Source organism: Streptomyces sp. SYP-A7185 (assembly GCF_046103685.1).
In the GTDB taxonomy this organism is placed as follows: domain Bacteria; phylum Actinomycetota; class Actinomycetes; order Streptomycetales; family Streptomycetaceae; genus Streptomyces.
In genome coordinates this window covers 7,293,809-7,407,475 of record NZ_CP122310.1, presented here as the reverse complement: position 1 = coordinate 7,407,475, position 113,667 = coordinate 7,293,809, and the positions used below count along the sequence as shown (strand labels likewise).

104 protein-coding genes (2 of these 104 only partly in view) are annotated in these 113,667 nt (G+C 71.7%); 30 read left to right on the top strand and 74 right to left on the bottom strand.

What is annotated here, in order from left to right; all coding sequences use genetic code 11:
- The 16 genes from QBL25_RS32495 to QBL25_RS32420 form a co-directional block, all read right to left on the bottom strand.
- Positions 1 to 170, bottom strand: partial view of a glucose-1-phosphate thymidylyltransferase gene (locus QBL25_RS32495; protein WP_409060514.1) — the start only. Its footprint begins 889 nt before the window's first position; 170 of the gene's 1,059 nt are visible here — the first part of the coding sequence; it begins with the start codon at positions 168 to 170; the stop codon falls past the left edge of the window.
- Positions 171 to 271: 101 nt separating this feature from the next.
- The gene (locus QBL25_RS32490; protein WP_409060513.1) at positions 272 to 856 is read right to left on the bottom strand and encodes a dTDP-4-dehydrorhamnose 3,5-epimerase family protein; all 585 of its coding nucleotides are present in this window, start codon (positions 854 to 856) and stop codon (positions 272 to 274) included.
- 15 nt (positions 857 to 871) lie between these two features.
- On the bottom strand, positions 872 to 2,029 hold the full coding sequence (locus QBL25_RS32485) for a nucleotide disphospho-sugar-binding domain-containing protein (protein ID WP_409060512.1): 1,158 nt from the start codon (positions 2,027 to 2,029) through the stop codon (positions 872 to 874).
- Positions 2,030 to 2,308: 279 nt separating this feature from the next.
- The gene (locus QBL25_RS32480; protein WP_409060511.1) at positions 2,309 to 3,166 is read right to left on the bottom strand and encodes an SDR family oxidoreductase; all 858 of its coding nucleotides are present in this window, start codon (positions 3,164 to 3,166) and stop codon (positions 2,309 to 2,311) included.
- Positions 3,167 to 3,225: 59 nt separating this feature from the next.
- Positions 3,226 to 4,767: an acyl-CoA carboxylase subunit beta gene (locus QBL25_RS32475; RefSeq protein ID WP_409060510.1), complete on the bottom strand. Its 1,542-nt coding sequence runs from the start codon at positions 4,765 to 4,767 to the stop codon at positions 3,226 to 3,228.
- A gap of 11 nt (positions 4,768 to 4,778) precedes the next feature.
- Complete coding sequence (locus tag QBL25_RS32470) at positions 4,779 to 6,167, bottom strand: MFS transporter (RefSeq protein ID WP_409060509.1); 1,389 nt, start codon at positions 6,165 to 6,167, stop codon at positions 4,779 to 4,781.
- Position 6,168: 1 nt separating this feature from the next.
- Positions 6,169 to 8,472 (bottom strand): SDR family oxidoreductase, encoded by a 2,304-nt coding sequence (locus tag QBL25_RS32465; protein ID WP_409060508.1) that lies wholly within the window; start codon positions 8,470 to 8,472, stop codon positions 6,169 to 6,171.
- Between the two features lie 2 nt (positions 8,473 to 8,474).
- Positions 8,475 to 9,419, bottom strand: coding sequence for an aromatase/cyclase (locus QBL25_RS32460; RefSeq protein ID WP_409060507.1), 945 nt, complete (start codon positions 9,417 to 9,419; stop codon positions 8,475 to 8,477).
- Between the two features lie 44 nt (positions 9,420 to 9,463).
- Positions 9,464 to 10,249 carry a 3-oxoacyl-ACP reductase FabG gene (gene fabG / locus QBL25_RS32455; RefSeq protein ID WP_409060506.1) on the bottom strand — a complete coding sequence of 262 codons (786 nt, stop codon included), beginning with the start codon at positions 10,247 to 10,249 and terminating at the stop codon, positions 9,464 to 9,466.
- A 30-nt stretch (positions 10,250 to 10,279) separates the two neighbouring features.
- Positions 10,280 to 10,552 (bottom strand): acyl carrier protein, encoded by a 273-nt coding sequence (locus tag QBL25_RS32450; RefSeq protein ID WP_409060505.1) that lies wholly within the window; start codon positions 10,550 to 10,552, stop codon positions 10,280 to 10,282.
- A 130-nt stretch (positions 10,553 to 10,682) separates the two neighbouring features.
- Positions 10,683 to 11,897, bottom strand: coding sequence for a ketosynthase chain-length factor (locus QBL25_RS32445; RefSeq protein WP_409060504.1), 1,215 nt, complete (start codon positions 11,895 to 11,897; stop codon positions 10,683 to 10,685).
- On the bottom strand, positions 11,894 to 13,165 hold the full coding sequence (locus QBL25_RS32440) for a beta-ketoacyl-[acyl-carrier-protein] synthase family protein (RefSeq protein WP_409060503.1): 1,272 nt from the start codon (positions 13,163 to 13,165) through the stop codon (positions 11,894 to 11,896). Before QBL25_RS32440 ends, QBL25_RS32445 begins: the two co-directional genes overlap by 4 nt.
- Positions 13,162 to 13,491, bottom strand: coding sequence for a TcmI family type II polyketide cyclase (locus tag QBL25_RS32435; RefSeq protein ID WP_409060502.1), 330 nt, complete (start codon positions 13,489 to 13,491; stop codon positions 13,162 to 13,164). Before QBL25_RS32435 ends, QBL25_RS32440 begins: the two co-directional genes overlap by 4 nt.
- A gap of 88 nt (positions 13,492 to 13,579) precedes the next feature.
- A complete protein-coding gene (locus QBL25_RS32430) occupies positions 13,580 to 15,049 on the bottom strand; it encodes an FAD-dependent monooxygenase (protein ID WP_409060501.1) in 1,470 nt (489 codons plus the stop codon).
- 294 nt (positions 15,050 to 15,343) lie between these two features.
- Positions 15,344 to 16,222 (bottom strand): helix-turn-helix domain-containing protein, encoded by an 879-nt coding sequence (locus QBL25_RS32425; protein WP_409060500.1) that lies wholly within the window; start codon positions 16,220 to 16,222, stop codon positions 15,344 to 15,346.
- Positions 16,223 to 16,353: 131 nt separating this feature from the next.
- Positions 16,354 to 17,130 carry a response regulator transcription factor gene (locus QBL25_RS32420; RefSeq protein WP_409060499.1) on the bottom strand — a complete coding sequence of 259 codons (777 nt, stop codon included), beginning with the start codon at positions 17,128 to 17,130 and terminating at the stop codon, positions 16,354 to 16,356.
- A gap of 380 nt (positions 17,131 to 17,510) precedes the next feature.
- Here QBL25_RS32420 and QBL25_RS32415 point away from each other — a divergent pair, with 380 nt between their 5' ends.
- Positions 17,511 to 18,224 carry a ScbR family autoregulator-binding transcription factor gene (locus QBL25_RS32415; protein WP_409060498.1) on the top strand — a complete coding sequence of 238 codons (714 nt, stop codon included), beginning with the start codon at positions 17,511 to 17,513 and terminating at the stop codon, positions 18,222 to 18,224.
- 234 nt (positions 18,225 to 18,458) lie between these two features.
- On the opposite strand, the gene QBL25_RS32410 is transcribed toward QBL25_RS32415, so the two are convergent.
- The 3 genes from QBL25_RS32410 to QBL25_RS32400 all read right to left on the bottom strand — a co-directional run bounded on the left by QBL25_RS32410 (position 18,459) and on the right by QBL25_RS32400 (position 20,882).
- Positions 18,459 to 19,130 carry a ScbR family autoregulator-binding transcription factor gene (locus QBL25_RS32410; protein WP_409060497.1) on the bottom strand — a complete coding sequence of 224 codons (672 nt, stop codon included), beginning with the start codon at positions 19,128 to 19,130 and terminating at the stop codon, positions 18,459 to 18,461.
- A gap of 196 nt (positions 19,131 to 19,326) precedes the next feature.
- Entirely contained in the window at positions 19,327 to 20,097 is a 771-nt protein-coding gene (locus QBL25_RS32405) for an SDR family NAD(P)-dependent oxidoreductase (RefSeq protein ID WP_409062848.1), read from the bottom strand.
- Between the two features lie 92 nt (positions 20,098 to 20,189).
- Complete coding sequence (locus tag QBL25_RS32400; RefSeq protein ID WP_409060496.1) at positions 20,190 to 20,882, bottom strand: HAD family phosphatase; 693 nt, start codon at positions 20,880 to 20,882, stop codon at positions 20,190 to 20,192.
- A gap of 358 nt (positions 20,883 to 21,240) precedes the next feature.
- Here QBL25_RS32400 and QBL25_RS32395 point away from each other — a divergent pair, with 358 nt between their 5' ends.
- Positions 21,241 to 22,239 carry a ScbA/BarX family gamma-butyrolactone biosynthesis protein gene (locus tag QBL25_RS32395; protein ID WP_409060495.1) on the top strand — a complete coding sequence of 333 codons (999 nt, stop codon included), beginning with the start codon at positions 21,241 to 21,243 and terminating at the stop codon, positions 22,237 to 22,239.
- A 196-nt stretch (positions 22,240 to 22,435) separates the two neighbouring features.
- Positions 22,436 to 24,274, top strand: coding sequence for an SGNH/GDSL hydrolase family protein (locus tag QBL25_RS32390; RefSeq protein WP_409060494.1), 1,839 nt, complete (start codon positions 22,436 to 22,438; stop codon positions 24,272 to 24,274).
- Here QBL25_RS32390 and QBL25_RS32385 read toward each other — a convergent pair.
- The 4 genes from QBL25_RS32385 to QBL25_RS32370 all read right to left on the bottom strand — a co-directional run bounded on the left by QBL25_RS32385 (position 24,271) and on the right by QBL25_RS32370 (position 27,533).
- Positions 24,271 to 25,050, bottom strand: coding sequence for an exodeoxyribonuclease III (locus QBL25_RS32385; RefSeq protein ID WP_409060493.1), 780 nt, complete (start codon positions 25,048 to 25,050; stop codon positions 24,271 to 24,273). The two genes, QBL25_RS32390 and QBL25_RS32385, sit on opposite strands and share 4 nt — an antisense overlap.
- 45 nt (positions 25,051 to 25,095) lie before the next feature.
- Positions 25,096 to 25,728, bottom strand: coding sequence for an MBL fold metallo-hydrolase (locus tag QBL25_RS32380; RefSeq protein WP_409062847.1), 633 nt, complete (start codon positions 25,726 to 25,728; stop codon positions 25,096 to 25,098).
- A gap of 56 nt (positions 25,729 to 25,784) precedes the next feature.
- On the bottom strand, positions 25,785 to 27,083 hold the full coding sequence (gene pcaC, locus QBL25_RS32375; protein ID WP_409060492.1) for a 4-carboxymuconolactone decarboxylase: 1,299 nt from the start codon (positions 27,081 to 27,083) through the stop codon (positions 25,785 to 25,787).
- Positions 27,084 to 27,332: 249 nt separating this feature from the next.
- Positions 27,333 to 27,533: a DUF6243 family protein gene (locus QBL25_RS32370; protein WP_409060491.1), complete on the bottom strand. Its 201-nt coding sequence runs from the start codon at positions 27,531 to 27,533 to the stop codon at positions 27,333 to 27,335.
- A 298-nt stretch (positions 27,534 to 27,831) separates the two neighbouring features.
- Between QBL25_RS32370 and QBL25_RS32365 the strand changes: the two genes are divergently transcribed.
- A complete protein-coding gene (locus tag QBL25_RS32365) occupies positions 27,832 to 28,782 on the top strand; it encodes an ornithine cyclodeaminase family protein (protein ID WP_409060490.1) in 951 nt (316 codons plus the stop codon).
- 4 nt (positions 28,783 to 28,786) lie between these two features.
- Here the strand turns inward: QBL25_RS32365 and QBL25_RS32360 are convergent, their stop codons facing one another.
- From QBL25_RS32360 to QBL25_RS32325, 8 genes are all read right to left on the bottom strand, one after another.
- Positions 28,787 to 30,118, bottom strand: coding sequence for a sulfite oxidase (locus QBL25_RS32360; protein ID WP_409060489.1), 1,332 nt, complete (start codon positions 30,116 to 30,118; stop codon positions 28,787 to 28,789).
- A 53-nt stretch (positions 30,119 to 30,171) separates the two neighbouring features.
- Entirely contained in the window at positions 30,172 to 30,792 is a 621-nt protein-coding gene (locus tag QBL25_RS32355; RefSeq protein ID WP_409060488.1) for a sugar kinase, read from the bottom strand.
- A 3-nt stretch (positions 30,793 to 30,795) separates the two neighbouring features.
- Positions 30,796 to 31,953, bottom strand: coding sequence for an ROK family glucokinase (locus QBL25_RS32350; RefSeq protein WP_160508012.1), 1,158 nt, complete (start codon positions 31,951 to 31,953; stop codon positions 30,796 to 30,798).
- Positions 31,954 to 32,181: 228 nt separating this feature from the next.
- Entirely contained in the window at positions 32,182 to 33,003 is an 822-nt protein-coding gene (locus QBL25_RS32345; protein WP_409060487.1) for an ATP-binding cassette domain-containing protein, read from the bottom strand.
- Positions 33,000 to 34,061: an ABC transporter permease gene (locus QBL25_RS32340; protein WP_409060486.1), complete on the bottom strand. Its 1,062-nt coding sequence runs from the start codon at positions 34,059 to 34,061 to the stop codon at positions 33,000 to 33,002. The genes QBL25_RS32345 and QBL25_RS32340 overlap by 4 nt, the downstream gene beginning before the upstream one ends.
- Positions 34,058 to 35,071, bottom strand: a complete 1,014-nt coding sequence (locus QBL25_RS32335; RefSeq protein ID WP_409060485.1) for a sugar ABC transporter substrate-binding protein — start codon at positions 35,069 to 35,071, stop codon at positions 34,058 to 34,060. Before QBL25_RS32335 ends, QBL25_RS32340 begins: the two co-directional genes overlap by 4 nt.
- A gap of 95 nt (positions 35,072 to 35,166) precedes the next feature.
- Positions 35,167 to 36,159 (bottom strand): sugar ABC transporter substrate-binding protein, encoded by a 993-nt coding sequence (locus QBL25_RS32330; protein ID WP_409060484.1) that lies wholly within the window; start codon positions 36,157 to 36,159, stop codon positions 35,167 to 35,169.
- Between the two features lie 311 nt (positions 36,160 to 36,470).
- Positions 36,471 to 36,644 (bottom strand): CsbD family protein, encoded by a 174-nt coding sequence (locus tag QBL25_RS32325; protein ID WP_409060483.1) that lies wholly within the window; start codon positions 36,642 to 36,644, stop codon positions 36,471 to 36,473.
- A gap of 200 nt (positions 36,645 to 36,844) precedes the next feature.
- Here QBL25_RS32325 and QBL25_RS32320 point away from each other — a divergent pair, with 200 nt between their 5' ends.
- On the top strand, positions 36,845 to 37,402 hold the full coding sequence (locus QBL25_RS32320; RefSeq protein WP_409060482.1) for a Dps family protein: 558 nt from the start codon (positions 36,845 to 36,847) through the stop codon (positions 37,400 to 37,402).
- 79 nt (positions 37,403 to 37,481) lie between these two features.
- On the opposite strand, the gene QBL25_RS32315 is transcribed toward QBL25_RS32320, so the two are convergent.
- A complete protein-coding gene (locus QBL25_RS32315) occupies positions 37,482 to 38,231 on the bottom strand; it encodes a GntR family transcriptional regulator (protein ID WP_409062846.1) in 750 nt (249 codons plus the stop codon).
- Positions 38,232 to 38,358: 127 nt separating this feature from the next.
- Here QBL25_RS32315 and QBL25_RS32310 point away from each other — a divergent pair, with 127 nt between their 5' ends.
- On the top strand, positions 38,359 to 39,378 hold the full coding sequence (locus tag QBL25_RS32310; protein ID WP_409060481.1) for a Gfo/Idh/MocA family oxidoreductase: 1,020 nt from the start codon (positions 38,359 to 38,361) through the stop codon (positions 39,376 to 39,378).
- Positions 39,379 to 39,381: 3 nt separating this feature from the next.
- On the opposite strand, the gene QBL25_RS32305 is transcribed toward QBL25_RS32310, so the two are convergent.
- Entirely contained in the window at positions 39,382 to 40,053 is a 672-nt protein-coding gene (locus QBL25_RS32305) for a response regulator (protein ID WP_409060480.1), read from the bottom strand.
- A 233-nt stretch (positions 40,054 to 40,286) separates the two neighbouring features.
- Between QBL25_RS32305 and QBL25_RS32300 the strand changes: the two genes are divergently transcribed.
- Positions 40,287 to 41,060 carry a thioesterase II family protein gene (locus QBL25_RS32300; protein WP_409060479.1) on the top strand — a complete coding sequence of 258 codons (774 nt, stop codon included), beginning with the start codon at positions 40,287 to 40,289 and terminating at the stop codon, positions 41,058 to 41,060.
- Here QBL25_RS32300 and QBL25_RS32295 read toward each other — a convergent pair.
- A complete protein-coding gene (locus QBL25_RS32295; protein WP_409060478.1) occupies positions 41,031 to 42,371 on the bottom strand; it encodes a sensor histidine kinase in 1,341 nt (446 codons plus the stop codon). The two genes, QBL25_RS32300 and QBL25_RS32295, sit on opposite strands and share 30 nt — an antisense overlap.
- A 150-nt stretch (positions 42,372 to 42,521) precedes the next feature.
- Here QBL25_RS32295 and QBL25_RS32290 point away from each other — a divergent pair, with 150 nt between their 5' ends.
- On the top strand, positions 42,522 to 42,728 hold the full coding sequence (locus tag QBL25_RS32290) for a hypothetical protein (RefSeq protein ID WP_409060477.1): 207 nt from the start codon (positions 42,522 to 42,524) through the stop codon (positions 42,726 to 42,728).
- A 22-nt stretch (positions 42,729 to 42,750) separates the two neighbouring features.
- Here the strand turns inward: QBL25_RS32290 and QBL25_RS32285 are convergent, their stop codons facing one another.
- The 3 genes from QBL25_RS32285 to QBL25_RS32275 form a co-directional block, all read right to left on the bottom strand.
- The gene (locus QBL25_RS32285; protein WP_409060476.1) at positions 42,751 to 43,170 is read right to left on the bottom strand and encodes a ribonuclease domain-containing protein; all 420 of its coding nucleotides are present in this window, start codon (positions 43,168 to 43,170) and stop codon (positions 42,751 to 42,753) included.
- 91 nt (positions 43,171 to 43,261) lie between these two features.
- Complete coding sequence (locus QBL25_RS32280) at positions 43,262 to 43,654, bottom strand: hypothetical protein (protein ID WP_409060475.1); 393 nt, start codon at positions 43,652 to 43,654, stop codon at positions 43,262 to 43,264.
- A gap of 32 nt (positions 43,655 to 43,686) precedes the next feature.
- Positions 43,687 to 44,601, bottom strand: a complete 915-nt coding sequence (locus tag QBL25_RS32275) for a DMT family transporter (protein WP_409060474.1) — start codon at positions 44,599 to 44,601, stop codon at positions 43,687 to 43,689.
- Positions 44,602 to 44,879: 278 nt separating this feature from the next.
- On the opposite strand from QBL25_RS32275, the gene QBL25_RS32270 reads away from it, so the two are divergent.
- Positions 44,880 to 45,620: an SDR family NAD(P)-dependent oxidoreductase gene (locus QBL25_RS32270; RefSeq protein WP_409060473.1), complete on the top strand. Its 741-nt coding sequence runs from the start codon at positions 44,880 to 44,882 to the stop codon at positions 45,618 to 45,620.
- Between the two features lie 83 nt (positions 45,621 to 45,703).
- Here QBL25_RS32270 and alc read toward each other — a convergent pair whose 3' ends face one another.
- Together alc and allB are read right to left on the bottom strand one after the other, a co-directional pair.
- Positions 45,704 to 46,819: an allantoicase gene (gene alc, locus QBL25_RS32265; protein WP_409060472.1), complete on the bottom strand. Its 1,116-nt coding sequence runs from the start codon at positions 46,817 to 46,819 to the stop codon at positions 45,704 to 45,706.
- A 5-nt stretch (positions 46,820 to 46,824) separates the two neighbouring features.
- The gene (gene allB / locus QBL25_RS32260) at positions 46,825 to 48,159 is read right to left on the bottom strand and encodes an allantoinase AllB (RefSeq protein ID WP_409060471.1); all 1,335 of its coding nucleotides are present in this window, start codon (positions 48,157 to 48,159) and stop codon (positions 46,825 to 46,827) included.
- Positions 48,160 to 48,602: 443 nt separating this feature from the next.
- Between allB and QBL25_RS32255 the strand changes: the two genes are divergently transcribed.
- A complete protein-coding gene (locus QBL25_RS32255) occupies positions 48,603 to 49,418 on the top strand; it encodes an IclR family transcriptional regulator (protein WP_409060470.1) in 816 nt (271 codons plus the stop codon).
- Between the two features lie 106 nt (positions 49,419 to 49,524).
- Here the strand turns inward: QBL25_RS32255 and QBL25_RS32250 are convergent, their stop codons facing one another.
- Positions 49,525 to 50,187 (bottom strand): response regulator, encoded by a 663-nt coding sequence (locus QBL25_RS32250; protein ID WP_409060469.1) that lies wholly within the window; start codon positions 50,185 to 50,187, stop codon positions 49,525 to 49,527.
- Positions 50,184 to 51,425 carry a sensor histidine kinase gene (locus tag QBL25_RS32245; RefSeq protein WP_409060468.1) on the bottom strand — a complete coding sequence of 414 codons (1,242 nt, stop codon included), beginning with the start codon at positions 51,423 to 51,425 and terminating at the stop codon, positions 50,184 to 50,186. Before QBL25_RS32245 ends, QBL25_RS32250 begins: the two co-directional genes overlap by 4 nt.
- 135 nt (positions 51,426 to 51,560) lie before the next feature.
- Here QBL25_RS32245 and QBL25_RS32240 point away from each other — a divergent pair, with 135 nt between their 5' ends.
- Both QBL25_RS32240 and QBL25_RS32235 read left to right on the top strand, forming a co-directional pair.
- Positions 51,561 to 52,646: an ABC transporter permease gene (locus QBL25_RS32240; protein ID WP_409060467.1), complete on the top strand. Its 1,086-nt coding sequence runs from the start codon at positions 51,561 to 51,563 to the stop codon at positions 52,644 to 52,646.
- Positions 52,643 to 53,338 (top strand): ABC transporter ATP-binding protein, encoded by a 696-nt coding sequence (locus QBL25_RS32235; protein WP_409060466.1) that lies wholly within the window; start codon positions 52,643 to 52,645, stop codon positions 53,336 to 53,338. Before QBL25_RS32240 ends, QBL25_RS32235 begins: the two co-directional genes overlap by 4 nt.
- Before the next feature lie 109 nt (positions 53,339 to 53,447).
- Here the strand turns inward: QBL25_RS32235 and QBL25_RS32230 are convergent, their stop codons facing one another.
- Positions 53,448 to 53,762, bottom strand: a complete 315-nt coding sequence (locus QBL25_RS32230) for a DUF5955 family protein (protein WP_409060465.1) — start codon at positions 53,760 to 53,762, stop codon at positions 53,448 to 53,450.
- A 198-nt stretch (positions 53,763 to 53,960) separates the two neighbouring features.
- Here QBL25_RS32230 and QBL25_RS32225 point away from each other — a divergent pair, with 198 nt between their 5' ends.
- Together QBL25_RS32225 and aceB are read left to right on the top strand one after the other, a co-directional pair.
- Positions 53,961 to 54,578 carry an NTP transferase domain-containing protein gene (locus QBL25_RS32225; protein WP_409060464.1) on the top strand — a complete coding sequence of 206 codons (618 nt, stop codon included), beginning with the start codon at positions 53,961 to 53,963 and terminating at the stop codon, positions 54,576 to 54,578.
- A 225-nt stretch (positions 54,579 to 54,803) separates the two neighbouring features.
- The gene (gene aceB / locus QBL25_RS32220) at positions 54,804 to 56,423 is read left to right on the top strand and encodes a malate synthase A (RefSeq protein ID WP_409060463.1); all 1,620 of its coding nucleotides are present in this window, start codon (positions 54,804 to 54,806) and stop codon (positions 56,421 to 56,423) included.
- A gap of 129 nt (positions 56,424 to 56,552) precedes the next feature.
- On the opposite strand, the gene QBL25_RS32215 is transcribed toward aceB, so the two are convergent.
- From QBL25_RS32215 to QBL25_RS32145, 15 genes are all read right to left on the bottom strand, one after another.
- Complete coding sequence (locus QBL25_RS32215; RefSeq protein ID WP_409060462.1) at positions 56,553 to 57,458, bottom strand: HipA family kinase; 906 nt, start codon at positions 57,456 to 57,458, stop codon at positions 56,553 to 56,555.
- 9 nt (positions 57,459 to 57,467) lie between these two features.
- Complete coding sequence (locus tag QBL25_RS32210; RefSeq protein WP_409060461.1) at positions 57,468 to 59,009, bottom strand: cytochrome P450; 1,542 nt, start codon at positions 59,007 to 59,009, stop codon at positions 57,468 to 57,470.
- Entirely contained in the window at positions 59,006 to 59,929 is a 924-nt protein-coding gene (locus QBL25_RS32205; RefSeq protein ID WP_409060460.1) for an SDR family NAD(P)-dependent oxidoreductase, read from the bottom strand. The genes QBL25_RS32210 and QBL25_RS32205 overlap by 4 nt, the downstream gene beginning before the upstream one ends.
- Positions 59,930 to 60,045: 116 nt before the next feature.
- Entirely contained in the window at positions 60,046 to 60,465 is a 420-nt protein-coding gene (locus QBL25_RS32200; protein WP_409060459.1) for an ester cyclase, read from the bottom strand.
- Between the two features lie 106 nt (positions 60,466 to 60,571).
- The gene (locus QBL25_RS32195) at positions 60,572 to 62,977 is read right to left on the bottom strand and encodes a KR domain-containing protein (RefSeq protein WP_409060458.1); all 2,406 of its coding nucleotides are present in this window, start codon (positions 62,975 to 62,977) and stop codon (positions 60,572 to 60,574) included.
- 19 nt (positions 62,978 to 62,996) lie between these two features.
- A complete protein-coding gene (locus QBL25_RS32190; RefSeq protein ID WP_409060457.1) occupies positions 62,997 to 69,092 on the bottom strand; it encodes an SDR family oxidoreductase in 6,096 nt (2,031 codons plus the stop codon).
- A gap of 54 nt (positions 69,093 to 69,146) precedes the next feature.
- A complete protein-coding gene (locus QBL25_RS32185; RefSeq protein WP_409060456.1) occupies positions 69,147 to 70,658 on the bottom strand; it encodes an acyltransferase domain-containing protein in 1,512 nt (503 codons plus the stop codon).
- 94 nt (positions 70,659 to 70,752) lie between these two features.
- Positions 70,753 to 72,105: an NAD(P)/FAD-dependent oxidoreductase gene (locus tag QBL25_RS32180; protein ID WP_409060455.1), complete on the bottom strand. Its 1,353-nt coding sequence runs from the start codon at positions 72,103 to 72,105 to the stop codon at positions 70,753 to 70,755.
- Between the two features lie 72 nt (positions 72,106 to 72,177).
- Positions 72,178 to 73,638 (bottom strand): MFS transporter, encoded by a 1,461-nt coding sequence (locus tag QBL25_RS32175; RefSeq protein ID WP_409060454.1) that lies wholly within the window; start codon positions 73,636 to 73,638, stop codon positions 72,178 to 72,180.
- A gap of 47 nt (positions 73,639 to 73,685) precedes the next feature.
- Positions 73,686 to 75,080, bottom strand: coding sequence for a wax ester/triacylglycerol synthase domain-containing protein (locus tag QBL25_RS32170; protein WP_409060453.1), 1,395 nt, complete (start codon positions 75,078 to 75,080; stop codon positions 73,686 to 73,688).
- Positions 75,077 to 75,322 (bottom strand): acyl-CoA carboxylase subunit epsilon, encoded by a 246-nt coding sequence (locus QBL25_RS32165; RefSeq protein ID WP_409060452.1) that lies wholly within the window; start codon positions 75,320 to 75,322, stop codon positions 75,077 to 75,079. The genes QBL25_RS32170 and QBL25_RS32165 overlap by 4 nt, the downstream gene beginning before the upstream one ends.
- Complete coding sequence (locus tag QBL25_RS32160; protein ID WP_409060451.1) at positions 75,319 to 76,884, bottom strand: acyl-CoA carboxylase subunit beta; 1,566 nt, start codon at positions 76,882 to 76,884, stop codon at positions 75,319 to 75,321. Before QBL25_RS32160 ends, QBL25_RS32165 begins: the two co-directional genes overlap by 4 nt.
- 151 nt (positions 76,885 to 77,035) lie before the next feature.
- Entirely contained in the window at positions 77,036 to 77,467 is a 432-nt protein-coding gene (locus QBL25_RS32155; RefSeq protein ID WP_409060450.1) for a response regulator transcription factor, read from the bottom strand.
- A 216-nt stretch (positions 77,468 to 77,683) separates the two neighbouring features.
- Positions 77,684 to 78,505, bottom strand: a complete 822-nt coding sequence (locus QBL25_RS32150) for an IclR family transcriptional regulator (protein WP_409060449.1) — start codon at positions 78,503 to 78,505, stop codon at positions 77,684 to 77,686.
- A gap of 259 nt (positions 78,506 to 78,764) precedes the next feature.
- Positions 78,765 to 79,418, bottom strand: coding sequence for a winged helix-turn-helix transcriptional regulator (locus tag QBL25_RS32145; RefSeq protein ID WP_409060448.1), 654 nt, complete (start codon positions 79,416 to 79,418; stop codon positions 78,765 to 78,767).
- Positions 79,419 to 79,502: 84 nt separating this feature from the next.
- On the opposite strand from QBL25_RS32145, the gene QBL25_RS32140 reads away from it, so the two are divergent.
- The 11 genes from QBL25_RS32140 (at position 79,503) to QBL25_RS32090 (ending at position 89,399) form a co-directional block, all read left to right on the top strand.
- Entirely contained in the window at positions 79,503 to 80,714 is a 1,212-nt protein-coding gene (locus tag QBL25_RS32140) for a pyridoxal phosphate-dependent aminotransferase (RefSeq protein ID WP_409060447.1), read from the top strand.
- Between the two features lie 47 nt (positions 80,715 to 80,761).
- Complete coding sequence (locus QBL25_RS32135; RefSeq protein ID WP_409060446.1) at positions 80,762 to 81,346, top strand: peptidase; 585 nt, start codon at positions 80,762 to 80,764, stop codon at positions 81,344 to 81,346.
- 35 nt (positions 81,347 to 81,381) lie between these two features.
- Positions 81,382 to 82,614: an FAD-dependent monooxygenase gene (locus QBL25_RS32130; RefSeq protein WP_409062845.1), complete on the top strand. Its 1,233-nt coding sequence runs from the start codon at positions 81,382 to 81,384 to the stop codon at positions 82,612 to 82,614.
- 83 nt (positions 82,615 to 82,697) lie between these two features.
- Positions 82,698 to 84,005 (top strand): VWA domain-containing protein, encoded by a 1,308-nt coding sequence (locus tag QBL25_RS32125; protein WP_409060445.1) that lies wholly within the window; start codon positions 82,698 to 82,700, stop codon positions 84,003 to 84,005.
- The gene (locus QBL25_RS32120; protein WP_409060444.1) at positions 84,005 to 84,796 is read left to right on the top strand and encodes a hypothetical protein; all 792 of its coding nucleotides are present in this window, start codon (positions 84,005 to 84,007) and stop codon (positions 84,794 to 84,796) included. Before QBL25_RS32125 ends, QBL25_RS32120 begins: the two co-directional genes overlap by 1 nt.
- A gap of 77 nt (positions 84,797 to 84,873) precedes the next feature.
- Positions 84,874 to 85,467 carry a histidine phosphatase family protein gene (locus QBL25_RS32115; RefSeq protein ID WP_409060443.1) on the top strand — a complete coding sequence of 198 codons (594 nt, stop codon included), beginning with the start codon at positions 84,874 to 84,876 and terminating at the stop codon, positions 85,465 to 85,467.
- Between the two features lie 53 nt (positions 85,468 to 85,520).
- The gene (locus QBL25_RS32110; protein WP_409060442.1) at positions 85,521 to 86,105 is read left to right on the top strand and encodes a TerD family protein; all 585 of its coding nucleotides are present in this window, start codon (positions 85,521 to 85,523) and stop codon (positions 86,103 to 86,105) included.
- Positions 86,106 to 86,307: 202 nt separating this feature from the next.
- Positions 86,308 to 86,952, top strand: coding sequence for a hypothetical protein (locus QBL25_RS32105; RefSeq protein ID WP_409060441.1), 645 nt, complete (start codon positions 86,308 to 86,310; stop codon positions 86,950 to 86,952).
- 49 nt (positions 86,953 to 87,001) lie between these two features.
- Positions 87,002 to 87,424 (top strand): acyl-CoA thioesterase, encoded by a 423-nt coding sequence (locus QBL25_RS32100; RefSeq protein ID WP_409060440.1) that lies wholly within the window; start codon positions 87,002 to 87,004, stop codon positions 87,422 to 87,424.
- Between the two features lie 98 nt (positions 87,425 to 87,522).
- The gene (locus tag QBL25_RS32095) at positions 87,523 to 88,335 is read left to right on the top strand and encodes an SAM-dependent methyltransferase (RefSeq protein ID WP_409060439.1); all 813 of its coding nucleotides are present in this window, start codon (positions 87,523 to 87,525) and stop codon (positions 88,333 to 88,335) included.
- 131 nt (positions 88,336 to 88,466) lie between these two features.
- Positions 88,467 to 89,399, top strand: a complete 933-nt coding sequence (locus tag QBL25_RS32090) for a hypothetical protein (RefSeq protein ID WP_409060438.1) — start codon at positions 88,467 to 88,469, stop codon at positions 89,397 to 89,399.
- A 50-nt stretch (positions 89,400 to 89,449) separates the two neighbouring features.
- Here QBL25_RS32090 and proP read toward each other — a convergent pair whose 3' ends face one another.
- On the bottom strand, positions 89,450 to 90,958 hold the full coding sequence (gene proP / locus QBL25_RS32085; RefSeq protein ID WP_409060437.1) for a glycine betaine/L-proline transporter ProP: 1,509 nt from the start codon (positions 90,956 to 90,958) through the stop codon (positions 89,450 to 89,452).
- Between the two features lie 204 nt (positions 90,959 to 91,162).
- On the bottom strand, positions 91,163 to 93,043 hold the full coding sequence (locus tag QBL25_RS32080; RefSeq protein WP_409060436.1) for an alpha-L-fucosidase: 1,881 nt from the start codon (positions 93,041 to 93,043) through the stop codon (positions 91,163 to 91,165).
- Between the two features lie 363 nt (positions 93,044 to 93,406).
- Here QBL25_RS32080 and QBL25_RS32075 point away from each other — a divergent pair, with 363 nt between their 5' ends.
- A complete protein-coding gene (locus QBL25_RS32075; RefSeq protein ID WP_409060435.1) occupies positions 93,407 to 94,108 on the top strand; it encodes a response regulator in 702 nt (233 codons plus the stop codon).
- 67 nt (positions 94,109 to 94,175) lie between these two features.
- Here QBL25_RS32075 and QBL25_RS32070 read toward each other — a convergent pair whose 3' ends face one another.
- The 9 genes from QBL25_RS32070 to QBL25_RS32030 all read right to left on the bottom strand — a co-directional run bounded on the left by QBL25_RS32070 (position 94,176) and on the right by QBL25_RS32030 (position 101,470).
- Positions 94,176 to 94,988 (bottom strand): cyclase family protein, encoded by an 813-nt coding sequence (locus QBL25_RS32070; protein ID WP_409060434.1) that lies wholly within the window; start codon positions 94,986 to 94,988, stop codon positions 94,176 to 94,178.
- Between the two features lie 154 nt (positions 94,989 to 95,142).
- Positions 95,143 to 96,201, bottom strand: coding sequence for a PfkB family carbohydrate kinase (locus tag QBL25_RS32065; RefSeq protein ID WP_409060433.1), 1,059 nt, complete (start codon positions 96,199 to 96,201; stop codon positions 95,143 to 95,145).
- Positions 96,202 to 96,208: 7 nt separating this feature from the next.
- Positions 96,209 to 96,652, bottom strand: coding sequence for an SRPBCC family protein (locus QBL25_RS32060; RefSeq protein WP_409060432.1), 444 nt, complete (start codon positions 96,650 to 96,652; stop codon positions 96,209 to 96,211).
- 4 nt (positions 96,653 to 96,656) lie between these two features.
- Positions 96,657 to 96,917, bottom strand: coding sequence for an acyl carrier protein (locus QBL25_RS32055; protein ID WP_409060431.1), 261 nt, complete (start codon positions 96,915 to 96,917; stop codon positions 96,657 to 96,659).
- A 117-nt stretch (positions 96,918 to 97,034) separates the two neighbouring features.
- On the bottom strand, positions 97,035 to 97,463 hold the full coding sequence (gene acpS / locus QBL25_RS32050) for a holo-ACP synthase (RefSeq protein WP_409060430.1): 429 nt from the start codon (positions 97,461 to 97,463) through the stop codon (positions 97,035 to 97,037).
- Positions 97,442 to 98,683: a beta-ketoacyl-[acyl-carrier-protein] synthase family protein gene (locus QBL25_RS32045; RefSeq protein WP_409060429.1), complete on the bottom strand. Its 1,242-nt coding sequence runs from the start codon at positions 98,681 to 98,683 to the stop codon at positions 97,442 to 97,444. The genes acpS and QBL25_RS32045 overlap by 22 nt, the downstream gene beginning before the upstream one ends.
- On the bottom strand, positions 98,680 to 99,972 hold the full coding sequence (locus QBL25_RS32040; protein WP_409060428.1) for a beta-ketoacyl-[acyl-carrier-protein] synthase family protein: 1,293 nt from the start codon (positions 99,970 to 99,972) through the stop codon (positions 98,680 to 98,682). Before QBL25_RS32040 ends, QBL25_RS32045 begins: the two co-directional genes overlap by 4 nt.
- Positions 99,972 to 101,039, bottom strand: a complete 1,068-nt coding sequence (locus QBL25_RS32035; RefSeq protein ID WP_409060427.1) for a methyltransferase domain-containing protein — start codon at positions 101,037 to 101,039, stop codon at positions 99,972 to 99,974. Before QBL25_RS32035 ends, QBL25_RS32040 begins: the two co-directional genes overlap by 1 nt.
- Positions 101,036 to 101,470, bottom strand: coding sequence for a cupin domain-containing protein (locus tag QBL25_RS32030; protein WP_409060426.1), 435 nt, complete (start codon positions 101,468 to 101,470; stop codon positions 101,036 to 101,038). Before QBL25_RS32030 ends, QBL25_RS32035 begins: the two co-directional genes overlap by 4 nt.
- Positions 101,471 to 101,775: 305 nt before the next feature.
- Between QBL25_RS32030 and QBL25_RS32025 the strand changes: the two genes are divergently transcribed.
- A complete protein-coding gene (locus QBL25_RS32025) occupies positions 101,776 to 102,216 on the top strand; it encodes a hypothetical protein (RefSeq protein ID WP_409060425.1) in 441 nt (146 codons plus the stop codon).
- Here QBL25_RS32025 and QBL25_RS32020 read toward each other — a convergent pair.
- Entirely contained in the window at positions 102,185 to 102,538 is a 354-nt protein-coding gene (locus tag QBL25_RS32020; protein WP_409060424.1) for a winged helix-turn-helix transcriptional regulator, read from the bottom strand. The genes QBL25_RS32025 and QBL25_RS32020 overlap by 32 nt on opposite strands.
- 258 nt (positions 102,539 to 102,796) lie before the next feature.
- Here QBL25_RS32020 and QBL25_RS32015 point away from each other — a divergent pair, with 258 nt between their 5' ends.
- The 3 genes from QBL25_RS32015 (at position 102,797) to QBL25_RS32005 (ending at position 106,763) form a co-directional block, all read left to right on the top strand.
- Complete coding sequence (locus QBL25_RS32015) at positions 102,797 to 104,995, top strand: alpha-N-acetylglucosaminidase (protein WP_409060423.1); 2,199 nt, start codon at positions 102,797 to 102,799, stop codon at positions 104,993 to 104,995.
- A gap of 149 nt (positions 104,996 to 105,144) precedes the next feature.
- On the top strand, positions 105,145 to 105,990 hold the full coding sequence (locus QBL25_RS32010) for a chitosanase (RefSeq protein ID WP_409060422.1): 846 nt from the start codon (positions 105,145 to 105,147) through the stop codon (positions 105,988 to 105,990).
- A gap of 128 nt (positions 105,991 to 106,118) precedes the next feature.
- Positions 106,119 to 106,763 (top strand): LysE family translocator, encoded by a 645-nt coding sequence (locus QBL25_RS32005; RefSeq protein ID WP_409060421.1) that lies wholly within the window; start codon positions 106,119 to 106,121, stop codon positions 106,761 to 106,763.
- On the opposite strand, the gene QBL25_RS32000 is transcribed toward QBL25_RS32005, so the two are convergent.
- The 5 genes from QBL25_RS32000 to QBL25_RS31980 form a co-directional block, all read right to left on the bottom strand.
- A complete protein-coding gene (locus QBL25_RS32000) occupies positions 106,723 to 107,940 on the bottom strand; it encodes an MFS transporter (protein WP_409060420.1) in 1,218 nt (405 codons plus the stop codon). The two genes, QBL25_RS32005 and QBL25_RS32000, sit on opposite strands and share 41 nt — an antisense overlap.
- Before the next feature lie 113 nt (positions 107,941 to 108,053).
- Positions 108,054 to 109,448: a nucleobase:cation symporter-2 family protein gene (locus QBL25_RS31995; RefSeq protein WP_409060419.1), complete on the bottom strand. Its 1,395-nt coding sequence runs from the start codon at positions 109,446 to 109,448 to the stop codon at positions 108,054 to 108,056.
- A gap of 137 nt (positions 109,449 to 109,585) precedes the next feature.
- The gene (locus QBL25_RS31990; protein ID WP_409062844.1) at positions 109,586 to 110,944 is read right to left on the bottom strand and encodes a nucleobase:cation symporter-2 family protein; all 1,359 of its coding nucleotides are present in this window, start codon (positions 110,942 to 110,944) and stop codon (positions 109,586 to 109,588) included.
- A gap of 350 nt (positions 110,945 to 111,294) precedes the next feature.
- Positions 111,295 to 112,683, bottom strand: a complete 1,389-nt coding sequence (locus tag QBL25_RS31985; RefSeq protein WP_409060418.1) for an 8-oxoguanine deaminase — start codon at positions 112,681 to 112,683, stop codon at positions 111,295 to 111,297.
- Between the two features lie 48 nt (positions 112,684 to 112,731).
- A protein-coding gene (locus QBL25_RS31980) for a nucleobase:cation symporter-2 family protein (protein WP_409060417.1) crosses the window boundary here: on the bottom strand, positions 112,732 to 113,667 show its 3' portion. Its footprint extends 477 nt past the window's final position; 936 of the gene's 1,413 nt are visible here — the last part of the coding sequence; its start codon lies beyond the right edge, outside the window; it ends in the stop codon at positions 112,732 to 112,734.

Here is a 113,667-nt window from a genome sequence, read left to right as displayed (position 1 = left end):
GCGCCGCCGCCGACGATGACGCCGATCTCGGTGACGCCGAGGTCCCGGATGTTCTCCAGGACGTGCTGGAGAACCGGCTTGTTCGCTATCGGGATGAGCTGTTTGGGCATCGAGTAACTGAACGGTCGCAGGCGGGTTCCCGACCCGCCCGACAACACCAGGGCCTTCATGAAGATGTCCTCCTCATTTGCGGCGCTCGCTTGTGGCGGCGCTCGCTGATGACTGATTCCGGCTGGAATTCCTGTTGAATTGCGCGGCCGTGCCCATGCGCCTATGCGTGGGACGTGCGGGGCTCGTACGGCATGAGCAGACCGGCGGCGGCCGCCTGTGCCGCCGTCGGCGCCTTGGCGTCCTTGTCGGAGATGAGCGGCGGCTCGGTGAAGCCCCAGGGCAGGGCCAGTTCCGGGTCGAGCGGGTCGATGTCGACCTGGGTGCCCGGCACATGGGCGGTCGACAGGACGTAGCAGATGCAGGCGTCGTCGGTGAGGGTGAGGAAGCCGTGGCCGACGCCTTCGGGCACGAAGACGGAGGTGCCCTCGTCGGCGTCCAGTTCGTTGCTCACGTGGCGCCCGTACGTGGGTGACCCGAGGCGCAGGTCGACCAGGATGTCCCGCAGGACGCCCCGGACGCTGGTGACGAACTTCGCCTGGCCCGGCGGGTTGGTGACGCTGTGGATCCCCCGCAGCGTGTTGCGGCGGGAGACCGAGTAGTTGATCTGCCGGGGGGTGAAGGGGCGGCCCGCGGCCTTCTCCAGCTCCTCGGTCCGCAGTGCTTCGTGGAACGAACCACGCTCGTCCCGCAGGTGGTCGGGGGCGACGAGGAAGGCCCCGGGAATCTCCAGCTCGGTGATGCGCACGTGTGCTCCAGGTCCTCAGAGGTTCTCCAGGTCACGGACGACCCCGGCCGGCGTGGGCATCAGCAGCATCTCGGCGCGCAGCCGCCGGGCCGCGCCGGTGTACCGGGGGTCGTCCAGGACGTCGGTCAGGGCGTCCCGCAGCCGCTTGGGCGCGTCCTGCGCCTCGGCCGTGTCCAGCGAGACGGCCGCCCCCAGCCGCGCGAGGCGGTCGCCGTGGCCGAAGTTGTCGGCGATCTGCGGCAGCACGAGCTGCGGAAGTCCGGCGAGCGTCGCCGTCATCGAGGTGCCGGAGCCGCCGTGGTGCACGACCGCCGCGCACTGTTCGAGAAGCAGGCCCAGCGGGACCGCGCCGACGCACCGGACGGTGGCCGGCACCTCGCCGACCAGGCCGCGCAGTTCCGCGGGCACCGTCGCGAGCACCTCGATGTCCGGTATCTCGCCAAGCGCCCGCAGCAGCCGTACGACGAAGCCGGTGCCGTTCAGCCGCAGCGTCCCGCCGAGCGACAGACCGACGCGCCGCGTGCCGCCGTCCTGCCCCTCGCCCCACGGGAACCCGTCGGGCAGCCGCCAGTTGGCGCTGTACGGCACGTGCCGGACCGGCACGCCCGATGCCGCGCCGGGCAGCTGGAGCGAGGGCGGGCACGGGTCGAGCAGGACGGCCGGGTCGGGCAGGGCGCCGACGCCCAGTTCCGCGCACAGCTCCCGCAGGTGCTCCCGGGCGAAGCCGAGGGCCTCCCCGGCCAGGCTGTCGACGCCCCACCGGTGGTGGACGACCGGCACGTCGAGCGCCCGCCCGATGATGAGGGTGCTGTACTCCAGCGGGTCTCCGACGATCAGGTCGGGGCGGTAGGACCGCGCGAAGTCCAGGTGCTGCCGGACCACCCGCTCGGCGTGACCCGACCACGCCCGGGCGTAGCCCTCGATGCGCAGCCGGTCGCGCGGGCGCACCTGGAGGGGGCGCTGCCACGGTGCGAGTCCCCGCAGCAGCACGGCCTCGCCGTCGAACGCCGCTCCGGTCTGGAAGCCGACGAATCCCGAGGCGCGGACGATCCCGTCGATGTCCGGCTGTCCCGCCACCACCACGTCGTGTCCTGCGCCGCGCAGGGCCCAGGCGAGGGGCGCGAGCGGGGTGAAATGGCTCGCGGAAGGAGTGCTGATGAATAGGACGCGCATTAACTCTTCTCCAGAGTGCGGGGCTTCTTTGCGAAGCCTCTGTGACCGCGCCGCCGACGTTTCGAATTCCGGTGGGCGAAGACAATGCGAGGGCAGCCGAATAGCAAGGGCGCCTGAAGAAAGACTCTTTGCTGCGCGGCAACCGCGTCAACACACTTCACCTGGAATTGACGCGGACCGGACCGGACGGTGAGGTTCTGTCATTCCTCGCATTCCGCACGGGAATCGGGGCCGCCGCGGGAGGGGCGGCAGGGGGCCGGCGGGAAGGGCGGCAGGGGGTCAGCTGAACGCGTCGGCCCGCTCCTGGACCCACTGGCGGAACGTGCGCGCGGGACGCCCGGTGACGTCCGCGACGACCGTGGAGCCGACCTCGGGCTCCTTCGTCAGCGTCGCGAAGTAGTCCAGGGCGCCGTCCGCGTACGAGGGCGGCCAGCCGGCGTCGACCATGGCCTGCCGGGCGGCGTCGTGCTCGACGTCCTGCCAGCCGAGGTCGCGCCCGATGACCTCGCCGATGACGCGGACCTGGCCTTCCTGGGAGAGCTCCTCGGGCCCGGACACCAGGTACTTCTGGCCCGCGTGGCCGTCCTGGGTCAGCGCGGCGGCGCCGACGGCCGCGAGGTCGCCCTCGTGGACGGAGGTGCGGGTCGCGGCGCCGTAGGGGAAGTGGACGACGCCGCCGTCGCGGATCTGGCCGGCGAAGCCGAGGGCGTTGGCGTGGAAGCCGGTGGTGCGCAGGAACGTCCAGTCCAGGCTCGTCTTCTCGACGAGCGACTCCAGATAGGCGTGGCAGTTGTTGTCGACCGGTTCGAGGCCGATGTGCACGCCGACCGAGGAGACGACCGCGATTCGGCTCGCCCGCGCCTCGATCTTGCGCAGCACGGCGGGCGCGGTGGTGACGTCCAGGGCGAAGAACGGCCACATCCAGAAGACGCCGTCCACGCCGTCGAGCGCGGCGTCCAGGCTGTCGGGGTCACCGAGGTCGCCGTGGTGGATCTCGGTGCCCGCCGGGAGGCGCCCGGCGTTCGGGTCGTCCTTGAGCACCAGGGCGCGGACGGTGGCGCCGGCTTTCTGGAGCTCGGCCACGGCGTGCGGGCCGACGTTGCCGGTGGCGCAGGTGACCAGGATGGTTCGGGGCATGGCGGGGTGTCCCTCTCGTACGTGGGGTGTGATGGGGGCGGAGGACGGGCGGACCGCTTCTACTGCGGCGGGTTGCCGTGCTTCCGCGAGGGCAGGTCGGCGTGCTTGGCCCGGAGCATCGCCAGGGAGCGGGTGAGCACCCGGCGGGTGTCGCGCGGGTCGATGACGTCGTCGACGAGGCCGCGCTCGGCGGCGTAGTACGGGTGCATGAGCTGCTCCCGGTACTCCTCGATCTTGGTCTGCCGCAGTGCGTCCGGGTCGTCGGCCGCGGCGATGTCCCGGCGGAAGATGACGTTCGCGGCGCCCTCGGCGCCCATCACGGCGATCTCGTTGCTGGGCCAGGCGAGCGCCAGGTCCGCGCCGATGGAGCGGGAGTCCATGACGATGTACGCGCCGCCGTAGGCCTTGCGCAGGACCAGGGAGATGCGCGGGACGGTGGCGTTGCAGTAGGCGTAGAGCAGTTTGGCGCCCCGCCGGATGATGCCGTTGTGCTCCTGGTCGACGCCGGGCAGGAAGCCCGGCACGTCCACGAGGGTGACCAGCGGGATGTTGAAGGCGTCGCAGAACTGGACGAAGCGCGCGCCCTTCTCCGAGGCCTCGATGTCCAGGACCCCGGCCATGGCCTTGGGGTTGTTGGCGACGACCCCGACGACCTGGCCGTCGAGCCGGGTCAGCGCGCAGACCAGGTTGGGCGCCCAGGCGGCGTGCACCTCGAAGTACTCGCCGTCGTCGACGATCTCCTCGATGACCTCCCGCACGTCGTAGGAGCGTCCCGGCTCGCTCGGCACGATGTCGAGCAGCGCGTCGGTGGCGCGGTCGGCCGGGTCGTCGCTGAGCTCCACGGGCGCCAGTTCACGGTTGTTGGCCGGGAGCAGGGAGAGCAGATAGCGGACGTCCTCCAGGCAGCTCTCCTCGTCGTCGTACGCGAGGTGCGCGACGCCCGAGGTCCCGGCGTGCACGTCGGCACCGCCCAGGCCGTTCTGGCTGATCTCCTCGCCGGTCACCGCGCGGACCACGTCCGGGCCCGTGATGAACATCTGCGAGGTCTCGCGGACCATGAACACGAAGTCGGTCAGGGCCGGCGAGTAGGCCGCTCCCCCGGCGCACGGGCCGAGCATGACGGAGATCTGCGGGATGACGCCGGAGGAGCGGGTGTTGCGCTGGAAGATGCCGCCGTACCCGGCGAGCGCGGTGACGCCCTCCTGGATGCGGGCGCCCGCGCCGTCGTTGAGCGAGACCAGGGGGGCGCCGGCCGACGCGGCCAGGTCCATCACCTTGTGGATCTTCTCGGCGTGCGCCTCGCCGAGCGCGCCGCCGAAGATGCGGAAGTCGTGGGCGTAGACGAAGACCGTGCGGCCCTGGACGCTGCCCCAGCCGGTGACGACACCGTCGGTGTGGGGCTTCTTCTTCTCCAGGCCGAAACCGGTGGCGCGATGGCGCCGCAGGGTCTCGATCTCGTTGAACGAGCCCTTGTCCAGGAGGAGTTCGATGCGCTCGCGGGCGGTGAGCTTGCCCTTGGCGTGCTGCGCCTCGGTGGCTTTCTCGCTCGGCCCCGCGAGGGCCTTCTCCTTGAGGTCGAGCAGTTCGTCGAGCTGGTGCAAGGCGTGCTCCTTCACGATCGGCGAAGAGGTCTGAGTGCGGCGAGCAGTCCCACCGCGCCGACCGCGGTCACCAGGGCCATCGCCGTGCGGCTGCCGTGGGACGTCAGGAGGGCGGCGGTCGGCGCGATCACCAGGACGGCGCCGGTCTGGACCGCGGTCTGATAGGTGGCGACGGCCGGGCCGCGCTCGGTGGGCGCGACGCCCGCGACCGCCTGGGTGTTGAGGGCCGCGAAGGCGAGCACGAAGCCCGCCCCCACCAGGAGCAGCGTGGGCAGCACTCCGGTGGTGTACGTCGCGTGGGCGGGGTCCCGCAGATACAGGACGTACCCGATGAGGGGCGCGGTGGCGCCGAGGACGATCAGCCGGGATGTGCCGAACCGCCGCACCATCCGCCCCGACGACAGGGCCGTCAGGGCCAAGGGCGCGCTCGCGGGCAGCAGCGCGAGGCCCGTACGGAGCGGCCCCCACCCCTGCGCGGTCTGCCACTGGTAGGTGAGGACGAGCAGCAGCCCCAGGAAGGAGCCGTTGAGCGACGCTGCGCCCAGGGCCGAGCGGACCAGCGGTCCGTCACGCAGCAGCGCGGCCGGCACCAGCGGATGCCGCGCCCGGCGTTCGGCGAGGCAGAACGCCGCGAGGAGCGCGAGGGCGGCCAGGGCAACCCCCAGGGTCCACGCGTCGGCCCGCCCCCGCTCGGTGACGGTGACGACCGCGAGGACGAGGGCGAGGAGCCCACCGGTGAGGGTGAGCGCCCCCGCCACGTCCAACTGGCGCCGCGTGACGCGGGGCCGGCCGCCCGAGCCGTCGTCCTCGGGGATGAGTCTTTGGCCGAAGACGAGCAGCACGAGCACCACCGGCGCCGGGAACACCATGGTCCAGCGCCAGCCCGCCTCGGTGAGCAGCCCCGACAGGACGAGTCCCGCCGTGAAGCCGCACCCTCCGAAGAGGGTGTACACCGACACCGCGCGGTCGCGGTCGGGGCCCGCCCGGAACGTGGCGCCGATGATGGCGAGCCCGGTCGGCGCGGTCAGCGCCGCGCAGAATCCCTTGACGAACCGCGTGGCGAGCAGCGTCGCCGGATCACCCGCGAGCCCCGCGACGAGCGAGGCGGCCGCGAAGCCGAACAGCGCCCACAGGTAGACGCGCCGCCGGCCGAGCAGGCTCACCACGCGCCCCGCGAACAGCATCAGCCCGCCGAAGCCGACGGCGAAGCCGGTCAGCGTCCACTGCGCGGCGACGGGCGTCAGCCGCAGGTCCGCGCCGACCGACGGCACGGCCACCACCATCACCGACACCTCAAGGGCGTCGATGAGCATGTTGCCCGCGAGGACGATCAGCAGCCCCCACATTCGCGGGCTCCAGGCCCCGGGGGCCGGGGGCGCGGCCGTGGATGCGTCCGTCATGTCAGCCAAGCAGGGTTCCGCCGGAGGCGTCCACGAAGGAGCCGGTGATCCAGCGGGCCTCGTCGGAGGCGAGGAAGGCCACGACGTCGGCGATGTCCTCGGGCTCGCCCACGCGGTTGAAGGCGGAGAGGGCCGACATCTGCTCGACGGCTTCGGGGATGTCGAACACCGGGGTGCCGTTGCGGGTGATGCCGGGCGCCACGCTGTTGATGGTGATGTTGCGCGGGCCGAGCAGCTTGGCGAAGTGCAGGGCCAGCTGCTCCACCGCGCCCTTCGTCATCGCGTAGGCGATCTCGGAGGGGTTGGCGCACCGGGTCAGACCGGAGGAGATGTTGACGATGCGGCCTCCGTTCGGGAGGTTCTTCAGCGCCCGCTGGATGATGAAGAACGGTGCTCGCGCGTTGACCGCGAAGAGCCGGTCGAAGGCCTCGGGCGTGGTCTCCTCGACCGCGACGCCGCCCATGACCCCGGCGTTGTTGACCAGGATGTCCAGCGTCGTGGAGCCGGTGCGCTCCTTGAGTCCCTCCTCCAGGCCGAGGAACAGCTCGTGCACGTCGCCCGGGACGCCGAGTTCGGCGCGGATCGCGAAGGCCCGGCCGCCCTCCTTCTCGATGGTGGCGACGGTCTCCTCGGCGGCTTCCTTGCTGCTGGTGTAGTGCACGGCGACCAGTGCGCCGTCGCGGGCCAGGCGCAGGGCCGTCGCGCGCCCCATGCCGCGGCTCGATCCGGTGACCAGGGCCGTCTTTCCTTCGAGTCTGCTCATGCTGTTCCTCCCGTGGTCGGCTGATGTTCCGGCGCTCGCGCCGGCTGTGGTCCCTGCTGAGGCGGCGGCCCGCGTCAGGCCGAACCAGCGCTCCAGGGCGGTGCGCAGCCCGTCCGTCCGCGGGCCCGTCCAGGCGACGTGCCCGTCGGGGCGTACGAGGACCAGGCCCGCCTCGTCCAGGTCCGTGCCGGACGCGCGGGCCGCCGTGACGGTGACCCGGTCGAGCCAGGGTCCGGTCGACTCCGCCAGCGCCGCGTGTTGTTCGGGGTCGTCCCGCAGGTCCAGGAGCAGGCCGTGGCCGGTGCGCAGCAGGGCGGTGGTCGAGACGGCTCCGTCCGGGGTCACGAGGTCGGTGTGCGGGAGGCGGGCCCCCAGGAGCGGGGACGGTCCCTCGCCGACGTCGTAGCGGACGTCCAGGCCCGACACCATGCCCGCCAGGTGCTCCCGGGCGGGACGGTGCCCGGCGACTTCGCCGACGACCGCCCGCACGGCCTCCACCTCGGGGCCGCCGAGCAGCAGCATGGCCTGGGCCTTGATGTTGGTCAGGACCCGCCGCCCGATCATGTGCCGCTCTTCGTGGTAGCTGTCGAGGAGGCCGTCCGAAGCCTTCCGTCCCACCTGGACGGCGAGTTTCCAGCCGAGGTTGACGGCGTCCTGGAGGCCGAGGTTGAGGGCCTGGCCGCCGATCGGCATCTGCTGGTGCGCCGCGTCGCCCGCGAAGAGCACGCGCCCGTCGCGGTACCGCTCGACCTGGCGGCTCGCGTCCCCGAAGGAGTTGATCCACAGCGGGGTCCCGCCGCTGATGTCCTCCCCGGTGACCCGGCGCCACACCGCGCACAGTTCGTCGAACTCCGGTTCGCCGGTGCGCGCGCCCGCCGGGCGGCCGAACTCGTGCACCATGACGCGCGTGACGCCGTCGTCCCTGCGCGCCGCGATGGCGAGCCCCTTCTCCAGGCGCTCGAACCGCCGGTTCGGTACGTCGATGCCGTCGACGTCCGCGCGGATCAACTCCCGCCCGGCGTCCGTGCCCGGGAAGGCGGTCCCGGTCAGGCGCCGCACGGCGCTGTTCTCGCCGTCGCAGCCGACGACGCACAGGGCGCGCAGCCGGACGGGGCCGCCGGGCCCCGCCGCCTCGACCTCGACGTGGTCGTCCTCGACGGTCAGCGCGCGCACCTCGTGCCCGCGCCGCAGGTCAGCGCCGAGGGACAGGGCCCACTCCTGGAGTACCTCCTCGGTGCGGGTCTGCGGGACCTTCCACTGCCCCGGGTAGGGGCTCGGCAGCGTCAGGTCGAGCGGGATGCCGCCGAAGTGGCCGCGCGGCTCGTTCGGCGGGGTGCCGAACTTCTCCAGCAGGCCGCGGCTGTCGAGGATCTCCATGGTCCTGGCGTGCAGCGTCGAGGCCCGCGACTCCGTCGTCGGGGCCTGCCTGCTCTCCAGGACGATCACGTCGGCGCCGCCGAGCCGCAGCTCCCCGGCGAGCATGAGGCCCACGGGTCCGGCTCCGACGACGACGACCTGGGTGTCCAGATGGTGCGACGGCATGGTCAGCGCCTCGACTCCGCGTAGTCCTTGGCATGGCCGAGGGTGGCGCGGCTGTTGGTGCTGAGCGCCGAGTGCACGTACTCCCTGGCGTCCTCGACGGTCGCGTCGGGGCCGAGGATCCGCGCGATGTTGTCCGGGTTCAGGACGACGGTGTGCTGGGAGGACGCGGCGACGCCGGTGCCGTTCTCCTGGAACGTCCAGTAGCCGGTGTGCAGCGTCATCAGGGCCGGCAGGGTGACCTGCTTGTAGGCGATCTTCTCGTGCGCGAAGGTCACCCGGTAGGACTTCGTGGTGTGGGTGGAGCCGTCCTTGGCCCTGGTGTCCATCTCCAGGGTCTGCAGGCCCGGGGTGTCCTCGTCGAGACGGACCTTGGCCACGTGCGGCAGCCGCTCCTCCCACTTGTCGGCCTCGTCGATGAAGGCGTAGACGTCCTTGGCCGAGCCGTCGATCTGCACGGTGTCCTCGAAGGAGAACGTCAGCGCCTCGGCCGCGTGGGCCCGTTCGACGTTCTCCTTCAAAGCGGCCAGCTCGGAGCGCGAGTTGCGGTCGACCGCCTCGTCGATCCACTTCAGGCCCGCGGGGTCGTCGTCGACCGCGCGGTAGTCGTGCAGGAGCCGCACCCGGGACGAGGCCGCGGAGAGCGCCTCGATGACCCAGGTGCCGCCCATGGAGGCGACGGGGGGCGTGGAGACCGTCTGCCGGAAGGTGATCCGCAGGGCCTCCGGATCGAGGGTGCGGCGCGACGACCAGTTCTTCGCCTCGCCGTTGGCGGTCGCCCAGATCCGTATGAGCTCCTCGTTCCCGCTGCTCTCCACCTGGTCGACGTAGATCGTCGGGGGGAAGATCTGCGGCCAGTTCCGTACCTCCGCTATCAGTCGGTACACGGCCTTTGCCGGTGCCTCGACACTGATCTCGTGCTCCACCTCACGCAGGCCGTGCTGCGACATGTTCACGCTCCTTGACTGGGTTTCGGGTCGGTGCCGCGCGCGGCTCAGAAGTTGCCGAGGCCGCCGCAGACGTTGAGCGCCTGCGCGGTGATGGAGCCGGCGGTGTCCGAGGCGAGGTAGCCGACGAGACCGGCGACCTCCTCCGGCGTGGAGTAGCGGCCCAGCGGGATCTTGGCCTGGAACTTCTCGAGGATGGCGTCCTCGGAGGTGTCGTAGGCGGCCGCGTATCCCTGGCGCACGCGCTGGGCCATCGGCGTCTCGACGTACCCGGGGCAGACCGCGTTGACGGTGATCCCGGTCGGCGCGAGCTCGTTGCCGAGGGACTTGGTGAAGCCCACGACGCCGTGCTTGGAGGCCGAGTACGGGGCGCCGAGCACCACGCCCTGCTTGCCCGCGGTCGAGGCGATGTTGATGATCCGGCCGCGGTCCTTGTGCCGCATGCCGCCGGTGTTGAGCACCTCGCGGGTCATGCGGAACACGCTGTTGAGGTTGGTGTCGATGACGTCGTGCCACAGCTCGTCGGTGAGGTCGGCGGTGACGCCGCCGCCGCTGCGCCCGGCGTTGTTCACCAGAACGTCGACGGTGCCGAAGCGGTCGACGGCGGCCTGCACGAACGCCGTGACGGCCGCCTCGTCGCGTACGTCGAGGACGGCGCCGTCGGCGTCCAGGCCCTCGTCCTGAAGCTGTTTCACGGTCGCGGCGACGTTCTCGGCGTCACGCGCGCCGATGAACACCTTGTGCCCCTGGGTGGCCAGGAGCCGGGCGGCGGCGAGGCCGATCCCGCTGGTGGCTCCGGTGACGAGGGCGACGCGCTGGTTGTCCTGTGCCATGGTGTTCGGTTCTCCCTGGATGCCGGGGGGTCAGGCGGCGGTGGCGGTGGGGGCGAGCTGCGCGCCGACCGCGTCGATGAGGGTGCGGGGGGTGGCGGCGTCGGTGACCACGTCGTCGTCGAGGGTCACGCCGTACTCGCGCTCGATCCGGCTGCTCGTCTCGAGCATCGCGAGCGACTCGTAGCCCAGCTCCTCGAACGGCACGTCGAGGATGTCTCCGTCGAGGTCGATGCCCTCGTCGGCGCCCGCGCCTTCGAGCAGGATGCGCTTGAGGTCGTCGAGGGTGAAGTTGTGAGCGGACACGTCGTTCCCTTCGTGGTGCGGTCAAGTGGTGTGCCGCCGCGAGCGGTTCGCGGCGGGGTGTGCGGGTGCTGCGCGCCCCCGCCGGCCTCCCAGGGGGGTGGGAGCCGGCGGGGGCGCGGTCGGTGGGCCGCTAGTCGGCGGCGCGCACGACCAGGGCGGAGTTGAAGCCGCCCTCGCCGCGCGCCAGGACCAGGGCGGTGCGCACCTCGGCGGGGCGCGGCTGGTTCACGACCAGGTCCAGGCCGTAGGCGGCGTCGGGCGCGACGTTCACCGTGGGCGGGATCAGGCCCTCGTCGATGGCGAGCAGCGCGGCGGCCACGTCCAGCGGGGCCGCGCCCGAGTAGAGCCGCCCCGTCATCGTCTTCGGGGCGGTGACGACGACCTGGCCGCGGCCGAAGACCGCGTTGAGGGCCTCCGCCTCGACGCGGTCGAGTTCGGGGACGGCAGCGGCGTCCGCGAAGACGACGTCGACGTCCTGCGGGGCGACCCCGGCGTCCGCGAGGGCGATCTCGATGGCCTTGCGCAGGCCGGGCTCGCGTCCGCTGCCCGGCTTCGGGTCGAAGGTCGCGCCGTACCCGGCGAGCGTGCCGTAGACCTTGGCGCCGCGCTTGCGGGCGGCGTCCGCGTCCTCCACGACGAGGATCGCGCCGCCCTCGCCGGGCACGTGCCCGGCGGCGTCGGCGTCGAAGGGCAGATAGGCGCGGCCGGGCTCGTCCCGGGTGCTGAGCCGGCCGCCGGCCAGCTGCGCCACCCAGCCCCAGGGGCAGATGGAGGCGTCGATGGAGCCGGAGACGATCAGGCTGGTGCCCTTGCGTATCTGGCGGCGCGCCTGCGCGAGGGCGTCGAGCCCGCCCGCCTGGTCGCTGACGACGACCCCGCTGGGGCCCTTCATGCCGTTGCGGATGGAGATCTGGCCGCTGTTGACGGCGTAGAACCAGGCGAAGGACTGGTACGCGGACACGTACTGGCTGCCCTTGCTCCACAGCTTCTGCAGCTCGCCCTGGCCGAACTCGAAGCCGCCCGACGAACTCGCCGTGATGACGCCCATGTCGAACTCGGACATCTTCTCCGGCTCGACGCCCGCGTCGGCGAGCGCCCAGTCGGTGGCGACGAGCGCCATGCGCGTCATCCGGTCGGTCTGCGGCAGGAGCCTGCTGGGCAGTACGTCCTCGGCGACGAAGCCGGGGACCTCGCCCGCGAGCGTGGCCGGGTAGGGCGTCGGGTCGAAGCGCGTGACGCGCCCGATGCCGCTCTTGCCGCTGCGCGTGGCCGCCCAGTAGTCCTCCGCTCCCAGGCCGTTGGGGGCGGCGATGCCCAGGCCCGTCACCACGGCGGATGCCGTCATGCGCCCTTCCTCTCCGGGTTGGCGAGCACCATGGCGCTCTGGAATCCGCCGAACCCGCTGCCGACGGTCAGGACCGTGTCGGTGCGCCAGTCGCGTGCCGTGATCGGCACGTAGTCCAGGTCGCACTGCGGGTCGGGGGTGTGCAGGTTGGCCGTCGGGGGCACCACGTCGTACTCCATGGCCAGCGCGGACGCGGCGATCTCGATGGAGCCGATCGCGCCCAGCGAGTGCCCCACCATCGACTTGATGGAGCTCACCGGCGTGCGGTAGGCGTGGTCGCCGAGGCTCTTCTTGAAGGCCGCGGTCTCGTGCCGGTCGTTCTGCTTGGTGCCCGAGCCGTGCGCGTTGATGTAGTCGATCTGGTCGCCGTTGATCCGGGCCTCGTCCAGCGCCACCCGGATCGCCTCGGCCATCTCCGCGCCGTCGGGCCGCAGACCCGTCATGTGGTACGCGTTGCTGCGCGCCCCGTAGCCCGCGATCTCGGCGTAGATGTGGGCGTGCCGGCGCCGGGCGCTCTCCAGCTCTTCGAGCACGAAGACCGCCGAGCCCTCGCCGAGGACGAATCCGTTGCGGGTGTTGTCGAAGGGCCTCGACGCCTGCTCGGGTGCGTCGCTGCGCGGGGTCGTGGCCTTGATCGCGTCGAAGCAGGCCAGCGTGATCGGGGAGATCGGCGCGTCCGACGAACCGGCGATCATGACGTCGGTGCTGCCCTCGCGGATGAGTTCCACCGCGTGGCCCACCGAGTCGATGCCGGAGGTGCAGCCCGTGGAGACGACCGTGGAGGGGCCCTCGGCGCCGACGGCCCAGGCGACCTCGGCGGCGAACGAGCTGGGCACGAGGTAGTTGTAGAGGTGCGGCACGGCGTACGCGTGGTCGACGAGGTCGAGTTGGCCGCCGTCGCTCACGACGCGGTACTCCTCGTCGAGCCCCATGGTCGCGCCGACGGCGCTGCCCACGGTGACCCCGATCCGGTGGGGGGCGTACTCCCCCAGCTCCACCCCGCTGTCGGCGACCGCCTCGCGCGTCGCGACGACGGCGAGCTGCGCGGCCCGGTCCATGCGCCGGATCTCCTGCGGGCTCAGGCCGTGCGCCCCGGCGTCGAAGTCGATCTCGGCGGCGACCCGGGAGCGGAAGGGCTCCGGGTCGAAGAAGGTGATGCCGCGCGTGGCCGTGCGGCCCTCGCTGAGCAGCCCCCAGAAGTTCTTGGTCCCGATGCCGCCGGGGGCGACGACACCGATTCCCGTGATGACGACGCGGCGACCCGTCACTGGGACGCCTCCCAGTGGTAGAAGCGCTTGGCCATGGCGTCGGCGGGCGAGCGCCAGGTCGCCGGGTCGTACGCCTCGATGAACGGCTTGAGGTCCTGGCTGATGCCGACGAACCGCGGGTCGGTCTTGGCCTCCTCTATCAGCTCTCCGCCGTTGTCCTGGTCGAAGTCCTGCAGATGGAAGTACAGCCCGCGGTACGAGAACAGCTGGCGGCGCCGCGTGCCCATGCGGTGCGGCATCTCGGTGTCGTCGAACCCGCCGAACAGGCGGGCCACGTCGGCGCCGGAACCGGGGTCCATCCGGGCCACGATCAAGGTGCTGTGCATGTCTTCTCTCTCCTCCACTACCTACCGGATCGGTCCGGTCTTCGCGCGTGTGCGGTGGATCTGGTCGTGCCGTGCCCGGGCGGTCGCCCTAGCGGGAGGGGCCGAACCAGCGCTCCAGGGACATGGGCAGGTCGTCGTGGCTGCCGGGGGCGGCCCAGGCCACGTATCCGTCGGGGCGGACCAGGACGGCCGTGGTGCCCGCCAGTGCGCTGCTCTCGTCCAGGGCGTGCGGGGCCGCGGTGACCACGTCCACGCGGTCGGCCCAGCCGGTGGCCCTGCGGCGCAGCACGGCGTTGTCCGCCAGGTCGAGCAGTACGCCGCGGCCCGCGTGCAGCAGCCGGGTCACCCGGGTCTTGAAGTCGGCGCCCACCAGCTCCAGGTCGGGCATCCGGCGGCCGAGCAGCGGATGGCGCCCGCCGCCGACGTCGTAACGGATCTCCAGGCCGCTGACCATGCCCGCGAGGTGGCGGCTGACCTCCTCGTACTGGATCAGTTCGCCCAGGACGTCGCGCAGCGGCTGCACCTCGGAGCCGCTGAGGAACAGCAGGCCCTGGGCGCGGGTGTTCATCAGGAGCCGCTGCCCGACGGGGTGCCGCTCGTCGTGGTACGTGTCGAGCAGCGCCTCGGGGGCCTTGCCGCGCACCACGGCCGCGAGCTTCCAGCCGAGGTTCATCGCGTCCTGGATGCTGGTGTTCATGCCCTGGCCGCCGGCGGGCAGGTGGATGTGCGCGGAGTCGCCGGCGAGCAGGATCCGGCCGCGGCGGTACTCGGTGGCCTGCCGGGTGGCGTCGCCGAAGGAGCTGACCCACACCGGCTTGCCGTGCGAGATGTCCTCCCCCGTGACCCGCTTCCAGCCGACGACCACTTCGTCGTACGACGGGGCGCTGGTGCGCTTCTGCGGCGGGGTGCCGCGCTCGCAGAGGATGAGGCGGGTGATGCCGCCCGGCAGTGGGCCGACCATCACCATGCCGTTCGCGAACGTCTCGCCGATCATGCGGGGTTCGAGGTCGAGACCCTCCACGTCGGCGAGGAACATCTCCAGGGTGGCGGCGGTGCCGGGGAAGTCGAAGCCGGCGGCCTTGCGGACCATGCTGCGGCCGCCGTCGCAGCCGACCAGGTACCCGGCGCGCAGGGTGTACGCGCCGTCCGGTCCGCGCACCCCCACCTCGACGCCGTCGCCGTCGTCCTCGATGGACGTCACTTCGTGGCCGCGCCGCAGATCCGTGCCCAGTTCGGTGACCCAGGCCTCCAGCGCCGCCTCGGTCTGCGACTGCGGCACCGACTTGGCCGCCTGGTGCGCGCCTTCGAGCACCGCGAAGTCCACGGGCAGGCCGCCGAAGTGGCCGACGTTGCTGGTCTCGACGTCACCGAAGCGGGTGAGCAGTCCGCGCTGGTCGAACACCTCCATGGTGCGGGCGGTGAAGCCGAGGCCGCGGGACTCGCCGGTCCGCTCCGGAAGACGCTCCAGGGCGATGACGTCGACTCCCGCGAGCCGCAGCTCACCGGCGAGCACAAGCCCTGCCGGTCCCGCTCCCACGACAATCACTGCGGCGTCCATACGCATCTCCTTGGTAATCGTCGAAATTCCTGCCCGGCAGCTCGACACAGAGCAGCGGAAGCTATTGATTAGCTTCTTCGCCGGGGCAGTCCTTTTCAAGATTCCCCATGTCATACGTTGGTGAAGTTGAGTCATGAATAGGTGCGGGGATCCGCCGGACACGTAAAAGAGAAATGCCAGGGGAATGTCAGAGGAAAGTCAGAACGGCAGTTCAGCGCCGGTCCTGCCGCGGCACGCGAAAGGCCCAGCCGGCGTCTGCCGGCTGGGCCTGTGGGCTCCTGGTGGGGGGACGGTTCAGAGGGTGCGCGCGGCGCGGCGCCGGAAGCTCTCGTGCACGTCCTGCTCGAAGTAGTAGGTGCGTCCCAGGCGCTGCTCGCGCCGCCAGCGCTGCTCGCTCGCGAGCCGGTAGACGGTGCCCTTGGGGGTCCCCCAGAGGCGGCAGACGTCCGCCGCCGTCAGCCACCGCGCCGCGGCGGGGCGTTCGGCGGCCGCCGCCTTGGGGACCTGGGCGATCGCGCGGCTGAGCTCCGTCCACTGGTGGCGCTCCCACACGTGCTCGGCGTTCTCGTCGCACCGGATCTCGGAGGCCGTGACGGCGGCGGACGCGTTGACGACCGCCGTCAGCTCGCCCCGGCAGCCCTGCGTCGCGCACGGGCCGACCCGCACCGTGCGGCGGGGCTCCTCGTGGGCGATCCGGCGCGCCCTGCGGACGAGCAGCGCCACCTCCCTGGTCGCCTCGGGGACGGCGGGGTGGGCGGCGAGCCAGTCGGCATGCCGGACCAGGAATGCGGAGAGCGGCAGGACGGAACGCCGGGGAGCGGAAAGTCCGCGGCCTTCGGCGACAAGTCCGCACCAGGAACTGAGGGTGGTGAGAATCGATGTCCGCACATCGGCGGCGGCGCCGTTGAAAGGCATTCCGGGCAGCGATCCGCTGCCGTGCCGATTACCGGGCAATTGCGGCGTGCCGCCGCCCAATACCGCTCCGCATTCCTCATAGAGGCCGGGAAGCCGCCGCAGCCGTACGGCGAACGCCTCGCGGCAGACCGGGCACAGGCGCCGCCCGCGCACGGCCAGGAGGCGGTGACCCTCACCGGTCGCCGCGCGGTACGTGCATCCGTCCCCCTCGCACAGGGCGTTGGTGGTCGTGCGGGCGGCCGCTGTCCGGTGCGTCACTGTCGTCTCCGAAAGTCTCTCGGTAGGTCTCGCGCTGTGTATCGCGCTGTGCATCGCGCCATGTCTCGCCAGGTGACTCGTCGTGTGTCGCGTCAGGCGTCTCGTCGTGGGGCCGGGAACCGACGGAGTCGTCATGCGTGCCCGAACCGGAATCCGACGCCCCGGACGGTGATGATCCAGCCGCTGCACCCGAGCTTGTGGCGCAGGCTGCTGACATGGGTGTCGACGGTCCTGCGCGACCACGAGTCGCCCCAGACCCGCTGCATCAGCTGTTTGCGTGGGATGACCGTGTCGGGGTAGGAGGCCAGCAGATAGAGGAGGTCGAACTCTTTGCGCGTGACCTCGATGCGCCGCCCTTCGAGGCTGACCTCGCGGGTGCCCGCGTCGATGCTCAACGGCCCGCGGGAGATGGCCTCGGCCGTGGACGGCTGCCGCGCGGCGCGGCGCATGACGGCCTCCATGCGGGCCATCAGCTCCCGGAATCCGTAGGGCTTCACCAAGTAGTCGTCGGCGCCGGCCTGGAGCCCGAGCACGCGGTCGAGTTCGCTGCCGCGGCCGGTGACGGCGATGATCGGGATGTCACTGATCCGCCGGATGTCCCGGCAGACCTCCAGCCCGTCCAGATCGGGCAGTTCGAGGTCGAGCAGGATCAGATCCGCCGTCTCGTACGAACGCAGCGCCGCGCGTCCCGTCGTGACGTGCTCGACCTGGTGACTGTGCCTGCGCAGCCCTTTCACCAGGCAGTTGGCATCGCTGACGTCGTTCTCGGCCACCAGCACGCGCCATACGTCGGACGTGCTGCGGCTTTCCCTCCCCGTGACGTCGACCTGCCGGACCAGCACGGACGCTCTCACGTCCCGTGCGGTCGATATATGAGGCTCCAGAAGGTTTGCCGCACTCTGATTCATCGTCTTCCCCCTCGATCGATGCAGCTCAGCTACTACCTCGCGTCAATCGGACTGAAATTTACAAACCTCGGTGCCGGTTTGTCAAAGAAAAAAGCTTCGCCGTGACCCACGCCGCAGCGCACTGGAAACCGGACATATGCCCGCCAACCCGTGCGAAACCTCAGGCTCCGAAGCCCTCGACCCCGCAACGGTACGGGGAAAGTCTGCTCTTGCCGTAGAAACGAAACAGACTTGGCGGTTTAAATACAGTTCATGAACCAGACTCTCCCCCGCTCCGGCCGGGGTCCGCCGTCCGGCGTGCCCTCCCGACTCCCCACCAGCACCTGCCAGCTCCCCGCCGAGCCCCCTTTGGCGACCCGCTCGAAACCGTCAGGAATCCCATGACCAAGCAGGAACGGGCCGTTCGTACACGATCCCAGCTGATCGCCGCGGCCGCCCTCGCGTTCCATCAGAACGGCTTCACCCGCACGAGCCTCACCGGCATCAGTCACCAAGTAGGCGTCAGTTCAGGGGCGTTGTACTTCCACTTCGAGAGCAAGGAAGCACTGGCCACGGAGGTGGTGAGCCGGGCGTCGCGCGCGCTCCAGGACTCGGCGCGGCACGTCTACCGCGTCAGCACCTCGTCCCTCCAGTGCCTGATCGACACCTCGCACGCGCTCGCCGAACTCCTGCGCTCCGACACCGTGGTCAAGGCCGGGTTCCAGCTCAACTGCGCCGGGCACGGCGGAAACCGGACCGATCTGCGCCAGGACTGGCAGGTCTGCGTCCAGCGGCTGCTCGCCGAGGCGGCCAAGGAGGGCACCTTGGCTCCCGGCGCTTCGCGGCAGAGCATCGTGACGGCGGTGGTGGCGGCCACGGTCGGTTTCGAGGTGCTGAGCCGCGACGACTACCAGTGGCTCTCGCGGCACTCGCTGACCGGCTTCTGGAGCCTGCAACTCCCGGGCATAGCCACCCCGGAGAGCCTGGGGCTGCTCAGCGCCGCGGGCTCGGAGGCGGCCTTGCAGGGCCCGCGCGTCACCCGGCCCGGTGAGACCCGGTGGGCCCGCGCGGACGGCCCGCGGACCGGCGGCCCCGGGGCGCGCCGCTTCCCCTGAGCCCGCCCACCCCTGGCAGACGGCCGAGCCGTTCGTCAGGGGCGCCGAGGCCCCGAGGCGCCCGGACCCCGCGCCCCGGCCGGCCCCGCTCGCCGACCTGCCACGCGCCGTGGGCGGCCACGCAAGAACGGGCCGAGCCGGCACGCCTCCAGGGCGCCCGGTCCGACCCGCGCGGAAAACGCCGTACGCGGCCCCGTCAGACCGCTCCCGTCACCTCAGACCGCTCCCGTCACCTCAGACCGCCGCGGCCACGCTCTCCGGCTCGTCCGACCGCGCCATCTCCGCCTCGACCAGCTCGCCGCGCCCCGGGGACATGTCCAGGGTGGCGAGGACGCCGGGCAGCGCGATGCTGGGCATGATGTGCCGGTACAGCGCGGCCGCCCGGTGCCGCAGCTCCGATTGCTCGCCGGTCGACCGCGCCATCATGTTGATCCCGGCGTACGCGCCCACGATGATCAGACCCGATTCGAGCGGATCGACGTGCGGCAGCAACTCGCCGTTGTTCTTGGCCTGTTGGAGCGTGTCCACGTTCAGCTCGGACCAGTTGCGGTACGGGCCGCTGCGGTCAAGGCGCGGGCCCGTGTCGTCCAGGGCGAGACGGACGCTCCCGCGCACCACGGGGTCGTACGTCAGGCGGTGGGCGAACACCATGCCGATGTCGACCACCTCCTGAAGCTTCGACTTCCGGGGGATGACGGGCAGCCCCTCACTCACCTGTGCGGCGAGGACCGCGAGAGCGAGCGCCTCCTTGGACTCGAAGTGGAAGTACAGCGCCCCTTTGGTCACTTCCGCACGGGTGAGGATGTCCGTGATTTTGGCGGCTTCGTACCCGCACTCCTCGAAGACGCCCGCGGCGGCTTCGAGGATCACGCGGCGGGTCCTGATCCCGCGGTCCTGCTTCGCCATGGCCACTCCATCCATAGGTGCCCATCCGTGCGGGCCCGTATCTACCTCCACGTGCCGGTGCACGCTGACGGCCCATTCTAAACCGCCTGGTCTGTATGTAATCAATACGTCGGACGCATATGCTTCCGCGCCCGTTTACACAAGAGGGCGTCCGGAAGCCACAGAAGCCCCCGAACGCCCCACCCGACCACCCGCGTCACACGATGGTGAGACCGCCGTCCACCGGCATGGCCACGCCCGTGACGAACGAGGCGCGGTCGCTGAGGAGCCAGGCCGCCGCCGCGGCCACTTCCTCGGGCTCGGCGGTGCGGGGCTGCGGGGTCGCCTGGTGCAGCACCTCCTCGATGCCGGGGTTCTGGGCGAACCACTCCCCCACGACCTCGGTCCGCGTCGTGCCCGGGGCCAGCGCGTTCACCCGGATCCCCTGGGCCGCGTACTCCGCGGCGGCGGCCTTGGTGAGCCCGAGCACGGCGTGCTTCGCGGCCACGTAGGGCGCGGCCACCGGGGTGGCGATGAGGCCGCCCACGCTGCTGGTGTTCACGATCGCGCCGCCCCCGGAGGCGAGCATCGCGCCGATCTCGTCCCGCAGGCAGTTCCACACCCCGCGTACGTTGACGTCCATGATCTGGTCGTAGAGGCCGTGGTCCATGAGGTGCAGCGGGGTGCGTCCCGTGCCCCAGCCGGCGTTGTTGAAGGCCGCGTCCAGCTTTCCGAAGCGGTCCACCGCGTGGGCGACCGCCGCCGCCGTGTCCGCGGGGCGCGTCACGTCCGTCACCACGTACTCGGCCTCGTGGCCCGCCTCGGCCAGCTCCGCGACGAGCTGCTTGAGCCGGTCCTCCCTGCGCGCCGCGAGGACGACCTTGGCGCCCTCGCGGGCGAAGACGCGGGCCGCCGCCTCCCCGATGCCGCTGCTGGCCCCCGTGATCAACGCCACCCGGCCGTCGAGCAATGCCCCGTGCTTGGTCATCGACTTCTCTCCCCCTGCCACTTCTGGCTCCTCTGTCATTTCCGGCACTTCTGGTGCCTTGTCACTTCAAGGCGACGCTCTGGTACGGCGGTTCAGGACCACGAGGTCCCGGCGGCGGCCTCGGCGTCGACCGTGCGCAGCAGGTCCTCGTCGATCTCCGCGAGCGAACCGACCACGTGGCGGACCCCCGTCTCGGCCATCAACGCGCCCTGGTGGCCGTGCTCGAAGCCGCTCGGGTGGCCGATGAACGGCACGCCGAGACCCTTGGCCACCTCGGCCACCCGCGCCACGTCGTCGATGAAGAGCGCCTGCGCCGGTTCAAGACCGAAGACGTCGCGGACGATCTCGTGCACACCGGGCCTGAAGTCATTGGTGCAGACGTACTGCGGCGCGTCGAAGAGCGGGGCGAGATCGCCGAGGTAGCGGTCGAAGTGGGTCTTCTCCAGGCCGCCGTAGCAGATCGTGCGCAGGCCCAGGGAGCGCAGCCTGCCCAGGAGTTCGGCCGCTCCGTCGAGGACGCGGATCGGGTCCTCGACGAGGTACTTCTCACGCTCGGCGAAGTAGAGGTCCCGGATCTCCTCCGGCGACTCCGTCATTCCCGCCGCCGCTCCGAGCGCCTCGCAGGCGATCAGCTGCGTCTGGGAGAAGATCTCGCGCTCGGTCGCCGCGTCGTAGCTGCCGCCGCGACTGGTGATGAAGTGGTGGATCACGGGACTGAAGGTGTCGTTGAGGAGCACGCCGTCGATGTTCACGGCGGCGAGCCGTATCTGCTGAAGGTCCTGCACTGGATCCCCCGTATTGAGGCCGTTGAGGCAGTTGAGGCACGACGTTGCGTCAAGAAAGCGGAAAAAAACCGCGTGGGACGGATGTTCTGCGTCAGGAACATACCGGAAACAGCATGATCACAGCAGTGTGAGATCAAGATCGAGGCAGATGTACGAGACACGGGTCAAGCGCAGTTGAACGACGAACAGCCTGTCAACCTGCGAAAACAGGAGGCCGTCGAGTGAGCGACTGAGCAGCCGCGCCCGGAGTCCCGGAAAGTTGCTCACGAATCTTGTTGTAAACCAAACCACGAAGTACGTATCTTTTGGTCAGCCAGAACGCACGTCTCGGTCTGTCGACATTTTCTATGGGGGAACCATGCTGCAGACGCTGGAGTCAACGGAGCCGGTCCGCACGTCGGACGCACACCGCTCCGCCGAGAGATCGCCGAAGACCATCGAAGCCACGCTGACCAGGACCGTTCCGCGCGAATTCGTGCACCGGGCCGCAGTGGCCGAGGTCTTCCTCACGGACATACGACAGCTGAGCGACGAGCAGTTCACGGTCACCGCGCAGTGGCCCCGGGGGCACAGCTTCTACGGTTCGCTGCACGGCAGGTACGACCCCCTGCTGATCGCCGAGACCATACGCCAGGTCGGTGCGCTCCTGTCCCACACGGTCTTCGACGTGCCGCTCACCCACAAGTTCCTGCTGTGGGACCTCAACTACACGGCACTCCCCGAAGGCCTCGTCGTGGACGCGGCACCGGCCGACCTCGAACTCGCCGTGACCTGCACCGAGATCCGCCGCCGCGGCAACCGCCTGGCCGGCCTGCGGTACGAGGCCACGATCCGGCACGCCGAGCGCATCATCGCCACCGGCGGCGCCAGCTTCACCACCACCTCGCCCGAGGCCTACCGCCGGCTGCGCGCGGCCCGTCTCGAAGCCTCCACCGGGCCCGTGGTCCCGGGGACGTCCGTGCCGCCCCAGCTGGTCGCCCGCACCTCCCCGTTCGACGTCGTCCTCGCCCCGGCCGAGCAGCCCGGACGCTGGCAGCTGCGGGTCAACGCCGCCCACCCGGTCCTCTTCGACCACTACGTCGACCACGTCCCCGGCATGGTCCTCCTGGAGGCGGCCCGCCAGGCGGCGCACGCCATCGGGTCGCAGGGCCGCCCGCTCCTCCCCGTCACGCTGGACAGCACCTTCCACCGGTACGCGGAGTTCGACACCCCGTGCTGGGTGGACGCCGAGATCGTCGACACGGACGCCTCGTCGCCCGACGCGTGCACGGTCCGCGTCACCGGCCGCCAGGACGACGAGATCGTCTTCACCACCACGGTGGGCCTGACGACGCTGAGCCCGACACCGATGCAGTAGTCCGCCGAGGGGCCGGGTGCGGCGGAACGGTGTCCGCCGCACCCGAACGGCCGCATCGCGTCCGACGCGCTCGCCCCGGTATCCCGGCGAGTTCGGGTCATGTTCACGCGCACCTCATTGACGCTTCTCCCTGGCCTCCTTAGCTTCATGGCGCACCTGTCGTCACGTCAGCTTCAGCCAAGGGGAGGGGTCTGGTGTGCGTCCACGCAGCTCGCGTACCTCGCGCACGTCACGCATCTGGGGAGCGGCCGCCGTACTCGCGGTACTCACGGGCGTCGTCCCCGTGGCGAGCGCCCAGGCCGCACCGCACGGACCCGGGCCGCTCCCCCTGGAGCGGCTCTTCGACAACAGGGCGGTCAGCGACGACGCCCGGCCCGGCGACGCGGACTTCGACGGCGCCGGCGGCTCCCTCTCGGCGCGGGACCTGACGGCCGCGGGCTGGACCCCGGGCCGCCCGCTCGCCGTGGACGGGGCACGGCTGACCTGGCCCCGCGCCCGCCCCGGACGAGCGGACAACGTCCGTGCCGACGGCCAGTCCGTACGGGTCCGCGGGCGCGGGGACGCCCTGGCGTTCCTGGTCGCGGGCACGGGCGGCGAGGCGAGCGGCGCGGGGACGGTGCGCTACCGGGACGGCTCCCGGGGGACGTACCGCCTGACGGCACCCGACTGGCGCTCGGGCCCGCTCGCCACGAAGGCGGTCGCACTGCCGCACGTGAACACGCCGGGCGGCCAACTCGCCGAGAAGGCGCGGCTGTACGTCGTGACCGTGCCGGTGGCGCGCGGGCGCGAGGTCGCCTCGGTGACCCTGCCGAAGGACCCGGGCGCCCCGGATCTGCACGTCTTCTCGCTCTCCGTGCGGCAGCAGGCCAAGGGGTGGACCGGCAGCTGGTCGGCGTCGACGGCCGGGTACACGGCGGTGGGTCCGTGGGCCGACCGGACCGTGCGGCTCGTCGTGCACACCAGTACGGGCGGGCCGCGGGTGCGGATCCGGCTCGACAACACCTTCGCCTCGGCGCCGGTCCGGATCGGGAGCGCGACGGTGGCGGTGCAGGAGTCCGGGGCCGGGGCGCGGGGCGAGCCGCGTGCGCTGTCCTTCCGGGGCGGGCCCGGCACCGAGATCCCGGCGGGGGCGCAGGCGTTCAGCGACCCGCTCGACTTCGACGTGCCCGAGGACACGAACCTCCTGGTGAGCTTCCACCTGCCGGAGGCGGTGACGACGGCTCCCGTCCACAGCCAGGCCATCCAGCGCTCGTACGTGAGCGGGCCCGGCGACCACGCCGCGGACGGCTCCCCGGCGGCGTACACCTCGACGATCACCACCTGGCCGCTGCTCACGGGCGTCGACGTGGCCGGCGGGCCCGGCTCCGTGGTGCTCCTCGGCGACTCCATCACGGACGGCGTGAAGTCGACGCAGGACGCGAACCACCGCTGGCCCAACGTGCTGGCCACGCGGCTGCTCCAGCAGGACGACGTGCCGCGCCTGGGGGTCCTCAACCAGGGGATCTCGGCGAACCGCGTGGTCGCGGACCGCTATCCCGGCGACGGTGTCTCCACCGACACCGGCGGCGTCAGCGCACTGCACCGACTGGACCGTGACGTGTTCGCCCAGACCTCGGCCCGTACGGTCGTGGTCTTCGAGGGCGTCAACGACGTGCGGTGGGGCGCGACGGCGGACCAGGTGACCGCGGGATTGCGGGAGATCTCTGAGCGGGCCCGCGCCCGGGGGCTGCGGGTCCTCGCCGCCACGATCGCGCCCTGCCGGGGCGAGTCCCTGTGCACGGCCGCGGCGGACGCCGAGCGCGTGAAGATCAACGACTATCTGCGGGACGGCGACGCCTTCGACGCCGTCCTGGACTTCGACGCGGTGCTCCGGGATCCGGCGAACCCGTCACGGATGCTGCCCGCGTACGACAGCGGGGACCATCTGCATCCGGGGGACGCGGGGCTCGCCGCGATCGCGGAGTCGGTGGATCTGCGGAAGCTGGTCGACGAGCGGCGGGAGGGGGCGGGGCTCGCCCCACCCCCTCTTTCCTAGACGTCCAGGTCCACCACGACCGGTGCGTGGTCGGACGCGCCCTTGCCCTTGCGCTCTTCGCGGTCCACGTACGCGTCGGAGACGGCCTTCGCGAACGGCTCGTTCCCGTACACCAGGTCGATGCGCATGCCCTTGTTCTTGGGGAAGCCGAGCTGGCGGTAGTCCCAGTACGTGAAGGGGTGGTCGTACTTCAGGGGCCTCGGCACGATGTCCGAGAGCCCGGCCTCGCGCAGGGCGGCGAGCGCCGCGCGCTCGGCGGGAGTCACGTGCGTGGCGCCCTCGAACAGGCTGGGGTCCCACACGTCCGCGTCGGTCGGCGCGACGTTGAAGTCGCCGAGGACCGCGAACGGCCGCGGGCCCGCCGCGTCGGCGGCGACCGCGGCCTTCAGCGCCTCGAACCAGCTCAGCTTGTACGCGTAGTGCGCGTGGTCGACCTCGCGGCCGTTCGGCACGTACACCGACCAGACGCGGGCCGGGCCGCAGGTGGCGGAGATCGCGCGGGGCTCCTGCACCCCGTCGTAGTCCGGCCCGCCGGGCAGGCCGGTCGTCACGTCCTCCAGGCCGACCCGGGAGACCAGCGCCACGCCGTTCCACCGGCCCGTCGCGTTCACCGCGGACTCGTAGCCCAGCTCGCGGAGCTCGGCGGCGGGGAACTGCTCCGCGGTGGTCTTGGTCTCCTGGATGCACAGCACATCCGTACCGCTGCTCTCCAGCCAGGCGAGCAGCCTGGGCAGCCGAGCGGTGATCGAGTTCACGTTCCAGGTGGCGATGCGCATGCTTCACAACCTACCGGGCGCCACTGACAGTCCCGGGCCGGGCGGTCACAGCTCGGCGGACTCCCCCGGCGTGAGCCGCAGGTGCTCGGCGCCGCCGAGCGACCCGATCTGCGTGTCGTAGATCGGCCGGGCCAGGTCCGTGAGCAGGGCGTCGTGGATGTCGTAGGCGCGCTGGGGCTTGACCTCGCGCACGTAGTCGATGACCTCGGAGATCTTGCTCCAGGGCGCCATCACCGGCAGCATCAGCGTGTCCACCGGCTGCTCGGGGACGGTCAGCGCGTCGCCCGGATGGAAGACCGAACCGTCCACCAGGAAGCCGACGTTGGTGATGCGCGGGATGTCGGGGTGGATCACGGCGTGCAGCTCGCCGTGCACCTGGACGGCGAACCCGGCGGCCTCGAAGGTGTCGCCGTGCCCCACGGTGTGCACCCGGCCGGGGAAGGCCGCCGAGATCTTCTCGGCGACCGAGCGCAGGGTCCAGATCTCGGCGGCGGGGTTCGCGTCGAGGCCCGCGCGCAGCCGGTCCTCGTTGAAGTGGTCCGGGTGCTCGTGCGTGACGAGGATCGCGTCGGCGCCGAGCGCCGCGTCCTCCTCGCTGAAGGTGCCGGGGTCGATGACGAGACTCCGGCCGTCCCGCTCCAGGCGGACACAGGCGTGCGTCTTCTTCGTGAGCTTGATGCGCTTCGCGGCAGTCGTCATGACCCCATCCTGCTACGCCCCGCCGCCGGGACGTGTCACTCCTGGGGCGTGGTCTCCTCGCGGATCACGGCCTGGGCGACCTTGAAGGCGGAGTTCGCCGCGGGCACGCCGCAGTAGACGGCCGCCTGGAGCAGCACTTCCTTGATCTCCTGCGGGGTGAGGCCGTTGCGCAGGGCGGCGCGGGTGTGGAAGGCCAGCTCGTCGAGGTGGCCACCGGCGACGAGCGCGGTGAGGGTGACGCAGCTGCGGGAGCGGCGGTCCAGGCCGGGCCGGTTCCAGACCTCGCCCCACGCGTAGCGCGTGATGAGCTCCTGGAAGTCCGTGGAGAAGTCGTCGGCGGCGGCGAGCGCCCGGTCGACGTGCGCGTCGCCGAGCACCTCGCGGCGGACCTTGATGCCCGCCTCGTACGGGTCGGGGCGTCCGCCGTCCACGGCCTCGGGCTGCTCCATGGGCCCGATCTCGGCGACCGGGGAGACCGGCACCGAGGGCGCGAGCACCGGCTTGACCGGCGGTGCGCTGATCGCCGCGTGCGTGCCCGTGGCGTCGGGCGCGAGCTGCCAGGCGGTGGAGAAGTGGCGTACGAGGAGGTCGGTGACGGCGGCGGGCTGCTCGACCGGGGCGAGGTGGGAGGCGCCCGGCACGACGGCGAGGCGGGAGTCCGGGATGCCGGCGACGAGGGTGCGGGCCTCGCCCTGCCCGGTGACCTGGTCCTCCGAGCCGACGAGGACGAGGGTGGGCACTCCGATGCGTCCCAGCTCGGCGCGCACGTCGAAGGCGGCGAGGGCCTCGCAGGCGGCGATGTAGCAGCCCGGGTCGGTCGTACGCACCATCTGTACGGCCCAGTCGGTGATCGCGGGCTGCGCGGCGGCGAAGCCGGGCGTGAACCAGCGCTCGGGGGACGTGCGCGCGATGGGGTCGAGGCCGTTGCTCCGCACGATCACGCCGCGCTGGCGGAACTCGTCGGCGCTGCCGAAGCGGGGCGAGGCGGATATCAGCGCCAGGGAGGCGACGCGCTGCGGGTGGCGCAGGGCCAGCTCGGCACCGATCGCGCCGCCGAACGCACAGCCCGCGTAGCCGAAGCGCTGCACGCCGACCTCGTCGAGGGTGGCGAGGAGCCGCCGGGCTATCTCGGCGACGGAGCCGGCCGGGTGGGCAGGGGCGCCTCCGTGTCCGGGCATGTCGAAGCGGAACACGCGCCACTGCTTGACCAGCTCGGGCACCTGCCGGTCCCACATGTGCCAGGTGGTACCGAGCGAGGGCCCGAGGATCAGCACGGGGGCGTCTTCGGGGCCGTCGAAGCGGTACTGGAGGGCAGGGGTATTCGTCTCGCTCACCGCTCTACGCTAACGGTCGGAGCTGACGCACGAGTAAGAGGGTGCCAAAGCCTTCACAGGAACGCCTGCTGTGGCCGGGTTTTCCCGTGGTCACGGCCGTCCCCGTGGGTGCCTCGGGAACGGCGGCAGGGCCCGCCGCGTCGCGCGGTCGGGCCCTGCTCCATGTTCCGTGATCGGTATCGCGTGATCCGCGTCCCGTGATCCGTATCCCGTGTGCTGCCGGTGCCGCCGCCTCGCGGCGGCGGTGGGTCAGCTCTGAGTGGTGTCGTCGCCCGACTGCTCGGTGCCGGCCACCTTCTCGCGCATCTTGCGCACCAGCTCCGCCTTCTGGTCGGCGGCGCCCTGGCGGTCGAGGTTGCGGTGGGGGCCGTTGTTCTGCCGCTCGGCGCGGGACAGCTTCTTGCGCTTGCCGCCGCCCATGCCCACGGGGTTGTTGATGTTCTTGCTCACGGGTTCTCCCGGAATGGTGTGAAGTGATCTACGGATTCATCGGTGGGGTACGGGCGCGGCGACGTCGCGGGACGTCAGCAGGGGCCCGTCACGCTCTCACTCGTAAATCAGCGTCTGGAAGAACATGGGCAAGACGTTACCCGGTCCCGTCGGCCCCGCACACCACGTTTTCGCCGTTCCGCCGCCGGGGCGGGCGCGGGTTCACCTCGCGCCGGACGTTCACGTCCGGTGTTCCGGGGGAGGTTCCACAGGGACGATCATGAAACGACGCCCGCCACCACGAGAGGGAACCAGGCACATGACGACGACCGGCATCAACGAGCCCCCGCCCTACATCGACGCCGAGGAGATGGCCCGGCTCGTCCCGATGGCCGCGGCGATCGACGCGGTGGAAGCGGTCCTCGAGGCGGGCCTGGACCCCGAGAAGGAGCCTGTGCGCTCAGTGGTGGACGTCCCCGGCGGCCAGCTTCTCCTGATGCCGTCGTCCACGAGGTCGTACACCGGAGTGAAGATCGCCACGGTCACCCCGGAGAACGGAGCCCGGGGCCTGCCCCGCGTCCAAGGCCTGTACCTCCTCCTGGACGGCACGACCCACACGCCGCTGGCCCTCCTGGACGGCATCGCCCTGACGTCCCTGCGGACCCCCGCGGTGTCGGGCGCAGCGATCCGACACCTGGCGGACCCGGACACACGCCGCCTCCTGGTCTTCGGCACGGGCCCGCAGGCCTGGGGCCACGTGGAGGCGGTCCGCGCGGTACGCCCGACGCTGACCCACGTGGACGTGGTGGCACGTGACCCCGGGCGGGTGGCGGCCTTCGTCGACCGGTGCCGTGCGGCGGGCCTGTCGGCGGCGCCCGCGACTCCGGCCGACGTCGCGACCGCGGACGTGGTCTGCTGCTGCACGACGGCCCGCGAACCGCTCTTCGACAGCGCCCTGCTCCCGTCCCACGCGACGGTCGCGGCGGTGGGCTCCCACGAACCGGATGCACGCGAGGTGGACGAGGAACTCCTGCGCCGCGGCCTGGTGGTGGCGGAATCCCACGAGGTGGCCCGCCGGGAATGCGGAGACATCATCCTGGCCACGGCCGCGGGAGCCTTCGACATGGACCGGCTGCACACCCTGCCCGAGCTGACCCGAGGCGAGGCGAGGCCCCCCGAGGCCCACCCCCGCCTCTTCAAGTCGGCGGGAATGGCCTGGGAAGACCTGGCGGTGGCCGCGGCCGTCCATGAACGGCTGCTGGCCGCCTAGGAGTTCACACCACGTTCACGGCATGACGGACCACTGCGTCGAACAGATAGCCCTGGGTGTTGTGTGGGGTTGTCTGCGGTTGGGTTTGGCCCGTGGTGTCCGTGGCTCGGGCCAGGAGGGTGGTGGGGCCCGGGGTCCTGGGGTGCCAGGGGGTGGTCCAGCGGGTCCAACTGCCGCGCCGCGGTGTGTCCTTGAGGTGGGCCTTGTGCCAGGTCCCGCCTCCGTCCGTGCTGATCTCCACCCGGGTGATCGCGCCCTTCGCCGACCAGGAGCGGCCCGTCAGGTGGCTCGTCCTGCCTGCCGGGACGGGGGCGTTCCAGGGGAGTTCGAAGGCGGACTTCAGTGTCTGGTGGGTCAGCGGGGCGCTGCCCTCCGGTGGGTGGCCCTCGCCGAAGAGGCGGTAGAACTGCGTGTTCCAGGGAGAGTAGAGCGGGGTCGACGAGACCTCGATGTCGCCCACCCACTTGATCGAGGCGATGCCCACCCACGCCGGGACCAGGACCCGCACCGGGAAGCCGTGGTCCTCGGGGAGCGGGGCGCCGTTCATCTCGTACGCCAGGAGCACGTCGTCCAGCGCCTTGGAGAGCGGCAGCGGGCGGCGGACCCTGCCCAGGTTCGTGCCGTCGTCGGTGACGTACTCCGCGTCCAGGCCGCGCGGCATCACGTCCACCGCGTGGCGCGAAACGCCTGCCCGGCGCAGGACTTCGGAGAGGCGTACGCCGCGCCAGCGCGCGTTGCCGATCGCGCCCAGGGTCCAGGCGGTGCCGGACGCCGGCTGCCCCTGCTGGGTCGTGAAGAAGCTTCTGCCGTTGCCCGCGCACTCGACGAAGGCGGTGCGGGACGTCGACGGGAGGCGCTTGAGGTCGGCGAGGGTGAACTCCCTTGCCCCGCCGCCCTCCAGGCCGTCGCCCCAGATCTTCAGGCGCCACGTCTTCGCGTCCAGGCGCGGTGTCGCCGTGTGGTTGCGCACGAAGAAGTGGGAGGCGGGGGTGTGGAAGCCCGTCTCCGCCAGCGCCTCGAACTTCGTCTCCGCGTTCGTGCCGCGGATCGTGAAGCGGTCCGCGGGGAGCGGTTTCACGATCCCGGGGCCCTTGGGCGCGTCGGCGGGGACCGTGCCGCCGGCCGCCACGGGGCTCGCCGCCGCCGTAGCCGCCGCCGTAGCCGCCGTCGCCGTCGGTGCCGCGAGACCGGTGACCGCTCCGGCCGCCGCCAGCAGCCGCAGCATGTCCCTGCGGGCCACGCCGTCCGCCCGCGCCTCCCCCGCGAGCCACTGGGCGCGCCGGCGTCTGTCGTACTCCTCTTCGGATGACCCGTGGGACGTCTCTTTGGAGATCATGCGCGTCATCGTACGAGCCGCCCCTTGGGCAACCCACCGATGAAACACGCCAGTTACGGGGTTGTCGTAGACACTACATAGACCATCGGGTGACCCGGGTTGGCGCGGTTCACCACCACGTCGAGCGTCGGCACCGGGTCCTTCTGCACATGGGTGAGGCCGAGCCAGGGGCCCGGGTCCGTGAACTCCCAGCCGACCACCTTGCGGTCGCGCTTGCTGATGGTGATGTCGTTCTTCTTCAGCTCGTCGGTGCTCGTGCCGACCTGCTCGAGGAACTTGTCCAGGCCCTTGTTGCTCGTGAGGAACTGGGCGTACAGACGGCTGGTGCGCCAGTTGTTCGTCTCGTAGTAGGCGACCTCCCTGGAGTAATGGGGGATCGGCACGTCGTAGAGACGGCGCTGCACCTTGGAGGGCCAGCCCGCGGTGAGGCCGGTCGCGGAGTACTTGGCCTCCTTGTCGCGGCCGCTGTTGCGGCTCTGGTTCGCGGAGATCACCAGATAGCCGGCCGGTACACCGATCAGGAGCACGATGATCGTGGCCGTAAGCCAGCGGCGGCGGATCATGTGGCGGCGGTCCTCGCGGGGGCCCTCGCCTCCGTCGGCGGAATCCGGGGACCCCGGTGAGCCCGGGGCGTCCGAGGAGTCCGGGGAGGAAGGCTGGCGCGGCACGGTCATCACTTACTGGGTTCCCTGAGAGGTGCGGTCGTTGGTCCGGCGCGCTTCCACGTAGCGCTCGTAGCGTTCGTGGCGCTCGACGCGGCGGCGGTTGGCCCGCCGGAAGCGGCGGGCCACCAGGCGTGCCAGGTCGGCGGCGCCCACCATGCCCGCCTCGGGGCCCAGCTGGGCACGGGCGATACGGGCCTCGGGGCGGTAGCCGCGCCCCGTCAGCTGGCGGCGGAAGGCGTCGCGGGCCGGGCCGATCAGCAGGTCGTCGGCGGCCGAGACACCGCCGCCGATCACGAAGCAGGACGGGTCGAGGGCCGCCGCGAGGTTCGCGATGCCGACGCCGAGCCACTGGCCGATGTCCTGGAGCAGCTCCACGCACATCGCGTCGCCGTCGCGGGCCAGCTCGGTGATCAGCGGTCCCGTGATGTCGGGGATGTTGCCCTTGACCCGCTCGATGATCCCGTACGCGACCGGGGAGTCGGCTGCGGCGAGCTCGCGGGCCTCCCTGACCAGCGCGTTTCCGGAGCTGTACTGCTCCCAGCAGCCGCGGTTGCCGCACGGGCAGCGGTGGCCGCCGGGAACGACCTGCATATGGCCGAACTCGCCGGCCACGCCGAACTTGCCGCGCTTGACCTGGCCGTCCTCCAGGATCGCGCCGCCGATGCCGGTACCGAGCGTGATCATGACCAGGTGGTCCTCGCCGCGGGCCGCGCCGAAGCGCCACTCCGCCCACGCGGCGGTGTTCGCGTCGTTGTCGACGAGCACGGGGACCGCGAGGCGGCCCGAGATGCGGTCGCGCAGGGGTTCGTTGCGCCAGGACAGGTGCGGGGCGAACAGGACGCGGTTGCGGTCCGCGTCGACCCAGCCCGCCGCGCCGATGCCCACCGCGTGCACGTCGTGCCGGTCGGAGAGGTCGAGGACCAGCTCGACGATGGTGTCCTCGACGACCTTGGGGCTCTTGGACTTGTCCGGGGTCTCCGTACGGAGGGTCTCCAGGATGTTCCCGTCGGCGTCGACGACTCCCGCCATCACCTTCGTGCCGCCGATGTCGATGCCGACGGTGGGCACACGGGGTGCCGTCAGATGTGATCGGCGCTCACGCGTGCCCACGGTCCGCAGGACGGTGGCTCGGGCGGAGCCGCGGTGCGCGAGGTCGCGGTAGGTGCTCATTGCGGCGATTCTGCCTCACTCTCGCGGGGGCGCGCACGACGGACCCGGGGTGCCCCCGGAGCCCGGGGGTGCGCCCCGCCACTCGGGGTGCCCCCGCCAGGGGCGCGGGGAACTGCGCGAGCGACCACAGAAATGCCGCAGTCGCGTCTGCCGGGTGACCGAGCAGACGCGACTGCGGCTTGTTCGTGGCTTGTCGCGCAGTTCCCCGCGCCCCTGGCGGGGCTTTGGTCAGCGCTTCTCCAGTTCGTGACGCAAGTCGTCCAGTTCCGAGCCGCCCGCCATCTGGCGGGTCAGTTCGTCCAGGGTGACCTCGTCGCGCGCGTAGCTGCCGAACATCGTGCCGCGCTTGAGGAGGACGAAGCGGTTGCCGACCAGGTACGCGTGGTGCGGGTTGTGGGTGATCAAGACCACTCCGAGGCCCGCGTCCCGCGCCGCCGCGACGTACTTCAGGACGACGCCCGACTGCTTGACGCCCAGCGCCGCCGTCGGCTCGTCGAGGACCAGGACCTTGGCGCCGAAGTAGACGGCCCGCGCGATCGCCACGCACTGGCGCTCGCCGCCCGAGAGGGTGCCGATGGGCTGGTCGACGTCGCGCAGGTCGATGCCCATGCGGAGCAGCTCCGCGCGGGTCGTCTCGCGCATGAGGTCGACGTCCAGGCGCTTGAAGGGGCCCACGCCCTTCGTCGGCTCGGAGCCGAGGAAGAAGTTGCGCCAGACCGGCATCAGCGGGACCACGGCGAGGTCCTGGTAGACCGTGGCGATGCCGCGGTCCAGTGCCTCGCGCGGCGAGCCCAGCTTCGCGTCCTCGCCGTCGATGCGGAACTCTCCCGCGTCGTGCCGGTGCAGCCCCGCGATGATCTTGATGAGGGTCGACTTGCCCGCGCCGTTGTCGCCGAGGACGCAGGAGATCTCACCCGCGTGGACCTCCAGGGTGACCCCTTCGAGGGCGCGGATGTTGCCGTAGTACTTGCTGACGTCGTCGAGCTCGACGAGCGGGGTCCGGTCGGGACCCGGCACGGCGTCGGCGACGGCGGTGGATTCGGTGCTCACTTCGTCGCCTCCGCGCGCTTGCGGACCCAGTGGTTGAGCAGGGTCGCCAGGAGCAGCATCACTCCGAGGAAGAACTTGAACCAGTCGGGGTTCCACTCGGCGAACACGATGCCCTTGCTGACCATGCCGAAGATCAGCGCGCCCACGGCCGCGCCGACCGCCGAGCCGTATCCGCCGGTGATCAGACAGCCGCCGATGACGGCCGCGATGATGTAGATCAGTTCGTTGCCGACACCCTCGCCCGACTGGACGACGTCGTACGAGAAGAGCAGGTGCTGGCCCGAGATCCAGGCGCCGAAGGCGACGCCCATGTAGAGGCCGATCTTGGTCGCGGCGACCGGGACGCCGACCGCGCGGGCCGCGTCCTCGCCGCCGCCGACCGCGAAGATCCAGTTGCCGACGCGGGTGCGGAGCAGGATCCAGGTGGCGACCGCGATCAGGCCGAGCCACCAGAGGATCGTGATCTTGAAGTCGACGCCGCCGATGGTGATCGTCGAGGCGAAGACGTCCTTGGCGGAGGTGAAGCCCTCCATGTCGGAGATCGACTTCGTCGAGACCGTGCCGCTGATCAGCTTGGTGAAGCCGAGGTTCATGCCGGTCAGCATCAGGAACGTGCCGAGCGTGATGATGAAGCTGGGCGGGTCGGTGCGCGTCAGCATCACGCCGTTGAAGACGCCGATCGCGAGCGTGACCAGGAGCGAGACGAGCACGCCGACCCAGACGTTCGCCGTCATCTGGTAGCTGAACATCGACGAGATCAGCGCGGAGGACGTCACCATGACGCCCGCCGACAGGTCGAACTCGCCGCCGATCATCAACAGCGCCACCGGCACCGCCATGATGCCGAGCGTCGATGCCGCGTAGAGCACCGTGGCGAGGCTGCTGGCCTGGAGGAAGCTGTCGGCGGCGACCGCGAAGAAGATGAAGACGGCGATGGCGCCGACGACGGAGCCGAGCTCCGGGCGACCCATCAGTTTCTTCAGCGGCGACGCCTTCAGGAGGCGCTCGTCGGTCTTGGTGTCCGGCGAAGGCGCCGGCGCGGGTGCGGTCGCTGTCATCGCGTCCCTCGCTTCGCGTATTCCTCCAGCTTGGCGGCCTGGTCCTTGGTGATGATCTGCGGGCCGGTGAGCACCGGCTTGCCGCCGCCGAGCACGTCGTCGTTGTACTTGTAGAGCCAGAGCAGGTCCACGGCCTCGTAACCCTGGAGGTAGGGCTGCTGGTCGACGGCGAAGCCGAGCGTGCCGTCCTTCAGGCCGGCCGCCACCTTCTCGTTCAGGTCGAAGGTGTCGACCTCGGCCTTGCTCCCGGCGCTGTCGGCGGCCTTCACCGCGGTGTCCGCGAAGGGCGCGCCCAGCGTGACGACCGAGTCGATGGACTTGTCGGACTGGAGCCTGGCCTCGATGGAGGACTGCACGTCGGGCATGTTCGTGCCGGTCACGTACAGGTTCTGCATCTTGCCGTCGAAGGTCTTGTCGGCGCCCTCGCAGCGCTGCTCGTGCCCGACGTTGCCCTGCTCGTGCAGGATGCAGAGCGCCTTCTTCTTGCCGCGCTTGTTGAGCTCCTCGCCGACGGCCTCGCCCGCGATCGTCTCGTCCTGGCCGATGTGGGTGAGCGCGCCGAACTCCTTGGACTCCGCGGAGCCGGAGTTCACGGTGATCACCGGGATGCCGGCCTTCTTCGCGCGGGCCAGGGCGCCCTTCATCGCGTCGGGCTTGGCGAGGCTGACGATGATGCCGTCGACCTTCTTGTCGATGTACGAGTCCACCAGCTGGGCCTGCTGCTGGGCCTCGGCGTTGTGGGAGTACAGGAACTTGATGTTGTCCTTGCGGGCCGCCTCTTCGGCGCCCTCTTGGACAATGTCCCAGAACGTGTCGCCGTCACCCGAGTGGGTCACCATGCCGAACGTCCACCGCGGCGTGCTCACCGCGGCCTTGCCCTGTGCCGTCGCCGCCTTTCGCGCGTCCTCGGCCCGCTTGCCGCCGGTGCTGCTGCACCCCGCGAGGGATACCCCGAGCACCGCGACCAGCACGGCGCCCACCGCACGTACCCCTGTCTGAACCCTTGCCACGACGCCGTGCCCTTCTAGCTCTGCTCCTCGGTGAGGCCGGTCCGGATGCCCGGCCCCGGCCGCCCAAGTATCGGTCACGCGGATCACGCATGTGTTCATCGGGTACCGCGGGCGGTGTACTTCTCCAGCTTCGGCACGTCCTTCTCGGTGACGATCGCGGGGCCGGTGAGGACGGGCTTGCCGCCGCCGAGGACGTTCGCGTTGGTCTTGTGGAGCCACAGCTCGTCGATGGCGAGGTAGCCCTGGAGGTAGGGCTGCTGGTCGACGGCGAAGCCGACCTCCTTGGCCTTGAGGCGCTTGACGACCTCGGCGTTCAGGTCGAAGGTGGCGACCTCCGCCTTGCTCCCGGAGTCCTCCTTGGCCTTCACCGAGAGGGCGGCGATGGGCGCGCCGAGGGTGACGACCGCGTCGATGTCCTTGGTCGCCTGGAGTTTCGCACTGATGGAGGACTGGGCGCCGGGCGCGTTGGTCCCCTCGACGTTCAGGTTCTCGACCGAGCCCTTGAGGGTCTTCTTGACGCCCGCGCAGCGCTGCTCCAGGGAGACGTTGCCCTGTTCGTGGATGACGCAGAGCACCTTCTTCTTGCCGCGCTCGCTCAGCTCGTCGCCGACGGCCTCGCCCGCCACGGACTCGTCCTGGCCGATATGGCTCAGGGCGCCGAACTCGGCGGAGAACTCACCGCCTGAGTTGATCGTGACGACCGGTATCCCGGCGGCCTCGGCCTTGCCGAGGACCGTCTTCATCGCCTCGGGCTTGGCCAGGGTCACGACGATCCCGTCGACCTTCTTGTCGATCGCCGACTGGACGAGCTCGGCCTGCCCCTTGGCTTCCTTGTCGTTGGAGTAGAGGAACTCGACGTTATCCTTGCGGGCCGCCTGCTTGGCGCCGCTCTGGACGATGTCCCAGAAGGTGTCGCCCTCGCCGGAGTGCGTGACCATCGCGATCTTGAGGCGGGGCGTGTTCACGCCCTTGCCGCCTCCCCCGCCGTCGCCCGACTTGTCCTCGTCGTCCTTGCCGCCGGAGCTGCTGCACCCCGCCGTGAGCGCGATCGCCGCTATGAGAGCTGCTGCCGTGCGGGCTGTACGCATGGTGGGACCACCTCTTCTCCCGGCCGCCCGAATGCGGCTGGGGGAGTTCTAGCGGCGGCCGTGAGGCAGCGTCAATGGCTTTGTCAGAACATTCTGACGACCGTTGGCGAGTTGGTATCTGCGGCGGTGTACGAGTCGGTGCCCGGGGCGGTGTCCGAGTCGATGCCTGCGTGGGCGTCCGAGTCGATGCCTGCGTCGGCGTCCGAGTCGGTGCCCGGGGTGGGCCCTCCGAGGGGGCCGCAACGCCGTCGGGGCGGCCCCGAGAACGGGGCCGCCCCAACAGTGGCGCAGGCGATCGGTGCCGTGACCGATCAGCGCTTGCCGATGTCCTTGGTCTTCTCCTTCGCCTGCCGGGCGTCGCCCTTCTTCTGCTCGGCGTGGCCCTCGGCGGTGAGGCGTTCGTTGCCCACGGCGCGTCCGGCGGCCTTCTTCGCCGCTCCGGTGGCCTGCTCGGTCTTGGCCTTGGCCTTCTCGTTGGCGCTCATTCCGCTCACGCTCCCTGGCATCGACATCTTGTGCTGCCCTCCAGGTGACCGCTCGCCGGCCCGGCAAACATCCCCGAGGCGATCAAAACAAATCGGTCCATACGGTCGCCTTTCTCCGCCGGGTCCGCATGACCGGAGCCGAACGGGGCACCAGAAGGCCGCAACCCCATACGGGACATAACGCGACAGGAGGCACGACCTTGACTTCCGAGTCCACCCCCAAGTACACCGTTCCCGGCATCACGGTGCAGGACGCCGGCACCGTCATCGAGCTGCTCCAGCAGCGGCTGCACGCGCTCAACGACCTCCACCTGACGCTGAAGCACGTGCACTGGAACGTGGTCGGCCCGCACTTCATCGCCGTGCACCAGATGCTCGACCCGCAGGTCGACCGGGTCCGCGACCTGGCCGACGACGCGGCCGAGCGCCTCGCCGCCCTGGGCGGCGTCGCCCACGGCACCCCGGGCGCCCTGGTCAAGGAGCGCACCTGGGAGGACTACAGCGTGGGCCGCGCCGACGCCATCGCCCACCTCGGCGCCCTCGACCTCGTCTACACCGGCGTCATCCAGGACGTGCGCGCGGCCATCAAGACGGTGGGGCCCATCGACCCCGCCACCGAGGATCTGCTGATCGAGCAGCTGCGGGCGCTCGAGCAGTTCCAGTGGTTCGTACGGGCCCACCTGGAGACCGCGGGCGGCACGCTCAGCACGGCGGGTGCCACCACCGAGGCCGAGGCGGCGAAGTCCGCGGGCAAGTGACCCGCCGCACGGCGGAGCCGGGACGTCCGCGGCTCCGCCGGGTCGGCCCCGCTCACCGGACCACTCCGGGGAACCGGCCTCAAGGCCGTACGAGGAGCTGGAACTCGAAGGAGTAGCGCGAGGCCCGGTAGACGTGCGAGCCGAACTCGACCGCGCGGCCGGTGTCGTCGAAGGTCGTGCGCTGCATCGTGAGCAGCGGGGCCCCCGCGGGCTCGCCCAGCCGCTCGCCCTCCTCGGGGGTGGCCGCACGGGCGCCCACGGACTGGCGGGCGCTGTGCAGGGTGATGCCCGCGGCCCGCATCAGGCGGTAGAGCCCGGTGGCCTCCAGCCGTGCGCCGTCGAGGTCGAGGAGCCCGGGCGGGATGTGGTTGCGGAGCCGGGCCATGGGCTCGCCGTGGGCCAGGCGCAGCCGCTCGACCAGATGGACCTCGTCCCCCTCCTTGACGCCGAGCGCGGCGGCGACCTCCGCGGACGCGGGCTCGACGATGTTGCGCAGGACGCGGGTCTCGGGGCGCTGGCCCGCGGCTTCCAGGTCGTCGTAGAGGCTGCTGAGTTCGAGCGGGCGCTTGACCTGGCTGTGCACGACCTGGGTGCCGATGCCCCTGCGGCGCACGAGCAGCCCTTTGTCGACGAGCGACTGGATGGCCTGGCGGACGGTCGGCCGGGACAGGCCGAGGCGGTGCGCGAGCTCGATCTCGTTGCCGAGCAGGGTGCCCGGTGTGAGGGCGCCGCGCTCGATCGCCGCCTCCAGCTGCTGGGACAGCTGGAAGTACAGCGGGACCGGGCTGCTGCGGTCGACGCCGAGCTGGAGCGAGACGATCGGGTCCACGGCTGGTTTGTCGGCTGATGTGGGCACGGGGCGAGCGTAGTCGCAGGGAATGATGACGGGAAGTTCTGAAGTTCTGTTGTCCGGACAAAGGATTGACAGGATCGCGGCGCGTGGCGAGGGTGGGTCCATGCGCATCGGACTGATCGGAACGGGTCGTATCGGCACATTTCACTCAGCGGCCCTCCAGCGGCATCCCGAGGTGGATTCGCTGGTCGTCGCGGACGCCGACGCCGGGCGTGCGGCGGGGCTCGCGGCGCGGATCGGCGTCGCGTCGGCGTCCTCGGTGGACGACGTGTTCACGGGGAGCGGGCGGTCCGGTGCGGTGGACGCGGTGGTGATCACCGCGGCGACCTCCGCGCACGCCGAGCTGATCGGCAAGGCGGCGCGCGCCGGTCTGCCGGTCTTCTGCGAGAAGCCCGTCGCCCTCGACCTGCCCGGCACGCTCGCCGCGCTCAGGGAGGTCGAGGCCGCAGGCACGGTGCTCCAGCTCGGCTTCCAGCGCCGGTTCGACGCGGGGTACGTGGCGGCGCGCGAGACCGTGCGGTCGGGGCGGCTCGGGCGGCTGCACACGGTCCGGGCGATGACGTCGGACCCGGCGCCGCCGCCGGCCGCCTACCTCCCGCTCTCCGGCGGGCTCTACCGCGACTGTCTGGTCCACGACTTCGACATGCTGCGGTGGGTGACGGGCCGTGAGGTGACGGAGGTGTACGCGACCGGGTCGGACGCCGGGCCCTCGATGTTCCGTGACGCGGGCGACGTCGACACGGCGGCGGCGGTCCTCACCCTCGACGACGGCACGCTCGCCACGGCGACGGCCACGCGGGTCAACGGCGCGGGCTATGACGTACGGATGGAGCTGGCCGGGGAGGACGACCAGATCGCGGTCGGCTTCGACGACCGCACGCCCCTGACCTCCGTGGAGCCGGCGGGCCCGCCGTCGCCCGGCAAGCCGTGGCCCGGCTTCCTGGAGCGGTTCACCCCCGCGTACGAGGCGGAGCTGGCGGCGTTCGTGGACGTCGTCCGCGGCGAGCGGGCCAACCCCTGCGACGGCCGGGAGGCCCTGGAGGCACTGCGGATCGCCGAGGCGTGCGAACTGTCCCGGCGGGAACGGCGTTTGGTGCCGGTGGCGGAAATCGCCGGGGCCTGACCCCTACTCCACCCCGTCCAGCAACCCCGCGTCATGTACCAGCAGCGCGATCTGCACGCGGTTGTTGAGGTCCAGCTTCGTCAGGACGCGGGACACGTGGGCCTTGACGGTGGCCACGCTCAGGTAGAGCTCGGCCGCGATGTCCGCGTTCGACGCGCCCCGGCCGACCGCGACCGCGACCTCCCGTTCCCGCTCCCCCAGCAGCGCGAGCCGCGCCAACGCCCGCTCTCGGCGGCCCTGTTGGGGGTCCACCTCGGTCACCTGCGTGATCAGCTGCTGCGTCACCGTGGGGGAGAGCACCGGCTCCCCCGCGGCGACCGCCCGTACCGCCGCGACGATCTCGGCGGGCGGGGTGTCCTTGAGGACGAACCCGGCCGCCCCGGCCCGCAGGGCCCGCAGGACCTGTTCGTCGGCGTGGAAGGTCGTCAGGACGATGACCTCGGGGGCGTCGGGCCGCTTGCGGAGGGCCTCCGTCGCCGCGAGGCCGTCCATCGTGGGCATGCGGATGTCCATCAGGACGACGTCGGGACGCAGTTCGCCGACCAGCGGGGCCACCTGGGAGCCGTCCGCCGCCTCGCCCACGATCTCGATGTCGTCCGCGCCGCCCATCATGAAGGACAGACCGGCGCGGACCAGCGGATCGTCGTCGACGAGAAGCACGCGGATCGGGTTCATGGGGCCACAGTAACGAGATCTCCGGACCTCCGGTCGCGCCCGCCCGGCAGGGCACTCCCGGGCCCGGCGGGGCAGGGCCAGACTTCCGGTCAACTGCCGTTCCGGTCATGGGCACTTGAGCCCGGGGAGCACCCCGATACGATGCGCCGGGGCGGTGTCGGCGCGGGCCTGCACGTCCGATCGTCGTGAACGGCAAGCGGGGGTGTCCCGCCGAACGGAAGGGGGGGTGCGCCGTGAGCGGTGGACCGAAAAGCGACCGGAGCGGTGCGGATTCCTGGATACGGCGCTTCAGACCGGCGGCGGACGCACCGTGCCGCCTGGTCTGCTTTCCGCACGCGGGCGGTTCGGCCAGCGCCTTCCACGGTCTCACGCAGCTCCTCGCCCCCGGCATCGACGTCCTTTCGGTGCAGTACCCGGGCCGCCAGGACCGCGTCGCGGAGCCGCCCCTGGAGAGCATCGCCGCCCTCGCCGACGGGGCGTACCAGGCGCTGCGGCCGTGGACCGGCAAGCCCCTTGCGCTCTTCGGCCACAGCATGGGCGCGGTCGTGGCCTACGAGGTGGCCCTGCGGCTCGCGTCCGACGGCACCGCCCCCCTGGCCCTCTTCCCCTCGGCGCGCCGGGCCCCCTCGCTGCACCGCGAGATGAGGGTGCACCTGCGGGACGACGAGGGCCTGCTCCGGCAGGTGGCGAGCCTGGCGGGCACCGACGGCCGGCTCCTGGCCGACCCCGGCCTGCGCCAGCTGATCCTGCCGGTGCTCCGTGCCGACTACCGGGCCGTGGAGACCTACCGGCACACCGACGGCAAGCGCCTGGACTGCCCGGTGTTCGCGCTGGCCGGCGCCGACGACCCGATGGCCCCGCCCGAGGAGGTCCGGGTCTGGGGCGAACACACCACCCGGGAGTTCGACGTGCGGGTCTTCCCCGGCGGTCACTTCTACCTCAACGACGAGACGGACGCCGTGGCCGCCCTGCTCCGCTCACAGATCGGCGCCGCGAGCCGGGGATGAGTCCCACGGCAGCCAGGCGTCGACGCGGAAGCCGCCGTCGTCCGCGGCCCCGTGCTCGATGCGGCCGCCCGCCAGCGTGGCCCGTTCCGTGAGGCCGATCAGGCCCTGCCCGGAGCCGGGGACCTTCGGCACGTCGCCGGGCGGCGGCGGGTTGCGCACCGACAGGGTGAGGCCCTCGCCCGGGGCGCCGGACACCAGGACGGTGACCTCGGCGCCGGGGGCGTGCTTGCGGGCGTTGGTCAGGCCTTCCTGGGCGATGCGGTAGGCGGTGCGGCCGACGGCGGCGGGCACGGCGGCCGGTTCGGTGACGCGGTGGTCCAGTGCGACCTTCATGCCCGCGTCGCGCGACTCGGCGACCAGCGTCTCCAGGGCGGCGAGGGTGGGCTGCGGCCGGCCGGAGGCGTCGCCGTCACCGCCGCCGCGCAGGACCCCGATCACCTCGCGCAGGTCCTGAAGCGCCTCGTGCGCGCTCTCGCGGATGACGCCCGCGGCGCGGGCGATCTCCTGCCGGGGCGCGTCCGGGCGGAACTCCAGGGCGCCCGCGTGCACGCTGAGCAGGGTGAGGCGGTGGGCGAGCACGTCGTGCATCTCGCGGGCGATGGACTCGCGGGCCAGGCGCTGGGCCTGCTCGGCGCGGAGCGTGGCCTCGTTCTCGGCGCGGATCGCGCGGTCGCGCAGGCTCAGCAGGAGCTGGCGGCGCGAGCGCACGAACATGCCCCAGCCGATGACGGTGGCGTTGATCAGCACCCCGAGGAGAGCCGCGACCAGGAAGGGCAGGTCGGCGTCGGGCCGCAGCCAGTAGATGACCGGCATCAGGCAGATCGAGGCTCCGCCGATCCAGCCCACGTACCGGAAGGGCCGGTGCACCGCGAGCGTGAACAGGGCCACGGCGGCCGCGCCGCCCGCGGTGTCGGAGACCACGCTGACCAGCACCATGGCGATGGCCAGGCCGACCGGCCAGCGCCTGCGCAGCCAGACGGCGGCGCAGGCGAGCGCGCCGATGATCTGGTCGGCCTCCGCGAAGCCGGGCGAGACGTTCGGGTTGTCGCCGACGGCGTCCGCGCCCAGCAGGCCGATGCCGACGGCCACGAAGAAGCAGGCGAAGTCGACCAGCCAGTCGCGCACGGTCCGCCGGGGCCTGCGCCCGCTCCGGCCGGCACGCGCCCCGTGGTCCGGGTCGATCTCGGCGGCGACGGCCGAGGGCAGCGCCCAGGGGCGCCTGGCCAGGGGCGCCGAAGGTGCCGAGGACCCGGGGCCCGCCGAGGGCACGGAGGGAACAGCCGGAGTCTCATTGCCGCTCATGGTCGACAAATCTACGCACTGCCGGGGCCGCCGGGCGCGGTCCGGGCACGATCCCCTACCAAAGTCACGCGGGCGGAGACTTTCGGCGGGGCCCGAGAGGAAGAGGCCTCGCCCCGTGGCCGATGTGCGTGGGGGGTCCGCGGGGCGAGGCTCTTCGGCATGAAGCGGGTACTTGAGGTCTTCGGCGTCCTTCTCCTGATCCAGGGCGTGGCCGCCCTGGTGCACGGGCTCACCGGCGGTCTGCGCGGCTGGGGCCTCGTGCGGCGGATCGGCTTCCTCGACGGTTACGAGGTCTACGCGGGCGTCACGCTGATCGTGCTGGCGCTCGCGCTGTTCGCCGTCGCGGAGAGCCGGAAGGGGCGCTGACCGGTACCCGCCCGGTCCGGGCTCAGCAGGTGTGGTCGACCAGGTCGAAGGACGCATAGTGGTCGGCGGTGTAGTAGTCCTCCTTGGTCTCCTCACCGGTCACGATGCGCCGCGCGCCGCGGTCCGGCGAGCCCGGGGTGACCACGGTGTACTCGTGGTAGTAGCCGGAGCCCTGGGAGGGCAGGACGCCTTCCCTGTTCTGGAAGACGGTGCCGTCCTGCGGGTACGGGTAGGGGCCGCCCGCCTCGATCAGGTCCAGGGTGTCGTGCGCCTGGGCGGGCAGCGCGGAGTAGCAGATGTCGCCGACGGCGGTGACGGAGTACGCCGCCGACACGGGGGCGTGGTGGTCCGGGACCGCGCTCGCGGAGGCGGCGACGGGACCGCCGACGAGCAGGGCGGCGGCCAGGGCGGTGACGCTCACGATTCGTGGGGGGATTCGCATGCGACCAGTGTGACGCGCGTAGAGGTTGTGCTGTCAACGTCAAGTGCGGTGAATTTTCCGGGAGTTAACCGAGTGACCCGGTCCGCTGCCGTCAGCTCTCGCGGGCCGCGTCCTGGGCGGCGATGCGGTGCTCCGCCATGTACTCCCGCATCCGCAGGCTGGTGGACCCGCTGGTGTAGAGCACCGCGCCGCCCACCGAGAGCGGCACGGAGAGGCCGAGCCAGCCGAGCATCTCGGGCCACCGGCGCTGTGCGCGGCAGTCGTCCCAGGTGGCTTCCGCCCAGGTCGGGTCCTCACCCTCGTAGAACACCATCGACTGGCACTCCCGGCCGTCGGAGTACTCGTCGTCCCCGTCGCCGAACGGCATCAGGAGCTGGTAGGCCAGCACGCACCAGATGAGGCAGGACACGCCGAGCAGCGCGCCGCCCCAGGCACGCCGCCGCTGGGCGCTCGTGGCGAATTCCTGCTCGAAGTACGCGTTCATGTGCTCCCCCGGTGGATCGACCACGGAAGGTATCACCGCACGCCGCGGCCCCAGCTGGTCCCCACCAGCACCAGCACACCTCCCACCAGACCCACCGCTCCCAGCCGTTCCCCGCCCAGCGCGATCCCCACCGCCGCCGCCCACAGCGGCTCCGTGCCGAGCAGCAGGCTCACCCGCGAGGGGGAGGTCCTGCGGACCGCCCATATCTGCACGAAGAAGGCGAAGAGCGTGCAGAACACCGAGAGGAAGACGAGGCCGGCCCACTCGCGCGCCCCGAAGTCCGCCGCGACGGACCACGGCGACGCCCCCGCGCCCGCGGCGGCGAGCACCGCGAAGACGCCGACGGCGGTGCCCAGTTGGACGGTGGTGAGCGCGAGCGCGTGGGTGTCGCCGGTGCCCCGGAGCGCCTTGAGGCGGGACATCGCGAGGACGTGCGCGGTGCGGGCGAGCGCCGCGAGCAGGATCAGGCCGTCGCCTGCCGAGGGCCGCGTGAAGCCGCCGCCCTGGGTCAGCAGGACCACGCCGAGCACGGAGAGCCCGGCCGCCGCGAGGAAGGCGCGCGGCGGCCTCTCGCGGGTCACCGCGGCCTCGGCGAGCGGGGTGAAGATCATGGTGAGGCTGATGATGAGACCCGCGTTGGTCGCCGAGGTGCGCACGACGCCGTATGTCTCCAGGAGGAAGATCCCGCTCAGGATCAGGCCGAGCACCGTCGCCCCGCGCCACTGCGGCGCGGTCAGGGCGCGCAGGCCACGCCGGCCGGCCACCACGAGCGCGGGCAGCACGACGGCGAACCGCAGCACCAGGACCGCGACGACCGTGTGGGTGGTCGTGATGCCCTTCGCGGCGAGATAGCTGGCGCCCCAGACCATGGCCACGAGCAGGACGGGCAGATCGGTGAGCCAGGCGCGGCGCGCTGCGGGCGCGGCGGGAGCGGCGAGCGTCGACACGGGGCGCGGTCTCCAACGGATGCGGGGGTGTGGAGACTTCGGCGGCTCTCACGTGGTCGGTCGATCACCGTATCCGGCAAAGATCGCGCCGGGAAGAGAGCGGCACCGGGGATCGGCCCCGGAAAGCGGCGAAGAGCGGCGGAGAACGGCCCCCGAGAGCGGCGTCCATTTCCCGCCAGCCCCGGCGTCGGCCACTCGCTTTCATTGAACCCGCAAGCACTTCTCGCGCATGACGTGACATAACCACCCGGCAACACACGCGAATGGGGTTCAGGACCATGTCTTCTCTGACCGGCAAGACCGCTCTCGTCACCGGCGGCAGCCGCGGCATCGGTGCGGCGATCGCCCTGCGGCTCGCCCGGGAGGGAGCCGACGTCGCGATCACGTACGTCACGCGGGAGGCGGCCGCGCTGGACGTCGTCGCCCAGATCGAGTCGGCGGGGCGGCGCGGGTTCGCCATCAGGGCGGACGCGGCGGACCCCGGTGACGCGGCGGGCGCGGTGGAGCGCGCGGCGGACGATCTGGGCCGTCTGGACATCCTGGTGAACAACGCGGGCATCGGCGTCCTCGGCCCCGTCGGGGACCTGACGCTCGCCGACGTCGACCGCGTGCTCGACATCAACGTGCGGTCGGTCTTCCTGGCCTCACAGGCCGCCGCCGGGCGCCTGGCCGACGGAGGCCGCATCATCTCCACCGGAACGGCGCTCACCCGGTACGCGGGCGCGGGCGGCAGCACGCTGTACGCCATGAGCAAGGCGGCGCTGGCCGGCATGACCAGGCCCCTGGCACGGGAGCTCGCCGGGCGCGGGATCACCGTGAACGTGGTCCACCCGGGCGCGGTCGACACGGACATGAACCCGGCCGACGGGCCGTTCGCCGAGCCGCAGAAGGCGGCGAACGCGCTGGCCCGCTTCGGCACGGCCGACGAGGTGGCCTCGCTCGTCGCCCATCTCGCCGGTGAGGAGGCCGCGTTCATCACCGGCTCGGAACTGGTGGTCGACGGCGGGCACTCCGCGTGAGCACGCGGGCATGGTGATGAGGCGCACCGGGGCTGTCCACCCGGTGCGCCCCACGTTCTTCAGGGAGCCTCAGCGGCTCCGGTTCAGCCGCCCAGCTCCTGGTGACGTGCCGTCAGGCGGCTCTGCCCCGCCTCGGTCAGCGAACCGAAGAGGTGCAGGCGGGAGATGCCGCCGTCCGGGAAGATGTCGATGCGCACGTGCGTGCCGACGACCGGGGCGTCCAGGACGAAGCGGTGGTTGGTGTCGGGCTGGAGGCGGGTGCGGGGCAGCGCCTCGACCCACTCGCCGCTCTCGCCGTCCCGGACCGAAAGGGCGGCCCAGCCGGCGGAGTTGCCCTTGAGGTAGGCCGTGTCGATCTCGACGGAGCGGATCTCGGACTGGGCCACCAGCTGGTAGCGGATCCAGTCGTTGCCGTTGTCGCGGCGGCGGCGGGTCTCCCAGCCGTCGTCCATCTTGCGGGAGCGGCCCGGCTGGATGGTGTTGGTGGCCGGGGAGTAGAAGCGGTCGGACGCGTCCTCGACCTGGCCGCCGTTCTCCAGGGCGACGACGTCGAACGTGCCGAGCGCCGCGAGCCACTTGGGGTCGGCGACGACCTCGCCGTACACCCGCAGGCGCGCGATGCCGCCGTCCGGGTGCTGGTTGACGCGCAGGTGCGTGAAGCGCTGCTCCAGGTCGACGGCGAAGCCGTTGGCCGCGTGGCCGCCGACCGCCGTGCGCGGTATGAGGGTCGTCCACTTCACGTCGTCCGCGAGGAGTTCCTCGGGGGTGGGCGAGCCGTCGATGCTAGTGCCCTGGACGGACACGGCCTGCGGGTAGTTGCCGCGGAAGTGGGCGGTGTCGATGACGATGCCGCGGACGACGCCGGGGGCGCCGAGGCGCACGAGCGCCCAGTCGTGGTCGTCGGCGGTGGGCCACGGGTGCTCGCCCGAGACGCCGCGGCGGCGGCGGGTCTCCCAGCCGTCCATGACCTTGCCCTTGTGGCCGAAGTGCTCCGGGTCGAAGACGGCCGGGTGCGCGAGGAGGAGGTTCTCGCGCATCGCGAAGAACTCGTCGTTGGCGGCGATCACACCGGCGCCGAGCTGCCGGTCGGCAAGGTTGGCGTACTGGGTGAAGGGGAAGTCCGCGGTGCGGTAGTCCGCGTAGGGGTCGCCGCCGCCGTAGGGGCTCGCGTCGCCGGTGAAAGTGGCTGTCGCCGTCACAGTGATCAGTTCTTCCTTTCCAGAAGTCGGCCTGCGGGTTCGCTGAACTCGCCGCCGTGCAGGATGCGTTCGCCGCGCAGCCAGGTGGACTTCACGACGCCGCTGAGGGTCTTGCCCGCGTACGCCGTGACCCGGTTCCTGTGCTGAAGCTCCGCGGGGTCCACGGTGAAGGTCTCGTCGGGCGCGAGGACCGCGAAGTCGGCGTCGCGGCCGGCCTCGATGGCGCCCTTCTGGTCGAGTCCGACCAGTTCGGAGGTGCGCGTGGACATCCAGCGCACCACGTCCTCAAGGCCGTGGCCGCGCTTGCGGGCCTCGGTCCAGATCGCGGGGAGGCTGAGCTGGAGCCCGGAGATGCCGCCCCACGCGGTCGCGAAGTCGTCGGTCTTGAGGTCGGCGGTGGACGGGGAGTGGTCCGTCACGATGCAGTCGATGGTGCCCTCGGCGAGCGCGTCCCAGAGCAGGTCCTGGTTGGCGGCCTCGCGGATGGGCGGGCAGCACTTGAACTCGCTGGCGCCGTCCGGTACTTCCTCCGCGGTGAGCGTGAGGTAGTGCGGGCAGGTCTCGACGGTGAGCTTGACGCCCTCGCGCTTGGCGGCGGCGATCAGCGGCAGCGCGTCGGAGGACGACAGGTGCAGGACGTGGACGCGGGCGCCGAGCCGCTTGGCGAGCCCGATGAGGCCCTCGATCGCGACGTCCTCGGAGACGCGCGGGCGGGTGTCCAGGTAGTCCGTGTACTTGGGGCCGCTCTTGTGCGGGGCCGCGTCCAGCTCGTGCGGGTCCTCGGCGTGCACGATGAGCAGCCCGCCGAAGCCGGCGATCTCCGCCATGGAGGTGGCGAGGCGGTCCTGGTCCAGGTGCGGGAACTCGTCCACGCCGGAGGGCGAGAGGAAGCACTTGAAGCCGTAGACACCCGCGTCGTGCAGGGGCTTGAGGTCGCCGACGTTGTCGGGCAGGGCGCCGCCCCAGAAGCCGACGTCGATGTGCGCCTTGGTGCGGGCGACGTCCTGCTTCACGCGCAGGTTGTCGACGGTGGTGGTCGGCGGCAGGGAGTTGAGCGGCATGTCGACGAGGGTGGTGATGCCGCCGGCGGCCGCGGCGCGGGTGGCGGTCCAGAAGCCCTCCCACTCCGTGCGGCCCGGGTCGTTGACATGGACGTGCGTGTCGACGAGGCCGGGCAGCAGGACGTCGTCGCCGAAGTCCTCGAGCCGGGCCCCCGCCGGTACGTCGGCGTCGTGGGCCAGCACGTCGACGATCTTCCCCCCACAGACCGTGACCGACGCGGGGCGGGTGCCCTGCGGGGTGATCACGCGAGTCGAGCGCAGCACCAGTTCTACGTCCACGTCCTCAACGCCCTCTCTTCGCTGTTGCTTGTCTGCTGTTCCGTCGCGTCGCCTGTGTGTCGGTCGTTCTTCTGGTTCTTCTGGTTGTTCTGTTCGTTCTTTTCCGCTACACAGACCATTCGTTTCCGCTAAACGGAATTCAACGTTCTGTTGAATGAGTCTTCACGTCCGACCCCGAGCCGTCAAGAGGTCACTTGGAGCGCTCTGGACGTTTCCACAAAGTGGAATTAGAATTCCGCAGGTCAGAACGTAGCTACCCACAACCGGTCCGTCGAACGATCACGAGGCGGCACGGCGGAGAAGCGGACAAAGGCTCCCCGACCGGTCCCTGACCGGCCGCTGACCGGCTCTGACCGGCCCTGACGCCGGGCCCGCGAAGGGACCCGGCGAGGAACCGCCCGGTAGGCTGCTGCCTTGCCCGTCAGCCCCGAAAGGACTGCGCCGTGCCGACGTCAAGCGCCAGCGACGCCTCCACCGAAGTCGCCGCCTCCAAGCCGCCCGCTGCCAGCGGTGGTGTCCAGTCCCTCGAGCGCGCCTTCGACCTCCTCGAACGCATGGCGGACGCCGGAGGCGAGGTCGGTCTGAGCGAGCTCTCCGCCAGCAGCGGCCTCCCGCTCCCCACGATCCACCGCCTGATGCGCACCCTGGTGGCCTGCGGTTATGTGCGCCAGCAGCCCAACCGCCGGTACTCCCTCGGCCCCCGTCTGATCCGCCTGGGCGAATCGGCCTCGCGCCTCCTCGGCACCTGGGCGCGCCCCTACCTCGCGCGCCTGGTCGAGGAGACCGGCGAGACCGCGAACATGGCGCTGCTCGACGGGGACGAGATCGTGTACGTCGCCCAGGTGCCGTCCAAGCACTCCATGCGGATGTTCACCGAGGTGGGCCGCCGGGTCCTGCCGCACTCCACGGGCGTCGGCAAGGCGCTCCTCGCGCACACCCCGCCGGACGAGGTGCGGGCCCTGCTCGCCCGTACCGGGATGCCCGCCGCCACGGAGAAGACGATCACCACGCCGGAGGGTTTCCTCGCCGCGCTGGAGGAGGTCCGCAGGGCGGGCTTCGCGGTCGACGACAACGAACAGGAGATCGGGGTGCGCTGCCTCGCGGTGTCCGTCCCCAACTCCCCCACGTCGGCGGCCATCTCGATCTCCGGCCCGGCGGGCCGCGTGACCGAGGCCGCGGTGGAGAAGATCGTGCCGGTGCTCCAGGAGGTGGCGGTGGAGCTGTCCGCCGCGCTGGCCAGCTCGGGTCCCGCGGCCTGACCCCCGCACGGCGCGTGCCGGTACGCCACCGGCTCCGCCGCGTTCGTGTGCGCGCGCCGGACCGGCCGGTCATCCGGCCCGTCCGGCGCTTCCCGGGTCCGGGGAGCTACCCCGCCCCGCCCCTGATCAGCCCGCGCCCCGTGGCCACCGCGACCGCCGCCGTGCGCGAGTCGACCCCCAACTTCGCGTAGATGTGCACCAGGTGGGACTTCACGGTGGCCTGGCTCAGGAACAGCCGCCTGCTGATCTGGAGGTTGGACAGCCCCTCCCGCACCAGCCTGAGCACCTCGAGCTCCCGCCCGGTCAGAGCCTCCCCCGGCGCCCGCATCCGGTCCATCAGCCGGTGCGCGATCGCGGGGGCCAGCGCGGACTGCCCCGCGGCGGCGGTCCGCACCGCCGCGGCCAGCTCCTCCGGCGGCGCGTCCTTCAGGAGATAGCCCGCCGCCCCCGCCTCGACCGCGGCGAGGATGTCGGCGTCCGTGTCGTACGTCGTCAGGACGAGCACCCGGGGCGCTCCCGGCTCGGCGGTGATCGCGGCCGTGGCCTGCGCCCCGTGCATCCCCGCCCCGAACTGGAGATCCATCAGGACGACGTCGAAGCCACCGGTCGCGGCCAGCGACACCGCGGCCTCGGCCGACGCCGCCTCCCCCGCGACGGCGAAGTCCGGCTCGGTGTCGAGGACCGCGCGCAGCCCCGCCCGTACGACGGGGTGGTCGTCGGCCAGGAGCAGCCTGATGGGCTCCGTGGGCTCCGCGGCCCCGGCGCTCACGGCGCCACCGCCGTCGGCAGCGGCAGCGTGACCGCGACGGCCGTCCCGTGCCCCGGCGCCGACTCGACGCTCAGCGTCCCGCCCAGCGACCGGGCCCGCGCCCGCATGGCGGGCAGTCCGAAGCCTCCGTCGTGCCCGCCCGTCCCGCCGCCGCGAGGTACGGACGCCGGGTCGAAGCCCCTGCCGTCGTCGACCACGTCCAGGGAGACCGAGGTGTCCATGAAGCTGAGCGTGATCTCGGCGCGTCCGGCGCCCGCGTGCCGCACGGTGTTCGCCAGGGCGGACTGCGCGGTGCGCAACAGCGCCACCTCGTACGGGGTGGGCAGCTCGGTGGGTGTGCCGCTCACCGTGAACTGGACGTCGACCCGCGCGCCGTCCGAGCCGGGCGACGCGGACGCGGAGAGGCGCTCCAGCGCTCCGGCCAGCGAGCCGTGCGCCAGGTCGGGCGGGCTCAGCGCCCGCACGAAGCGGCGCGCCTCCGCGAGGTTGTCCTGCGCGGCGGCGCGGGCCTGCTCGACGTGCGGCGCGGCGGGCGAGCCCGCGGGCAGCGCGCGTTGCGCGGCGCGCAGCAGGAGCTGGATGGAGGAGAGGCCCTGCGCGAGCGTGTCGTGGATCTCGCGCGCCAGGCGCTCGCGCTCGGCGAGGGTGCCCGCGGTGCGCTCGGCGGCGGCGAGTTCGGCCCGCGTGGCCATGAGTTCGTCGATCAGCCGCCGGCGCCGCTCGCTCTCCCGGTACAGCGCCTCGTAGCCGAGGACGGTGGCGACCGCCATGGCCGCGCCGAGCAGGGGACCGATGAAGCTGCCGGGCGACAGGGGCGAGCCGTGCAGCACGAAGCTGGCGATGGCCGCGGCGGCGGTCAGCGCGACGGCGGGCAGGGCCCAGCGCACGGGCAGCAGGTGCAGCTGGAGGAAGTACAGGGGGAAGGCCGTCCAGAGTCCGTCCGGCGACAGGACCAGCAGCGCCGCCCAGCACACGCCGAGCGCCGTGAGCCAGACCGCCGCCGCGCGCCGGGACCGGGCCACGGCCGGGGTGAGCGTGCCCGCCGCGTAGACGCCGCCCATGACGGCCACGGCCGCCACGACGGCGCCGGCGTGCGGCGCGCCGTCGGCCACGGCCCGTACGGCGGCGAGCGCGAGCAGCCCGGCGAGCAGCGCGTGCAGGCACAGCCGCAGGGCGAGGGCGACGGGGGTGGTCCGGTGCGACCCGGCGGGGGTCTTCGGAGCTGGGGAGGTGTTCATCGGACCTTCCAGCGTAGGCGGACCCGGTCCGCGCCCCCTCAACCGAAAGGTTGAAAGCGGGCTCCCTCCTTCGATCCGGGTGAAGCGTGCTGTGGCGCGATGCCGTGGGGCGGGGCCCGGACGGAGGGTGGGGTCATGTTCGTCGCATGGAGAGACCTTCGGTTCGCCAAGGGGCGGTTCGCCCTGATGGGAGCCGTCGTCGTACTCATCACTCTGCTCGTGGGGCTGCTTTCCGGGCTCACCGCCGGGCTGGCCAGGGAGAACACCTCCGCCATCACCGGCCTCCCGGCCGACCACCTCGCCTTCGCCGCGCCGCCCTCCGGCCAGTCGGCCTCCTTCACCGGCTCCCAGCTGGAACAGCGCGCCTGGGAGAGCTGGGCGGACCGGCCCGGCGTACGGTCCGCCCAGCCCATCGGCATCAGCCCGCTCAACGCCACGGCGGGTGACCGCTCGGCCGCCGTGTCCGCCTTCGGCGTGGAGCCGGACTCCGGGATCGCGCCCTCGGGCGTCGCGCCGGGTGAGGCCGTGCTCTCGGAGAAGGCCGCGGCGGACCTCGGCGTCGGCCCCGGGGACACGGTGCGGCTGGGCGGGAGCGGGGTCCGGGAGCGGGTCGCCCGGGTCGCGTCGGACGCCTCGTACAGCCACACCCCCGTGGTGTGGACCGCGCTCGACGACTGGCAGTCGCTCGGCCACCGGTGGACGTCGGCGCAGGACCAGGCGACGGTCGTCGCGCTGCGGACGGACGGCCGGGCCGATCTCGCGGCCGGGGACGAGGCGGCGGGCACGGAGACGAAGCCGCTCGACGACGCGCTCACGGCCATCGGCTCCTACCAGGCGGAGAACGGTTCGCTCCAGCTCATGCGCGGCTTCCTCTTCGTGATCTCCGCGCTCGTCATAGGGGCGTTCTTCACGGTGTGGACGATCCAGCGTGCCGGTGACATCGCCGTGCTGAAGGCGCTGGGCGCGTCCACCCCGTATCTGCTCGGGGACGCGCTGGGGCAGGCGGTGCTGATGCTGGCCGCCGGGACGGCCCTGGGGACGGGGGTCGCGGCACTGGTCGGCGCCGCGATCGGTGGCGGTGACGTGCCGTTCGTCCTCGATCCGCCGACCGTGCTGTGGCCCGCCGCCGTGATGATCGCCCTCGGGGCGGTGGGCGCGGGCCTGTCCGTGCGGCGGATCACCGCCGTGGATCCGCTGACCGCGCTGGGGAGTGCCCGATGAGTCTGTGCCTCGAAGACATCACGCTGACGTATCCGGACGGGGAGGGCAGGCTCACGGCGCTCGACGGCGTCGGCCTCGACGTCCCCGCGGGGACCCTGACGGCGGTCGTCGGCCCGTCCGGCTCCGGGAAGTCCAGCCTGCTCGCGGTGGCGGCGACGCTGGTGACGCCGGACCTGGGGCGGGTCCTGGTGGGCGGTACGGAGACGGGGTCCTTGTCTCCGGCGGAACGCTCCGAGCTGCGGCGCGAGAAGCTGGGCATCGTCTTCCAGCAGCCGAACCTGCTGGCGTCGCTGACGGCGCTCGAACAGGTGGAGCTGATGGCGCGGCTGGCCGGCCGGGGGCGTTCCGCCGCGGGCCGGACCCGGGCGCGGGCCCGGGAGCTCCTCGGCACGGTGGGCCTCGCGGACCTCGCCCACCGCCGCCCGCACCAGCTCTCGGGCGGCCAGCGCCAGCGGGTCGGCATCGCGAGGGCGCTGATGAACGCCCCCGCGGTCCTCCTGGTGGACGAACCGACCAGCGCCCTGGACCACGAACGGGGCGCGGCGGTCCTGGGCCTCCTGACCGCCCTCACCCGCGAACGCGCCACGGCGACGATCCTGGTCACCCACGACCACTCCCACGTGACGTCCGCGGACCGGGTGGTGGAGATGGTGGACGGGAGGCTGGGAGAACTGCACGCGTCCGGGGCGTGAGGGCCGGGCCGGCCGGGCTGGCCGGCCCGGCAGCGCACGTACGCGGCGGCGGCCTCCGCCGGTGACCGGCAAGAGCAGGCGGCTCGCGTCTGCCGCGTGGCTCTGCCCGCTACCTGGGGCCCGGTTCTCCGAAGAGTTCCACCGCGCCGCGGACCGCCGCCAGGCCCGTCGCGAGGGCGCTCACCGAGCCGATCGCGCCTGCCACCAGGAGCAGGGAGCGGCGCAGCCTCGGCACCTCCGGGGTGCCGCTCAGGGCCATCGCGGCCAGCGCGGCCAGTTCCTCCTCGGCGATGCCCCGGTCGGGGAACTCGACCGGGTGCGTGGCCAGCTCGCGGCGCAGCCGGGACACCGCCGTGCCCAACTCCGCCACGCGCGGATCCTCTTCGCTGCCGGTCACTTGCCTCTGCCCCACGCTCCGCAACACAGCTCTCCCCCTCGCGCGACGTCCGTGCGCGTCTTCTCGTGCAGATCTTTCTGCCCCGTACGGCGTTGGTCAGACACCGGAGGGACGCGGGTCAGTAAACGCCACGGGAAGCAGGACGCGCCACTTTCTGGCCGGAAGACACCGCCTCCGAAGACGCGAGATCGCGACCCCGGGAGCAGGGTGCGGTATGCAGGAGCCATGACGAATCCGATGATCGCCGGACTCCTCCTCGCCGCGGGCGGCGGGAGACGCCTCGGCGGCCGGCCCAAGGCGCTCCTCGATCACCGGGGGCGGCCCCTCGTCGAGCACGCCGTCCGCGTCCTGCGCGAGGGCGGCTGCACACGCGTGCACGTCGTCCTGGGCGCGGACGCCGACGTCGTACGGGAGAAGGCCTCGCTCCCCGGCTGCGTCCTGGTCGACAACCCCGACTGGGCCGAGGGCATGGGCTCGTCGCTGCGGGCCGGGCTGGACTCATTGCGCGAGCACGACCACGAGCACCACGACGACCCCGGCGCCGACGCCGCACTCGTCTCGCTCGTCGACCAGCCCGGCATCGGCCCCGCCGCCATCGCCCGCGTGTACGCCGCCTACCGCTCCCCCGCCACCCTCGCGGCCGCCGCGTACGACGGCGAGCGCGGCCACCCCGTGCTCTTCGGCGCGGACCACTGGGCGGGCATCGCGGCGAGTGCCGTCGGGGACCGCGGGGCACGCGCCTATCTGAAGGAGCACGCGCGCGACGTCACCCGCGTCGAGTGCGGTGACGTGGCGCAGGCGTACGACATCGACACGCCCGCCGACCTGTTCCACCTTGAGTGACCGTGATGGCACTCAGCGACACGTTCTGTCGACGAAGAGAATCTCGACATCAACAGACGATTGAACTTCCACTATGAGGAAACTAGTATCCACTGTTCAGAAGCACCCGTTCCCTCAAGTGGGGCCCACGGCCGTATCTCGGCTCCGGTGGCACTGAGTGTCACTGCGAATGCCCGGCGGTCGCCGCGCACCACCTGTGAAGCTCGCTGAAGGAAGTGACAGCTCATGTCCGCACCAGCGCAGTCCCCGCTGGCCATCGTCGACGCGGAGCCTCTGCCGCGGCAGGAGGAGGTCCTCACCGACGCGGCCCTCGCCTTTGTGGCCGAGCTGCACCGGCTCTTCACGCCGCGCCGTGACGAGCTCCTCACCCGCCGCTCCGAGCGCCGCGCCGAGATCGCGAGCACCTCCACGCTCGACTTCCTTCCCGAGACCGCGGCCATCCGCGCGGACGACTCCTGGAAGGTGGCCCCGGCCCCGGCCGCCCTGAACGACCGCCGCGTCGAGATCACCGGGCCGACCGACCGGAAGATGACCATCAACGCCCTGAACTCGGGCGCCAAGGTCTGGCTCGCGGACTTCGAGGACGCTTCGGCGCCCACCTGGGAAAACGTGATCCTGGGCCAGCTCAACCTCACCGACGCCTACGAGCGCCGCATCGACTTCACGGACGACCGCAGCGGCAAGTCGTACTCCCTCAAGGACGCGGACGAGCTCGCCACCGTCGTCATGCGCCCGCGCGGCTGGCACCTGGACGAGCGCCACCTGCAGTTCGAGGGCACCCCGATCCCCGGCGCGCTCGTCGACTTCGGCCTGTACTTCTTCCACAACGCCAAGCGCCTCATCGAGCTCGGCAAGGGCCCGTACTTCTACCTGCCGAAGACCGAGTCGTACCTGGAGGCCCGCCTCTGGAACGACATCTTCGTCTTCGCCCAGGACTACGTCGGCATCCCGCAGGGCACCGTCCGCGCCACGGTCCTCATCGAGACGATCACCGCCGCGTACGAGATGGAGGAGATCCTCTACGAGCTGCGCGACCACGCCTCCGGCCTGAACGCCGGCCGCTGGGACTACCTCTTCTCCATCGTCAAGAACTTCCGTGACGGCGGCTCGAAGTTCGTCCTGCCGGACCGCAACCTCGTGACGATGACCGCCCCGTTCATGCGGGCGTACACCGAACTCCTCGTCCGCACCTGCCACAAGCGCGGCGCGCACGCGATCGGCGGTATGGCCGCGTTCATCCCGTCCCGCAAGGACGCGGAGGTCAACAAGGTCGCCTTCGAGAAGGTCAAGAACGACAAGGACCGCGAGGCCGGCGACGGCTTCGACGGCTCCTGGGTCGCGCACCCGGACCTGGTCCCGATCGCGATGAAGTCGTTCGACGCGGTCCTGGGCGAGAAGCCCAACCAGAAGGACCGCCTGCGCGAGGACGTGCGGGTCGCCCCCGGCGATCTCATCGCCATCGACTCCCTCGACGCGAAGCCCACGTACGACGGCCTGGTCAACGCCGTCCAGGTCGGCATCCGCTACATCGAGGCGTGGCTGCGGGGCCTGGGCGCCGTCGCCATCTTCAACCTCATGGAGGACGCGGCCACCGCCGAGATCTCGCGCTCGCAGATCTGGCAGTGGATCAACGCCGGCGTCGTCTTCGAGAACGGCAAGACCGCCACCGCCGACCTCGCCCGTGAGGTGGCCGCCGGTGAACTGGCCGCCATCCGCGCCGAGATCGGCGAGGAGGCCTTCGCCGCCGGCAAGTGGCAGCAGGCCCACGACCTCCTCCTCCAGGTCTCCCTGGACGCGGACTACGCGGACTTCCTCACCCTCCCGGCGTACGAGCAGCTGCGCTGACGCTCGCGCGCAGCTGACCAGCTGACCCGAAGCCCCCGGCACCGCACAGCGCCGGGGGCTTCGTCACGTCAGGGACGCGCCCCGAAGGGGCGCGGGGAACTGCGCGCCCAGCCACGACCGGCCCGCACCCTAACCGAGATGCGAGGACCAGTCCTGCTCAGCCGCAGGCTTCCCGTGCAGGTCAGGGACCCGCTTGAGCCAGGCCGGACGCCCCCGCTCGGTGGCGGCGGCGCGCCGCGCGTCGGCGGCGGCAAGCTCGCCCCGGCTGGGAAAGTCCACCGGCAGCCAGGTGGCGGAGGCCCGCGCCCGGGCCAGCAGGAAGTCGACGTACGCCGTCCGCACCTCCTCGGGGGACCCGAAGCCCGGCTCGTCGGCGAGCCACGCGTCCGGCACGAGGGCGGCCACCTCACGGAGCATGTCCTCGGTGACGAGGGGCGCCAGCGCCGTGTCCGCGGCGCGGGTGTCCGGGCCGTAGACCCCCAGCGCGTGATGGCGGAAGTCGTAGACCTTGTCCGGCGCGGACGCGCCCCAGCGGTGGTGGAAGACCAGGGCCGCCCCGTGGTCGATGAGCCACAGCCGGGGCTTCTGCACGCCGAACGTGGGCCAGACCATCAGGTTCGAACTGTGCACCGTGCGGTCGACGTTCGCGGTGAGGGCGTCCAGCCACACCACCTTGCCCGCCTCCAGCGGGTCCACGTCCAGCGCCTCGGGGGTGAAGTCCACGGCGCCCGGCAGGAGGTCCATGCCGAGGTTGAGACCGGCGCTCGCGCGCAGCAGGTCCTGCACCTCCTGGTGCGGCTCGTCGGCCGCGACCGCCGGGTCGAAGTGGACCAGGACCAGCTCCGGGAAGCGCAGCCCCAGACGGCGGGCCAGCTCCCCCACGATGATCTCGGCGACCAGCGCCTTGGGACCCTGCGCCGCCCCGGTGAACTTCACGACGTAGGTGCCGAGGTCGTCGGCTTCGACGACACCGGGCACCGACCCGCCGGTCCGCAACGGGTTCACGTATCGGGTCGCTGTGACGTCTCTGAGCACGTCCCCAGGCTATACGGGACGTTCCCCCTCCCCCGAGGCGCCGGTCACCGGGCACCTCTGCGCGGCGGCCGGGCGGGGGTCCGTGCCGGCGTCGGCGGGCTCCTGCCGTGCCACCGCCGGGGCCGGGGTCGGGGCAGGGGCAGAGGCCGTGGTCGTGGCGGGGGCCACCGTCCGCTCCCGTGCCGTCACGCGCACCATGACGTCCTGGAGGGGACGCAGGGAGATCACCGGTGAGCCGTACTGGAGGGAGTGGCCCGGGATCATGCTCAGCTTGAAGCGCTGGTTGATCATCGTCACGATCGTCCGCAGTTCGAGCAGCGCCATGGTGTTGCCGATGCACTGCCGCGGCCCCGCGCCGAACGGGAAGTACGCCATGCGCGGGCGCTCCTTCACGGCCTGCGGGGTGAAGCGGTACGGGTCGAAGGCGAGCGGGTTGTCCCAGTGGAGCGGGTTGTGGTGGGACACGAGTGGGGAGAGCAGGATGGACGAGCCCGCCTCGATGTCGTAACCGCCCAGGGTGTCCGCCTCGACGGCGGCCCGGGGGAAGATCCAGATCGGCGGGTGCATCCGCAGGCTCTCGTCCACCACCATCTTGGTGTACGTGAGCGCGTCGGTGTTCCGCGTGTCCGGGAGGCCGCCGCCCAGGACCTGGGCGATCTCGGCGTCCAACTCCTCCTGCACGGGCGGGTGGTTGGCGATCGAGAGCAGCGTCCAGCACAGCGACACCGCGGTCGTCTCGTGTCCCGCGAGGTAGATGGTCAGGAGCTCGTCGCGCAGTTCCTGGTCGGTCCAGGGCTCGCCGGTGACGGGGTCGACGGCCTGTTCCATCAGGGAGATCAGCGAACCCTCGCCGGTGCGCGCGTACGTCTCGCGGACATCGGCGACGATCTTGTCGAAGACCCGGTGGATGCGGTCGATCTTGTGCTTGCGGTCCGTCGGCAGCCAGGACGGCAGCATCTCGGAGGGCGTGCCGCGCCGGAACATCACCTCGACCACGTCGTCGACGATGTGCTTGAGCACCTTGGACGAGGGCTTGATGTCGTAGGCGAAGAGCGAGCGGCTGAGGGTGATGAGGGTGAGCTTGAGCATCTCCGTCATCAGGTCGACGGGCTCGTCGCGCGCGGCCTTCGCCTCCCAGTCGTCGAGCATCTCGTTCGTCGCGGTGACGATGTTCGGGACGATGTCGGCGATGGCGTTCTTCTGGAACGCCGGCTGGACCGCGCGGCGGTGCCCGCGCCAGAACTCCCCGTCCGTGGTGAGCAGGCCCTTGCCCATGACGACGCTGAACTGCTCGTACAGCGGGCCGCGTATGTAGTTGCCGTTGTTCTTCACCAGGACCTGCTGCACCGCTTCGGGTCCGGTGACCTGATGGACCGTCATCGGGCCGAGCCGCATGCGCACGGTCTCGCCGTAGTCGCGCTGGAGGCCGAGCAGGAACTCGGCGGTGTTGCGGCGCCAGGAGCCGAGGCTGCCGAGCAGCGGGACTCCCTTGGGGCCGGGGGCACGGGCGGCACCGCGGGGCGTGGTGGCGGGGGCTTCGGTGGCGGTCATCGGCGGTCTCCTTCGTGGCGGGGCTGCGGGCGGGGCTGCGGGCTCGGCGACGCCCGGCGGGTCTCGTCGCGGGGCACCGGGAACGCCCGTCGCACGAAGAGGTTGTCGAAGACGACGTCCGGGGCGAAGCGGCGCAGGGCGAGGGTGCTGCGGGCGAGGAAGCCGACGGGGTAGCGGGCGGCCGGGCGTGCGCTGCGGACCGTGCGCTCCACCACCTTGGCGACGTCGTCGGCCTGGATGGCGAAGGTGCCGGCCAGGGAGCGGCGGCTGCCCGTGTAGATGGCGTCGAAGTACTCGGCCGTGCGGCGGCGGAACGCCTCGTAGTCCTGGCTCACGGGCTTGAAGTTGGCCACGTAGGTGGCGCCGAAGTCGGTCGTGCGCACCGGGCCCGGCTCGATGAGCACGACCCGTACGCCGAAGTCCGCGACCTCGAGGCGCAGGGCGTCGCTCAGTGCCTCGACCGCGTGCTTGGACGCCTGGTAGAAGCCGCCGCCCGGGACGGCGTAGCGGCCGAAGATCGACGAGATGTTGATGATGGTGCCGCGCCGCGCGGCCCGCATGGCGGGCAGCACCAGCTGGCTGAGGCGGGCGAGCCCGAAGACGTTGGTCTCGAACTGCCGCCGCATGTCTTCGAGTCCGACCTCCTCGACGACGCCCGACGTGGCGTATCCGGCGCTGTTGACCAGGGCGCCGACGGAACCGTGCTCGGCCTCGATGAGGTCGACGGCCTCACGCATGCTCTTCTCGTCGGTGACGTCCAGGCGCAGGGTCCGGATGCCTTCGGCCGCCAGGGCGTCGAGGGTTTCCGGCCTGCGTGCCGTGGCGTACACGATCAGGCCGGCGCGGTGCATCCGCAGGGCGCAGGCGCGGCCGATCCCGGAGGAACAACCGGTGATGAGCACGGGCAGGGATGTCGTCATCCCACTCTCCTCTTCTCTGCCCCGGTCATCGGGGTGATTCCCTGTGCGGGAGGGCGTTTTCGGGGCGGTGGGTCGCGCGCCGGCCCCGGCACCCGAGGGCGCCGGGGCCGGGGGTCTCAGCCCAGGGCGCCGAGCTGCTTGGCCAGTTCGAGGCCGTCGAGGGAGAACCAGCTCTCCACGATCTTGCCGTCCTTGAAGGCGTCGATCACGATGCCGCTGACGGCGAACTCGCGGCCGATGGCCGGCACGCCCTCGTAGGGCTCCCCGGTGTGGGTGCCGCGCGCGGTGAAGCGGCTGACGACCTTCTCGTCCTCCAGGATCCAGTCGTCGACCGTCACGTGCAGGTCGGGGAAGGACGCGCGCTGGAGGCGCACCCACTCCTTGAGGTGCTCGACGCCCTCCTTGCCGTTCGGGGCGGTGCCGTGGCTGATGTGGTCGTCACCGGCGCCCTCGTAGATCACGTCGAGGTTGCCCTTGTTCAGGCACTCCTCGTAGTAGCGCTCCAGAACGGCCTTGTTCTCCAGGAGGTTCGACATGTCTCGCCTTTCTCGGTCTGCGTGATGTGCGTGATTCATGTGGCGTACGGGATGTCCCCCGGCGTCCGTGCGGTGGACGTGCGCCGGGTGGCGCAGGGGTTTGCGGTCAGCCGTTTCCGACCGGACCGCGGGGGCCCGAGACGCTCATGACGGGCGCCTGGGACTCCGCGTTCTTGACCTTCCACACCCCGAGGGCCGTGTCGCCCTCGACGAGCGAGTCGCCGCGCTCCGCGGCGTGGAGGGCGATGCGGCCGAAGACCAGGGGGTCTCGCGCGACCGACACGCCCTCGCCCTGGCGGGCGCCGGCCCGCACCACGTTCTCCAGGGCGGAGAAGGGCACGACGGTCCGCGGCGCGTGGAGCGTCGCCCACAGGTCGTTGGGGACGCACGGCCGCACCACGGCGGTCAGGAGGCCGTCGGGCCCCTCCGACCAGTCGGCGGCGGGCACCACCGAGCCGCGCCAGCTCAGGAGCGGCGGGCCCGACCGCCAGACGGTGGTCGGCTTCACGTCGGGCCGCGACAGGACGGGAGCGCGGGTGCCGCCCGGTTCGTGGACGACCCGCAGGCTCGCCTCGGGCCCGTCCCCGGCGTCCGACGCCCGCCGGAAGCGCACGGTGACCACCCAAGTGTCCCCTTCGTGGGCGCCGCTCACCTCCCGTTCCCACACGGTCGGCCCGGCGTCGAGCCGCAGCAGGTCGAGCGGGACGACGACCTCCTCCAGGGAGCCCGCCCGCAGCGCGGGGAAGTCCTCGGGCACGATCCACTCCGCGCCGCGCACCGCGCTCTCCAGGAGGACGCTGACCGGGACCGCCGCCGTGCCGTCCACCAGGAAGTCGCCCAGGACGGGCGCCTTGGCACGGTCGAACGTCACCCGCGACACCATGCGCACGTGCGGCCGGTACGTCGTCACCTCCCCCAGGTGGAAGATGCGCGGGAAGGTGTCGGTGAACCCGGGCAGGTCGGGCACGACGGGGTAGTCGGTGGCCTGGCCGGGGCTCATCGCCCGGCCCAGGGGCCCCACGAAGGTGACCTCCCCCGACGAGCCCGCCCGCAGCTCGGCCTGCCACTTGGCGAGGCCCTCGGTGATGTCGATGGCCGCCATGTAGCGCAGCGTCGCCGAGAAGTTGGAGATGAGGCCGATGCGGTCCCAGGTCGGCCAGGCCAGTGTCATCACGGGGAAGTCCGCGCGGCGGTCGGCCCACCGGCCCAGGCGGGCCAGGCCTTCGTTGGCCGCCGCGTATTCGAGCTGGCCGACCATCCCGCCGAGCCGGCCGGTGAGGGAGCCGACGCTGCAGAAGAACTTCAGCGGGTGGCCCTGGAGTTGGCCGAAGAGGTTGAGGAAGCCGCCGATCTTGGTGCGGACGGTCCGCAGGATCTCCTCGTCGCTCTTCTTGGGCAGCCGCGCCGCCGTGTCCACGCCCGCGTTGTGCACGACGCCGGTCAGTGCGTCGCCCTCGCGCTCCACGAGGGCGCGCACCTGGTCCGGGTCGGTGAAGTCGCAGCGGGCGTAGTCGACGCGCAGCCCGCCGGACCTGGCTTCGGTGATGTTGGTGGACAGTTCCCACAGGCGGCGGGTGCGGGCGATGTCCCGGCGGATCTCCACCGGCGTCGCCCCCTGCCGCAGCCGCGCCCACACCTCCTTCTCGTATGCCTTGAGTTCGCTCTCCCCGGCGCCGAACCAGGGTTCGTCGCCGGTGGGGAAGTCCTCCCGGCCCGTCACCACGACCCGCAGGCCGTAGGTGGCGGCCAGCGAGCGGGCCAGTTCCCAGCCGATGCCCCGGCCGCCGCCCGAGATCAGCACGCAGTCGTCGGGCCCCAGCGGGACGGTGGGCCGTCCCGCCGGCCGGGCCACGGGGGTGAGGGTCAGCCGCTGCCCCGCGCGATGGCCGACCTCCAGCTCGCCGGGCCTGCCCAGTTCGGCGGCGACGATGCCCGGCAGGTCGGCCGCGTCGGCCAGGCTCGTGTCGACGACGCGGGCGTTGCAGTTGGGCAGTTCGCGGTGGAGCGTCTTGGCGAGCCCCGCCCAGATGCCGCCGAGCGGCTGCGTCATGTCGTCCTGCGGGTGGTGGCCCATGCCGCCGCCCAGGTACGTGACGGCCAGGTAGTACAGGCGCCGCGCGTCGGTCTCGGCGGACCAGTCGTCGTAGTGCTCGCGCAGCGCGGCCACCGTCTCCAGGAGCGGTTCGCGCCAGGTCTCCCCCTGGTCACCGGACGCACCGGCGCCCACCGTGAGGTCGACGATCGCGTCCACCGCTCCCCCGCCGGCCGCCGGGTGGCGACGTACGAGGGCTCCGTGGCCGGTCAGTTCGCGCTCCACGGCCGCGGCGGCCTGGCCGTCGCCGCCGACGAGCAGGACCCGCATCCCCGCGAGGCGCGCGGGGTCGGCGGCGGGCGCCGGATGAGCGGTGAGGTGCCACTCCATCCGGCTGACCGCCTGGACGGAGGCCGGGGCGTCGCCCGCGGGGCCGGGGACCGCCGGAGAGGGCGGCCGTTCGCGTACGGATGTCGTCATGCTGCGGTCTCCTCCCTGGTCAGTCACGGTCGGCCGCGACGGCTTCGCCGGTCCGGGCGTCGACATAGCCGATGAGCGTCGCCTGCATGTCCTTCATCTGGAGGAGCATCCGGCCGTCGGGCCGGGTCGCGACGAACCGGTTGTCGACCCGGTCGGCCGTCAGGTCGAAGCCGGGCGGGGTGGCGTACAGCTGGATGTCCTCGCCGGACCGGGACAGGGTCAGGTCGTTCGTCTCCTCGTACAGGTCGATGCGGCGGATCGACAGGGGCGCCGCGACGGGGATGAGGTGGCCGTCGACGAGGTCGAGGACCCCGACCCGGGCCAGACCGTCGAGCAGGATGCTCGGGACGGTGAACCGCGGCCACGTCGGGTCGTCGGCCGGCAGCGACAGGGCGTAGCGGCCCCGCTTGCCGTGCGGGTGGATGCGGGTGTCGGTGGTCGACACGAACGGCCCGGTGAGCTGCACCGGTGAGCCCGGCTGGTGGTAGGGGTCGGGCACGGGGGTGTCGTCGGCGGTGTCCCACGCCTCCCAGTGCGGGGCGGCGGAGAAGGAGTCGGCGAGCAGGACGCGGGCCGTGAAGTGCACCCGGTCCTTCTTGAGCACGACGCCCGCCGGGGACACCACGTCCTCGGTGATGCGCACCTCGACGGCGGTCGTGGAGCCGTCGGTCGACGCGATTTGCGCGTGCAGCCGCTTGGGGGCCGTCGGCAGGTCGCGGTAGACGCGCAGGAAGTGCTCGAACCGCAGGTCCTCGAAGGCGACGACGTGCTGGTCGGGGACCAGGTGCCGGGCGGCCTCCGCGGCCAGTTCGGTGACGAACGTACCCGGCAGGGTCGGCTCGCCGCGCACGGTGTGGTGCTCCAGATAGCCGTCGGTGTCCAGGTCGAAGCGGCACTCGAACGTGGCGGACGTCGCCGTCGACTCGACGAGGCGGCGCAGGAAGAAGCCGGGCTCGGAGGCGGCGGGAGCCGCGCTCCCGGCGGCCGGGTCCTCGGTGAGGTACCCGGGGTAGAACTCCTCGACCGTGGCGCGCTCGGCCTCTCCCAGGTGGACGAGCGAGGCCCGCCGCACGGGCGCGTGCAGTTCCTGCACGAAGTGGTGCACGCCCTCGGGGACGGCCATGCTGCTGTAGGAGCCGGCCCGTTCGTAGTACGCCTTGGTCAGTTCGTTGGCGCCCATGCCGACGCCGGCCCACAGCGTCCAGCCGATGGTGAACTCGTGGAGTTCCGAGGTGGCCGCCGCGTAGGTCGCCGCGGTGCCCAGGAAGTCGTTGGCCGACGCGTAGTCGGACTCGCCGAGCTGTCCGAAGTAGCCGAGCAGCGAACCGAAGTTGCACCACGTGCGGGGCGGGGTGTCGCGCAGCGCGTACTTGAGGTTCAGGTACGACTCGACCTTCAGGTCGCGGATCGAGGTGAACTCCCCGAAGTCCTTGTCCTTGATGAGCGCCGAGCGCTGGAGCCCGGCGGCGTTGACCAGGAGGTCGATGCGCCCGTGCTCCTGGAGGACCGCGCCGATGGCCTTCTCCACCTGGGCGCCGTCGCGCATGTCGCACTGCACGTAGGTGACCCGGCCCGCGCCGCTGTGCTCGGTCATCGCGTCGAGGTTGTGGCGGGCGTCCCTGGCGTTGAGCATCCGGTCGAAGGACTTGTTGAGGTCCGCGACCGAGGGGCCCTTGCCCGCGCTCTTGCCCTTGCCCTTCGGCTTGCCCTTGCCCTTGGTCCTGGCCTTGGCGAGTTCCGTCTTGATGTAGGCCGCCCGGCCCGCGGCGAACTCCTCGTCGCTGCCCTCGAAGACCGACGGCGGGTAGCTGTCCAGGTCGTTGCTGCCGAAGACGTGGATCCGGGGGCCGAACTCGGCGGCGACCGCCTTGAGCACCTCGGCGGTGATGCCCCGGGCGCCGCCCGCGACGACGACCACGGAGTCCCGGTCGAGCGCCGCCGGGGCGGTGGCCTCCAAGGCGACCGGCTCGTCGTGCAGACGGGGGGTGCGGCGCGTCCCGTCGGCGTCGACGACGACGGGGAAGGTGCGGTGCGCCCGGCTCTCCTCCTCCACGCGGCGCACTCCGTCGGCCACGTCGGTGGCCGAGGTGAGGAGCGCGAAGCTGGTGCTGTCGGTGAGTTCGCGCCCCGCGCTCTTGAGCAGGCCGGTGAACAGACCGGACCACGGGTGCGGGGTGCCGCCGGGCACCGCGTCGAGGAACAGCATGACGAGGGTGGACTCGGCGGTGGAGAGACCGGCGTGGGTCTGCTGGAGCGCCAGGTACGTCGTGTCGTGCAGGGCCAGCACCGGCGCCGAGCCCTCGGTCAGCGGCTGCCCCGCGGGCGCGGTCCGGCCGAGGTCCGCGAGGACCCGCAGGTGCGTGACCGGCCCGGTGTCCGCGAGGGCCGCGCGCACGGCGTCGGGGGTGGCATCGGGCAGGTGGTGCCAGCCGGGGCGGGGGGTGTCCAGCGGGGTGGTGGACAGCACGGTCAGCGAGGTGCCGGCGGCCACCGCATCGGCCAGTCGGCCGGGGGCGTCGGTGACGACCAGGGCGCCGTCCGGCAGGAACGCGATGGGCTCCCGCACCGGGCGGGCCGGGATCGCCTCCAGGACCGGGACCTGGCGCCGCACCCGCAGGGGCACGCCCTCCCCGGTGTGGGTGTCCGACACGAAGCCGGGCGGCAGGGTGCCGGTGACGGCGGTGCCTTCCGCGCGCCGCGCCGGGGCGGGCTCGGCGGGACCGGGGACGGTCAGGAGCAGCCGGGCGCCCGGTGCGCCGCCGGTCTGGTCGCAGGAGACCTCCACCGTGCCCGCGGGCCCGTGCAGGGCCTTCAGTACGGCGAGACCGCCGGCCGCGCCCAGGTAGCGGGCGTGCTCGGGCTCCGTGCACCGCACGGACTCCCGCTCGGACACGGCGCCGGACTGCTCGGCGGCGCTGCCGAGCGGCTCGTCGACGTACGCCAGGATCGGCAGGCCCTCGCGCTCGGCCCGCTCCTCGGTGGCGAGGGCGAACAGGAAGGCGCCCTCGGCGAGTTCCCGCTCGTGCTCCGGGAGCAGGTCGCCGATCAGGGTGCGGTACTCGGGCAGGCTGTTGCCGTTGATGCCGCCCGCGAGGGCGAAGTCCAGCTCGCCGGTGCGCAGATAGCGTCCGGCCGAGGTGATGGACGACAGCGCGGAGGCGAAGCCCGAGTCCATGGTCATGTTCGGGCCGTTGAGGTCGAAGTAGTTCGCCACCCGGGCCGAGATGATGTTGGGCATCTGGCCGGGGAAGGCGTCCTCGTTGGACTCCGGGATCATCGACCTGACCTGCTCGCCAAGGCGCTCGAGAACCTGTCCGGCGGCCGGCGAACCGGCCAGCGGCGATTCGGCGACGGCCTGCCCGATGTCGTCGAGGTAGCAGCGGTTGGCGTACAGCATCGCGGCGCGGGTCGGGCCCATGTGCCCGACGAACACACCGGTCTTGGCGGCCTGCTTGCCCCAGAACTCGGGCATCTGGTCGCGCAGCCGGTGGGCGCACTGAAGGATCATCAGCTGGCAGCGGTCCAGGGCCCTGATGGTCTTGGGGGGCAGCCGTACCTCGTTGAACGGCGGCGACGGGTAGGCGGCGCCGAAGGTGTCCAGCGGGGGCTTGCCGCCGGACAGCCAGCCCGACACCTCGTCGCGGTCCGTGAGACCGGGCAGGTGCGAGGACCAGCCGACGATGACGACCCGGCTGTCGGGGTCCGGCTTCTTGGTGGCGGGGATCGTCTCGGCGGGGGCCTCCGGCGCCTCGGCCCGGGGCACCTCCGCCTCCTGGACGCGCGGCTGGTTCTCGGCGACGATCAGGTGCGCGTTGGTCCCGCCGAAGCCGAAGCCGGACACGGCGGCGAGCCGGGGCCTGTCGTTGCGCCCGGACCACTCCACGGCCTCGGACGGGATGTCCAGCTGCGTGTCGGCGAGCCGGAAGTCGGCGCGCGGGTTGGTGAAGCGGAACTGCCCGGGGACGGTCCGCTTCTCCAGGCCCTTGAGGTTCTCGATGAGCGAGACGACACCGGCCGCCCAACCGGTGTGCCCGATCAGGGACTTGTTGGAGGTGACCGCCGTCGCCCGCGAGGTGCCGAAGTGCTCCCGCAGGGTGGAGAACTCCGCGAGGTCACCGGCGGGGGTGCCGGTGGCGTGCGCGTTGATCCAGTCGACGTCGTCGCCGTTGACGTCGCCGTTCTCCAGCGCGCGCCGCACGGCGAGGCTCTGGCCCGCCGAGTTCGGCGCGTAGATCGCCTTGCCCTTGCCGTCCGACGAGGAGCCGAACGCCCGCAGCACGCCCAGGACCTGGTCGCCGTCGGCCTGGGCCTTGCTCAGCCGCTTGAGCACGACGAGGGCGGCGCCGTCGGCGAAGATCACTCCGTCGGCCGCCTCGTCCAGGGCGTGCACCTTGCCGCTCTTGGACAGGCCCTGGAGCTTGGAGAAGAGGACGGTGCCGCGCGGTGCCAGGGCGAAGGCGCCGCCGCAGACCGCGATGTCCTGCTTGCCCATCAGGAGGCCCTTGGCGGCGATGTCGATGGCGTACAGCGAGGAGGAGCACGCGGTGTCGACCATGTGGAGCTCGGTGGACGGCGGCAGGATGCCCTCCATGGCCAGCTCGCCGACGCGGTGCGGCAGGAACCGCGAGGGGGTCTGGCCGCGGCGGCGGTAGCGGCCGGTGAGGGAGGTGTCGATGTCGCCGCGCAGCGCCTGCCGTTCGGCGTCGGGCAGGGCCAGGTCGTCGATGATGTCGTGCGTCATCCTGGTGACGCTGTCGAGGACGCCGGCCTCCTCCAGGTGCTGGCTGCCGTCGGGGGTGTAGCCGACGACGAAGGAGCAGTTGTCGGTGTCGCTGCGGCGCACCCCGTCGAGCGCCTGGACCAGGCTGTGGCGCAGCCACTGGGTGGTGAACTCCTGCTCGTCGGGGCTCCCCTCCATGCCGTCCAGGGCGCCCTCGGCGGGCTCGAACCCGGTGATGAACACGCAGTGGTCGGCGTACGCCTTGTCCTCGGCGGCGGTGTCCGGCGAGTGGAAGCGCTCGTGCTCCCAGCGGTCGGCGGGGACCTTGACGAACAGTTCGTCCCCCTCCATCCGGAGCTTCCAGAACTCCTCGGGGCTGTTCGCCCCCGCGACGGCCAGACCCATGCCGACGACGGCGATCGAGTCGTCGCCGAACTCGGCCTCGGTGATCCCGGTGGCGGGCTCCGCCAGAGCCACCGCCGCGGAAGCGACGTCGGCCGGCGCCGCCTCCGTGAGCGCCGCCTCCGTGAGCGACGTCTCCGTGGGCGACGTCTTCACGGGGGCCGTCTCGGCGGGAGTCGCCTCGGGCACGGACACTTCCGCCGCAGCCGCCTCCGCCGGAGGCGACAGCAGGGCCGCGCCCAGCGTGAGGCCGCCGTCGGCGAGGACGACCTGGCCGGTGATCCAGCGGGCGTCGTCGGAGGCGAGGAAGGCCACCACGGTGGCGAACTCCTCCGGCGTGCCCAGCCGCCCGAAGGGCGTGGCGCGGGCGATGACGTCCTGCATCCGGTCCGCGTCGGGGAACTTGTCGGCCACCTCGCTGCTCAGCATCGCGGCGGACGCGGTGTTGACCCGGATGCCCAGCGGCGCGAGCTCCACCGCCAGGTACCGCGACGCGGCCTCGGCCGCGGCCTTCGCCGGCGCGCAGGCCAGGTAGTTGGCCATCACCATCTGGGAGCCGCCGAGGGCGGAGACCGTGACGATCGAGCCGCCCCCGTCCCTGGCCATCAGGGGCGCGGCGGCACGCGCACAGCGAAGGCCGCCCTTGTAGTTGGTCTCGATGGCCTTGTCGAGGTGCGCGTCGGTGATCTCGTCGAGCGGCAGCAGCGCGCCGTCGGCGGCGCTGTTGACGAGGATGTCGAGCCGGCCGTGCAGCCGGTCGACCTCGGCGAACATCCGGTCGACCTGCTCCTGCCGGGCCACCGACGCACGGATCAGGTCGACCCGGTGGCCCTCGGCGGTCAGCTCGTCGCGGGTCGCCTTGGCCTGGTCGTGCGAATGGAAGTAGTTGAGGACGATCGAGGCGCCGCGCGTGGCGAGTTCACGCGCGATGGCCTTTCCTATCCCCTTCGATCCGCCGGTGACCAGGGCCACCTTGCCTGTGAGGTCTTTCATGGAACACGTGCCCTTCTGGAGCCGGGTGGACGAGCGGGAGCCGGGGGCGGGGGTTCAGCCCGCCGCGACGGCCTCCCGTCCGGAGAGCTCCGAGAGCACGAAGTCGACGATCTTGTCCATGGTGTTGTAGTTCTCCAGGCGGAACCCGGCCTCGCGCGTGGGCAGGCCGTACCGCTTGGAGGCGCGGGCCAGCAGCTCGACCTGCTTGACGGAGTCGACGCCCAGTTCGGCCTCCAGCTGCACGCCGTCCTCGAAGACCTCCTCGGGGTACTCGAGGGCCTCCGCGTACAGGGTCCGCAGCTCGGCGTGGATCTCGGCGCGGTCCGGGGCCCCGGCGGCCGGCGCGGACGGCGCCGGCTTCTCGGCCGGTGCGGAGTCCGCGGCGGGAGCGGAGGCGGCCGCGGGCGCGGGGGCCTGCGCGGCCGGCTTGGGGGTGAAGCCGGCGAGGTCGGCGGCGATGCGCCGCAGCACCTCGTCGCCGTGCTCGGTCCAGTACGCCTCGAACACGTCGGCGGAGACCGTGGGGGCGAGCAGTTCGGCGAGGCCCTGGGCCTCGGCCGCACCGGCGAGACCGGCGTCGCGCAGGATCCGCAGGGTGGCGTCCAGCGCGAGGCCGCCGTCGCCGTCGATCGCGAGCGACGGCAGGGCGCGGACGTCCGAACCCTTGGTCAGCCGGGTGACGAGCTTGGTCAGCGCGGCCCGCCCGCCCGCTTCCACGAACGTGGTGACACCGGCGGCCTGGAGGTGGCGCACCGCGGCAGCGAACCGCACCGGGGTGACGAAGTGCTCGGCGAGGCGGTCGGCCAGCGCGTCGTCGGGCTCGTAGTAGCGCTGGAGGATCGGCGAGTACACCAGGCGCTGGAGGGGGTGCTGGTCCAGCTTGCCGACGTAGGCGGCGAACTCGGGCACGGCCGGGGCGAGCGCCGGGGTGTGGAAGGGGAAGGGGGTGTCGATCTCGATGGCGCCGATGCCGAGCTGTCCGGCGATCGCGATGACCCGGTCGAGGACCTCGCCGGGGCCGCTCACCACGGTCTGCTCGTCGTGGTTCTCGGTCGCGACGGCGAGCAGCGGGTCGTCGAGCAGGTCAAGGAGGCGGCGGGCGCGGTCGGCGCCGGCCGAGAGCGCCACCATGCGGCCCTCCACGCCCTTCTGGCGCTGGATGACGGCCACGCGCTGGGCGACGATGCGCACCCCGTCCTCGACGGAGAACGCCCCGGCGGCGACCAGTGCGGTGATCTCACCGAGGCTGTGCCCGGCGAGGACGTCCGGGCGTACGCCCTGGGCGTCGAGGATCTCGTACGAGGCCAGACCGGCCGCGTAGATGGCCACCTGCGAGGCCCAGGCGTCGTCGTCGAGGAGTCCGCGCAGCTCGGCGCTCTGGTCCCCGAGGACCAAGTCGGTTATTCGGCGCGAGAACAGGTTCATGGTCTCCGCATCGATGCGCTCGAAGATGCGCTTGACCTGCGGGTACTTCCGCGCGGCACGACGCAGGGCTTCGCCGTCGAAGCCGCCTTGGCCAGGGAAGAGGAAGGTGGTGCGCAGGTCCGTCGAGGTGTGGACGGTCATGTCGTGCCTCCATGCTGGTGGTGCGGAATCGGAATGAGTACGTGCGATACGCGAGGTGCGCGAGGTACGTGAGGTGTGCGAGGTACGGCGGGCTTCAGGCGGCCAGGTACTGGCCCATGGGCCCGAGGTTCTTCGCCACGAGGCGGTCGGCCGTGCGGGTGGCGCCGGGGATGTGCCGGGGCGTTCCGCGGGCCAGCCAGCGCACCATGCGCAGCTTCCAGCCCGGGGCGGCGCCCGGCTCCAGGTGGTCGAGCAGGGCGTGGATGCTGGCCGGCGAGTAGAACTCGGCGGGGTGGACCATCGTGGCGAACATGCCGACCATCGCGCGGCCGTGCGTGGGGCTGCGGTGCATGGCCTGGATGAACGCCAGCTCCTCCCGCGAGTGGCTGGCGATCGTGGCGTGGTCGCGGGTGTAGAGGTAGTGGCCGGTGACCAGGGCGTCCCGGTCGCGGGCGTAGCCGGCCAGGGCGGTGTCCAGCGGTTCGGCGCCGGAGAGGCCCGATGCGATGGCGGCGGCCAGGAGTTCGGCGCCGCGCAGTCCGTCGGTGATCCCGGCGGCGGTGATCGGGTCGCGGGTGTAGCCGGCGTCCCCGGCCAGGGCCCAGCCGGGACCGTGCGACAGGCGCAGGAAGTTGGGCACGGAACCGGTCATCCAGCGGTCGACGCGCCGGGTCGAGCGCAGCAGCTCCGCCCGCTCGGGGTCCACCTCATCGAACGCGGAGATGACCGTGTGGTCGCGTTCCTCGTCGCTGGTGGCCTTGAAGTCGGCCACCGGCAGGGCCACGCCCACGATGGTCAGACCGTCGTGGGTCGGCCAGGTGAACGCGTGCTTGCCGTTGTGGCGGTAGGTGCGGACCCGCCCGTCGTGCGGCAGGCCTTCCCAGTAGGACCAGTGGCTCTTGTTGAGGACCGGGTGCGCGTCGTACTTGGGTGCGTCGAGGAGCCGGGCCAGGGTCGAGTTGGAGCCGTCGGCGCCGACGACGACATGGGCGTGCTCGATGACGGGGGTCCGGTCGGCGGTCTCGCCCCGCACGCCGGTGACCGTGCCGTCGTCGTCGGTGATCAGCTCGCGGACCGAGACGCCCGCGCGCAGTTCCGCCCCGGCCTTGACCGCGGCGTCGAGGAGGATCTGGTCGAGCTTGCTGCGCTCCGGCGAGTACGCCTCGCCGACGCCGTCCTCGGCGGGCAGCCGGGCCATCAGTTCCACCGGGCCGCTGCGCAGTCCGTACTCGGTGATGGGCGGGCAGCCGGTGGCCCGCAGCTCGTCGAGCAGGCCCCAGCGTTTGAGGCGCAGGATGCCGGGCGGGTGGACCAGGTTGGTCGCTGCCGCCTTGCCGCCGGGGAACACGGCCCGGTCGAGCAGCAGCACCTTGTGGCCGGCGCGGGAGAGCAGCATGGCCGTGGAGGCGCCGCTGATCCGTGCGCCGACAATGATTGCGTCGTACATCTCGACTCCTGCCGCTGGCTGGTCGACTGTGGGCGGTTGCGTGCGGGTGGCCGGGGGCGGTCGGTGCGGCGGTCAGTGCCGTGAGGCCTGGAGGCGGTCCGCCGGGACGGCTTCGGTGTCGGGGCGCTCCTCCTCCTGCCAGGCGGCGCCGTTCTCCTTGGACCGGCGTGGTGCGGTGAGGATGGCGACGCAGCCGAGGGCGGCGATGCCGACGCCGATCCAGGTCGCCGGGACGAGGCCGTCCACGAAGTCCTGCGGTGAGGCGTAGCCGCCCTGCGCGGTGAACACCGAGGTCAGTACGGCCACGCCGAGCACGCCGCCGAGCTCGCGGAAGGTGTTGTTGGCGCCGGAGGCGATGCCCTGGTCGCGGGGGGCGACGATGTTCATGGCCATCTCGGCGACGGGCGCGAAGAACAGGCCGAGTCCGATGCCGCCGAGGACGAGGCCGGGGACCTGGTCGGCGTACTCGGTGTGCACCTCGGTCACCAAGGCGAGCCAGCCGAGGCCCACGGCCTCGAACAGCAGGCCCGCGGCGACCACGAGACGGTTGCCGAACCGCCCGGACAGGAGGGCGGTGAGCGGGGCGACCAGGACCGGCATCGCGGTCCACGGCAGCATCCGTACGCCCGCTTCGAGCGGCGAGAAGCCCTGGATGTTCTGCATGAACTGGGTCAGCAGGAACACCAGGCCGAACATGGCGGCGAACATCAGCAGGCTCGCGGAGTTGACCGCGCTGAACGACCGGTTGCGGAACAGGCGCATCGGCAGCATCGGGTTGCGGGTGCGCAGCTCCCACAGGACGAAGGCCACGATGACGGCGGCTCCGGCGATCAGGTAGATCAGCACCTCGCCGCTGCCCCAGCCGTACTCGGTGGTCCGTACGAGGGCGAAGACCACGCCGAACATGCCGAGGCTCACCAGGACGGTGCCCACCGGGTCGAGCGTGCTTTCGGGGTGCTTGCTCTCGGCGAGCTTCCACAGGCTGAGGGCCAGTACGACCACGCCGATCGGCACGTTGACCCAGAAGATCCACTCCCAGGAGATCTTCTCGACGACCGCACCGCCGATGAGCGGTCCGAGCGCGACGGCGAGTCCGCTCAGGGCGCCCCAGACGCCGAGCGCGAGGGCGCGCCTGCGGGGCGGCACGGCGACGGTCAGCAGGGTCAGCGTCAGCGGCATGACGATGGCGGCGCCGAAGCCCTGCACGGCGCGGGCGACGATCAGCTGCTGGGAGGTGTCGGCGAGGGCGCACGCCGCCGACGCGGCGGTGAAGACGACGAGTCCCGCCACGAACATCCGGCGGCGCCCGAAGCGGTCACCGGCCGCGGCCCCGGCCATCAGGAAGACGGCGAAGGACAGGGTGTAGGCGTTCACCGTCCATTCGAGGTCCTGGAGGCTGGTGTCGAGGGACTCCTGGATGGCGGGCAGGGCGGTGATGACGACCAGGTTGTCCAGCGCCGCCATGAAGACGGCGAGGCCGGTCACGATCAGGGTCCATACGGAATGACCGCGTGAACTGGACCGACTGGGCATGGGGAACCTTCCCGGAGGGTGGAGGGCGGGTGGGGGGAGGGCGCCGGCTAGGCCGCCGGCCGTACGGCCATCCCGTCGAGCTCGTCGAGGGCTTCGCGCCACAGCGCCGCCAGACGCTGGGCGCCCGGCAGCCTGCGGTCGTACAGGAAACTCACCTGGACCCGTGAGCCGCAGGACAGCAGCGTCACGGACAGGGCGTTGCCCGGCAGCAGCACACCGAGCGGGATGACGTCCACCACCGGGTCGTCGCGGAAGGAGAGACAGGCGGGGAGCGCGTAGTTGGAGGCGTAGAGCGGGGAGGAGCGGGGGCTGAGCAGGCGCTTCACCGTCCAGCGGATCAGGGCCGCGGGCAGCAGGGCGATCAGGGCCCGGCTGGCGGGCCGCAGGCCGTTGGAGCGCATCCGCTGGGTGCTGCCGACGAGCTGCGCGAAGGCCTCGGCGGGCGGCACCGACGGACCGGGCAGGGTGACGACGGCCGTGGTGAGGTGGTTGCCGACGGCGTCCTCCTCGCCCGCGTACCGGGTGCTCAGCGGCATCCGTACCGGCACGGGCGACCCGCGGAACACCGAGCGCACGTCACGCCGGCCACCGCCGCTCGCGCTCCAGGCGGACAGCGCGCCCCACAGGGCCATGAGGAAGGCGTCGTTGATGGTGCCGCCGAACCCGCGCCCCAGTTCGCTCAGTTCACGCCGGGTCGCGCTCGTGCTGCACACGGCCAGGTGCTCCGCGGAGGTGCACTTCGCCCTGGGCCAGATCCGGCCGGGCGCGAGCCCCCGCAGCATTCCGGCGCCCACGCTGAGCGCGCCGTGCAGCAGCTCGACGGGCCCGGCGGTGAACAGGGGCCCGGTGCGCCGGTCCTTCTTCTCGCCCTGTGCGTCCCGGTCCCGCTGGGTCGAGCGGAACGACGGGGTGCCGAACAGGACGGCGGCGACGTGGGCCGCGCCCATGCCGTCCTCCAGGCCGTGGTGCACGCGATAGCAGACGGCGTACTCGTCCTCGGCGTAACCGTGCACGAGGTGCAGGGTCCACAGGGGTCCGCCCTCGCCCAGCGGCCGGCCCACCAGGGCGGTGAGCACCTCGTCGAGCGAGGTGCCGGCCGGGAGCCGCACCTCCTGCACGTGGTCGCGCAGATCGAAGCCGGCGCAGGGGGCGCGGAACGCGCCGCGCCCGTCGGTCACCGCCCGGTGGGTCAGCCGCGGCAGGCCCGGTAACCGCTTCGCCACGTGGTCGTGGAGCTCGGCCAGGGTCGGGGTCTGTCCGCGGAAGCGCAGGAACTGCCCCTGGAGCAGGCCGAGTTCCTGATCCATGGCGAGGAAGACCTCGTCGATCGGGTTGAGTGGATGTTTCACTATCCGCTCCCAGTCGATGTGTGTGGGGGTGCCCGGCGTGGTCCGGTCACGCGGGTCCGTGGCGTGCGGTGCGCCTTCGCGTCCGCGGCTCATGCCGTGTCCCGGGCGCGGCCCGCGGGGCCGGGCCGGTGGCCGCCGCCGGAGCGCCAGGACCCGGCAGGGCGGGTCCGGCCGTCGCGTGCCCAGCGGGCGTGCACCGGGCCGGGCCGCGCCGGGGGCCCGGCCGCGTCCGCCTGCCGGGCCACCGCCCGCAGCACGGCGGTGACGGCGGCCAGTTCGGCCTCGTCGGGGCGTCCGCGCACCACCGTGAGCGTGGTGTCCGCCGGGGCCGTCACGCGGGCGGGTTGCCGTGCTTGCGCGACGGCAGGTCGACGTCCTTGGTGCGCAGGACCCGCAGCGCCTCGATGAGCGAGGAGCGGGTCTGCGCCGGGTCGATGACATCGTCGATCAGCCCGCGTTCGGCGGCGTAATAGGGATGCATCAGCTCTGTCTTGTACTCCTTGACCAGCTGGGCCCTGGTCGCCTCGGGGTCGTCGGCGGCGGCGATCTCCTTGCGGAAGACGACGTTGGCCGCGCCCTCGGCGCCCATCACCGCGATCTCGTTGGTGGGCCAGGCATAGGTGAGGTCGGCGCCGATGGACTGGGAGTCCATGACGATGTACGCGCCGCCGTAGGCCTTGCGCAGGACCAGGGAGATGCGCGGCACGGTGGCGTTGCAGTACGCGTACAGCAGCTTGGCGCCGTGGCGGATGATGCCGTTGTGCTCCTGGTCGACGCCCGGCAGGAACCCCGGCACGTCCACGAGGGTGACCAGCGGGATGTTGAAGGCGTCGCAGGTGGTGATGAACCGGGCGGCCTTCTCGGAGGCGTGGATGTCCAGGGCGCCCGCGAGGCTCGACGGCTGGTTGGCGATCACGCCGACGGTCCGGCCTTCCATCCGGGCGAGGGCGCAGATGATGTTGCCCGCCCAGCCCGCGTGAGTCTCCAGGAGTTCACCGTCGTCGACGATCTCCTGGATGACCGCGCGCATGTCGTAGGGCCGGTTGCCTTCGGCGGGGACCAGGTCGGCGAGGCCGTCGGTGCGGCGGTCGGCCGGGTCGTCGGCTTCGAGGACCGGCGGCAGTTCCCGGTTGTTGGAGGGCAGCAGCGAGAGCAGGTAGCGCACTTCCTCCAGGCATTCGGCCTCGTCGTCGTAGACGAACGCGGCGACTCCGGAGACCGTGCCGTGGACGTCGGCGCCGCCCAGGCCGTTCTGGGTGATCTTCTCGCCCGTCACCGCCTGGACCACGTCGGGTCCGGTGATGAACATCTGCGAGGTCTCGCGGACCATGAAGACGAAGTCCGTGAGCGCCGGGCTGTAGGCCGCGCCGCCCGCGCAGGGGCCCAGCATCACCGATATCTGCGGGATGACCCCGGAGGCCCGGGTGTTGCGCTGGAAGATCCCGCCGTATCCGGCGAGCGCCGAGACGCCCTCCTGGATACGGGCGCCCGCGCCGTCGTTGAGCGAGACCAGCGGGGCACCGGCCTTGACGGCCATGTCCATGATCTTGTGGATCTTCGTGGCGTGAGCCTCGCCGAGGGAGCCGCCGAAGATGCGGAAGTCGTGGGCGTAGGCGAAGACGGTCCGTCCGTGGACGGTCCCCCAGCCGGTGACGACGCCGTCGGTGTGCGGTCTGCGGTCCTCCAGGCCGAAGCCGGTGGCGCGGTGCCGGCGCAACTGCTCGACCTCGGTGAACGATCCCTCGTCGAAGAGGAGCTCCAGGCGCTCGCGGACGGTCAGCTTGCCGCGGGCGTGCTGCTGTTCGGTGGCGCGGGCGCCGGGGCCCTCTTCGGCGGACCGACGGGTGGCGTGCAGGGTGCCGATGCTCTCGGCGAGAGCCGCTGGCTGGGCCGGCATGGGCGTGTCCTTTCTCCGTCACCACGAAAAATGGAAGGGGAAAGCGGCGGGTCCGCCGGATGCGGCGGGCCTGCGCTGCGGGGTGCTTTCCGGGAAGTCCTGGAGAAAGACCGGGCCGATGGCCTCGGGTCTTTTCTTTCCGGTAATAAAACTATCTGGCGTTCATTCGGCAGGAAACTGCACTTTGGTACAGGCGCCGGTGGGAGTGCGCGACCAGGCCCGCCTGTAACCTAGATTCAACGTTCAATTTACTCAGCACTTGTGCCACATGGAACTTGACCGTGCGTTCGGCGATGTCGAGGCGCCGCGAGATGCTGCGGTTGGAATATCCTTCGCCGAGGAGCGTGAACACCTCGTGTTCCCGGGCGGAGAGCAGCGGGACGCGGGTCAACTCGGCTTCCCAGGAAGGGGACTCGGCGCCACCTGGCGCGACACCGGCCGCGGTGCAGCCCGGCCGCTCCCTCCCCGCCCCGTCCCTCGGCGTGCACGAACGGGCAATGACGGCGCGAACCAAGACGACTCCCCCTGACAGCGAATCCGGAGCGTCACGACTCCGGCTTTCCTGTCTCCGAGTATTGGCCACCCGCACCGGGGTTTGTCAAGAAACGCCAATCGTCTCCCGCAGGACGAGAATACGGGCTCCGGCAATCCCGGCACGTGAGAAACGGGAACCGTTTCTCACGTGCCGAGAAGCGAACATTCCGTGAAGGCCGGCCGCCTCAGGACGCCGTTCCACGGATGTTTTGTGACGCCGACATTAAATCGCGATTTCGGGAACCGATTCGTTGGTGACGGTTAATCAGAAAGAACTGGCGGTCTCGGCCGACCAGGCGCCGGGCCCACCCGTCTCGGTGAACGCGTCGGCGGCTTCCTTCATGGCGGCGAGGACGCCTGCGGACCACTTCGGCATGACGTCCTTGGGCTTGAGCACCGCGACGGAGCCCATGATCAGCCCGTCCCAGCGGACGGGCGCCGCCAGGCCGTTCCAGCCCGCGGCGCACTCCTCCGAGTCGACGGCCACCCCTTGTTCCCGTACGGCCTTGAGGGAGGCCAGCAGGGTGCCCTCGTCCCGGAACGCGCCCGGGCCCGCTTCCACGGGCGGCGGTTCGGCCAGCACGCCCTCCTGGATGACCTCGGGCAGATGGGCGAGGATCGCCCGCCCGCAGGCCCCCGTGCGCAGCGACTGGAAGACCAGCAGGAGCGCGCGGCGGCTGATGCCCAGTTCCGTCAGGTCGGAGTCCCCGACGGCCATGTCGAGGACTTGTTTGCGCGCCCCGCCGAACGGGGCGAGACCGAAGAGGAAGACGAGCCCCCCGTCGGTCGCCTTGCGCAGGTCTTCCAACACCTCGTGCGCCACGTCGGTGTTGGGGGCGTGCGCGAGGGCTTTCAGGCCGAGCCGCGCGGCGCCGGGGCCAAGGCGGTACAGGCCGCGCCCCTCTCGTACGAATATCCCGTCGTGGAGACCGGACTGGAGTATGCGATGAACCGTCGAGTCGTCCAGGCCGGTCGCCTCGGCCAGTTCCCCGGGGCCGTGCACCTGCCCTTCGAGCTCGGTGAAGGCGTTCTGGACCCGGAAGACCCGGATGGCGTGATTGCTTCCCTGATTCCCGTTCTTGACCATGCTCCCCGTTCCCCTGTTGGGCGCTCTCACCGGCGCCAACCGCCCGTGCCCGACAAAACGACACGGACCCCTACGACCCTAGCGCCGCATGCCCGGTATGCCGACTGTGTGATCATGAACATTGCGACACACGGGACTGGGTGTTCACGGGAGAGCCGGGGAAACCCAACCTGGCGCCGCCCATTGCCAGTTGGGGCGTGGCCGCAGAGGTCGGGAAGTGGCCATAATCACTGCCGCGCGCGTCGGCGGGCGGACGCCGTCAGGACTCCCGGAGCGCCTTCGCGAGCACGCCGTCGCCCGACAGCCCGATGCGGCCGGCCCGCACTCCCTCCCCCACGGTCAGCACGCCCCGGCCCACCTCCACACAGGTCTCGGCGTCCAGCACCAGACGGGCGTCGGGGCGCGCGGGCGCGGGGCCGTCGCCGCAGGGCTCCGCCCCGCCGCCGACCCGTACGTGGAACGCGCCCTCGTCCAGGCTCACTTCGACAACGCCGTCGGCCCCGAGCCCTTCGAGCGCGCGCAGCAGCGGAAGCGCGAACCAGTGGGCACGGACCGCGTCCGTCGGCGCGCGCTCCGCCAGCGCGGGCGCGCCCCAGACGGCGAGCGCCTGGAGGACCGGCAGCAAGGCTCGCCCCCGGCCGGTCAGTTCATAGACGTACGCCGCCGAGGGCGGGGGAAGGCGGCGGCGCGTCGTCAGGCCCTCGCGCTCCATGTCCTTGAGCCGGGAGGCCAGGACGTCCGTGCTCACGCCCGGCAGGTCGGCGTGCAGGTCGGTGTAGCGCCGGGGGCCGGCCAGGAGTTCGCGGACGATCAGCAGGGTCCAGCGGTCGCCCACGGCGTCGAGAGCCCGGGCGGCGGCGCAGTACTGGTCATAGCTTCGGCGGGACCTGGCGGCAGGTGGCGTGCGACCCATGCGGCACAGTCTATGCAAGTTGTTGGACTTTCCAAGCTCCCGCTTGGTAAAACCAAGTAACTCACGTCACGGGAGGCACAGCGCATGGAGTTCCGGCAGTCCAGCAAGCTCAGCGAGGTCTGTTACGAGATCCGGGGCCCGGTCATCGAGCACGCCGACGCCCTGGAGGAGGCGGGCCACAGCGTCCTGCGCCTGAACACCGGCAACCCCGCGCTCTTCGGCTTCGAGGCGCCGGAGGAGATCGTCCAGGACATGATCCGGATGCTCCCCCGGGCGCACGGCTACACGGACTCGCGCGGCGTCCTCTCCGCCCGCCGCGCGGTCGCCCAGCGCTACCAGGCCCTGGGCCTGGACGAGGTCTCCGTCGACGACGTCTTCCTCGGCAACGGCGTCTCCGAGCTGGTCACCATGGCCGTCCAGGCCCTCCTGGAGGACGGCGACGAAGTCCTCATCCCCGCCCCGGACTTCCCGCTGTGGACCGCCGTGACGACGCTCTCCGGGGGCAAGGCCGTCCACTACACGTGCGACGAGTCCGCGGACTGGTACCCGGACCTGGACGACATGGCCTCGAAGATCACCGACCGCACGAAGGCCGTCGTGATCATCAACCCGAACAACCCGACGGGCGCGGTGTACCCCAAGGAGGTCCTGGAGGGCATCCTCGACCTCGCGCGCCGCCACGGCCTGATGGTCTTCGCCGACGAGATCTACGACCAGATCCTGTACGACGACGCCGTGCACCACAGCGTCGCCGCGCTCGCCCCCGACCTCGTCGTCCTGACCTTCTGCGGCCTCTCGAAGACCTACCGCGTGGCGGGCTTCCGCTCGGGCTGGCTGGTCGTCACCGGGCCGCAGCAGCACGCGAAGAGCTATCTGGAGGGGCTGACCATGCTCGCCTCCATGCGTCTGTGCCCGAACGCCCCCGCCCAGTACGCCATCCAGGCCGCGCTCGGCGGCCGCCAGTCCATCCGGGAGCTGACCGCGCCGGGCGGCAGGCTGCACGAGCAGCGCGACATGGCGTGGCGCAAGCTGAACGAGATCCCCGGCGTCTCCTGCGTGAAGCCCAAGGGCGCCCTCTACGCCTTCGCGCGGCTGGACCCCAAGGTCCACGCCATCCACGACGACGAGAAGTTCGTCCTGGACCTGCTGCTCCAGGAGAAGATCCAGGTCGTCCAGGGCACGGGCTTCAACTGGCCCCGCCCCGACCACTTCCGCATCCTGACGCTCCCTTACGCTGACGACCTGGACGCGGCGATCAGCCGCATCGGCCGCTTCCTCAGCGGCTATCGCCAGTGACGCAGCATGACGACGGGGGTCGCGTGTCCCACTGCTCCACCTGCCGGGTGCCTTCGCTCACCCAGTTCGCCTCGCCCGACCTGGTCGGGCCCATCGTGTACGGCGGCCTCGACCGCGCCGCCGACCCGGCCTGGGCGGAGTCGGGCGCGGCCACCCGCGACGACTACGCCCGCTGGTGCGGCCATCTGTGCGGTGTGACGTGCCTGCGGATGGCACTCGGCCCCGCCGCGCCCCCGCTCTTCGAGCTGCGGGACGGCGCGCTGAAGTACGGCGCGTACACGCAGGACGCCGAGGGCGGGATCCACGGCCTGATCTACGCCCCGTTCGCGGAGTACGTGCGGGACGTGCACGGCGTCAACGCCACGGTGCACCGGCACCTCACGGTGGACGAGATCACCGGGTTGCTGGACGAGGGCCGCTCGGTCATGGTCTCGGTGCACTTCGAGATCCGCCGCCCGCACCTGCCCCCGCCCGGCCGGGGCGGCCACCTGGTGCTGGTCACGGGGCGTTCCGCGGACGGCGGCCTGCATCTGCACAACCCGTCCGGGATCGACGCCGGGACGCGGACGGCGGACCTGGCGCTCGCGGACTTCGAGCCGTTCTTCGCCGGACGCGGAGTGTCCTTGCACTGACAGAGGGTCACGCTTGCTGCCAGGATGGCGCGATGATGCGTGGAGGCAAGGTCGCCGTCGTCGGCGGGAGCATCGCCGGATGCGCCGCCGCACTCGCCGCGTACCGCGGCGGCGCCGACGAGATCACGGTGTACGAGCGCGCCGCCGGCCGGCTCGCGGACCGCGGGGTCGGCCTCGCGGTGCACAACTCCCGTTACGCGGAACTGGATTCCGCCGGGTATCTGGACGCGGACATGCCCTGGGTGCAGCTGGAGCGGCGCCGCTGGTACGTACGGGACGGATCGGCCGCCGGGCCGCTCGGGCACGAGATCGGGTCGATGCCCTTCCCCTTCCGTACGTACAACTGGGGTCCGCTGTGGCGTGAGTTGCGCGGCCATGTGCCCGACTGCGTGACCTTCCGCCCGGGCGTGGCGGTGGACACCGTGCGGGCGGATCCCGAAGAGGCGGGCGCCGAGGTGGTCACCGCCGACGGCTCCGAGCGGGTCGACCTCGTGATCGGCGCCGATGGCTACCGCTCGGTGGTCCGCGAGGCGGTGTTCGCCTCCGTACGGCCCGCGTACGCCGGATACCTCGCCTGGCGGGGCGCCTTCCCCGCCGACCGGCTGCCGGAGCCGGAGCTGTGGGCGCCGCAGGACTGCGCCTACGTCGTCTTCCCGGGCGGCCACGTCATCGTCTACCGCATCCCCGACGGAGTCGGCGGCCACCGCGTCAACTGGGTCCTGTACACCGCGCCGCCGCCGGATCTGGACCTCGGGCTCGGCGTCGACCTGCGGCTCACCGCCCCCACCAGCCTGCCGCCCGGCGGGCTCACGCGAGCCCTCACCGCGCATCTGACGTACGTGTGCGACGCGTTGCTGCCTCCCTACTGGGGCGACCTCGTCCGCGCGACCGCTCCCGAGGAGCTGTTCCTCCAGCCGATGTACGACTACACCGCGCCCCGCTACACCTCGGGCCGGGTGCTCCTGATGGGCGACGCCGCCACCGTCGCGCGGCCGCACACCGGGGCGGGCGCGGTCAAGGCGCTCCAGGACGCGACGGTCCTGGAGTCCGCCTTCGCCACGGCCACGACCTGGCCGGACGCGCTCGACACGTACGACACCGACCGCACCATCGCCGGCGCGGCGATGGTCGACCTCGGGCGGCGCCTCGGCCACGCGCTCGTGGAGGAGACTCCGCCGTGGCGTTCGATGGACCAGACGGCGCTGGAGACGTGGTGGAAGCAGGCGGACGGCAGCGGGGCGTTCGGGGGCCGTGAGCTGAGGCGGTGAGCAACGACCGCCGGGCGCCGCGGCGAAGGGTCATACCCACCTGCCGGTTTGGGTATGCACGCCAAGATCAATAAGATCCGGCGATGATCACAAGACAACGGCTGGCGGCCGGGGCTCTCGCCCTGCTCGCCGCCCTGAGCGCCGGGCTCGGCACCGCGGGCCCCGCCGCAGCCGACGACGAACCGGCACAGCCCTCCCCCAAGGTCGAGCTGGTCCTCGACGTCAGCGGCTCGATGCGGGCCCGCGACATCGACGGCAAGTCCCGGATGGCCGCGGCGAAGCAGGCGTTCAACGAGGTGCTCGACGCCACGCCGGACGAAGTGCAACTCGGCATACGCACGTTGGGCGCCAACTACCGCGGCGACGACCGCAAGACGGGCTGCAAGGACACCGAACTCCTCTACCCGGTCGCCGAGCTCGACCAGGCGGGGCGCACCGACGCGAAGACCGCGGTGGCCACGCTGGCGCCCACCGGCTGGACGCCGATCGGCCCCACGCTCCTGAAGGCCGCCGACGACCTCAAGGACGACAACGCCGAGCGCAGCCGCCGCATCGTCCTCATCTCCGACGGCGAGGACACCTGCCAGCCGCTCGACCCCTGCGAGGTGGCCCGCAAGATCGCCGCCGAGGGCATCCACCTCACCATCGACACGCTCGGCCTGGTGCCGGACGCCAAGACCCGCGACCAGCTGAGCTGCATCGCGGAGGCCACCGGCGGCACGTACACCTCGGTGCGGCACACCGACGAACTCTCGGGCCGCGTCAAGCAGTTGGTGGACCGCGCGGCCGACCCCGTCGCCGCTCCGGCGGCGACCGAGGGCGCCGCCCGGTGCTCCGAGGCCCCGCAGCTGAAGGCGGGCGTCTACACCGACCGTGAGAAGTTCGGCGAGCACCGCTGGTACCGCGTGGACGTCGAGCCCGGCCAGGAGCTGCGTGCTTCCGTCAGCGTCGGGGCCGACCGCGCGGTGAACCAGGACTACGGCGTCCTGCTGCGCGCCTCGACCACGCACGGCCGCGAGATCGTACGCGGCTCCGAGGCGGGCGACGGACGCACGGACGTGATCTCGACCGGTCTGCGCTATCCGAAGCCCGAGGACGACGGGGACGGGGACGACGAGGGGGCGGACGGCGGTGAGGCCGCCGGCGAGACCGTGTGCCTCCAGGTCAGCAACTCCTTCTCGGCGCCGTCCTCGGTCAAGACGACCCCGGGTCTGCCCGTCGAGCTGGCCGTCGACCTGGTGGACGCGCCCGACGAGGCGTCGGACGTGGCGTCCTTCGGCCTGGGCAACGGCTGGTGGCTGCTCGGCGCACTGATCCTCACCGGCTTCGTCGCCGGTCTGGTCTGGGGCTGGGTCTCGCGCTGGCGCTTCGCGGTCTGGAGGACCAACTGATGCGTACGACACGTGTGCTGAGCCGGGCCGGCCTGCTGGCCGGTGCCGCGCTGCTCGCCCTGGCGGGCACGGCCGGAACCGCGTCCGCCGACGGCTCCGGTGACGCCGAGAAGTCCGCCGCGCCGACCGAGGCCGGCACCTCCTTCCGTACGGCGACGGCGATCCGCCAGGACCAGGAGGCGACGGCGGAGGCGTCCACCGGCGACTACCTGTACTGGTCGTTCCCCGCCGACATCGGGCAGCGCCCCACCGTGCACGCCACGGTGAAGCTCCCCGAGGACGCCGCCCGGCACGGCGAGTCCACCTGGCGGGTCGACGTGTACGACGGGCTGCGGCGCCGTCAGGCGTGCCGGTTCGGCGCGCAGACGAAGACGGCGGCGCAGGACGCCGCCGCGGTCGAATTGTCCTGCACGCTGCGTACCGTGCGCGCCCTGGCCGAGCCGTGGGCGAACGACCCGCTGCCCGGCACGTACTACGCGCGTCTGACGGTCACCGGCCTCAAGGCGGACGACCTGGGGCTGCCGATGCGGGCCGCGGCGTTGGTGACGTCGAACGACGCGGGCGGCGCCCAGGCGGTGGACGGCACGCTGGCGAAGCCGCTGGTGCCGGGCATCGGCACCGGGACGGCTGCGCAGTCCGCCGAGCCGGAGGACGGCTGGGCCTCGGGCTGGTGGTCGTCGCGCTGGCTGTGGACCGCGGGCGGCGGCGTGCTCGCGGCCCTCGCGGGCATCGGGGGCCACCGTCTGACGCGCGGGTCGGGGCGCCCGGCGCGCGTACCTGCGGGGATCTAGTCTCGGGGGTGGCCGGACCGGGTCGTCCGGACCGGCCGCCCCCGATCAGAACCTCGACAGACAGGAAGTTCCGCACCATGGGTGACCTGCTCCTCGTCCGGCACGGCGAGACCGAATGGTCCATGACAGGGCAGCACACCAGCTGGACGGACCTCCCGCTCACCGAGAACGGCCGGGAGCAGGCGCGAGGGCTCGCGCCGCTCGTCGGGAGGTTCCGGATCGGCGCCGCGTTCACGAGCCCCATGCAGCGGGCCAGGGACACCGCGGCGCTGGCGGGCTTCCCGGAGGCCCGCGTCGACCCCGACCTCGGCGAGTGGGACTACGGGGCGTACGAGGGGGTCACCACGGTGGAGATCCACCGCACCCGCCCCGACTGGTATCTGTTCACGGACGGAGTGGCCCCCGGCCCCGCCGGGCACCCCGGTGAGAGCCCGGAGCAGATCGGCGAGCGGGCCGACCGGATGCTGGCCAAGGTCGACGCCGCTCTGGCCAATTACGAGTCCAGTGTCGTGCTCTTCGCGCACTCCCATTTCCTGCGGGTCCTGACGGCGCGGCGCCTCGGACTGCCGGTGTCGGGCGGGGCGTTGTTCCAGCTGGCGACCGGAACGGTCTGCCGTCTCAGCACGGAGCACGGCCGCCCGGTGGTGGCGAGCTGGAACATTCGGCCGTGAAAACAGGCAGACTCTGTCTCATTAAGCACTCTCACCACCACGAAGGATCGTGAATGATCACGCTCAAGAAGGAAGACGGACCGGCGGACCTGGGCGGCGTGACCCGTCTGTCCATAGGCGTGTCCTGGGACCCCACCGTCGGCAGCAGCGGCGGTCTGATGGGCAAGCTCCGCCAGAAGGCCGGCACCGACCTCGACCTGATCGCCATCGCGATGTCGGGGGCCGACCCGGTCCGTCTGGCCGGTCTCGACTCGCTGGACCCGCTGGGCAACGGCTCGCTGGTGCACAGCGGCGACAACCAGACCGGCAAGGGCGACGGCGACGACGAGACGGTGACCGTCGAGTTCGAGCGCGTGCCGGACAACATCACCTCCATCGTGTTCGTCGCCGCCGCGTACAAGAAGCGCAGCGCCTTCCAGAACGCGCGCAACATCAGCTTCAAGGTGTACGACGCCACGGGCGGCAGCACCCAGCAGGTCGCCGACATCTGGCCGAGCCTGCTCACGAACGACAACGGCTGCGCCGTGGCCAAGGCGATCCGGGAAGGGTCGTCCTGGAAGCTCCAGGTCATCAATGAGACCGGCAAGATCAAGCAGGGCGACGAGCAGGCCCTGATGCGCTTCGCCATGAGCAAGTAGCGGCGGGCAGCACGCAGAGGCCGGGCCGGCCGGGGCGGGACCACCGGCCGGCCTGCCGGACTCGGCGCCACCGACGTGCTGCTCGACACCTGCCCCGGCGTGCCCGGCGAGCGCGGCACCGCCGACGGTGTCCGGCGGCCGTTGTCAGTGGGACCGGGCACCATCGGAACCAGACGGCAGGATCTGGGGAAGAGGTGGGCGCATGACGAAGCCTCCGACGGCCGCGCAGCGGCGCATCATCGAGGCCGCCGACCCGGCGACGGGACGGCTGAGCGGGAGCGAGACACAGCTGGCGGGGCTCGTGCGCCACGGCCTCGCCTTCCGGCACCCCCGGCCGCCGCACGCCTGTTTCCTGACGCCCGCGGGCCATCGCGTCCGGGAGGGCGCCCAGGATCCGTCCGCCGCCGGGGTCCCCGCTCCGGCCCCGGCCGCGCCCGCCGCCACGGGGCTCTTCGCCGCCCGCACCGGCGCCGAGCCCGCGCCACCGCCGGACGCCGGGAGCCCCGCGGCACGCGCCCGCGACGTACGCAGTGCCTGGGAAGGGCTCCTGGAGCTGCGCCGCATGACCAATCCGGACGGCGCGCGGGACCGGCCCTGCGGCTGGGAGCGCACGCATCTGGTGCAGGCCGCCGCGCTGGCCCTGGAGGCTGCGGGCTGCCCGCCGGGACCCGAGGGCTACCGCGTGGACGAGACCCCGCAGCCCGAGGCCGTCGCCGTGCGCGATCCGGCCCCCGAGAGGCTGGGAGCATGCGCGGCGGCGCTGGAAGCCGCGGGCTGGCAGGTCAGCGAACACGCCGAGCGCCCGCGGGGCGCGCGCTATCTCCTCGCGTCGCCCAGGAGGGGCTAGACACGGGGCGCCGAAGAAGTGACCTTGCTCCACCACCGAAGGGAATGTCGTGTCGCAGCCGTTTTCCGTGAGCATCGGCGTCCGTGGGTACGAGACGGACTCCCAGGGCCACCTGAACCAAGCCGTCTACCTCCAGTACGCCGAGCACGCCCGCTGGTCGATGCTGCGCGCCGCGGGCATCGAGCAGGCGGACCTGCTCGCCAAGGGGGTCGGCCCGGTCGCCCTGGAGAACACCATCCGCTACTTCAGCGAACTGCGCGCGGGCGACGAGGTGGAGGTGACCTGCGCGTTCGTGTGGGGCGAGCGCAAGACGTTCCGCATCGAGCAGTCGATCCGCAAGGCGGACGGCACCACGGCGGCCGAACTGCACTCCGTCGGCGGCCTGTTGGACCTCGACGCGCGACAGATGGTGACGGATCCCCGCGCGTACTTCAGGGCGCTGGCCGGCGACCCGACCGTGATCGGCCTCTGACGTGACCGGCCTCTGCTCAGGAGGCGCGGGAACTAGATTGGCGGGTGATCGTTCTTTCAAGCAACAGCCAGGACCGCTCACCCACAGGAGGCCCCCTCGTGTCGGACCGTGACCCCCAAGCCGACGCCGCCGCGGAGATACGCGCGCGCATCGACACCAGCACGCCGCACTCGGCCCGCTTCTGGAACTACTTCGTGGGCGGCAAGGACAATTACGAGAAGGACCGCGAACTGGGCGACCACATCAAGGAGATCCACCCGGGTCTGGTCGACGTGGCGCGCCTGAGCCGGCGCTTCCTCGGCCGCGCGGTCCAGTATCTGGCGACGGAGCAGGGCATCCGCCAGTTCCTCGACATCGGCACGGGCCTGCCGACCGCCGACAACACGCACGAGGTCGCCCAGCGCGTGGCCCCGGACTCCCGGATCGTCTACGTGGACAACGACCCGCTCGTCCTGGCCCACGCCCGCGCGCTGCTCACCAGCACGCCCGAGGGCCGGACCGCGTACATCGACGCCGACCTGTACTCCCCCGAGGCCATCCTGGAGTCCGCGGGCGCCACCCTGGACCTCTCCCGGCCGGTCGCCCTGATGATCCTCAACACCCTGGGACACGTGGGTGATTACGCGCAGGCGCGTGATCTGGTGTCCCGGCTCATGGCGGGCCTGCCGTCCGGCAGCCATCTGGTGATCAGCGACAGCACCGCCACCAGCGAGGGCATGATCGCCGCGTCGAACGAGTACAACAGGAGCGGCGCGATCCCGTACCACGTCCGCAGCGTGAAGGAGATCGGCGGCTTCTTCGACGGCCTCGAACTGGTGGAGCCCGGCGTCTCCCAGGTCACGCGCTGGCGTCCCGACTCCGAGGACGCGACGCCGGTCGACGCGTACGGCGCGGTGGGCCGCAAGCCGTAGCCGTCCTCCCGCGGCCGGGCGGCTGTTAGACCGATCCGGGTACACCTCTTGCCTCACGGCGGGCCGGGCCATTAGCGTCCGGCCAGCCGTGAATCTACGCGCGTCGCGACCCGAGCGAGAGGCCCCTGACCATGCGTAAGACCGTTCTGACCGCAATGACCGCCCTGGGCGCGGTAATTGCCCTCTCGCTCGGCACCGGACCGTCGGCGGCGCGGCCGGAGGCCGGGCGGTGGCAGCAGATCGGGGACGACGTGAAGTCGGGCATCAGCGGCCTCGCCGTCACCTCGCATTCGGGTGACGAACTCCGCGCCCTCGTCGTACGCGACAACAAGCAGCCCGGCGAGAACCGCATCGCCGAGGTGACCCACCGCATCGGCCGCCCCGCCGAGGTCGCGGCGATCACCTGGCAGGACGGCATCGAGCCGGTCGACCTGGAGGCGGTCGACGCGGTGCCGGGGACGTCCGACGAGTACGTGGCCGTGGCAAGCCGCGGCCTCGCCTACCACGTCAAGCTGACCGACGCCGGGGAGAGCGCGGAGGTCCTGGACATCACACCGCTGCCGTCGATCGGCGCGGGCGACAACTTCGAGAGCTTCACCCTCACCTCGCGCCACGGCAGGACGGCGGCGGTCTGGGCGGACCGGGGCGCGGGCCCGGACCGCCCGGCGACGCTGTACGCGGCTCCGTTCTCCGTCGACGCGTACGGCGACTCGAAGTTCGGGGCGGTGCAGAAGGCGACCTATCGTGCGCCCTACCCGAAGGGCGACGTGCGCCACGCGTCGGACATCGAGGTGACCAAGTCGGGCCGTCTCCTGGTCAGTTCGGCCGCCGACGCCGGTGACGACGGGCCCTTCGACTCGGCCGTGAGCGACGCGGGCACGCTGACCGTCACCTCCGCGGGAAAGGTACGGCTCTCCGTCGACCGGTCGCCCCAACTCCTGGAGACGTTCCAGGGCTACAAGATCGAGGGACTGCACTGCGTCCCCGGCTCCCGCCTCGCGGCCCTCGGCACGGACGACGAGAACGCGGGCGGCTCCCTCACCACCCGCCGCCTCTGCGACTGACCCGGACACCGCACGCCCGCCGCTCGCGCCGCACGGGACGTACCCCGGGTTCAGGGGCGCTGAGCCGCCACCAGTTCCCGGGCCTCCTCGGGGGTCGAGACCGAGGGCGGGGAGCCCTCAAGCGGCTGGCGGGCCGTCTCCTTCATCGCGGCCACCGCGATGATGCCGACCAGACCGGCCAGCATCGTGTAGAACGCGGGCATCAGGTCGTTGCCAGTCGCACCGATCAACGCGGCGACCACCAGCGGGGTCGTACCGCCGAAGAGCGAGACCGAGATGTTGAAGCCGATGGACAGCGAGCCGTAGCGGACGTCCGTCGGGAAGAGCGCCGGCAGCGAGGAGGACATGGCGCCCAGGTAGCAGACCAGCGCGAGGCCGAGGATCAGCAGACCGGTGAAGACCGCGACCGTGCCGCCCTGCTTGATGAGCAGGAAGGCCGGGAGGGCCAGGACGAAGAAACCCACCGAGCCGGCCATCAGGACCGGCTTGCGGCCGATGCGGTCGGAGAGGCGGCCGACGGAGTTGATGAGCGCCATCAGGATCAGCATGACGACCACGATGGACATCAGGCCGCCGGTCTCGCCGAAGCCGAGCTGCGTCAGATACGTCGGCATGTACGACAGCAGCATGTAGTCGGTGACGTTGAACGCGGCCACCAGCGCGATGCAGAGCAGCATCGCCTTCCACTGGCCGAAGAAGGAGTCCTTGAACGACTTCTTCTGGCGCTCGGCGGCCGGTCCGCTCTCGGCCTCCGCCATCTTCTGGAAGGCGGGCGACTCGTCGAGCTTCAGCCGCAGGTAGAGACCGATGAGGCCGAGCGGCGCCGCCACCAGGAACGGGATGCGCCAGCCCCAGGACTGCATGGCGTCGTCGCTGAGGCCCATGGTCAGGGCGGTGACCAGGACCGCCGCGACGGTGTAGCCGATCAGGGTGCCGAACTCCAGGAAGGAGCCCCAGAACCCGCGGCGCTTGTCCGGCGCGTACTCGGCGATGAAGGTCGCGGCGCCGCCGTACTCACCGCCCGTCGAGAAGCCCTGCACCATGCGGCAGAAGACGAGCAGGACCGGCGCCCACACGCCGATCGTGGCGTAGCCGGGGATCAGGCCGATCGCCAGGGTCGCCGTCGACATCATGATCATGGTCAGCGCGAGGATCTTCTTGCGGCCGACGCGGTCGCCGAGCGGGCCGAAGAACATGCCGCCGATGGGACGGACCAGGAAGGCAGCGGCGAACGTCGCGAGCGAGGAGAGCGTCTGCGCGGTGTCGTTGCCGGAGGGGAAGAACTCCTTGCCGATGATCACCGCGAGGTAGGCGTAGACGCCGAAGTCGTACCACTCCATGGCGTTGCCGAGCGCGGTCGCCTTCACCGCCCGCTTGACCTGGGCCTCTTCGGTGACGGTGATGTCCGACTGGCGAAGGCGCGGGTTCTTGCGGCGGTGGATCGCCCGGAAGAGCGTGCGGTGCCGGGCTATGGCCTCCGGAGCGGGCGGTGCCGGTATTTCAGGGGCTTCGGGCGCGCTCACGGTGCAGTCACTCTCTTGCTCGGCAATGGCTGTCATCGACCGCCTGACCTGGGTGGTCAGAGATCGACGGACGTTCACCTGCCCAGTTGGCGTCGATCAACACTGCCTATTTCGGAAAGTGGAAGATGCCCGCCGTTGGTCCCCGATGCGGGGGCCCCAAGTCCTGATTCCTCGGGACTTGGGGCCCGAATCGCCCGGCGAAGGCCCGGCGACCCGCCCGCCGCGGGATCCGCGGCTCGCTCAGCGCGCGTACAGCTGCGCCGTCGGCACGATCTGCTGCTCCTGGCCGGGGCTGGACCAGAGCAGCTTCATGTGGGCCTCGCCGGTCTGTTCCGCGTACTCGACCTTGATGGAGTGCCGCTTGCCCGCGGTCAGCGCGATCTGCCCCTTGTCGGTCTTCGGCTCATGGGGTGTCCATGCGTCGATGACGAGCTTGCCGTCGACCCACACCCGCGCCATGTCGTCCGACACGGTCGTCAGCGTGTACGTCTCCGAGCGGCGCGGCTCCAGCGTCCCGGTCCAGCGGACGCTGAACCGGTCGGCGGGGATGCTCGCCGCCGGTGAGCCCCCGAACTTCCACGCGTGGTTGACGGAGCGGTCGGTGCGGGTGATCTTCGGGGTGCCGCTCAGGTCGGCGTTGTCGAAGACCTCCTGCTTCAGACCCGTGCCGCGACCGGGGCGGGCGGTCGGCCCCGGGTCCACCGTCAGCTCGACGACCGGGGCGGTGTCGTTGGTGGCGGCGCCGGACGGCTTCAGGTCGAAGCCGTCGCCGGCCTCGGTGACCGTCACCTTCTGACCGCTGCCGAGCACCCGCGCCGACGTGACGTCGAAGGCGGTACGCGCCGTCAGGTGCAGGGCGGCGCCGGCCGCGGGCCACCGGGTGACCGCCGCGTACAGCTTGTTGCCCTTGCGGCTGACCGAACCCCAGGACGGTTCCTCGACGAGTCCGCCGAAGCGGGCGCCGAAGACCGCTTCGCCCTGGCCCGCCGTCCGCAGCCAGTCGCCCATCTGCTGCAGGCGGTCGACGGAGGGCCGCGGGATACGGCCGCGGGCGTCGGGGCCGACGTTCAGGAGGTAGTTGCCGCTGCGGGAGGTCGTGGAGAGGAGGTTGCGGACCAGGGTGGACGACGACTTCCAGTCGGTGTCGTAGCGCGCGAAGCCCCAGTGGCCGTTGAGGGTCATGCAGGATTCCCAGAGCTGGCCGTCGACGGGGGCGCCGGGGATCTCCTGCTCGGGGGTGCCGTAGTCGCCGTCGACGACGCGGCGCTTGCCGACGCGGTTGTTGATGATCAGGTCGGGGTCGAGGCCGCGGAGATAGGCCTCCAGCCGCTCGCCGTCCCGCGCCGTCCAGGGGTTGTGGGGCTTGTCGGTGTCCCACTCGCCGTCGAACCACAGCAGGGCGGGGTCGTAGGTGTCGACCAGCTCCTTGAGCTGGGCGCGCATCCGCTTCTCGTACTTCGGGAAGGTGGCCGGGTCGGGGAAGTCGGGGTCGTGCCAGTCCCAGATCGAGTAGTAGAAGCCGAGCTTGATGCCCGCCTCGTCGGATGCCTTCTTCAGCTCGGCGAGGATGTCGCGCTTCTTGTCGAAGGACGAGTGGTCGCGCAGGTTCCAGTCGTTGACCTTCGTCGGCCACATCGCGTACCCCTCGTGGTGCTTCGAGGTGATGACGATGTAGCGCATTCCGGCGTCCTTGGCCGCCTTGACGACGGCCTTGGCGTCGAAGTCGGCGGGGTCGAACGCCGCGGCCTGCTTCTCGTACTCCGCCTTCGGGATGTCGCACTGGCGCTGGATCCACTCGGCGTCGCGGCAGACCGAGCCGTCGGCCTTCTTGTACTCGCCTTCCAGGTGGGAGTACGCGCCGAAGTGGATGAACATGCCGAAGCGGTCCTGCCGCCACCAGTTGGTGCGGTCGGCGGTGAAGGGGTCGTCGGTGGCGTGGTCGGTTCCCGGGCCCGCGGGGGTCGCGGTCCGCTGAGCCGCTGAGGCCATCGGTGCTTTCGGGGCGGGGGATTCCGTCGGTGCCGCGACGGCCGCGGGGACGGCGGTGGCGGCGAGGGCCGAGGCGAGGAGCAGGGCGATCCCGGCGACTCTTCGCCGGGCACGGCTGAGCTGGGTGCGCATGGGGGCAGCTCCCTGAGGTTGACGGGTCGCTCGGGAACGTAGGGTCGAATACATCGGATGTCAATGCGCTCAACTGACCCTGACGGGGCGGATGTTGGCGTGATCAAGCTTCATCGCTCCGATGACTGAAGGTGTCACCCTCCCCGAGGCGCGCCACTCACCGCACCCCGCCTCCCTCGTCCCCCTCCCTCCCATCTCCATAAAGTTTTCAAGTGAATTCCGATCGATGCGCGAAAGGAATCTGTGACTCCGACAAATCGCCGAAACATGTCGCCCGGCCCCACTGCCGCACTATTGACTATTAACCGGAAGCGCCTTTGTGAAGGTGGTGTAGCATCGGATCAGGCAGATAATTCGTCTACGATGAGAATCGGCCAACGGGGGCCAGGGGGACCGTCAATGTCATCGATAAAGATCCTGCTTGTCGACAGCGAACAACTCGTGCTCGAAGGATTCCGAAAGCTTCTCGACGGGTTTACGGAATTCCGCGTCGTGTCCATTGCCCACGACGCCGCCGCCGCGCTCGGCCACCTGCGCGCGCACCGCCCGCAGATCGTCGTGATGGGCCTCGGCGTCCCCGGCACGGGCGGCGTGGACGCGATCCGGGCCGTTCGCCGCGCGTCCGGCCACGTGCGCATCGTCATCCTCTCCTCCAACCAGCAGCCGGTGTACATGCGCGAGGCCTTCGTGGCCGGAGCCAACGCCTACCTCTCCCGCAGCATCGACGCGGACGAACTGCGCACCACGCTCCTCGCCGTGCACCGCGACGGCGCCGCCTTCTCCGCGGCCACCGCGGGGCCGATCCTCCAGCTCATGGCGGGCCGCCACCGCGGTGAGGACGCCGCCCTCTCCACCCTGACCGAGCGCGAGCGGCAGATCCTGTCCCTGGTCGCCGAGGACCACGAGACCGCCTGCATCGCCACCGCCCTGGGCATTCGCCCCAAGACCGTGCGCAACTACCTGAGCCGCATCTACGCCAAACTGGGCACCCCGAACCGCGTCCAGACCGTCCTGTACGCCAAGCGCTCCCTGGGCCGGCACCAAGGCCTCGCGACGGACCCGTGACGCATGGCGACGCCCTTTCCCTGACCCGGTGCGGGGAAAATTTCCAATGCCCGTGCAATGGGGCGGTTCACCGCACTTCGGCCACCGCCCTGCACCACGCCGCACCCGCGTCGGCAAGGGCGACGGGGAAGGCCATAAAGGTGAACGCGCCCTTTTCCGGCAGGTCCCGCAATCGGGCCAATCCCTCGATCTGGATGAACTCCCGTTTCCTCCCATGGATATGCGTGGGCCAGAGAGCGGCCGGATCCCCGGTCGCGTAGAAGGACTCCACCATCGCGCGCGCCGGGCCGTCGAAACTCCAGCAGTCGGTTCCGAGCACCTTCACGCCGAGATCGAGGAGATGGTCCACGGCCCCGGGCGTGACGGCGGTCGATTCCGTGTGGTACGCGGGAGTGCCCAGGCGCAGATCCGAGTCGGTGCGGAAGAGCACGACCGTCCCCGGACCCACCTCCGAACCGGCCGCGTGCAGCGCCTCCTTCACGTCGGACGCCGTGACGCGCCCGCCGCACTCCCGTACGTCGAGGACGACACCGGGCCCGCAGAACCACTCCAGGGGCAGGTCGAGGATCTTCTTCGCGGGGCTGCCCGCGCACCGGGGGCCGTAGTGGAAGGGCGCGTCCACGTGCGTGCCCTGGTGCACGGACATCCGGTAGAACTCGTTGGACAGGAAGCAGCCGCCGGGCAGGTCGCGGGTGCGCAGCCTGCGGGTTCCGGTCAGCCAGCGCCAGTAGTTGCGCCGCCGGTCACCGCGGCTGTCCCCCGGCAGCGCCCTGATCCTGCGCGAGAGATGGCGGATGCCGTCCCGGTGGAGCCACTGCTCGAACTCCACGCCGGGTGCCCGGCGGCTGATGGGGATGCTCAGGTCCACGTATGCGGTCACGATCGGCTGTACCTCGCTTCTTCCACGCGTATTCCGTGTTTCTGGTGGGCTTCTGCTGGGCCACTGCTGGGCTTCTGGTGGGCTTCTTCCGGGCGTCTCGGTGTGCGTCTGTGTCTCTCTCGGTCTCTCTCGGTCTCTCTCTCGCCGTGACGCCTCACGCGGCGGGGGCGAGCAGGCGGTGGATCGCGGCCGCCGCCGTATGGCCGTACGCCTCCCTGACCCGGCCGAGGAGGCGGCGTACGTCCATCGCGTACTCCTGTGCTCCGGGTGCCTCCAGGGCGAACGCGGCCAGCGCGCAGCCCAGTTGGGCGGACCGTTCGAGCGGTGCGCCCCGGACGAGCCCGGCGACGAGGCCCGCCCGGAAGGCGTCGCCCGCCCCGCTCGGCTCGGCCACCGTGACCGAGCCGAGCGCGGGGACGAGGCACGGCTCACGGCCCGCGCGCTCGATCCGCGCCCCGGCGGCGCCGAGCGTGGTGACCCACGCCCCGACGCGTTCGAGGACGCCCGGACCGCTCCACCCGGTGGCCTCCCTCAACCGTCTCGCCTCGCCCTCGCCGGTGACGAGGCACCTCGCCCCCGAGACGCAGTACGTGAGCCCGGCGCGGCCCAGCGCCCCGATCCGCCACGCGGGGTGGGCCACGAACGGCAGCCCCAGCGCCCGGCACTCCGCGGTGTGCCGGAGCATGGCCACCGGGTCGCCGGGAGCGACCACCACCAGATCGAGACCCCCCGTACGCTCCGCCACGGACCGCAGCGAGAGCGTCGCCGACGCCCCCATGGCCCCCGGCCTGAAGGCGGTGATCCGCTCCCCCGCCGCGTCGGTGGCGCGCACGTGCCGCGCGGTGTGCTCGCCCGGCACGACCAGGACGGACTCGGTGTCGACCCCGTGCTGCTTGAGCCACACCTGGTAGTCGGCGAAGTCGGAGCCGGCCGCGCCGACCAGGACCGGGGTCAGGCCGAGGCGGCCGAGACCGAAGGCGATGTTGGCCGCGGCCCCGCCCCGGCGGACCGCGAACCGCTCGGCGAGGAAGGGCAGCGACGCGACGTGCGGGCGGCGTGGCCCAGGCCGACCCGCTCCCGGTCGACCCGCTTCCGACTGATCCGCTCCGGACCGGCCCGTTCCCGACCGATCCGCGCCCGGTCGGTCCGGGAAGCGGCCGGGGAAGGTCAGGAGGTGGTCCATCGCGATGGCCCCCGTGACGGCGACGGACACCGGGACCTCAGACTCCGGACTCGATCTTCCGCTTGATGCCCGCCTGGTTCTGCCGGGTGTGCAGCTGCATGCGCTCCACCACGGTCGGCAGGGGGACATCAAAGGCGTCGTCGACCTCGAAGTCCTGGACCCAGGTCATCAGGGTCCCCTCGGGCACCGGCCGGTAGCTCCACCTGAGGTGCATGTAGCGGAAGGGGAAGAGCGGATCGCGCCGCTCGGCGACCGCCGTGAGCTCGCGGTGGTCCAGGAGCCGCCAGGAAGTCCAGGTCGCGCCCTCGGGGTTGGTCAGCTCGAAGAGGATCTCGGTCCAGCGCCCGTCCCGCTCCTCGGAGACCACCTTGGCGTGGCGGTACTCGTCGAAGAGGTCGGGCCAGCGGCCGATGTCATTGGTGATCTCGAAGACGCGCAGGGCGTCGGCCTCGATGACCACGCTGTTCTCGATCCTGGGCATCGGCTCAGCTCCCCACCGGGGCGACGCCCGCGGTCAACAGGCGGCGCACGCCATCGACGAGGTCGCCAACGGTGCGGAAGCCGCCCTCGGCGTCGGCGTCGATGCTGACGCCGAAGTGCTGTTCGAGGGCGACGACGATCTCGACCAGCTCGGTCGAGTCGATGTCGAGGTCGTCGGCCAGGCGCTGGTCGTCGGTCAGCTCCTCGCTCTCGAAGCCGGCACCGCGCAGGACGGTGACCACGTTCTCTCGGATGTCCGTGTCCATGGAACTCACGTGCTCCTTCCGGTGGTTCGGAGGGTGTAGGTGGTGCGGATGGTTTAAGTGGTGCGGAGGGTTCGGATCAGATGACTCGCTTCGCATGGCCCGGTGAGGAAGCGCGGGTCAGTCGGCGACCGCGATCGCCACGGCCACGCCCGCCTCGTGCGAGATGCTCACGTGCAGCCCGCTGTAGCCCGCGCGCCGGAACGCCTCACCGGCCCGCCCCGTCAGCCGGGGCGCCGGTGCCCCCGACGCCTCGCGGCCGATCTCCACGTCCCGCCAGCCAAGGCCTTCGCCGTGGCCGCCGAGTGCTTTGCGCACGGCCTCCTTGGCGGCGATGCGGCCGGCCATGCGGGAGGCCCGGTGGCGGGGCGATCCGCCGTCGCACAGGGCCAGTTCGTTGACGGTGAGAAACCGCTCCACGAGCCGCCGCCCCCGCCGCTCGGTCATGGCGCGCAGCCGCTCGACGTCCACGACGTCGATGCCCACCGCGCGGATCCCGGCCGACGGCGGCAGGGCGCCCCGCACGGTCAGCGGCTCAGCAGCAGACATGCGTTGACACCTCCCAGGCCGCGCGAGACCACCAGTGCGTGCGCGCGGTCGGCCAGGGGCCGTGCCTGCCCCGCGACCACGTCGAGGTCGATGCCGGGAGCGGCGTGGTCCAGGTTCGGGGTCGGCGGCAGCACCCCGTCGCGCAGGGCCCGCAGGGCGAGCGCCGCGTCGGCGGGCGCCGCCGCGCCCAGGAGATGGCCGAAGCCCGCCTTGGGCGCGGTGACCGGGAGCCGCCGGGCGACGGCGGGGCCGAACGCCTCGTGCAGCGCGTATCCCTCGGTCACGTCCTCGAAGGGAACGCCCGAGCCGTGCGCGAAGACCGCCCCGATGTCGGCGCCCGCGATCCCGGCGCGTTCCGTGGCGGTGCGCAGGGCGCGGGCGAGGACCTGCCCGGTCGGCTCGACGGTGTAGTACGGCATGTAGCCGTCGGTGCTCACGCCCCAGCCGGCCAGCTCCCCCAGGATCCGCGCCCCGCGCGCCTCGGCGTGTTCGCGGCGCTCCATGACGAGGAACACCGCGCCCTCGCCGAAGACGCTGCCGCCGTGGCCCGCGTCGAAGGGGCGGTACAGCTCATGCGGGTTGAGCGAGCCGCGGGACTTGGCGCCGAGCCCGCTGGTCTCCATGCAGAGCCAGCCGTACGGCGACAGGGGCGCCTCCACGCCCCCCGCGACCACGAGGTCCGCGCGGTCGCGCAGGAGCGTCTCGGCCCCGCCGATCAGGGCGTACGCGCCGCTGGCCCGGTCGGCGACGAACGTGCGTGCCGGGCCCTTGATCCCCTGGTCGATGCAGATGTTGCCCTGGGGCGCCGCGGGGAACCAGGCGGTCGCCTGGTAGGGGCTGAGCGCGCGCGGCCCGTCGGTCCACAGGTGGCGCAGCTCGCGTTCGGCGAACTCCCAGCCGCCCAGGATGTTCCCGACCATGACGCCGGTGCGCTCGGCGGACGCGTCCTCGCCCACGGTGACGCCGGCGTCCGCGAGGGCCTGCCGCACGGCGTGGACGGACAGGTGCGTGAAGCGGTCGGTGCGCTTGACGAAGCGGGAGGGCAGTTCGGCGCCCGCGTCGAAGTCGGCCTGGCCCGCCGCCGACGTCGCGTACGAGGAGGCGTCGAAGCGGTCGATGGCGGTGACGCGCGGGACACCGTCGCGTGCGCTGTCCCACAGGGGATCGATGCCGGTGCCGGCCGGGGTGACCGCGCCGATGCCGGTGATGACGACGCTCATCGGTGCGCCCCTTCCCGTACGGCCCGTGTGACGAGGGCGGCGTGCAGTCCCGCGAAGCCGCTGGCGCCCTTGAGGATCGCCTCGCCGTGCCACGGGCGGCCCTCGCCGGGGACGTAGTCGAGGTCGCAGGTGGGGTCGGGGTTCTCGTAGTTGGCGGTCGGGTGGACGAAGGAGTGCTTGCCCGCGAGGGCGCAGAGCACGATCTCCATGGCGCTCGCGGCGGCCAGCGCGTGGCCGACCATCGACTTCGCCGAGTTCACCGGGATCTCGCGGGCGCGCTCGCCGAGGGCGAGCTTGAGGGCGCTGGTCTCGCACGTGTCGTTCTGCGGGGTGGAGCTGCCGTGCGAGCTGACGTGGTCGATGTCCTCCGGACGCAGGCCGGCCTCCGCTACGGCCTGTGTCATGGCGCGGGTCAGGTCGGCGCCGTCGGAGAGCAGGTCCGTCATGTGCGCGGCGTTGGAGGTGTGCGAGAAGCCGTCGACCGTCAGGTAGGGCGCGGCTCCCCGGCGCTCGGCGTGTTCGCGCGACTCCAGGACGACGACTCCGCAGCCCTCGCCGAGCACGAAGCCGTCGCGGCCCGCGTCGTACGGCCGCGAGGCGGCCTCGGGCCGGTCGGCGTGGATACGGGAGAGGCAGTTGATGATCTCGAAGGACGCCACCGTCACCGGAGTGATGGGCGCCTCCGTGGCCCCCGCGATCATCACGTCCGCCTCGCCGTGGCGGATCGCGTCGTAGGCGTGGCCGATCGCGTCGACGCCGCCGATGCAGCCGGTCGACAGGGTCACGCAGGGGCCTTGCATGCCGAGGAGCGCGGAGAGGATCGTGCCGGGGGTGTTCGACATGGACGCGAGGTACAGGTCGCGGCCCGCCTCGGCCGGGTCGATGGGCCCCCGGCCCTCGTCGGTGACCCGCAGGAACTCCTCCTCCATCTTCGGGGTGCCGCAGACGGCCGTGGACAGCGAGAGTCCGGCGCGCACCGGGTCGTAGGTGCCCCGGTCGAGTCCGGCGTCCCGTACGGCCTGGAAAGCCGCCGCGACGGCGAACTGCGTGTACCGGTCCAGGCGTTGCACCTCGGGCGGCAGTCCCGGGATCTGCTCTTCGAATCCGGCGACCTCGGCGATCGCATCGGAGGCGAATGCGAAGTTCCCGAAGAGGGCCGAACTCGTGATGTCGGACAGGGGTTTGGTGACGCTCTTTCCCGCCGAGACCGTTTCCCAGAATGCTTCTGTTCCGATACCGGCCGGGCTGACCACGCCCAGGCCGGTGACCACCACTTCTCGTACGTGCATCACTGACGCCTTTCTCCGGTGAGGACGGTGATGAGGCCGGGCGTGACGGATTCCTGTGCCGTCACGCCGTATTTCTCCATGACCGCGCGGTACGCGGATTCCTCCTGGACCCCGCCCGCCTCGGTGTTCACCAGGAGGCTGAGCGCGATCATCGGGCGGTGCAGGGCGGGCCGCCCCGGCTCCTGGCGCATGACGTCGACGATCAGGAGGGTGCCGCCGGGGCGCAGCAGCCGCGCGCACTCCTGGACGAGGCGCTCGGTGGCGTCCGGGCCCGCGAAACGGCTCAGGTGGGCGAGGACGACGGTGTCGAAGCAGCCGTCGGGGAAGGGCGCCCCGGGTAAGTCGCCCGCGTAGTCCCGGGTGAAGTCGGCGGGGACGAAGCGGAACCGCTCCGCCACGCCGAACTCCGCGGCGCGCTCCCGGGCGGCGGTGAGCAGCTCCGGGGCGTCGTGGGCCACCACCCGTGCCCGCGGGTCGGCGGCGGCCAGGGCGATGCCCCACTCACCGGCGCCCGAGGCGAAGTCCAGGACACGGCCCGCGCGCGGCAGGGCCAGTTCCCGCGTCACGCGGAAGGCGGTGCGCACGCCCACCGGGAAGATCCCGGCGAACATCCCCGGATACCGCCCCCGGTTCTCCGGCAGGCCCAGCTCGCCGCCGCCGTGCCCGCCGGTGCGCACCAGGTCGGTGAGGCCGCTCCACTGGTCCCACTCCGCGAGGACGTCCGCGAAGTGGCCGCCGAGGTAGCCGCGACCGCCCTCGACGAGATGGGCGCGGGAGGTGTCGGTGAGCGTCCAGCTCTCCTCGGCACCGCCCGCGACCAGGCCGAGCTCCTCCAGGGCGGCGAGCAGTGCGCGCAGCGCGGCGGTGTCGCAGCCCAGTTCGGCGGCGAGGCCCCGCGTGCCGCGCGAGCCCCGGGCGAGGCCGGTGAACACGCCCAGGTCCAGGGCGGTGCCGAGCACTCGGGCGCGGGCGAAGCCGAAGTTCAGGGCGAGGAGCGGGCCGGGGTCCGGCGCGTCTTCGTAGGGAGCGAGCGCGCGGCGGTGGGCCGCGGTCGTCGGGGCAGTCACTTGCCGGCCTCCAGGAGGCTCACGTACTCGGGGTTCTGCGTGTACTCGTACGGGTCCTCGGAGAGGAACACGTTCCGTACGGGGGGCCGCTCGCAGGGTGCGACGACCAGGAACCGGCAGGTCTGGTCCGGGCCCGTGACGAAGCCGTGGGGTTCGCCCCGGGGGATGAAGATGGCGTCGCCGGGGCCCACTTCCTCGGTCTTGCCCTGCTCCGGCATGACGAGTCCCATCGACCCTTCGAGCACATAGATCTCGTGCTCCCACTCGTGGTAATGCGGTGGCGTGGAACCGTTCGGGGAGACCTCGAATTCGGTGAGGACGAAGCGGTCGGCGCCGTCCGGTGTGTCGATGAGTTTCCGGTGGAGGGTCTCCTTCGCCCCCGGTTCGCGGACTATCTCCGCCTTGACGTGGGTCCTGTGCACACGCTTCATGGGCTGCCTTTCTCCGGGTTTCTCGGGATGGGGTGGGGCGCGGCGCTCTCCCGGTGTTTTCGCGGGTTTCGCGGCTGTCGCCGCCGCGCGGTTCTCGCGGAATACGCGGCTTTCCCGGGGCGCCTCACTCGAAGGTAGGTCGGCGGCAGCAAGGCCCTCTATGGGCAAGAACCGCCGCCGACCACGGGACATGGAGCCGCACTTGCCCGGGACACCGGCCCACGGGGGCGGGACAAAGTCCCGGTGGGCGGGCTACGCTTCCCCGAGCGCTTCGGAAATCGAAGCGGTCAGGAGGAGTGACACCGATGGCCCTCGACGTACGTGACGTACTGGCGCCCGGCGCACCCGAACGGACCCGGCTCCTGCTCGCGCCGGACGTCGTCTTCCACAGCCCGGTGGCCGACTACGGCGGGCGGGACGACGTGGCGCACCTGCTCCCGAAGATCGGTCAGTGCCTGGCGGGGCTCGAACCACTGCGGGAGTTCACCGGTGCCGACGCGGGCGGACGGGCAGGGGAGCAGAAACAGGGACAGGAGCAAGGGCAGGGGCGGGAGCAGCACGGCGTGACGACCTTCACCGCCAGGGTCGGCGAGGAGTCGGCCTACGGGGTGCTTGAGCAAATACTCGACGGAGAGGGCCGGCTGGCGGAGGCGACCCTGCTGATCAGGCCGCTGCACGTGCTGAAGGCCGCCGTGTCCCGGATGGGCGACGCGCTCAGCGCCGACCCTCTGCCGAGTCGGCGCTGACCTCCGTCGCCCAGCGCTCGGCCCACGCGTCCAGCGGGCGCAGGGCCTGGTGGACCTCGTGGCCGAGCGCGGTCAGGACGTAGGAGCTGTCGGGCAATTGCCGCACCAGCCGGGCTTCGAGCAGCTCGGTCAGGCGCTGGCGCAGCACGCTGGACGACATCGCGTCGCACCGCTCCCGCAGCGCACGGAACCCGAGCGGCTCGGCCCGCAGCTCCCAGACGATCCGCAGACTCCAGCGCCGCCCGAGAAGGTCGAGGGCGGCCATCAGGGGCCGTCCGGTGGTGGAGGCGCGGGTCGGCTTACCGGGCAGCGGAACGGTCATCCGGCGACGCTAGCACCGGCCGGCACCGGGGCTTCGCCGCTCCGAGCGGCAGAGCGCGGGTGGCAGTGCGCGGGTGGCAGAGCGCGGGCGGCACACGCACCCCGGGTCGCGTCGCGAAACCGCGCCGCGCCGGGCCGGCCCAGCCGGGGCGCCGCGTCGTCTTGACCATGGTTCCCGGGCGGTTCATCGTGGTGCGCCGTCCCGCACCGCCCGGGTGGCCGCCCGGGCTTCGCCGAACCGGGAGGGTATCCCTACGTCATGCCCCTGCCCCGCCGCACCTTCCTCAGCGCCCTCGCCGCGACGACCGGCGCCGCCGTCGCCTGCTCCGGCTCCCCCGCGGACGGCTCCCCCGCGGACGGCGCCCCCACCTCCGAGTCCCCCGCCGCCAAGGCCGCCCGGCGGCTGCTGCCAGGACACTGGAAGCAGCTGACGTTCCTCACCGAGGGAGCCGCCGACACCTTCCGGGTGTCCGGGCGGCGCGGGCAGCTCACCGTCGCCGGACCGACGCCCGCCGCCCAGCTCACCGGCCTGCGGCACTACTTGAAGCACACCGCCCACGCCAACATCACCTGGGCGGGCGAGCAGCTGGACCTGCCCGGCCGGCTCCCCGCCCCGGACCAGCCCGTGACCGGGCGGGCCAACGCCCCGCACCGCTTCGTCCTCAACGACACGAACGACGGTTACACGGGGGCGTACCACGACTGGTCGTACTGGGAGCGCGAGATCGACGTGCTCGCGCTGCACGGCTACAACGAGGTGCTCGTGTACGTCGGCGCCGACGCGCTCTACCACCGCGTGTTCCAGGAGTTCGGCTACTCCGACCGGGAGATGCGCGAGTGGATCCCGGCCCCGGCGCACCAGCCGTGGTGGCTGCTCCAGAACATGTCCGCGTTCCCCCACCCGGTCTCCCGCCGGCTCCTGGACCGCAGAGCCGCGTTGGGCCGCCGGATCGCCGACCGGCTGCGCGAGCTCGGCATGACCCCGGTCCTGCCCGGCTACTTCGGCACGGTCCCGCCCGGCTTCACCGCGAGGAACCCCGGCGCGAGGACCGTGCCGCAGGGCGACTGGGTCGGCTTCGCGCGGCCCGACTGGCTCGACCCGCGCACCGAGCACTTCGGACGGGTGGCCGCCGCCTTCTACCGCGTCCAGGACGAGCTGTTCGGCGCGTCGACGATGTACAAGATGGACCTCCTGCACGAGGGCGGGAAGCCGGGCGACGTCCCGGTCCCGGACGCGGCGAAGGCCGTCGAGAAGGCACTGCGAGCCGCGCACCCCGGCGCCACCTGGGTGATCCTCGGCTGGCAGAGCAACCCGCCCCGGGCCATCGTCGACGCCGTCGACAAGTCGAGAATGCTGGTGGTCGACGGCCTCTCCGACCGCTTCCCGAAGGTCACCGACCGCGAGTCCGACTGGCACGGCACCCCGTACACCTTCGGCTCGATCTGGAACTTCGGCGGGCACACGGCGCTGGGCGCCAACACCCCCGACTGGGCCGAGCTGTACGAGAAGTGGCGCACCAAGGAGGGCAGCGCCCAGCGCGGCATCTCCCTGATGCCGGAGGCGGCCGACAACAACCCCGCCGCCTTCGAGCTCTTCTCCGAACTGGCGTGGAAGACAGGCGAGTTGGACCTCAAGACGTGGTTCGCCGACTGGTCCGTGTCGCGTTACGGCGCCGCCGACCCGCACGCGTCCGCCGCCTGGGACGTCCTGCGCCGCACCGCGTACGGCACGACCCGCGCCGACGAGTGGTCCGAGGGCGCGGACGGCCTCTTCGGCGCGCGCCCCGACCTGGCGGCGACGTCGGCGGCGGCCTGGTCGCCGAAGGCGATGCGGTACGACCCCGCGGAGTTCGAGCCCGCGCTCACCGAACTGCTCGCCGTGCGCGCCGGGTTGCGGACGTCCGCCGCCTACCGCCGCGACCTCCTGGACGTGGCCCGCCAGGCCCTCTCCAACCGCAGCCGCGTGCTCCTCCCCCGGATCAAGCATGCGTACGACGACCGGGACACCGCCCTCTTCGACCGGCTCACCCGGACCTGGCTCGGCCATCTGGACCTGCTCGACGCGCTGGTGGCCACCGACTCCCGTCACCTCCTGGGCCGCTGGGTCGCCGACGCCCGCGCCTGGGGCGCCGACGCCACCGAGCGGAAGCAGCTCGCGTACGACCAGTTGTCGCTCCTCACCGTGTGGGGCACGCGGTCCGGGGCGGACGCGGGCCTGCGCGACTACGCGAACCGCGAGTGGGCCGGACTGGTCGGCGGGCTCTACCGGCTGCGCTGGGACACGTACTTCAAGGAGCTGCGATCGGCGCTCGGCGAAGGGCGCGCCCCGAAGGCCGTGGACTGGTTCACGCTCGAAGACGGCTGGATTCGTGACCCGGGACATCTCGCCGCCCGGCCGACCGGAGACACGTACAAAATCGCTGTTCAGGTGCACGAACGGCTGACCAGGACGCGATAGTCGGGCCGGGCACGGGCCTCAAGATCGTCAACTCGCCTCTCCTTGACGGGTATACGTCACCCTCGAACTCTGGTAGGAAACCTTCCTAACAGTACGCGGAAGAGCCCAAGAGTCATCGGATCGACGAACTCCCCCACCTTGGAGGTCCCGTGCCCACCCCCCATCGCGCCCCCACGCCCCGTCTCCACACCTCACGCCGCACCCTGCTCGGCTTCATCGGCGCCTCGCTCGTCGCGGGCCCCGTCATCGCTTCGCAGACGGCGGGCGCCGCACCCGCCGTCAGGGCGGGCGGCCTCGACGATCCGGCGAAGAAGGAGATCGCCATGAAGATCGTGTGCAGCGCCGAGAACTCCAGCCTCAACTGGAAGGACTACTACCGCTACTGCGAGGACATAGGCGACGGCCGCGGCTACACCGCCGGGATCATCGGCTTCTGCTCGGGCACCGGAGACATGCTCGACCTCGTCGAGCTGTACACCCGGCGCAAGCCGGGCAACGTCCTCGCCAAGTACCTGCCCGCGCTGCGCGAGGTGGACGGCACCGACTCCCACGAGGGCCTCGACCCCACGTTCCAGGGCGACTGGGAGCGGGCCGCCGGGGACGCCGAGTTCCAGAAGGCGCAGAACGACGAGCGTGACCGCGTCTACTTCAACCCGTCCGTCAAGCAGGGCAAGGCGGACGGCGTCGGCGTCCTCGGGCAGTTCGCGTACTACGACGCGATCGTCATGCACGGCAACGGCGGTGACAGCACCAGCTTCGGCAACATCCGCAAGCGCGCGCTGCGTTCGGCCAAGCCGCCGGCCCAGGGCGGCGACGAGGTCACCTGGCTCAACGCCTTCCTGGACGCGCGCGTCTGGGCGATGAAGCAGGAGGAGGCGCACGAGGACACCAGCCGCGTCGACACGGCCCAGCGGGTGTTCCTGAAGAAGGGCAACCTCGACCTGAACACGCCGCTGGAGTGGAAGGTGTACGGGGACCCGTACCGCATCGGCTGAGCCACCGGCCTCCGCGTGGGGCGCCGCATCGGTACGGCGGCGCCCCACGCGGGATGTAGCAGCGCTTACGCGATACGTGCAGAAATCGTCGCTGGTGCCGGGCGGGGCCGCCGTCCGATGCTTGACCCATGATCGGAATGAACGCGGTGCTCGGCGTCGCAGTGGTCTCGCTCGGCATGGTCCTCACGCCCGGGCCCAACATGATGTACCTCGTCTCGCGGAGCATCACGCAGGGCAGGCGGGCCGGGGCGATCTCGCTGGCCGGGGTCGCGGTCGGCTTTCTCGTCTATCTGACGGCCGCCAACCTGGGCCTGTCGCTGGTCTTCCTCGCGGTCCCCCAGCTGTACGTGGCCGTGAAGCTGGCGGGGGCGGCCTATCTGGCGTGGCTGGCCTGGAAGGCGCTGAAGCCGGGCGGCACCTCGGTCTTCGCCCACCAGGAGCTGGCCCCCGACTCGCCCCGGCGGCTGTTCTCCATGGGGGTCCTGACGAACCTCCTGAACCCGAAGGTCGCCGTCATGTACCTCTCGCTCATCCCCCAGTTCATCGATCCGGCGGCCGGGCACACCCTGCTTCAGGGCTTCACGCTCGGCGGCATACAGATCGCCGTCAGCCTGGGCGTGAACCTCGCCATCGTCATGGCGGCGGGCGCCATCGCGGTGTTCCTCGCCCGGCGCCCGACCTGGCTGCGGGTGCAGCGGTACGTGATGGGGACGGTGCTGGGCGCCCTCGCGGTCAAGCTCGCGACGGACCGGGCACCGGCCGCCACGGCGTGAGGGAGGCCACCGCCACCGCGAAGGCCGCGGCGACGCCCCCGAGCGTCATGACGACGGTGGTGGACGACGCGTCGACCACCGCGCCGCCCGCGAGCGCACCGAACGAGAACGTGGCCTGGAAGGACGACGTGAACAGCACGGACGCCGCCTCGGGCGCGTGCGGGGCCGCGCCCACGAACCACGTCTGGGAGCACACCGGCACCGCGCCGTAGGCCACGCCCCAGACCAAGAGCAGGACGAGCGCGCCGGCGTGCCCGGTGCCGAGGACGGGCAGCAGCAGCGTGGCGGCAGCGACGAGCCCGGCGGCCGCGGCGAAGGTGGCCCGCGGCATCCGCTCGACCCTGGCTCCGGCGAGGAAGTTGCCGAGGATGCCGGCGACTCCGTAGGCGAGCAGGAAGAGGGTGATCGCCCGCGGGCTCGCGTGGGTCACCTCCGCCAGGAACGGAGTGACGTACGTGTACGTGCCGAAGTGGGCCGTCACGACGAGGAAGGTGACCGCGAGGGCGGCGCGCACGCGGGCGGTGCCGAGGAGTTCGCGCAGCACGGCGAGCCGGGTGACGTGCCGCGGCGGCAGGGGCGGCACGGAGACCACGAGCGCGGCGAGAACTGCCAGCGTCAGGACGCCCATGACGGTGAACGCCGCGCGCCAGCCCGCGAGCCCGCCGAGCAGGGTCCCGGCGGGCACGCCGAGCACGGAGCCGAGCGGGACCGCGGAGAAGATCACGGCGGTCGCCCGGCCGGCCTGCGCCTCGGGGACCAGACGCGAGGCCAGGCTCGCGCCGATGGACCAGAAGGCGCCGATGACGAGTCCGACCAGGACCCGGGAGACCATCATCAGCCAGTAGCCGGGCGCGAGCGCCGCGAGGAAGTTGGCGAGGGCGAGCACCAGGATCAGGGCGCGGAGCAGGTGGCGCCGGTCGAGGCGTGCGGTCGTGAGCGTCACGGTCGGTGCGGCGACGGCGGCGAGGAGGCCGGGCAGGGTCATCATCAGGCCTGCCGTGCCGTCCGAGATGCCGAAGCTGTCGCCGATGGGGGTGAGCAGGCCGATCGGCAGGATCTCGGTGGTGACGATGGCGAAGATCCCCGTCGTCACGGCGAGGACGGCGGGCCAGCCGCCCTGCCGCGGGCGGACGGGACGGGTGGTGGCGGACGGGGGCGCTGTGGTGGGTGCGGGCATGCGCCCGAGTTCAGCAGCGGGGCCGGGCCCCGGTCTGGCACGTATGCGACGTCACCGTGCCCCGCCGGGGATGACGTCGCATTCCCGCGCGTCGCCCCCGGCCGGGCGTCGGTTCAGTGGGTGACGGCGGGCTCGGGTTCGGCCGTGCTCGCCTTGCCGCTGCCCAGGTGGTTGAAGACGAGGTTCAGGGCCACCGCGAGCAGGCAGCCCGTGGAGATCCCCGAGCCGAGCACGATCTGCGCCCAGGCCGGGAACGCGTCGTAAAAGCCGTCCGAGAGCGCGGGGGCCAGGCCCGCGCCGAGGGTGACCACGACGATCAGGGCGTTGTCGCCCCGGTGCAGGTCCGCCTGGAGCAGCGTCTGGATGCCGCTGACCGCGATGGAGCCGAAGAGGAAGAGGCTGACGGCGGCGAGGACCGGCATGGGTACCACGGAGATCAGTGCCGCCGCTGCCGGGCTGAGGCCGATCAGGACCAGGATCGCGCCGCTGAGCGCCACCACGAAGCGGCTGCGCACCTTGGAGATGACGACCAGGCCGATGTTCTGGGCGAACGCGCTCGCGTGGAAGGCGTTGAAGAGCGGGCTGAGGGCGGAGCCGAGGGCGTCGGCGCGCAGACCGCGGGCGATGGTCTTCTCGTCGACCTCCTTGTCGACGATCTTGCCGAGGGCGATCATGTCGGCGGTCGACTCGGTGAGGATCACGAGCATCACCACGCACATCGAGATGATGGCGGGCACGTTGAACTGCGGGGCACCGAAGTGCAGCGGGGAGGGGACGCCGACCAGCGCGGCGCCGTCGAGCTTGGAGAAGTCGGCGAGGCCCATCGGTATCGCGAGCAGCGTTCCGAAGATCATCGCGAAGAGCATGCTGATCTGCTTGAGGAAGCCGCGCGTGAAGCGCTGGAGCAGCAGCATGACCAGGACGGTCGCGCCCGCGAGGCCGATGCTGCCCGGCTGCGGGGTGCCGGAGGGCGAGTCGTCCACGATCCAGTCGTACGCGACGGGGATCAGCGAGACGCCGATCAGGGTGATGACCGAGCCCGTCACCACCGGCGGGAAGAACCGCACCAGGCGTGAGAAGTACGAACTGACCAGGAAGCCGAAGAGGCTGGAGACGATGATCGCGCCGAAGACGACGGGCATGCCCGCCTCGACGCCGCCCTGGGTGGTGAGGATCGTCAGCATCACGCCGACGCCCGCGAACGAGACGCCGTTGACGAAGGGCAGGCGGGAGCCGATGAAGTTGCCGATGCCCAGCGTCTGGAGCAGGGTCGCGATGCCCGCCATCAGCAGGCTGCCGCCCATCAGTACGGCCGTGTCGCCCGGCGACATCTTGGCGGCGACGGCCACGACGAGCGGGACCGAGACCGCGCCGGCGTACATGGAGGCGACGTGCTGGAGGCTGGCGACGAGCATGCGGCCCGGCGGCAGGATCTCGTCGACCGGATGAACCTCAGGGGCCTGGCCGGCCGGTGCGGCCGGGTGGGCGGGGCGGGGCTGAGAACTCATGGGTGGCGCTTCTTCCGTGTGCGTGACGCCGGAAGTCGGCCCTGCCGCGCGGGAGTTCACGAGGCGTGCGGCGGGACCGACCATCAGTCCGACTGGAAAGTAACTTCCGCGATGCGGGCGGCGTCACGCACGTTACGTCAGTGGGCCCCCGCTGCGGAAGACCCTTCGCGCACCCTCTGTTCAGCGATTTCTCCTCCCGGTTCCATCGGGTTGGTCACGTCGTCGTCCTCACCTCGTTTGCCGATGTGGTTGAAGACGAGGTTGAGCAGCACGGCCGCGACACAGCCCGTGGAGATGCCCGAGTCGAGGATGATCTTCGCGGTCTCCGGGAACGCGTGGTAGAACTCCGGCGCCGCGATCGGGATGAGACCGACGGCCAGCGAGACCGCCACGATCAGGACGTTGTTGTCACGCTCCAGGTTCGCCTTGACCAGCGTCTGGATACCGCTCGCCGCGACCGAACCGAAGAGGACGACACCCGCGCCGCCGAGCACCGGACGCGGTACGACGGCGATGAGCGAGGCGGCCATCGGGCACAGGCCCATCAGGACCAGGAAGCCGCCGCCCACGGCGACGACGTACCGGCTGCGGATCTTCGTCATCGCCACGAGGCCGATGTTCTGGGCGAACGCGCTGCACATGAAGCCGTTGAAGAGCGGGCTGACCGCCGAGCCGAGGCAGTCCGCGCGCAGTCCGGCCGCGATGGTCTTCTCGTCGGCGGGACGCTCCACGATCTCGCCGAGCGCCAGCATGTCGGCGGTGGACTCGGTCATCGAGACGACCATGACGACGCAGAGGGAGACGATCGCCGCCGCCGCGAACTGCGGGGCGCCGAAGTGGAACGGCGTCGGGAAGCCGACGATGTCCGCGTCGCCGACCGGGCTGAAGTCGGTGACGCCGAACGGGATCGCGATGACCGTGCCGAGGACGAGACCCAGGAGCACGGCGATCTGCTTGACGAAGCCGGTGGTGAACCGGCGGAGCAGCAGCACGATGACGAGGGTGATGCCCGCGAGACCGAGGTTCTTCATCGAACCGTAGTCGTCGGCGCCCGGCACCGGGCCCTGCGCCCAGCCGAAGGCGACGGGCATGAGCGAGATGCCGATGAGCGTGATGACCGTGCCGGTCACCACCGGCGGGAAGAAGCGGACCAGCTTGGAGAAGAACGGCGCCGCGATGAAGCCGAGGACGCCCGCGACGATGACCGCGCCGAAGATGATCGGGAGCGCGTCGTCCTTGTTGTCGGTCGATTCGACGACCGCGATCATGGGGGCGACACCGGCGAAGGTGACACCGTTGACGAAGGGCAGCCGGGCGCCGATCTTCCAGATGCCGAGCGTCTGGAGGAAGGTGGCCAGGCCCGCGGTGAACAGACACGCGCCGGTCAGGAAGGTGAGTTCCTTCGCGGAGAGGCCGATCGCCGCGCCCACGATGAGCGGCGGGGCGACGACGCCCGCGTACATGGCCGCCACGTGCTGGAGGCCGGTCGTCGCCATCTTGAGCGGGGGAAGCTTCTGGTCGACGGGGTGTGTCTCGGGTATGGCGCTCTCACCGTCGACGTCGGATGGGTCTGGGGTGGTGCCTTGCTTGGTGAACCTGGGCTGAGTGGCCACTGTGGCTCCTCCGGTTGTTTTCCAGTACGGGCCGCATTGCCGGCACTTTTCGCTTCTGGGAGGTGGTGCGTGGTGCAAGGACTTGCTCGGTATGAAGTTGTGGTGCGCCCAGGTAGTACTGACCGCCCCGGGAACGCGAAGCTTTGGGCCACGTTCCGGGGCGGCACTTGAGCAACCCGCTCGGCTGCTCAAGTCCGGTCAGGGGCCGTCCCCCCTGACCGGAGTTCTTGGGTTCAGGCCTGCGCGGCGATCCGCGCGAGGCGCTGCGCCTCGTCCCGCGCGGAGCGGGCGATGGCGTCCTCGTCGACGTGCAGCAGCCGGTCGTTCTCGACGATCGGGCGGCCGTTGACGAGGGAGAGCGTGACCGGGGCCGCCGCGCCGAAGACGATGGCGGTCACCGGGTCGGCGATCGAGGAGTGCCCGATGCCGTCGATCTTCCAGAGGACCAGGTCGGCGAGCTTGCCCGGTTCGAGCGACCCGATCTGCGTGGCGCGGCCCAGGACCTGGGCGCCGCCGAAGGTGCCGAGCCGCAGCGCCTGACGGGCGTTCAGGGCCGCCTCGCGGTGGGCGCCGAGGCGGTTGATGAGCAGGGCGTTGCGCAGCTCGGTGTGGAGTTCGCCGGACTCGTTGGACGCGGTGCCGTCGACGCCGAGGCCGACCGGGACGCCCGCCTTGAGCATGTCGGGCACCCGGGCGATGCCGGCGGCCAGCCGCGCGTTGGAGGAGGGGCAGTGCGCGACGCCGGTGCCCGTGCGGGCGAAGGCGGCGATGTCCGAGTCGTTCATGTGGACGCAGTGCGCCATCCACACGTCGTCACCGAGCCAGCCCGTCGACTCGAAGTAGTCGGTCGGACCCATGCCGAACAGCTCCTTGCAGAACTGCTCCTCCTCGACGGTCTCGCTGCCGTGGGTGTGCAGGCGTACGCCCTTGGCGCGGGCCAGCTCGGCGCCCTGCTTCATGAGTTCGGTCGAGACCGAGAACGGGGAGCAGGGGGCGACGGCGACCTGGGTCATCGAGTCGAAGGAGGCGTCGTGGTGCTGGTCGACCGTCTCGGCGGTCGCGGCGAGCGCGCCCTCCAGGGTCTCCACGGCGAAGTCCGGCGGCAGGCCGCCGTCCTTCTCGCTGCGGTCCATCGAGCCGCGGGCGAGGGTAAAGCGGACGCCCATGTCGCGCGCGGCGCCGATGATGGCGCCGGACAGGTCGCCGGAGTCCTTGGGGAAGACGTAGTGGTGGTCCATCGCGGTGGTGACACCGCCGCGGGCCATCATGCCGAGCGAGCCCTGGGCCGCCGCCTTCACCATCTGCTCGTCGATGCGCGCCCAGGTCGGGTAGAGCGCGACGAGCCAGTTGAAGAGGTTGTGGTCGGTGGCCAGGCCCCGGGTGATCCACTGGTAGAAGTGGTGGTGCGTGTTGACCAGGCCGGGGGTCACGAGGTGACCGGTTCCGTCCACGCGGCGCACGACGTTCTGAAGGCCCTCGGGGGCCTTCCCCGCGCCGATGGACTCGATCTTGTTGCCGGCGACGACGACGTGCCCCGAGGCGTACTCGGTGTCGTTCGCGTCGACGGTGGCGATGGCACAGTTCTCGATGACGATGCGCTCTAGGGCTGCCGGTGCTGCCATGGTGCTTCTTCCTTCGTGTGTGTCTGGCGATGTGGGCACGGCATGACCCTAGGAAGATTTGAGTGCCGCGGCCGCGGGGCCGCGGGTGCCGAGATGGTTGAAGAACAGGTTGAGCAGGACCGCGGTCAGCGCTCCCGCACTGATTCCGGAGCCCAGGACGGTCTGCGCCCAGGCCGGGAATTCGGCGTAGAAGGTCGGCGCGGCGAGCGGGATGATGCCCGCTCCGAGCGCGACGGCCACCAGGATGATGTTGGAGCTGTCGTCGAGTCCGGCCTCGGAGAGCGTACGGATGCCGCTGACCGCGATGGAGCCGAAGAGGACGATGCCCGCGCCGCCGAGCACCGGCATGGGCACGACGTTGACGACGGCTCCGAGCACGGGGAAGGCGCCGAGCACGATGAGCGCGCCACCGGCCACGGCGACGACGTAGCGGCTGCGGACGCGGGTCAGCGAGACGACGCCGACGTTCTGCGCGAAGGCGGAGGTCGGGAAGCCGCCGAAGACGGGGCCCACGAGGGTGGCGATGCCGTCGGTGCGCAGACCGCGGGTGATGGTCTTGCCGTCGGTGTCGCGCTCGCAGATCTCGCCGAGGGCCAGCATGCCGGCCGCCGACTCGGTCATCAGGACCAGCATCACGATGCAGAGCGAGAGGATCGCGGCGGGCTGGAAGGTGGGCGCGCCGGCGGCGAACGGTGTCGGCAGCGCGGCGAGCGGGGCGCTCTGCACGGAGGTGAAGTCGGCCATCCCGAAGGGGATCGCGGCGAGCGTTCCGATGAACATGCCCGCCAGCAGGGCGACTTGCTTGAGGAAGCCGCGTCCGAAGCGCTGGAAGAGCAGGATCACGACGAGCGTGAAGGCGGCGAGCGCGAGGTACTTCATGTCGCCGAACGTCGGGTCGGTGTCGTCGCCGCCCTGCGCCCACTTCACGGGCACGGGCATCAGCGTGACGCCGATGAGGGTGATGACGACGCCGGTGACCAGCGG

Bases quoted from the DNA above. Each gene is read 5' to 3' on its own strand.
- QBL25_RS32485 (WP_409060512.1), bottom strand. From the start codon at position 2,029: ATGCGCGTCCTATTCATCAGCACTCCTTCCGCGAGCCATTTCACCCCG.
- QBL25_RS32480 (WP_409060511.1), bottom strand. From the start codon at position 3,166: ATGCCCCGAACCATCCTGGTCACCTGCGCCACCGGCAACGTCGGCCCG.
- QBL25_RS32470 (WP_409060509.1), bottom strand. From the start codon at position 6,167: ATGACGGACGCATCCACGGCCGCGCCCCCGGCCCCCGGGGCCTGGAGC.
- QBL25_RS32465 (WP_409060508.1), bottom strand. From the start codon at position 8,472: ATGCCGTCGCACCATCTGGACACCCAGGTCGTCGTCGTCGGAGCCGGA.
- QBL25_RS32460 (WP_409060507.1), bottom strand. From the start codon at position 9,419: ATGTCGCAGCACGGCCTGCGTGAGGTGGAGCACGAGATCAGTGTCGAG.
- fabG (WP_409060506.1), bottom strand. From the start codon at position 10,249: ATGGCACAGGACAACCAGCGCGTCGCCCTCGTCACCGGAGCCACCAGC.
- QBL25_RS32445 (WP_409060504.1), bottom strand. From the start codon at position 11,897: ATGACGGCATCCGCCGTGGTGACGGGCCTGGGCATCGCCGCCCCCAAC.
- QBL25_RS32435 (WP_409060502.1), bottom strand. From the start codon at position 13,491: ATGCACAGCACCTTGATCGTGGCCCGGATGGACCCCGGTTCCGGCGCC.
- QBL25_RS32430 (WP_409060501.1), bottom strand. From the start codon at position 15,049: ATGGACGCCGCAGTGATTGTCGTGGGAGCGGGACCGGCAGGGCTTGTG.
- QBL25_RS32420 (WP_409060499.1), bottom strand. From the start codon at position 17,130: ATGAATCAGAGTGCGGCAAACCTTCTGGAGCCTCATATATCGACCGCA.
- QBL25_RS32415 (WP_409060498.1), top strand. From the start codon at position 17,511: ATGACCAAGCAGGAACGGGCCGTTCGTACACGATCCCAGCTGATCGCC.
- QBL25_RS32410 (WP_409060497.1), bottom strand. From the start codon at position 19,130: ATGGCGAAGCAGGACCGCGGGATCAGGACCCGCCGCGTGATCCTCGAA.
- QBL25_RS32405 (WP_409062848.1), bottom strand. From the start codon at position 20,097: ATGACCAAGCACGGGGCATTGCTCGACGGCCGGGTGGCGTTGATCACG.
- QBL25_RS32395 (WP_409060495.1), top strand. From the start codon at position 21,241: ATGCTGCAGACGCTGGAGTCAACGGAGCCGGTCCGCACGTCGGACGCA.
- QBL25_RS32385 (WP_409060493.1), bottom strand. From the start codon at position 25,050: ATGCGCATCGCCACCTGGAACGTGAACTCGATCACCGCTCGGCTGCCC.
- QBL25_RS32365 (WP_409060490.1), top strand. From the start codon at position 27,832: ATGACGACGACCGGCATCAACGAGCCCCCGCCCTACATCGACGCCGAG.
- QBL25_RS32360 (WP_409060489.1), bottom strand. From the start codon at position 30,118: ATGATCTCCAAAGAGACGTCCCACGGGTCATCCGAAGAGGAGTACGAC.
- QBL25_RS32355 (WP_409060488.1), bottom strand. From the start codon at position 30,792: ATGACCGTGCCGCGCCAGCCTTCCTCCCCGGACTCCTCGGACGCCCCG.
- QBL25_RS32350 (WP_160508012.1), bottom strand. From the start codon at position 31,953: ATGAGCACCTACCGCGACCTCGCGCACCGCGGCTCCGCCCGAGCCACC.
- QBL25_RS32340 (WP_409060486.1), bottom strand. From the start codon at position 34,061: ATGACAGCGACCGCACCCGCGCCGGCGCCTTCGCCGGACACCAAGACC.
- QBL25_RS32330 (WP_409060484.1), bottom strand. From the start codon at position 36,159: ATGCGTACAGCCCGCACGGCAGCAGCTCTCATAGCGGCGATCGCGCTC.
- QBL25_RS32325 (WP_409060483.1), bottom strand. From the start codon at position 36,644: ATGAGCGCCAACGAGAAGGCCAAGGCCAAGACCGAGCAGGCCACCGGA.
- QBL25_RS32310 (WP_409060481.1), top strand. From the start codon at position 38,359: ATGCGCATCGGACTGATCGGAACGGGTCGTATCGGCACATTTCACTCA.
- QBL25_RS32305 (WP_409060480.1), bottom strand. From the start codon at position 40,053: ATGAACCCGATCCGCGTGCTTCTCGTCGACGACGATCCGCTGGTCCGC.
- QBL25_RS32290 (WP_409060477.1), top strand. From the start codon at position 42,522: ATGAAGCGGGTACTTGAGGTCTTCGGCGTCCTTCTCCTGATCCAGGGC.
- QBL25_RS32285 (WP_409060476.1), bottom strand. From the start codon at position 43,170: ATGCGAATCCCCCCACGAATCGTGAGCGTCACCGCCCTGGCCGCCGCC.
- QBL25_RS32280 (WP_409060475.1), bottom strand. From the start codon at position 43,654: ATGAACGCGTACTTCGAGCAGGAATTCGCCACGAGCGCCCAGCGGCGG.
- QBL25_RS32270 (WP_409060473.1), top strand. From the start codon at position 44,880: ATGTCTTCTCTGACCGGCAAGACCGCTCTCGTCACCGGCGGCAGCCGC.
- QBL25_RS32245 (WP_409060468.1), bottom strand. From the start codon at position 51,425: ATGAACACCTCCCCAGCTCCGAAGACCCCCGCCGGGTCGCACCGGACC.
- QBL25_RS32240 (WP_409060467.1), top strand. From the start codon at position 51,561: ATGTTCGTCGCATGGAGAGACCTTCGGTTCGCCAAGGGGCGGTTCGCC.
- QBL25_RS32235 (WP_409060466.1), top strand. From the start codon at position 52,643: ATGAGTCTGTGCCTCGAAGACATCACGCTGACGTATCCGGACGGGGAG.
- QBL25_RS32225 (WP_409060464.1), top strand. From the start codon at position 53,961: ATGACGAATCCGATGATCGCCGGACTCCTCCTCGCCGCGGGCGGCGGG.
- aceB (WP_409060463.1), top strand. From the start codon at position 54,804: ATGTCCGCACCAGCGCAGTCCCCGCTGGCCATCGTCGACGCGGAGCCT.
- QBL25_RS32210 (WP_409060461.1), bottom strand. From the start codon at position 59,009: ATGACCGCCACCGAAGCCCCCGCCACCACGCCCCGCGGTGCCGCCCGT.
- QBL25_RS32205 (WP_409060460.1), bottom strand. From the start codon at position 59,929: ATGACGACATCCCTGCCCGTGCTCATCACCGGTTGTTCCTCCGGGATC.
- QBL25_RS32200 (WP_409060459.1), bottom strand. From the start codon at position 60,465: ATGTCGAACCTCCTGGAGAACAAGGCCGTTCTGGAGCGCTACTACGAG.
- QBL25_RS32195 (WP_409060458.1), bottom strand. From the start codon at position 62,977: ATGACGACATCCGTACGCGAACGGCCGCCCTCTCCGGCGGTCCCCGGC.
- QBL25_RS32190 (WP_409060457.1), bottom strand. From the start codon at position 69,092: ATGAAAGACCTCACAGGCAAGGTGGCCCTGGTCACCGGCGGATCGAAG.
- QBL25_RS32185 (WP_409060456.1), bottom strand. From the start codon at position 70,658: ATGACCGTCCACACCTCGACGGACCTGCGCACCACCTTCCTCTTCCCT.
- QBL25_RS32180 (WP_409060455.1), bottom strand. From the start codon at position 72,105: ATGTACGACGCAATCATTGTCGGCGCACGGATCAGCGGCGCCTCCACG.
- QBL25_RS32175 (WP_409060454.1), bottom strand. From the start codon at position 73,638: ATGCCCAGTCGGTCCAGTTCACGCGGTCATTCCGTATGGACCCTGATC.
- QBL25_RS32170 (WP_409060453.1), bottom strand. From the start codon at position 75,080: ATGAGCCGCGGACGCGAAGGCGCACCGCACGCCACGGACCCGCGTGAC.
- QBL25_RS32160 (WP_409060451.1), bottom strand. From the start codon at position 76,884: ATGCCGGCCCAGCCAGCGGCTCTCGCCGAGAGCATCGGCACCCTGCAC.
- QBL25_RS32150 (WP_409060449.1), bottom strand. From the start codon at position 78,505: ATGGTCAAGAACGGGAATCAGGGAAGCAATCACGCCATCCGGGTCTTC.
- QBL25_RS32145 (WP_409060448.1), bottom strand. From the start codon at position 79,418: ATGGGTCGCACGCCACCTGCCGCCAGGTCCCGCCGAAGCTATGACCAG.
- QBL25_RS32140 (WP_409060447.1), top strand. From the start codon at position 79,503: ATGGAGTTCCGGCAGTCCAGCAAGCTCAGCGAGGTCTGTTACGAGATC.
- QBL25_RS32130 (WP_409062845.1), top strand. From the start codon at position 81,382: ATGCGTGGAGGCAAGGTCGCCGTCGTCGGCGGGAGCATCGCCGGATGC.
- QBL25_RS32125 (WP_409060445.1), top strand. From the start codon at position 82,698: ATGATCACAAGACAACGGCTGGCGGCCGGGGCTCTCGCCCTGCTCGCC.
- QBL25_RS32120 (WP_409060444.1), top strand. From the start codon at position 84,005: ATGCGTACGACACGTGTGCTGAGCCGGGCCGGCCTGCTGGCCGGTGCC.
- QBL25_RS32115 (WP_409060443.1), top strand. From the start codon at position 84,874: ATGGGTGACCTGCTCCTCGTCCGGCACGGCGAGACCGAATGGTCCATG.
- QBL25_RS32110 (WP_409060442.1), top strand. From the start codon at position 85,521: ATGATCACGCTCAAGAAGGAAGACGGACCGGCGGACCTGGGCGGCGTG.
- QBL25_RS32105 (WP_409060441.1), top strand. From the start codon at position 86,308: ATGACGAAGCCTCCGACGGCCGCGCAGCGGCGCATCATCGAGGCCGCC.
- QBL25_RS32090 (WP_409060438.1), top strand. From the start codon at position 88,467: ATGCGTAAGACCGTTCTGACCGCAATGACCGCCCTGGGCGCGGTAATT.
- proP (WP_409060437.1), bottom strand. From the start codon at position 90,958: ATGACAGCCATTGCCGAGCAAGAGAGTGACTGCACCGTGAGCGCGCCC.
- QBL25_RS32080 (WP_409060436.1), bottom strand. From the start codon at position 93,043: ATGCGCACCCAGCTCAGCCGTGCCCGGCGAAGAGTCGCCGGGATCGCC.
- QBL25_RS32075 (WP_409060435.1), top strand. From the start codon at position 93,407: ATGAGAATCGGCCAACGGGGGCCAGGGGGACCGTCAATGTCATCGATA.
- QBL25_RS32060 (WP_409060432.1), bottom strand. From the start codon at position 96,652: ATGCCCAGGATCGAGAACAGCGTGGTCATCGAGGCCGACGCCCTGCGC.
- QBL25_RS32055 (WP_409060431.1), bottom strand. From the start codon at position 96,917: ATGGACACGGACATCCGAGAGAACGTGGTCACCGTCCTGCGCGGTGCC.
- acpS (WP_409060430.1), bottom strand. From the start codon at position 97,463: ATGTCTGCTGCTGAGCCGCTGACCGTGCGGGGCGCCCTGCCGCCGTCG.
- QBL25_RS32045 (WP_409060429.1), bottom strand. From the start codon at position 98,683: ATGAGCGTCGTCATCACCGGCATCGGCGCGGTCACCCCGGCCGGCACC.
- QBL25_RS32040 (WP_409060428.1), bottom strand. From the start codon at position 99,972: ATGCACGTACGAGAAGTGGTGGTCACCGGCCTGGGCGTGGTCAGCCCG.
- QBL25_RS32030 (WP_409060426.1), bottom strand. From the start codon at position 101,470: ATGAAGCGTGTGCACAGGACCCACGTCAAGGCGGAGATAGTCCGCGAA.
- QBL25_RS32025 (WP_409060425.1), top strand. From the start codon at position 101,776: ATGGCCCTCGACGTACGTGACGTACTGGCGCCCGGCGCACCCGAACGG.
- QBL25_RS32020 (WP_409060424.1), bottom strand. From the start codon at position 102,538: ATGACCGTTCCGCTGCCCGGTAAGCCGACCCGCGCCTCCACCACCGGA.
- QBL25_RS32015 (WP_409060423.1), top strand. From the start codon at position 102,797: ATGCCCCTGCCCCGCCGCACCTTCCTCAGCGCCCTCGCCGCGACGACC.
- QBL25_RS32005 (WP_409060421.1), top strand. From the start codon at position 106,119: ATGATCGGAATGAACGCGGTGCTCGGCGTCGCAGTGGTCTCGCTCGGC.
- QBL25_RS32000 (WP_409060420.1), bottom strand. From the start codon at position 107,940: ATGCCCGCACCCACCACAGCGCCCCCGTCCGCCACCACCCGTCCCGTC.
- QBL25_RS31995 (WP_409060419.1), bottom strand. From the start codon at position 109,448: ATGAGTTCTCAGCCCCGCCCCGCCCACCCGGCCGCACCGGCCGGCCAG.
- QBL25_RS31990 (WP_409062844.1), bottom strand. From the start codon at position 110,944: ATGGCGACGACCGGCCTCCAGCACGTGGCGGCCATGTACGCGGGCGTC.
- QBL25_RS31985 (WP_409060418.1), bottom strand. From the start codon at position 112,683: ATGGCAGCACCGGCAGCCCTAGAGCGCATCGTCATCGAGAACTGTGCC.